The sequence below is a fragment of the Streptomyces djakartensis genome (assembly GCF_014651075.1).
GTDB classification, from domain to species: domain Bacteria; phylum Actinomycetota; class Actinomycetes; order Streptomycetales; family Streptomycetaceae; genus Streptomyces; species Streptomyces djakartensis.
In genome coordinates this window covers 1-83,670 of the sequence record NZ_BMWE01000027.1, presented here as the reverse complement: position 1 = coordinate 83,670, position 83,670 = coordinate 1, and the positions used below count along the sequence as shown (strand labels likewise).

The following is an 83,670-nucleotide window of genomic DNA, read 5'->3' as shown; positions in this document are numbered from 1 at the left end:
CTTCGACGAGGCGTACGTCGGCCCCTTCACCTGGGACCTCAAGCGCTTCGCCGCCTCCATCGCCCTCATCGGGTACGCCAAGGCGCTCAGCGACGAGCAGATCACCGAGCTGGTGCGGATCTACGCACACGCCTACCGCGAGCGGATCCACGCCCTGTCCACCGGCGCCAAGAGCGACGAGGTACCGCCGTTCACGCTGGACACCGCGCAGGGCCCGCTGCTGGACGCGTTGCGCGACGCCCGTTCGCTGACCCGCTTCGGCCTGCTGGAGTCGATGACGGAGATCCGCGACTTCGAGCGCCGGTTCGCGGCGGGCGGCGGCTCGGTGGAACTGGACGCGGCCACGCGCTACAAGGTGCTCGCCGCCTTCGACGGCTATCTGGAGACGCTGCCGGACAGCTCGCTGGCGCGCCCGGACTCCTACCGTGTGAAGGACGTCGTGGGCCGGCGCGGCATCGGCATCGGCTCGGCGGGGCTGCCGTCGTACAACATCCTGCTGGAGGGGCACAGCGACGCCCTGGAGAACGACGTCGTGATCTACATCAAGCAGGCCCAGACCCCGGCGGTCTCCCGGCACATCACCGACCAGGCCATCCGCGGCTACTTCCAGCACGAGGGGCACCGCACGGTCATCTCCCAGCGGGCCCTCCAGGCGCACGCCGACCCGTGGCTCGGCTGGACCGAGCTGGACGGCGCGGGCCAGCTGGTCGCCGAGGTCTCGCCGTACGCGGTGGATCTCGACTGGGGCGACATCGACGACGCGGAGGAGATCGCCCAGGTGGTGGCCGACCTCGGCCGGGCCACGGCCACGATGCACTCGGCGGCGGACGACCAGTCCGGGGAGTCCCTGGTGCCGTTCTCCACGGAGCGGGCCATCGACGCGGCGATCGCGGCCGACGAGGACGGCTTCGCGCCGCTGCTGGTCGACTTCGCGCACAGCTACGGCGCACGCGCGCGTGCTGATCACCAGACCTTCGTGGACCTGTTCCGCAACGGCCGGATCCCGGGCCTCTAGCCGAGGTCTTTGGCCATTCCCTTCCTCACAGGCATCCTTTAGGGGTCCCTTACAGGTCCCCGTGACAGACTCTCCTTTCGCTATGGACATATCCGGAATCCAGCTCAGAGCCGTACGCGCGGCGCTGTTCACGGCCGTGGTCGTGACGCTCAGCACCGCGTCGCACGTGCTGCTGTCCCGGGTTCCGCTGCCGATGGGCACGGTGGCCGCGGTCACCGCCGCCGTGTTCCTGATCGCGTACGCCCTGGCGGGCCGGGAGCGTTCCTTCGCACGGATAGCGGCCCTGCTGATCCCGCTGGAGCTGGCCGCCGACACGGTGTTCACCACCGGCCAGCACGCCTGTTACGGCCGGGCGGGCGGCCCTGTGGCCGGACCGCTGCGGTCGGTCGGTCTGGACGTGCTGTGCGGGGGCGGCGAGGTCGGCACCCCCCTGGCCAGGATGGCCGGGGCCACCGGCACCGACCGGCTCGCCGCCGTGATCGCCCATGCCGACCCGGCCAGCGCCTGGCTGCTGCTCGGCGCGCACGTCGGCGTGGGTGTCGCCGCCGCCGTCTGGCTGCGCCGCGGCGAGCGCGCCCTGGCCCAGCTGCTGCGGGCGGTGGCGGCCACGACGTTCCGGCCGCTGCTGCTGGCGGTCGCCGCGGTGGCGGTGGAGCGGACCCCGGCGGGGCTCAGGCTGCCGTCACGCGCCTCCGGCCGTACGTCCACCGCCCGCGACCTGGTCCTCGCGTACTCCCTGGGACGGCGTGGACCGCCGTGCTCGCCCGCCCTCACCTGAGGCACACACGCCGTCACGCACGGCATTTCCCGAGCACGAGCAGTCCCCCTCACGCATCCGCACACGACGTGTGCGCGTCCCCTACGGAGATCATCACCATGAGCAAGCGGAACAGCCAGTCGGCGAAGACGGCGGCCCGTGAGCGGCTGCGCGCCGAGCGCGAGCGCGAGGCCAAGCGGGCGAAGGCCAAGCGGCAGATCATCGTCGCCTGCTCCATCGTCGGCGTCCTGGCCATAGCCGGCGGCATCGGCTACGCGGTCGTCCAGGCCAACAAGCCGACCCACTGGGAGGCCGCGAAGGACGAGAAGGTCGTCACCCCGGCCAACACCACGGGGACCGACGGCACGACCGTCGTCATCGGCAAGGACTCGGCCAGGAAGACCCTCAAGATCTACGAGGACCCGCGCTGCCCCATCTGCGCGCAGTTCGAGCAGACCGTCGGTCCGACCGTGAAGAAGGACATCGACGACGGCAAGTACAAGATGCAGTTCGTCGGCGCCACGTTCATCGACAACAAGGACAACGGCGAGGGCTCCAAGAACGCCCTGAGCGCCCTGGGTGCCGCGCTGAACGTCAGCGACAAGGCGTTCCTCGACTACAAGGCCGCGCTGTACTCGGCGAAGTACCACCCGGAGGAGACGACCGACAAGTTCAAGGACGACAGCTACCTGATCAAGGTCGCGGACACCGTCCCCGAGCTGAAGGGCAACAAGAAGTTCCAGGACGCCGTCGAGAAGGGCACCTACGACGCCTGGGCGCTGGCCATGTCGAAGACCTTCGACAAGAACAAGGACGGCGTGCAGGGCACCCCGGCATTCGTCATGGACGGCAAGCAGCTGACCGCCGACGGCAAGAGCGCTCCGCTGATGACGGTGCAGGACTTCAACCGGGTCGTGGGCGAGGCCGTCAAGAAGTGACGGCAGGTCAGGGACCGGTCGGCATGTGAAGAGCGGGCGAACTTCCGGAGTTCGCCCGCTCTTGCGCATACCGATCAGTAACCTGATCGTTCGTGACCAGACGACTCAGATCATCAAAGACGTCGGAAGACCTCAACTCCCTTACCCCCCGCCGCCGTACGGTCGTCAAGGCCGCGGCGGCGACTGCTGTCCTGGCCGGGCCGCTGGCGGCGACGCTGCCCGCGCGCGCCGTCGGCCAGGCCCCGGCCTTCCTGCACGGCGTCGCCTCCGGTGACCCGCTGCCGGACGGCGTCCTGCTGTGGACCCGCGTGACCCCCGTCCCGGAGGCCGTACCGGGCTCCGGACTCGGCCCGGACACCGAGGTGAGCTGGGTCGTCGCCAGGGACAAGGCGTTCACGAACATCGTCGCCAAGGGCTCCACCACCGCGACGGCCGCCTCCGACCACACCGTGAAGGCCGACATCCGCGGTCTGGAACCGGCCACCGACTACTGGTTCCGTTTTTCCGCCGACGGGACCGACTCCCCCGCCGCCCGCACCCGTACCGCCCCGGCGGCCGGCGCGGCCGTCCCCAACCTCCGCTTCGGCGTGGTCTCCTGCGCCAACTGGGAGGCCGGCTGGTTCTCCGCGTACCGTCATCTCGCGGCCCGCGGCGACCTGGACGCCTGGCTGCACCTCGGCGACTACATCTACGAGTACGGCACCGGCGAGTACGGCACCCGCGGCAAGGTCGTCCGCCCGCACGCCCCGGCCCACGAGATCGTCACGCTCGCCGACTACCGCGTCCGGCACGCGCGCTACAAGACCGACCCGGACCTCCAGGCGCTGCACGCGGCAGCGCCGGTCGTGGCGATCTGGGACGACCACGAGTTCGCCAACGACACCTGGTCGGGCGGCGCGGAGAACCACACGGAGGGCGCGGAGGGCGCCTGGTCCGCCCGTCAGGCCGCCGCCAGGCAGGCCTACTTCGAGTGGATGCCGGTGCGCCCGGCGATCGCGGGCACCACCTACCGACGGCTGCGCTTCGGCAAGCTGGCCGACCTCTCGCTGCTGGACCTGCGGTCCTTCCGCTCGCAGCAGGTCAAGGTGGGCGACGGCGAGGTCGACGACCCGGACCGCACACTCACCGGCCGCGCCCAGCTCGACTGGCTCAAGTCGGGCCTGAAGGCGTCCGACACGACCTGGCGGCTGGTCGGCAACTCGGTGATGATCTCGCCGTTCGCCATCGGCTCCCTCTCCGCCGACCTGCTGAAGCCGCTGGCCAAGCTGCTGGGCCTGCCGCAGGAGGGCCTCGCCCTCAACACCGACCAGTGGGACGGCTACACCGACGACCGCCGGGAGATCCTGGCGCACCTGCGGACGAACGCCATCCGCAACACCGTCTTCCTCACCGGCGACATCCACATGGCCTGGGCCAACGACGTGCCGGTGGACGCCGGGACGTACCCGCTGTCCCCGTCGGCCGCTACGGAGTTCGTCGTCACCTCGGTCACCTCCGACAACCTCGACGACATCGTGAAGGTCCCGGAGGGCACGGTCTCCGCGGTCGCCTCGCCGGTCATCCGCGCGGCAAACCGCCATGTCCACTGGGTCGACACCGACCGGCACGGCTTCGGCGTCCTGGACATCACGGCCGAGCGCGCGCAGATGGACTACTACGTCGTCTCCGACCGCACGAAGCGCGACGCGAGCGCCAAGTGGGCCCGGTCGTACCGCACACGCAGCGGCACCCAGAAGGTCGAGCGGACCTACGACCCGGTCTGAAGCGTCTCGAGGAAGCCGAGCGCCACCCGCCAGGTGGCCTCGGCGGCCTCCGCGTCGTAGTCCGGCAGGTCGGGGTCGGTGTAGAGGTGACCGGCCCCGGCGTACCGGTACACCTCCACGTCGGCGCCGGTCCGGCCCATCTGGAGGTACCAGGCGCTGAGCCAGTCGTCCGTCTCGAAAGGGTCCGGCTCCGCCACGTGCAGCTGGACCGGCAGCTCGTCCGCCGTGACACCCGGCGCGATGTCCGACGTGCCGTGCAGGAGCAGCAGCCCGCGCGCCTTGTCGTCGCCGAGGGCGAGGGTCTGCGCGATGGAGGCGCCGAGCGAGAACCCGGCGTACACGAGCCCGCGCTCGGAGTAGGGCGCGGCGGCCAGCACGGCCCGCTTCAGCAGCTCCTCCTTGCCGATCTTCTCCTTGTGCTCCATGCCCTCCTCGACCGCGTCGAACGTACGTCCCTCGAAGAGGTCGGGCGTCCACACCTCGTGACCGGCCGAACGCAGCCGGTCAGCGGCCTGGAGCACGGCGGGCCGCAGCCCGAAGGTCGAGTGGAAGAGCATGATGTTCATGAGGCCCATGGTGCCAGCCGGGTGTGACGACCGGGCTTCGCGGCACTACCCACCCAGCGTCGGAAGTCACATGTTCATGCACCCTGGGAGCCGGTTAGGTTCGGGGGCATGGAGAACCTGCTACGACCGCTGATCGTGGTCGGTGGCTCGGTCGTGCTCACGCTGGTGATCGGCTGGGCCACCGACTTCCTGCTGCGCAAGGCCGACGAACGACACCATGAGACACCGCTGTGGGGCCTGCTGCGCCGCGGCCGCATCCCCTATCAGCTCGTGATCTTCGCCGCCCTGCTGAGAGGGTCGTACGACGAGGCGCAGCTGCTGGAGGCCCGTCGCGAGGGCATCGGCCAGGCGCTGACGCTGCTGCTGATCGCGTCGGCCGCCTGGCTGGTGATCCGTATCGCGTCGGCGATCGTCGAGTCGTCCTACAACCGGTACGCCCATTCCCGGGCCCATCGCGACCCGGCCAGGGTCCGCCGGGTGCGCACCCAGGTGACGCTGATCATGCGGGTGGTGTCCGCGATCGTCGGTGTGGTGGCGGCGGCGAGCATGCTGCTGACCTTCCCGGCGTTCCGCGCCGCGGGAGCCTCGTTGCTGGCCTCGGCCGGCATCCTCGGCATCGTCGCCGGTGTGGCCGCCCAGTCCACGCTGAGCAACATGTTCGCCGGGTTCCAGATCGCCTTCGGCGACATGGTGCGCATCGGGGACACCGTCGTCGTGGACGGCGAGTGGGGCACGGTCGAGGAGATCACGCTCACCTTCCTGACCGTGCGCACCTGGGACGAGCGGCGGATCACCATGCCGGTGTCCTACTTCACGTCCAAGCCGTTCGAGAACTGGTCGCGCGGCACGCCGCAGATGACCGGTACCGTCTTCTGGCACGTCGACCACACGGCCCCCGTGGACGGGATGCGCGAGAAGCTCCGCGACATCCTGCGCGACTGCCCGGCCTGGGACGGCCGCGCCTACGACCTGTCCGTGACGGACACCACCCCGAACACCATGCAGGTGCGGGCCCTGGTGACGGCGAAGGACGCGGACGACATATGGACGGTGCGGGTCGCGGTCCGCGAGCAGATGGTCCGGTGGCTGACCGACGAGCACCCGTACGCCCTGCCGCGCGTCAACACGGCGGACGCGATCCTGCCGCCGTCCCGGAACGGCCATGACCAGTCCCCGGACGGCGACTGCCGGTCCCGGGACATGGTCCCGGCCCAGCAGCGCCGCTACCACGGCAACGGCTCCTCCCGCCCGGAGCGCTGACGGACGCAGTGGGAGGGCTGTCCGTGTCGCGGGCGGCCCTCCCACTGCCGTACCCGTCAGTGACCGCGCTCGGCGCCGCCGTTGACCTGGATGATCTGGGAGGTGATGTGCCCGGCGCCCGGGGAGGCGAGCCAGTGCAGGGTCTCGGCCACGTCCCCGGGGGTACCGGCCCGTCCGGTCGAGGTCTCGCCGATGAGCCGCGCCCGCCGCTCCTCGGCCATCGCGTCACCGAAGAACTCGGTGTCCTCGATGTAGCCGGGCGCGACCACGTTCACGGTGATGCCGCGCGGCCCCAGCTGGCGGGCGAGGTCGTGGGCGTAGGGGTGCAGACCGGCCTTGGCCGCCGCGTACGCCCCGCTCCCGGAACCCCGGTAGGCGGCGATGGAGCTGAGGAACAGCACCCGCCCGCCGGGCTCGGCGAGCCTCGGCTTCAGTGCCTCGGTGAGGAGGACGGCGGTCAGGGTGTTGAGCCGGAAGTTCACCGTCCAGGTATGGGCGAGGCCCGCGAGCGGATCAGCGATCCCGGCGTCCGGTTCCAGGAGCCCGCTGCCCCCGGCACTGTGCACGAGCACGTCCACGGCCCCGAACTCCCGCTCCACGAACGAGGCGACACCGCGCACGTCCTCCGTCTCGGCGAGATCGGCCGCGTGGGTGAGCGCCCCGGGCACCCCTGCCTTCTCCAGCACCTCGGCCCGCCGCCCGAGCAGCAGCACCCGGTCCCCGCCCGCGGCGAACACCCGAGCCGCCGCGAGCCCAATTCCCGTACCTCCGCCACTGATTACCACATTCCGTGCCATAGCCACGACCCTAAGCCCCGTCGGCCGCCGACGGCGAACGCGCCCCGCGGGGAGGGCGCGTCACCGCAGACTGCGGACGTCGAGATGCCGCAGCACCCGGTCGACGACTTCCGGATCGGCCCCGGCCTCGCTGCGCGCCGCCAGCACCTCGTGGCGCGCCGCACTCAGCATCTCCTGCTGGATCAGCCGCACCCGCTTCGCCCGGTGCGCCCGCTCCCGGTGCGCCTCCCGCCGCTCGTCCTCGGCCAGTTCGGGGCTGATCCGCACCCCGATGTCGAACGCCCGCCGCAGCATCTGCTCGGACAGCTCCTCCGGCAGGTCCTGGCTCTTCTCGAGCTCCCGCAACCGCCGCTTCGCCGCCTGCGAGGCCCGGATCGCCAGCGTCTTCGCGAACTCCTTCTCGACGTCGGTGTCGGCCTTCACCCCGAGCCGCCGCACCAGCCACGGCAACGTCAGCCCCTGAAGCACCAGCGTGGCCATGATCACCCCGAACGCGATGAAGATGAGCTCGTCCCGGCTGGGAAACGGCGCCCCCGCGTCCGTCTCCAGCGGGATGGCCAGCACCAGCGCCACGGATGCCACCCCGCGCATCCCGGACCACCACATCACCACGGTCTCGCGCCAGCTCACCGGGATGTCCTCGTCGTAGTCCCGCCGCGCGTGCAGCCGCTTGGTCAGCCAGGTCGCCGGCAGCAGCCACAGCAGCCGGACGAGCACGACCACGACCACGACCACCGCCGCCCATCCGAGCAGCTCGCCCCACCGGCCGGACGCGGTGCGAATGGCGTTGTGCAGCTCGAGACCGACCAGCCCGAACGCGACACCGGTGACGAGCGTGTCGACGATGTTCCAGAACGTGTGCCCGGCCAGCCGCGTCATGACGTCGTCGGCGTCGGACCCGTACTCCGCGAGGAACAGCGCCGTGGTGAGCACGGCGAGCACGCCCGACCCGTGCAGTTCCTCGGCCATGACGTACGAGGCGTACGGCACCAGCAGGGTCAGCGAGATCTGGAGGGTGGCGTCCCCGAGCAGATCCATCAGTTTGTTGGCGCCCCAGCCCAGGGCGAGGCCGACGGCCACCGCCACCACCGCCGACAGCACCAGGTCGAGCCCCGCCTCCCAGGGCGAGAACGTCCCGCTGACGGCCGCGGCGATCGCCACGTGGTACAGGACGATGGCCGTCACGTCGTTGAAGAGCCCCTCGCCCTCCAGGATCGACACCAGCCGGCGCGGCAGCCCCAGCTGCCCGGCGACCGCGGTCGCCGCGACGGGGTCGGGCGGCGCGACCAGCGCACCGAGCGCGAACGCGGCGGCCAGCGGCAGCCCCGGCACGATCGCGTCGGCCGCGGCGGCCACACAGGCCATGGTGACGAACACCAGCGCCACGGCCAGCAGGAAGATCGGTCTCTTGTTCGCCGCGAACTGGCGCCACGACGTGCGCCGCACCGCGGCGTACAGCAGGGGCGGCAGCAGCAGCGGCAGAATCAGGTCCGGCGGGACCTCGACGTTCGGGACGAAATCGAGCAGCGCCAGGACTATGCCCAGGAGCGTCATCAGTACCGGCGCGGGCACTCCCAGCCGGTCCCCGACCGGGACGCTCACCACAGCCCCGAGCAGAAGCACGAACAACAGGGCCAACTGATCCACGGTCAGCGCTCCGGGAGGTCAGATATGCACACGATCGCAATCAAACCTGCCACGCTACCCCCGGGACAAACCGTTTCAGCACCCACCCAGGCCAGTACGGCGGTCCTGGAGCGAACGCCGCATCCCCCGGTGCGGAATGCCCGCCTCCAAGTACTCCGGCCCGTACGGCTCGTAGCCGAGCCGCTCGTAGAAGCCCAGCGCGTGCGTCTGGGCGTGCAGGTCCACCGCGACGAGGCCACGCGCGCGCGCCGCCTCCTCGATGGCCCGCACCAGGGCGACGCCGACACCCAGCCCGCGTGCGTGGCCGGCCACGGCCAGCCGGCCGAGGGAGCCCACGGACGGGTCGGCACCGGTCTGTGCGACGGCCGCCTCCCCGTGCAGGAGCCGCCCGGTCCCGAGCGGCACGCCGTCCTCGCGGACCGCCAGCACATGGACCGCCCCGGGGTCGTACGCGTCGTACTCGATCTCCTCCGGCACCCCCTGCTCGCCGACGAAGACCTCCTTTCGGACCGCGAAGCACGCCTCGCGGTCGGCCGGGTCCTCGGCGACCCGCACCACGTACGCCGGCGACGGCGCCCCGCTCATCCGTACGTCTCCTCCCGGACCTGGTCCAGGGCCGTCTGCAGGTCGGCCGGGTAGTCGCTCTCGAACTCCACCCACTGTCCGTCCCCGGGGTGCTCGAAGCCCAGCCGCACGGCGTGCAGCCACTGGCGGGTCAGCCGGAGCCGCTTGGCGAGCGTCGGGTCGGCGCCGTAGGTGAGGTCGCCGACGCAGGGGTGCCGGTGGGCGGCCATGTGGACACGGATCTGGTGGGTGCGGCCGGTCTCCAGCTTCACGTCGAGCAGGGACGCCGCACGGAACGCCTCGATGAGGTCGTAGTGCGTGACGGACGGCTTGCCCTCGGCGGTGACCGCCCACTTGTAGTCGTGGTGCGGGTGCCGCCCGATGGGCGCGTCGATGGTTCCGCTGGTCGGGTCGGGGTGGCCCTGGACGAGCGTGTGGTACCGCTTGTCGACCGTGCGCTCCTTGAACTGGCGCTTGAGCGAGGTGTACGCGTACTCGGACTTGGCGACCACCATCAGCCCGGACGTGCCCACGTCGAGCCGGTGCACGATGCCCTGGCGCTCGGCGGCGCCCGACGTCGAGATGCGGTATCCGGCGGCGGCGAGGCCCCCGATGACGGTCGGCCCGCTCCAGCCGGGCGAGGGGTGAGCGGCCACGCCCACCGGCTTGGCGATCACGACCACGTCATCGTCGTCGTGCACGATCTCCATGCCCTCGACCGGTTCGGCCACGACCTGCACCGGCGCGGGCGCCTGCGGCATCTCGACCTCGAGCCAGGCACCGCCGTGCACCCGCTCCGACTTGCCGACCACCGATCCGTCGACCGTGACCTTCCCGGCGGCGGCGAGTTCGGCCGCCTTGGTCCGCGAGAAGCCGAACATGCGGGAGATGGCGGCGTCGACGCGCTCGCCCTCCAGGCCGTCGGGCACGGGCAGGGTACGGATCTCGGGAATCGTGCTCACCCGTCGAGTATGCCGGACGGGTGAGACAGCCCCGTACGAGAGCCCCGACGGTTCCTCAGTCCTTGTGGACGGTGCCGTCCGGGTCGAGCCCCTTGAACGACAGCAGCACGATCAGGATGCCGCCGCAGACGATCGCCGAGTCGGCCAGGTTGAACACGGCGAAGTGCTTCGGCGCGATGAAGTCGACGACCGCGCCCTCGAAGACCCCCGGCGCCCGGAAGATCCGGTCGGTGAGGTTGCCGAGGGCGCCGCCGAGCAGCAGGCCGAGCGCGATCGCCCAGGGCAGGCTGTAGAGCTTGCGGGCGAGCCGGGCGATCACCACGATCACCGCCGCCGCGATCATGGTGAAGATCACCGTGAAGGCCTCGCCGAAGCCGAAGGCCGCGCCCGCGTTGCGGATCGCCTCGAACTTCAGCCAGTCCCCGATGATCTCGATGGGCGGATGGTGCTCCAGCTTGGCCACCACGAGCAGCTTGCTGCCCAGGTCCAGGGCGTAGGCGAAGAGGGCGACCGCGAAGAGGACCGCGATACGGCGCTTGCCCCGGGGGCGCCCCGGCGTGGCCTCGGGCCGGTCGGTGCCGGAGGCTCCGGCGGCGGCCGCGTCGGTACCGGACCCGCCGGTCCGCTCGCGAGTGCCCCCCGAGTCGGCGCGCTCGCCCGACGCCGCGTTCCCACCGGGCCGCTCCTGCCCGTCGCCGACCGCGTCCGGTGTGTCCGGCGTACCGATGATGCGCTCCGCCTCTGCCACGTGAGTCCTTCAACCTAGGTGCCTGACCAGGGTCAGGGTACGGCACACCCCGCGCCACCCAGGTGCTCCGGAGGTATTCAGCGGCCGGTCAGTACCTGCGCTCCTGCTTCTGCTTGCACTCCACGCACAGGGTGGCCCGCGGGAAGGCCTGCATGCGTGCCTTGCCGATGGGGTTGCCGCAGTTCTCGCACAGTCCGTAGGTGCCGGTTTCGAGTCGCTCCAGGGCGCGCTCGGTCTGGAGGAGCATCTCGCGCGCGTTGGCCGCCAGGGCAAGCTCGTGCTCGCGCGTGATGTTCTTCGTGCCGGTGTCGGCCTGGTCGTCGCCCGCGCCGTCCCCGGAGTCCCGCATCAGACCGGCGAGCGACCGCTCCGACGAGGTGATCTCCTCACGGAGCCGCGTCTCCTCCGACATCAGCTCGGCGCGCGCCTCGTCGACCTCCTCCGCCGTCCAGGGGTCCTCACCAGGACGTACCGCGAGCTCACCGGGCTCCGCCGCGCCCCGCGCCTTCGGAACCGCGGTCTTGGCGGCCGTGGCCGCGCCAGGAGTCTTCTTCGCACCCACCGTCGTCGCTCCCGTCTGCTGCGCGGCCTCGGCCGCACCCGCCTTCTCGGCCGGGCTGCGCCCGGCCTTGTCCTGTGTGACCGCGCCGGTCCGGGCAGTGCCCTTCCCCGTCGCGCCCTTCGTGGTGGTGCTCCTGCCTCCGGCGCGCGCGCCCTCGGCCTTGAGGCCCTTCTCCGCGGCGACGGCCTTGGTGGCCTTCGCCCGCTTGACGGCGGCCTTCTTCTCCGCCGTCTTCTCCGCCTTCTTCCTGGCCGGGGCCTCTTCGGCCGGGGCCTTCGCGACCGCCGCGGTCTTGGCCGCCGTCTTCCTGGCCGGGGCCTTCGTACCCGCCGCGGTCGCGGCCGCCGCCTTCGTGCCTGCCCTCTTCGTGACCCCCGCCCCTTTCGCCGCCGCCCCCTTGGCAGCCGTCCCCTTCCCGGCGGTCGCCTTCCCGGTCGTCGCCTTCCCGGTCGTCGCCTTCCCGGTCGTCGCCTTCCGGGCGGTCGCCTTCCCGGGCGTCGCCTTCCTGGTTGCCGCCTTACCTGCCGCGGCCCTCTTCGCCGGCGTCTTTCCAGCCGCCGTCTCCCCGGCCGGGCCCTTGACGGCGGCCTTCGCGCTCGCCACCTTCTTGGCCACGGCTCTCTCGGCCACGGCGTTCGCGCCCGTCACCTTCTCGACCGCCGCCTTCGTCTTCGTGACAGCCGCCTTCGTCCCCCCGGTCGCCTTCCCGGCCGCACCCTTCACGGCCCGCTCCGCCGAGCCCCGCTGCGTGGTCTTCTTCCCACTCAGGTCCTTGGCCGCACCGCCGGAGGCCTCCACGGACCTGCCGGAGGCCGACTGCTGTACGGCGGTCTTCTTCGCCACCATGGCCGCGGCCCCTTCACATATTGTGATCTTGCTCGCGAAATCGTGCTGGGACGATAAATCGACTTGAGTCCCGCGGCAACGGGGCACACCGCCCGATTCGCCCGCCTCGCGCACGTCACGCGGGGAACCTGCATCCGTTGTGCCCAGCTCCCCGCCCGGTAATCCGCCGGGCGGGACCTCCCAGGATCCGAACACCTATACCTCGCCATTCGGGTCATCAAACCCATAAACACACACAACGCCGCCCCCTCACCACATCCCATCGATCCCTCTGCTCCCAGCAGCCCCGAAAACCGGTCGGCCGCTGTCCGCACGGCGCCGTACACTGGGCGGAGCGAAAAGCGTGGATGGGGACGAGTAGCGGCGTACGCAGCCCAGAGCGACCCGGGGACGGTGGGAGCCCGGGGGCGAGCGCGACGTGAACATCACCCCGGAGCCGCCGGAAGAAAGCCTTGGCCAGTGGGTTCCGCCAACGGGCCGAGAAGGTCAGTAGAACCGGCATCGCGACCCCAATGAGGGGGCTCACCGACGCACACCCCGCGTCGGAGGGCCAAGGAGGGTGGTACCGCGGGAGCGCGCCGAAGTCGGCGCAGGCACAGACACAGCTCTCGTCCCTCCGGACGGAAGGCAGCAAGTCCGCCGGAGGAAGCCCGCTGATGACATCGCCGACGTACCGCCAGGTGCCCGCCCAGGTCGACCTGCCCGCCCTGGAGCACGCCGTGCTCGACTTCTGGCACGAGCAGAAGATCTTCGCAAAGAGCCTGGAACAGTCCGAGGGCCGCCCCGAGTGGGTGTTCTACGAGGGCCCGCCCACCGCCAACGGCATGCCCGGCGCCCACCACATCGAGGCCCGCGTCTTCAAGGACGTCTTCCCGCGCTTCCGCACCATGCGCGGCTACCACGTGGCCCGCAAGGCCGGCTGGGACTGCCACGGCCTCCCGGTGGAACTCGCCGTGGAGAAGGAGCTCGGCTTCTCCGGCAAGAAGGACATCGAGGCCTACGGCATCGCGGAGTTCAACGCGAAGTGCCGCGAGTCGGTGACCCGGCACACGGACGCCTTCGAGGCGCTCACCACCCGCATGGGCTACTGGACCGACCTCACCGACCCCTACCGCACCATGGACCCCGAGTACATCGAGTCCGTGTGGTGGTCGCTCAAGGAGATCTTCGGCAAGGGCCTGCTGGCCCAGGACCACCGCGTCGCCCCCTGGTGCCCCCGCTGCGGCACGGGCCTGTCGGACCACGAGCTGGCGCAGGGCTACGAGACGGTCGTCGACCCGTCGGTCTACGTGCGCTTCCCGCTCACCTCCGGCCCGCTGGCCGGCGAGGCCGCGCTCCTGGTCTGGACGACCACGCCCTGGACCCTCGTCTCCAACACGGCGGTCGCCGCCCACCCCGAGGTCACCTACGTCGTCGCCACCGACGGCGAGGAGAAGGTCGTCGTCGCCGAGCCGCTCGTCGCCAAGGCCCTCGGCGAGGGCTGGGAGCCCACCGGCCGGACCTTCACAGGTGCCGAGATGGAGCGCTGGACCTACCAGCGGCCGTTCGAGCTCGTGGAGTTCCCGAGCGCCGGCGAGGGACCCGACGGGCACAGCTCCGAGACCGCGCACTTCGTCGTCAACGCCGAGTACGTCACGACCGAGGACGGCACGGGTCTGGTCCACCAGTCCCCCGCCTTCGGTGAGGACGACCTCAAGGTCTGCCGCTCCTACGGCCTGCCGGTCGTGAACCCGGTCCGCCCGGACGGCACCTTCGAGGAGGACGTCCCCCTGGTCGGCGGCGTCTTCTTCAAGAAGGCCGACGAGAAGCTCACCGCCGATCTCGACGAGCGCGGCCTGCTCTTCCGGCACATCCCGTACGAGCACAGCTACCCGCACTGCTGGCGCTGCCACACCGCGCTGCTCTACTACGCGCAGCCCTCCTGGTACATCCGCACCACGGCCCTCAAGGACCGTCTCCTGACGGAGAACGAGAACACGAACTGGTTCCCGGACACGGTCAAGCACGGCCGGTACGGCGACTGGCTGAACAACAACATCGACTGGGCGCTGTCCCGCAACCGCTACTGGGGCACCCCGCTGCCGATCTGGCGCTGCGCGGACGACCACCTCACCTGCGTCGGCTCCCTCGCCGAACTCACCGAGCTGACCGGCACCGACCAGTCGGGCCTGGACCCGCACCGCCCGTTCATCGACGAGGTCACCTTCCCCTGCCCGCAGGACGGCTGCGGCGCCACGGCCACGCGCGTGCCCGAGGTCATCGACGCCTGGTACGACTCCGGCTCGATGCCGTTCGCGCAGTGGGGCTACCCGTACAAGAACAAGGAGCTGTTCGAGGCCCGCTACCCGGCGCAGTTCATCTGCGAGGCCATCGACCAGACCCGCGGCTGGTTCTACACGCTGATGGCCGTCGGCACGCTGGTCTTCGACAAGTCGTCGTACGAGAACGTCGTCTGCCTCGGCCACATCCTCGCCGAGGACGGCCGCAAGATGTCCAAGCACCTGGGCAACACCCTGGAGCCGATCCCCCTCATGGACCGGCACGGCGCGGACGCGGTGCGCTGGTTCATGGCGGCCGGCGGTTCCCCGTGGGCGGCCCGCCGCGTCGGCCACGGCACCATCCAGGAGGTCGTCCGCAAGACGCTCCTCACGTACTGGAACACGGTCGCCTTCCAGGCCCTGTACGCCCGTACGTCCGGCTGGGCCCCGTCCGCGGCCGACCCCGCCCCGGCCGACCGCCCGGTCCTGGACCGCTGGCTGCTGTCCGAACTGCACGCGCTCAACGACCAGGTCACCCAGTCCCTGGACGCCTACGACACCCAGCGCGCCGGCAAGCTGCTGTCCGCGTTCGTCGACGACCTGTCGAACTGGTACGTGCGCCGCTCGCGCCGCCGCTTCTGGCAGGGCGACAAGGCGGCCCTGCGCACCCTGCACGAGGTCGTCGAGACGGTCACGCAGCTGATGGCCCCGCTGACTCCGTTCATCACCGAGCGGGTCTGGCAGGACCTGATCGTCCCGGTCACCCCGGGCGCCCCGGAGTCGGTCCACCTGACCTCCTGGCCCGAGGCGGACCTCTCCGCCATCGACCCGGAGCTGTCGAAGCAGATGGTGCTGGTGCGCCGCCTGGTGGAGCTCGGCCGGGCCACGCGCGCGGAGTCGGGCGTCAAGACGCGTCAGCCGCTCTCCCGCGCGCTGATTGCGGCGACGGGCTTCGACGCACTCGACTCCGAACTGCGCGCGCAGATCACGGAGGAGCTGAACGTCGAGTCGCTGGCGACACTGAGCGAGGTCGGCGGCTCCCTGGTCGACACCACCGCGAAGGCCAACTTCCGCGCGCTGGGCAAGCGTTTCGGCAAGCGGGTCCAGGACGTGGCGAAGGCCGTCGCGAACGCGGACGCGGCCGCCCTGTCCCTGGCGCTGCGCGAGGGCACCGCGTCGGTCGAGGTCGACGGCGAGACCATCACGCTGGCTCCCGACGAGGTGATCATCACGGAGACGCCGCGCGAGGGCTGGTCGGTGGCGTCGGACTCCGGCGCGACGGTGGCCCTGGACCTGGAGATCACGGAGGAGCTGCGCCGCGCGGGGCTCGCCCGTGACGCCATCCGCCTGATCCAGGAGGCCCGCAAGAACAGCGGCCTCGACGTGGCCGACCGCATCGCACTGCGCTGGACGGCCACCGACCCGTCCGTCGCCGAGGCCCTGACCGAGCACGCCGGCCTGATCGCCGACGAGGTCCTGGCGACGGACTTCGCCCGGGGCGAGGCGGACGGCGCGTACGGAGCGCCGTTCACCGACGAGGGGCTGTCCCTGACGTTCCGCCTGCGCAAGGCGTAACCCACAGGCCGATCGGCCCCAAGGCCCGGACTCGCCAAAGATCTTGGCGGGTCCGGGCCTTCGGCGTTGCGTACGCACGAACGCGAGTGCGCCGGCACGAACGCCCACGGCAAAGGGCGAGGCCCCGGGTCCTGGACCCGGGGCCTCGCCCTGAACGCTGCCGACCTCTACGCCGTACTACTGGCCATCAGGCCGTCAGTTGTCGTCCTCGTCGATCAGGAAGCCTCGCATGGGCGAGGGCGCCTGACCCATCGGCGAGGGGCCCTGCGGACGCACCGGCGCCATCGGCTGGGTCATCGCCGGCGACATCTGCTGCTGACCGCCGTAGGACGGAGCGGACGGCGAGGGAGCGCCGCCCATCCCCTGGTTGCCACCGCCGTAGGACGGGGCGCTCGCGCCGGCCGGAGCCATGGAAGGCGCCGGGGACGGCGGGAGCGAGGCGGTCGCCGGAGTACGCGGCGGGGCCAGCGAGTCGTCGGCCTGGGTCTCCAGCTGACGCAGCTGCGACTCCAGGTACGACTTCAGGCGCGTGCGGTACTCGCGCTCGAAGCCGCGCAGGTCCTCGACCTTGCGCTCCAGCGTGGCGCGGGCGGACTCCAGGGAGCCCATCGCGACGCGGTGCTTCTCCTGCGCGTCCCGCTCCAGGGCGTCGGCCTTGGCACGGGCGTCACGCTCAAGACCCTCGGCACGCGAACGCGCCTCGCCGACGATCTTGTTGGCTTCGGAACGGGCCTCGGCGATCGCCTGGTCGGCGGTCTGCTGGGCCAGCGAGAGGACACGGGCGGCGCTGTCGCCACCGGGGCCTCCCTGACCGGGGCCGCCCATCGGACCGCCCATGGGGCCGCCCATCGGACCACCCATCTGCTGCTGCATCGGGGGCTGACCCATCGGGCCGGGACCGCCCGGACCCTGGCCCATCGGACCGGGACCCTGCGGACCACCCTGACCGCCGGGACCGGCGGGCAGCTGCGGGGCACCGCTCGGCAGCTGGGGCGGACCACCCATGGGGCCACCCATCTGCTGCTGCGGCGGGCCCGATATGCCGGCGGGGACAGGACCCCCGGGACCGCGCATGCCCTGCTGCTGTGGCTGCTGGTCCTGCTGCTCCGGAGGCTTGCGCATGTTCTGCTGGTTCTGGGCAGCAGCACGCGTCGCCGCGGCCAGTTTGGCGCGCAGGTCCTCGTTCTCGCGAAGCAGCCGGGTCAGTTCGGCTTCGACCTCGTCGAGGAAGGCATCGACCTCGTCCTCGTCATAGCCTTCTCGGAGGCGGACGGTCGTGAACTGCTTGTTCCGCACGTCCTCGGGGGTCAACGGCATCTCTTCACCTCAACGTAGTCGTCGGCATTCGGCAAGACCGTAGTTCACATCGCTCACAGCCGGCTCACGATCGAGATCAGGATGTAGACGATGATCATCAGAACGAAGAAGGACAGGTCGAGCGCCACGCCCCCGAGACGCAGCGGCGGGATGACCCGCCGCAGAAGCTTGAGCGGTGGATCCGTGACAGTGTAGGTGGCCTCCAGAACGACCACCATCGCCTTGCCGGGTTGCCATGAGCGGGCGAACTGGAACACGTAGTCCATGACCAGCCGGAAGATGAGCACGATGAGGAAGCACATCAGCGCGATGTAGACGACATCCAGGACCACGCTCATGACCTCTTGCTTCCCTCTCCCCTGCGCCCTGCTCGGTACTGCTGTTTCCGATGGTGTGTCTCAGCTCTGGTTGAAGAACCCGCCCTCTGCGATGCGGGCCTTGTCCTCCGCCGTGACATCGACGTTAGCAGGCGACAACAGGAACACCTTCTGCGTCACCCTCTCGATACTGCCGTGAAGACCAAACACCAAACCTGCCGCAAAGTCGACAAGTCGCTTCGCATCTGTGTCGTCCATCTCAGTCAGATTCATGATCACCGGGGTGCCTTCACGGAAGTGTTCCCCGATGGTACGGGCCTCGTTGTATGTCCGCGGGTGAAGCGTGGTGATCCGGTAAGGCTCTCGCTCCGACACGACCTTGGGCATGATCACCGGTGCGTTCTTCTCCAGACTTGCGCGTTCTTGTGTGATGGATGCCACGGGCGCGATGCGCGCCGGGCGCCCGGATTCCGCGGGTAGCGAAGCGGAACGGGCGACCGGCTCCCGGGGTACGGACGGTTGTACGACTCGTACCTCTTCGTCCCTTTGGGGCTGATGTGAGATATGTGGCTGATGGGACTGCTCGTGCCTTCGGTGATCCCGCTCGGGTTCCGGGTCGAGTTCGGGTTCGAAGTCGTCGTCGGGGTCGAATCCGCGGCCGTCGTACCCATCGTCCTCCACGAGGCCGAGGTAGACCGCCATCTTGCGCATCGCGCCGGCCATGCTCTGAGTCCTCCGCTCTGTGGTGGATCGGCTGACGACTGCCAAGTGCCCGCGATCCACGTGGTCCTTAAATCCACCTTTCGGCGGCAATGACCATATTTTCTGCTGTGGTCCGACTTCCTGGCGACGTTACCGGAGGCTGGGGCGGACTCCGAGTACCGCGCTGCCGACGCGCACATGTGTCGCTCCGGCCGCCACAGCCTGTTCGAGGTCCGCACTCATCCCTGCCGAGACCATGGTGGCAGCCGGATGACTCCGGCGCAGGTCAGTCGACAAATCCATCAACCGCCCGAACGCCGCCTGTTCGCGTCCCGCATACTCCCCGCTGAGCGGTGCGACGGTCATCAGTCCGTCGAGCCGCAACCCCGGGGCCGCGGCCACCAGACCGGCCAACTCCTCGATTCCGCCGGGCGCCACGCCTCCCCGCTCACCCCGGGCGCTCTCGCCGGCGTCCAGTGCGACCTGGATGAGACACCCGAGTTCACGCCCGGCCCGCACGGCCTCCTTCGACAGAGCTGTGACGAGCTTGGAACGATCGACCGACTGCACGAAGTCCGCGTAACCAGCCACGGATCGCACCTTGTTGGTCTGAAGTTGACCGACGAAATGCCAAGTAAGGGGCAAATCCGCACAGGCCGCGGCCTTGGGGGCCGCGTCCTGGTCGCGGTTCTCGGCGACATGGCGGACGCCGAGTTCCGACAGGATCCGCACATCGCTCGCCGGGTAGGTCTTGGTGACCACGATCAGGGTCACCTCATCGCGCGCCCGCCCCGCGGCAGCGCACGCGTCGGCGATACGCCGCTCCACTTTCGCCAGATTCTTGGCGAGTTCGTCCTTACGGTCCGTCATGTCCCATCAGTCCAGCCAGACATAGCCCGCGAGCCGACCGGTGGTGCGGTCGCGGCGGTACGAGAAGTGATCAGCCGACTCCAGCGTGCACACCGGCGACTGCGCCCGGTCACGCACCCCGAGCCGCTGGAGCTGGGCGTGCACTCCGGCGCTCACGTCGACCGCCGGAGTGCCCCAACCGGTCTCGGCGTACGCCGCCGGCTCGATGGCGGACACCTCGGCGCGCATCGCCTCGGGCACCTCGTAGCACCGGCCACAGACGGCGGGGCCGGTGCGGGCGACGATCCGGGAGGGCTCGGCGCCCAGCTCCGTCATCGCGCGTAGCGCGGCCGGGACGACCCCGGCGATCATGCCGGGCCGGCCCGCGTGGGCCGCGGCCGCGACCCCGGCCACGGGGTCGGCGAGCAGTACCGGCACGCAGTCGGCGGTGAGTACGGCGAGGGCGAGACCCCGCCGGGCGGTGACGACGGCGTCGACCGACGGGATCTCGGAAGATCCCCACGGTCCGTCCACCACCGCCACGTCGGCCCCGTGCACCTGGTTCATCCAGACCACCCGGTCCGGATCGGTGCCCAGCGCCTTGGCCGCCAGTTCGCGGTTGGTGCGTACGGCGTCGGGATCGTCCCCCACCGCTCCGCCGAGGTTGAGCTCCTCATACGGAGCGGCGCTCACCCCGCCCCACCGGTCGGTGAAGCCGAAGTGCGCGCCGCTCACGCTTTCGCGCTGTCCTATCACGTCAGGAGAATCACTTAAGGAAGTCCGGTACGTCCAGTTCCTCGGCCGCGCTGTCCGAGTAGGTCCGCGGCGCCGGCGGCACCGGCGGGGCGACCGGGATGTCGCTGACCGGCTCCGGAGCGGGCTCCGGGTCCTCCTTCGGGGTCACGCTGCCGAGCGATCCGAAGGACGGGCGGCTCTCGGTCTGCCGTGCCGGGGCCGGCTCCTCGCGCTTGGCGGAGGACGAACCGAGGACGTTGTCCCGCTTGGCGGGCGGCTGGCCACCGTCGAAGCCGGCCGCGATCACGGTGACCCTGACCTCGTCGCCGAGGGCGTCGTCGATCACCGCGCCGAAGATGATGTTGGCCTCGGGGTGGGCGGCCTCGCTCACCAGCTGGGCGGCCTCGTTGATCTCGAACAGACCGAGGTCCGAGCCACCGGAGATGGAGAGCAGCACGCCCCGGGCGCCGTCGATGGACGCCTCCAGCAGCGGCGAGGAGATCGCCATCTCGGCCGCGGCCACCGCGCGGTCGTCGCCGCGGGCCGAGCCGATGCCCATGAGGGCCGAGCCGGCCTCGGACATGACCGACTTGACGTCGGCGAAGTCGAGGTTGATGAGACCGGGGGTGGTGATGAGGTCGGTGATGCCCTGGACACCGGAGAGGAGGACCTGGTCGGCCGACTTGAAGGCGTCGAGCACCGAGACCTGGCGGTCCGAGATGGACAGCAGCCGGTCGTTCGGGATGACGATGAGGGTGTCGACCTCGTCGCGGAGTTCGGCGATGCCGTCCTCGGCCTGGTTGGCGCGGCGCCGTCCCTCGAAGGTGAACGGACGCGTGACCACACCGATGGTGAGGGCACCGAGCGAGCGGGCGATGTTGGCCACGACGGGCGCGCCGCCGGTGCCGGTGCCGCCGCCTTCACCGGCTGTCACGAAGACCATGTCGGCCCCCTTGAGGACCTCCTCGATCTCCTCGCGGTGGTCCTCGGCGGCCTTGCGGCCCACGGCCGGGTTGGCTCCGGCGCCGAGTCCGCGGGTGAGTTCACGGCCGACGTCCAGCTTGACGTCGGCGTCGCTCATCAACAGAGCTTGCGCGTCGGTGTTGATGGCGATGAACTCGACGCCCTTGAGACCGACCTCGATCATCCGGTTGATGGCATTGACACCACCGCCGCCGACACCGATGACTTTGATGACTGCGAGGTAGTTCTGCGGTGCTGCCACGTCGAAGGCCTCTCGCCTCGAGTTACGTGTCGCCGGATCACCGTGGCGCGCTGCGCCCCGTGACCCGACGACTGATGCCGAATGGGACGGTCCGTATCGCCGACCCGAACCCTAACCCTGAAGTTTAGGGTTACCAGTGTGTCTGTTCCTTGGAGTCTTCTGAACAGGACACTAAGTCGACAAGTGGCGCGCGTTCAACGAACACGCCGAACCTCCCGTTTTTCTTTTCACCCTATGTGATCAGCCGTAGCACTGCCCAACCAGGGTGCTGGCCTGCGCTGATGTGCGTCAACTCCCCGATGACGCGGGCGCGGTGGGAACACTCACGTCGAAGTGCCGTGCGCCGGGCGTTGCTTTCATCAGGGCGGTGAGCGCACGGCCCTTCGCGGCACCCTTCTCGCTGCTTCCCCAGGTGACCGTACGGCCATCCCTCAACTCCAGCGAGATGCCGTCGTAGGACCGGACCTTGACGGCCCGTGTCCCGCGTGCGACGACGACCGGAACCGCCCGGGCGACGCCCACCGCCTCGCGCACCAGCCGGGACTCGTCGAAGCGGCGCAGGCTGGCGGCGGCAGAGCCGGACCGGGAGAGCGTCAATTCCAGCGCGGGCACGCCTTTCGGCGCCTCAGGAACCGTGGCGAAACGGACACCTTCGTCGTCCACTTCGACGAACTTTCCGCCCTTTTGGACAAAGAGAACCGGAGTCCGCTCGACCACTTTCAGCCCGATTCCATGGGGCCAGGAACGGACCACGTCAACCGAGTCGATTCGGGGCAATTTCCGGCGCAGTCGGGTCTCGATCGCATCCGTGTCGACGGAAATCAGCGGCTCGCCGAGGGGAACGTCGGCGGCCGCCTTGATCTGAGCCGGCGTCAGGACTCGTGCCCCCGACACGGAGACGGTCTCGGCGCGCAGCCACGCGGAGCCGTAGAAGAGCCAGAGCGCCGGGAAGCCGAGGAAGACCAGAACGAGGCCCAGGATGACGATCACACGAAGCCGGGCCCGCCTCGACCGCAGACGGAGCGGCGGGCCGGACGACTGCTGCTTGCGTTCACCGCGCTCGGCGGTGGTCGATCCGGCCACGCTCCCCTGCCTTCCGTCATACAGTCCTAACGATGTGCACGACTGGCGGCGATCGCCTCGTACACCATGCCGACGAGCAGGTCGTCGGCGTCCCGGCGGCCGAACTCGGCGGCGGCGCGGGACATCTGGTACAGCCGGTGCGGGTCGGCGAGCACGGGCAGGACGTTCTGCTGGACCCACTCGGGGGTCAGCTCCGCGTCGTCGACCAGCAGACCGCCACCGGCCTTGACCACCGGCTGGGCGTTGAGCCGCTGTTCGCCGTTGCCGATGGGCAGCGGGACGTAGGCGGCCGGCAGCCCGACGGCGGAGAGCTCGGCTACGGTCATCGCGCCCGCGCGGCAGAGCATCATGTCGGCCGCGGCGTACGCGAGGTCCATCCGGTCCAGGTAACTTACCGGGATGTAAGGGGGCATTCCCGGCATCTGGTGCACCTGCGGCAGTTCGTTCTTCGGACCGACCGCGTGCAGGATCTGGATTCCGGCCTGCTGGAGCCACGGAGCGACCGTCTGCACGACCTCGTTGAGCCGGCGGGCGCCCTGGGAGCCGCCGGAGACGAGCAGCGTGGGCAGGTTCGGGTCGAGCCCGAACGCGGCCCGGGCCTCGGGGCGTACGGCGGCCCGGTCCAGGGTGGCGATGGAGCGGCGCAGCGGGATGCCGATGTAGCGGGCGCCCCGCAGCTTGCTGTCCGGCGTGGAGACGGCGACCTGGCTTGCGTAGCGCGAGCCGATCTTGTTGGCCAGCCCCGGGCGGGCGTTGGCCTCATGGATCACGATCGGCACCCCGAGGCGCTTGGCCGCGAGGTAGCCGGGCAGGGCGACATAGCCGCCGAAGCCGACCACGGCGTCCGCCTTGGTGCGCTCCAGGATCTGCTCCGTCGCCTTGATCGTGCCGCGCAACCGTCCCGGGACGGTGATCAGCTCGGGGGTGGGCTTGCGTGGCAGCGGCACGGCGGGGATCAGCGCGAGTTCGTACCCACGCTCGGGTACGAGACGTGTCTCGAGGCCTCGCTCCGTGCCCAGGGCCGTGATGCCCACGCTCGGATCCTGCCTGCGCAGGGCGTCCGCGAGGGCGAGCGCGGGCTCGATGTGGCCCGCGGTTCCCCCGCCGGCGAGTACGACATGCACCGAAATTCACCGCTCTCCGGACGAGCGCGCCGCCGAGGCACGCCGTCGCATCGTGTTCCATCTCCGGGGACTCCGTTTGGAACCGGTGCCCCCAGCCCCCCGCTTTCTACCAAAGCGAGGTTGCCGCATCGCAAGCGCCGCCCGCGCAGCGGGCTCGTCGCGTGCGAAGGCGATCAGCAGCCCGATGGCGAACATGGTCGGCAGCAGGGCGGAGCCTCCGTAGGAGAACAGCGGGAGGGGGACGCCAGCGATCGGCAGCAGACCGAGCACCGCACCGATGTTGATCACGGCCTGGGCCGTGATCCAGGTGGTCACACCTCCCGCGGCGTACCTGACGAAGGGGTCCTCCGTGCGTCCGGCCACGCGGATACCCGCATAGCCTAGAGCCGCGAAGAGAGCGAGTACCGACAGCGTCCCCGCCAGGCCCAGTTCCTCACCGGTGACGGCGAAGATGAAGTCGGTGTGGGCTTCGGGCAGTTGGCCCCATTTCTCCACACTCGCACCCAGCCCGGAGCCGAAGATTCCGCCGGAGGCGAGCGCGTAGATCCCGTGCACGGCCTGCCAGCAGTCGACGGGCCCGGACTGGGGCTCGGTGGCTCCGAGGCACTGCAGGCGGGCCATCCGGTTGGGGCTGGTCTTGATGAGGATCAGGCCGAGGACGGCCGCGACCGACAGCACTCCGGCGAACAGCCGGGTGGGCGCGCCCGCCAGCCAGAGGAGGCCGAACAGGATGGCCGTGAGGATGATCGCGGTGCCCATGTCGCCGCCGATCATGATCAGGCCGAGCAGCATGAAGGCGGCCGGCACCAGCGGCACGAGCATGTGCTTCCACTGCGTCAGCAGCCTCTTGTCCTGCTTGCGGGCCAGCAGGTCGGCGCCCCACAGGACGAGGGCGAGCTTGCCGAACTCGCTGGGCTGGATCTGGAACGAGCCGCCGACCGCGATCCAGTTCTGGTTGCCGTTGACGGACACTCCTATCCCCGGGATCTGTACGAGGGCCATCAGGAAGACGGCTCCCGCGAGGATCGGATAGGCCAGCGCCCGGTGCAGTTTCACCGGCATCCGTGAGGCCGCGAACAGCAGACCGGCGCCGATGACCGCCGCGAGGAGCTGCTTGCGGAAGAAGTACGAACCCGGCAGCGACATCTGCAGCGCGGTGATCTGTGAGGCCGAGTAGACCATCACCAGGCCCAGCACGGTGATCAGCAGGCTGCCACCGAAGATCAGGTAGTAAGCGGTCAGCGGCCGGTCCCAGCTCCTGCGCGCACGGTCGTAGAAGCCCAGGACCCCGTTCTGGCGCGGGAGCCGGGTCGCGGCGGGACGCCTGGGGGCGCGTGGGGCCGGAGGCCGTCCGGTACGGCTGGCGGGCACTCCGCTCACCCCGCCGGGCTCGGGGCGCAGGCGGGGAACTCAGAACAGGCCCTGACGTCCCCCGGCCGCTCGGGCACCAGCCACATCCGTGTCACGCGTCCCTCCCAGGTACGCCCGGCACCGCCGCCGGGCAAGGCGGACCCGGGTCAGCCCTCGCCGGAGCCGAGCTCACGAACGGCGTCCGCGAAAGCGTCCCCGCGCTTGTTGTAGTTGGCGAACATGTCCATGGAGGCGCAGGCCGGAGCCAGCAGCACCGTGTCACCGGTGCGGGCGAGGCCGCGCGCCTCCTGAACCGCCGCGCGCATCGCCCCAGTGTCGGTCCGGTCGAGGTCGACGACCGGTACTTCCGGGGCGTGTCGCGCCAGGGCTTCACGGATGAGCTCGCGGTCCGCGCCGATCAGCACGGCCCCGCGCAGCCGCTTCGCCGACTTGGCGACCAGCTCGTCGAAGGTCGCGCCCTTCGCCAGCCCGCCCGCGATCCACACGATCGACTCGTACGCCGCCAACGAGGCTTCGGCCGCATGCGTGTTGGTGGCCTTGGAGTCGTCGACGTAGGCGACCCCGTCCACGTCCGCCACGTGCGCGATGCGGTGGGCGTCCGGGGTGAAGGCCCGCAGGCCGTCCCGTACGGCCTTGGCGGGCACACCGTAGGCGCGGGCGAGGGCCGCCGCCGCGAGGGCGTTGGCGATGTTGTGCGGGGCCGGCGGGTTGACGTCGGAGACCTCGGCGAGCTCCTGGGCGTTCTTCTGCCGGTTCTCGACGAAGGCCCGGTCGACCAGGATGCCCTCGACGACGCCGAGTTGGGAGGGCCCGGGCGTGCCCAGGGTGAAGCCGATGGCCCGGCAGCCCTCCTCGACGTCGGCCTCGCGCACCAGGTCCTCGGTGGCCCGGTCGGCGGCGTTGTACACGCAGGCGACGCGATTTCCCTCGTAGACGCGGCCCTTGTCGGCGGCGTAGGCCTCCATGGAGCCGTGCCAGTCGAGGTGGTCGGGGGCGAGGTTGAGCACGGCGGCCGAGTGGGCGCGCAGGGACGGCGCCCAGTGCAGCTGGTAGCTGGACAGCTCCACGGCCAGGACGTCGTAGCGCTCTTCGCCGAGCACCGCGTCCAGCAGGGAGACGCCGATGTTGCCGACGGCGGCCGTGCGCAGGCCCGCCGCCGTCAGGATGGACGCCAGCATCTGGACGGTGGTGGTCTTGCCGTTGGTGCCCGTGACGGCCAGCCAGGGCGCGGCGTCGGGGCCGCGCAGGCGCCAGGCCAGTTCGACGTCGCCCCAGACCTCGACCCCGGCCTTCTCCGCCGCAGCGAACAGCGGCTTGTCCGGCTTCCAGCCGGGCGCAGTCACGATCAGCTCGGTGCCCTCCGGCAGGGTGTCGCCGTCGCCCAGGCGCACGGTGACCCCCAGGGCCTGAAGCTCCGCGGCCTGGGTCCGCGCCCGCTCGTCGTCGCCGTCGTTGACGACGGTGACCCGCGCGCCGAGTCCGCGCAGCACCTTGGCCGCCGGGACGCCGGAGACGCCGAGCCCGGCGACGGTGACGTGCTTGCCCTGCCAGTTGATCACTTGTCCGCTGCCCATCCCGCATAGAAGAGGCCAAGTCCGACAATCACACAGATGCCCTGGATGATCCAGAAGCGGACCACCACAAGGACCTCGGACCAGCCCTTGAGTTCGAAGTGGTGCTGGAGTGGCGCCATCCGGAAGACCCGCTTGCCGGTCAGGCGGAAGGAACCGACCTGGATCACCACGGACATGGTGATCAGGACGAACAGGCCGCCGAGGATGGCGAGCAGCAGCTCGGTGCGGGAGCAGATCGCGAGGCCCGCGAGCACACCGCCGAGCGCCAGCGAACCGGTGTCACCCATGAAGATCTTGGCCGGCGACGTGTTCCACCACAGGAAGCCCAGGCAGGCGCCCATCAGCGCGGACGCGACCACCGCCAGGTCGAGCGGGTCCCGCACCTCAAAACACGCACCCGGGTTGGTCAGCGTCTTCGCGTTGGCGCAGGACTCCTGGAACTGCCAGACGCCGATGAAGGTGTAGGCGCCGAAGACCAGTACCGAGGCGCCGGTGGCGAGACCGTCCAGACCGTCGGTCAGGTTCACGCCGTTCGACATCGCGAGGATCATGAACAGCGCCCAGACCACGAACAGCACGGGCCCGATCGTCCAGCCGAAGTCCGTGATGAACGACAGCTTGGTGGAGGCCGGGGTGTTGCCGCGGTTGTCCGCGAACTGCAGCGAGAGCACCGCGAAGCTGATGCCGACGATCAGCTGGCCGGCCATCTTCGCCTTGGCCCGCAGGCCCAGCGAACGCCGCTTGACGATCTTGATGTAGTCGTCGAGGAAGCCGACCAGGCCCATGCCGACCATCAGGCCGAGCACCAGCAGACCCGAGAAGGTCGGCGCCGCGTCGGCCTCCGGGTCCAGATAGCCGGTGATCACCTTGGCCAGGAAGTACGCGGCGACCGTCGCCAGGATGAACGCGATACCGCCCATGGTCGGCGTACCGCGCTTGCTGGCGTGCTCGCGCGGCCCGTCGTCCCGGATGTACTGGCCGTAGCCCTTGCGCGCCAGCAGTTTGATCAGCAGCGGGGTGCCGACCAGGGTCAGGAAGAGACCAATGACTCCTGCGAACAGGATCTGCTTCATCATCGGGCGGAAACCTCACCCTCGGCACCGGACTCGAGCAGCGCCTGCGCCACGCTCTCGAGGCCGACCGAACGGGACGCCTTCACGAGTACGACGTCTCCCGGGCGCAACTCGCTGCGCAACAGGTCGACCGCCGCCTGTGCGTCGGACACGTGCACCGACTCCTCACCCCACGAACCCTCGTTATATGCGCCCAGTTGCAGCCAGGCGGCTTCCCTGCCACCGACCGCGACGAGCTTGCTGACGTTGAGCCGGACGGCGAGCCGTCCGACCGCGTCGTGCTCGGCGAGAGCCTCGTCCCCGAGCTCGGCCATCTGGCCGAGCACCGCCCACGTCCGCCGCCCCTTGCCGATCGCCACGAGCGCGCGCAGAGCGGCTCGCATGGACTCGGGGTTCGCGTTGTAGGCGTCGTTGACGACCGTCACGCCGTCCGGGCGCTCGGTGACCTCCATCCGCCAGCGGGAGAGGGAGCCCGCCTCGGAGAGCGCGACGGCGATCTCGTCAGCGGACATGCCCAACTCGTGGGCGACGGCGGCCGCGGCGAGCGCGTTCGACACGTGGTGCTCACCGTACAGGCGCATGGTCACATCGCTTGCACCGGAGGGTGTGTGAAGCCTGAACGAGGGCTGTCCGGTGTCCGTGAGTCGCACGTTCTCAGCGCGAACGTCCGCTTCGCCGGACTCTCCGAAAAAGACCACCTTCGCCTTCGTACGGGAGGCCATGGCCCGCACGTAGGGGTCGTCCGCGTTGAGGATCGCGGTGCCGCCGTCGGCCTCGGCGGGGAGGGACTCGACGAGTTCGCCCTTGGCCTGGGCGATCTGCTCGCGGCCGCCGAACTCGCCGATGTGGGCGCTGCCGACGTTCAGGACGAGACCGACCCTGGGGGGCGTCAGGTCGGTGAGGTAGCGGATGTGCCCGATGCCGCGGGCGCCCATCTCCAGGACGAGGAACCTCGTCTCCTCGGTGGCGCTGAGGGCGGTCAGCGGCAGCCCGATCTCGTTGTTGAGGGAGCCGGGCGTGAAGACCGTAGGCGCCTTGCGCTGGAGCACCTGCGCGATGAGGTCCTTGGTGCTGGTCTTGCCCGCCGAGCCGGTGAGGGCGACGAGGGTGGCGCCTAGGCGGCGTACGACGTGCCGGGCGAGGGCGCCGAGGGCGGCCTGGACGTCGTCCACGACGATCGCGGGCACGCCGACGGGGCGGGTGCCGAGTACGGCCACCGCTCCCGCCTCGACGACCGCCGCCGCGAAGTCGTGGCCGTCCACGCGCTCACCGGCGAAGGCCACGAACAGGCTGCCCGGCCCCGCCTCGCGGGAGTCCCGGACGACCGGGCCGGTGACCTGGACGGACGGGTCCGGTATGTCGTGCGTCTGCCCGCCGACGACTTCTGCGATCTCGGCGAGGGAGAGGGCGATCACAAGTTCATCCCCTGGATCATGCGGGATTTCATCCCTGGGTCTTCTGGATGGCTTCGCGAAGCACCTGGCGGTCGTCGAAGGGACGGACCACCCCGGCGATGTCCTGGCCCTGCTCGTGGCCCTTGCCCGCGACCAGGACGGTGTCGCCGGGCTCGGCGCGGGCGACGGCGGCCGCGATCGCGGCGGCCCGGTCCTCGAAGACGGCCACCTCGCCGCGCTCGTAGGCGGGCACCGAGGCCGCGCCCTGGAGCATCGTGGCGAGGATCGCGAGGGGGTCCTCGGAGCGGGGGTTGTCGGAGGTCAGTACGGCCGTGTCGGCGAGCCGGGCGGCGGCGGCGCCCATGGGCTCGCGCTTGGTCCTGTCGCGGTCGCCACCGCATCCGAGGACGATGTGCAGCTTGCCCTCGGTGACCTTGCGCAGGGCCCGCAGCACGGACTCGACGGCGTCGGTCTTGTGGGCGTAGTCGACGACCGCGAGGTACGGCTGTCCGGCGTCGACCCGCTCCAGGCGGCCCGGCACGCCGGGCACGGCGGCGACGCCGTCGGCGGCGGCCTGCGGGTCCAGCCCGGCGACGGCGAGGGCGACGATCGCGGCGAGGGTGTTGGCCACGTTGAAGGGGCCCGGCAGCGGCGACTTGGCGGCGATCCGCTCGCCCTTGGGGCCGATGACGGTGAACGTCGAGTCCAGCCGGCCGACCTGGACGTCCTCGGCGCGCCAGTCCGCGTCGGGGTGGCCCTCGGCGGAGTAGGTGACGACCGGGACGGTGGCCTCCTTGGCCAGCCTGCGCCCGTATTCGTCGTCGACGTTGACCACGCCGAGTTTGCCCCGTTTCGGGGTGAAGAGCTGCGCCTTCGCCTGGAAGTAGTCCTCCATGCCCGAGTGGAACTCCATGTGTTCCGGGCTGAGGTTGGTGAAGACGCCGATGTCGAAGACACAGCCGTCGACCCGGCCGAGGACCAGGGCGTGGCTGGAGACCTCCATCGCGACCGCGTCGACACCGCGTTCGCGCATGACGGCGAACAGGGCCTGCAGGTCGGTGGCTTCGGGGGTGGTGCGCTCGGACTTGATGCGCTCGTCGCCGATGCGCATCTCCACCGTGCCGATGAGGCCGGTGGACCGGACCGTCCTCAGGCCGCCCTCGACCAGGTAGGCGGTGGTGGTCTTGCCGGAGGTGCCGGTGATGCCGATCTGGAGCAGGTCCCGGCCGGGGTGGCCGTAGATCGTGGCGGCCAGCTCGCCCATCCGCCCGCGCGGATCGTCGACGACCAGTACCGGCAGCCCGGACGCGGCGGCGCGCTCGGCGCCGGTCGGGTCGGTGAGCACGGCGGCGGCGCCGAGGCCCGCGGCCTGGTTGACGAAGTCCGCGCCGTGCAGACGGGCGCCCGGGAGGGCGGCGTAGAGGTCGCCGGGACGGACGGCGCGCGAGTCATGGGTGATGCCCGTGACCTCGGCGTCGCTCTCCGGCGCGGTGGCACCCAGCTGACCGGCGAGTTCCGCGAGACGTGTGGCGGAGACGTGCACCGGCCTGGGCGGCCCGGGGTATGTCACGGGTTGGCCCTTCTGGGTGATTTGGGACTGATCAGCGTGTGGCACGGCGGTGAGCGTACCGGGCGTACCCGCCTCCGGGCGAAGTGAGGGGCCGGAGGCGCTCTGGTTCCCGGGGTCGGGGGTGATCGTTGTCACGAGGTGGTTCCTGGCTGGTTCCGTGCTGATCGGGGGGTGTGGCCGATCAGCGACTGAAGGTGACCGGCAGCTTCGCGGGCTTGGCCCCGGTCGGCGGGACCTGGAGGGACTTCAGTGCGAACTCCATGACCTGCTTGTATACGGGGCCGCAGATCTGGCCGCCGAAGTAGCTGCCGCTGGTGGCGTTCTGGATGGCGCAGTAGACGGTGATGCGTGGTTTGTCGGCGGGCGCGAACCCGGCGAACGACGACGTGTAGCCGTGGTACTTGCCGGTGGCCGGATCCACGCGGTTCGCCGTGCCCGTCTTGCCCGCGACGCGGTAGCCGGGGATGCGCGCCTTGGTTCCGGTGCCCTCCTCGTCGTCCACCACGGACTCCAGCATCCGGGCGAGGGTCTTCGCCGTCTTCGCGCTCACGACGCGCTTCGTCCCGGGCCTGGCGGCCGGGGTGAAGCGGCCGTCGGGCCCCCTGGTGCCGCGGACGAGCGTGGGTTCGACGCGGACGCCGCCGTTGGCGATGGTCGAGTACACGGACGCCGCCTGCATGGCGTTGATGGAGACGCCCTGGCCGAAAGGGATCGTGTACTGCTGCGAGGTCGACCACTTGTCGGGCGGGGCGAGGATGCCGTTGGTCTCGCCGGGGAAGCCGAGTCCGGTTTCGCTGCCGAGGCCGAACTCGCGCAGGTAGTGGTAGAGGACCTTGTTGGCCTGGGCCTGGGTCCTGCCCAGCTGGCCGGTGGCGAGGATGGTGCCGATGTTGCTGGACTTGGCGAGGACGCCGTTGAGGGTCAGGTACCAGGTCGGGTGGTCGATGTCGTCCTTGAAGAGCCGGTCGCCGCGGTGCAGCCGATTGGGCACGACGACGTGGGTCATCGGGGTGGCGGCGTTCTCCTCCAGCACGGCGGCCATCGACATGACCTTGGCGGTGGAGCCGGGTTCGAAGGCGTCCTGGACGGCGGCGTTGCCGAGGGCGGCCGGGTCGGCGTCGGACAGGTCGTTGGGGTCAAAACCGGGTGAGTTGGCCATGGCCAGGATCTCGCCGGTGCGGGTGTCCTGGACGATGACGTAGCCGCGGTCGGCCGCGGACTCCGTCACCTGGTCGGAGATGGCCTTCTGGGCGGCCCACTGGATGTCGCGGTCGATGGTGAGCTCGACGTCGCTGCCGGGCACGGCGGGTGTCTCGGTGGAGCCCGCGGTGGGGACGAGGCGGCCGCCCGACTGGGCGTAGCGGATCTTGCCGTCCTTGCCGGCGAGCTGCTTGTCCAGCTGCAGCTCGATGCCGCCACCGGGCTTGCCCTCGCCGTTGACCCAGCCCAGTATTCCGGCGGCGAGGTCGGCGTTGGGATACACGCGCTTGCTGGTGGCGACGGAGAAGACGCCCGAGAGAACATTGGGCGTGGACTTGTCCGTCTCCGCCTTCTTGGCGAGCGCGGACTTCAGGTCCTTGATCTGCTTCCACACCTGCGGGGTCTGGCGGGAGGCGAGTTTGACGTAACGCAGGGCCTCGTTCTTCGGGCGCAGCTTCTTGACCAGCGTCTCCTGGTCCTGGCCGAGGATCGGCGCGAGCAGCGCGGCCGCCTGCTCGGGCCCGTCGCCGATCTTCAGCTGGCCCGGAGCGAACATCGTGGGGTCGGCGGTGATGTCGTAGGCGTCCTCGCTGGTCGCCAGGGCCACACCGGACCGGTCGGTGATCTCGCCCCGGTCCGCGGCGAGCACCTGCCCGACGTAGCGGTTCTGCTCGGCCTTCGCGGCGTACGTGCTCGCGTCGACGGCCTGCACCTGGAAGAGCCGGACGACGAAGGCGATCAGCACCAGCGTCAGGGCGAGCCCGACCAGACGCAGCCGGGGCCGGGGGCTGGCCAGCCGGAGCGGCCGGGGCGCCCTGGGACGTCCCTGCGCCGGGCGCCGCGCGGGCCGGGCACCGGGTCCGGGCCGGCGCCTGGCGTCGGGGCGGACCGGCCTGGCGGGGCCGGGCACCCTGCGGCGTGGTGGTTCCCTGTCGGACACTTCCGTCACCTGCCGGGGGTCGGAGTCGGACCGGTCCGGGGGCCGGCGGACACGGTTTCGGGCGGACGCCGGCAGGGCCGGCACCGGGCCTCGCGGCCGGCGGTGCGGACCGGGGACGGCTCGGCGGGCCTCCCGGCCGCCCGGCCGAGGGTCCGGCCCGCCGCGGCCCCGGGAGCGGACGCCGCACCTGGGCCCGTCACACGGCGGCGCGCTGGGCGCCTGCCGAAGTCGTCATCCACTTCCGTCACCTGCCGGGGATCGGGGCGGGGGCGTCGGTCATGGCCTCGGGGGCCAGGACCAGGGGGATGTGGGCGGCGGTCAGCGGGGCGCCGGGGGCGGGGCTGGGGACGCCCTTGACGGTGCCGTCGGGGGCGAGGAAGGCGGGGTCGCCGCCGGGGACCATGCCGAGTTCGCGGGCGCGCCGCTGGAGGGCCTCCGGGGCGGAGTAGGCGTCGATGTCCCGCTGGAGGGCCTGTTCCTCGTCGGTGAGGCTCTTGGTCTCACGCTGCAGGTCGTCGAGCTCGAACGCGCCTTCGCTGAGGGCCGAGTTCAGCACCAGCAGGCAGATGAGCCCGCCGCCGAGGAGGAGGACCACCAGGAGGACGAAGGGCGTGCGGGCCGCCTGCCCGGGGCCGGTCGGGAAGAGTCGCGCGAGTCGGGCCGCCCGCCCCTTCAGTTCGGGTTTGCTGCTCACTCAGGCTCCCTCGGTCCGGCCTGCACACGCCTCACTCGACGTCCTCCCTGATGCGCTGGGCGCCCCGCAGCCGCGCCGGTGCCGCACGCCGGTTCTCGGCGATCTCGCCCTCGGTGGGGAGTTCGGCACCGCGCGTGAGCAGCTTGAGCCGCGGCTGGTAGCGCTCGGGCACGACGGGCAGCCCGGGTGGCGCCGTGGTGGCGGCCCCCGCCGCGAACACCTGCTTGACCAGCCGGTCCTCCAGCGAGTGGTACGACAGCACCGCGATCCGCCCGCCCACGTCGAGCGCCTTCACGGCGGCCGGGATCGCCCGCTCGAGCACGGCGAGTTCGCCGTTGACCTCGATGCGCAGGGCCTGGAAGGTGCGCTTGGCCGGGTTGCCGCCGGTGCGCTTGGCGGCCTGCGGCAGCGCGTCCCTGATCAGTTCGACCAGCCGCGCGCTGTTGCTGAACGGCTCCTTCTCCCGCTCGCGCACGATCGCGCTCACGATCCGCTTGGCCTGCTTCTCCTCGCCGTACGCGCGCAGGATGCGCACGAGTTCGCCCGGCGGGTAGGTGTTGAGGACCTCGGCGGCGCTGACGCCGGCCGTCTGGTCCATGCGCATGTCGAGCGGGGCGTCCTGGGCGTAGGCGAAGCCGCGGTCGGCCTCGTCGAGCTGCATGGAGGAGACACCGAGGTCGAACAGCACGCCCCGCACGCGCGCGATGCCGAGCTTGTGCAGCACCTCGGGGAGTTCGTCGTACACGGCGTGGACGAGGGTGGCGCGCTCGCCGTAGGGCGCGAGGCGCTCACCGGACAGGCGCAGGGCCTCCTTGTCGCGGTCGAGGGCGACGAGACGGGCCTCGGGGAACCTCTCGAGGAGCGCCTCGCTGTGGCCGCCGAGTCCGAGGGTGCAGTCGACGACCACGGCGTCCGGGCTCTGAAGGGCGGGTGCCAGCAGATCCAGGCACCGCTGGAGCATCACCGGGACGTGTCGACTCTGACTCAAGGGGCCCTCTCAGATCCGACGCGGCCGTACGCACCGCCGGGTCCCCGCCCGCTCGTGAAGGGGAGGCCCGCCGGCGCCGGAAGCGTCAGCCGACCGGGAGCGGGAGGAGGCCGAGCCGTACGTACGCGCCGCGCACGTGGGGAGATCGCCGGGCGTCGCCGGGTCTCCGGGAAAAGCAGTCCAGCGGGGAGAGACTCGCCTCCCGCTTCGCGTCACTTTAGTCCACCCTGTCTCCCGGTCAATCAACCGGCCTGCGCGTCGCGGCCCGTAACACACCACCCTTGTGGGTTACCTCACTACAAGGCCCGATGACGTTCTTTGTCCCCTCTCACAGCAGGCCGAGAACAGTCGTGACCAGTACCGTCATGGGTATGACGACTTCTGCATCGTTTCCCACTGGCCAGGACGCCGCGACCACCGGCGGCACCGTCACCGACCGGCTCGTGGAGGCGAACCAGCGTTACGCGGCAGCCTTCACCGACCCCGGCATGGACGCCCGCCCCGTCCTGCACGTCGCCGTCGTGGCCTGCATGGACGCCCGTCTCGACCTGCACGCCGCGCTGGGCCTGCAGCTCGGTGACTGCCACACCATCCGCAACGCGGGCGGTGTGGTCACCGACGACGTGATCCGTTCGCTGACCATCAGCCAGCGGAAGCTGGGGACGCGCAGCGTCGTGCTCATCCACCACACCGGGTGTGGCCTGGAATCGCTCACCGAGGACTTCCGCAACGAGCTGGAGCTGGAGGTCGGCCAGCGTCCGGCCTGGGCCGTCGAGTCCTTCAGGGACGTCGACCAGGACGTGCGGCAGTCGATGCAGCGGGTTCGGACCTCGCCGTTCCTGGAGCACACGGACGACGTGCGGGGATTTGTCTTCGACGTGAAGACGGGCCTCCTGCGCGAGGTCGACCCCGCCTCCTGACCTGGGCGCTGAGGGCCGCCCACCCCGGAAGACCACCTGCCGTGGCTGCCGAAAGCCTGTCAGTCGCATATTCGAAAAGGATGCAAGGCCGACATATCGCGGCCAGTTGTCCACAGTCGAGTGACACGAATCGGTAACGGCAGCAAGAATGCGGGGGAGTGGCGTCACGCTGAGCATTTCAGGCGTGGGGTCCGTGGTTCGGGGTGGGCCGGCCAGCGTCTTGGCGCGTCGGCCCGGGAAATTGGGGTATCCCGTGCTCCCTGAGAGCGCGGGAAGGGCCGAGGAGGGCCGGGTGACGACCTATGACGATCGAGCGAGCCTCACTGACTTGACCGCCGTGGTGGAGCGCGTGCGGGATTCTGTGGAAGGCGTGATCGAGGGCAAGCCCGAGGTCGTACGGCTCTCGCTGACCGTGCTGCTCGCCGAGGGACATCTGCTGATCGAGGACGTCCCGGGAGTCGGCAAGACGATGCTGGCCAAGGCGCTGGCGCGGTCCATCGACTGCTCGGTGCGGCGCATCCAGTTCACGCCGGACCTGCTGCCGTCGGACATCACCGGTGTGTCCATCTGGGATCAGCAGCGCCGTGACTTCGAGTTCAAGCCGGGCGCGATCTTCGCGCAGGTGGTGATCGGCGACGAGATCAACCGCGCCTCGCCGAAGACGCAGTCCGCGCTCCTGGAGTCGATGGAGGAGCGCCAGGTCACCATCGACGGCACGACCTACGAGCTGCCCAGCCCGTTCATGGTGGTGGCGACGCAGAACCCGGTCGAGATGGAGGGCACCTACCCGCTGCCCGAGGCGCAGCGGGACCGCTTCATGGCCCGGGTCTCGGTCGGCTACCCCAGCGCGGAGGCAGAACTGCAGATGCTGGACGTGCACGGCGGTGTCTCGCCTCTGGAGGACCTCCAGCCGGTCGCCCACGCGGACGAGATCCTCAAGCTGATCGAGGCGGTGCGCGGCGTCCACGTCGCCGAACCGGTCCGGCGCTACGCGGTGGACCTGGTCGCCGCCACGCGCACGCACCCCGACCTGAGACTGGGCGCCTCGCCGCGTGCGACGCTGCACCTGCTGCGCGCGGCGAAGGCGACCGCGGCCCTCAGCGGCCGGGAGTACGCCCTGCCGGACGACGTGCAGGCACTCGCCGTCGCCGTCCTGGCCCACCGGCTGCTGCCCACCGCGCAGGCCCAGCTCAACCGCCGTACCGCCGAGCAGGTCGTCGAGGAGATCCTGCAGCGCACCCCCGTGCCGGCGGCGCCCCATCAGCAGAGCGGCTTCGGCGCCATGGGCCGAGGCGTGCCGGCGTATCCCTCGCAGCCGCCGCGGAGGCTCTGATGACGACCGCGGGGACGGGGCACGCGGAGGCCGACCGGGACGAGAAGGGTGGCATCCGCACCGCCCTGGCCGGTCTGACCACCCGCGGACGCTCCTTCCTGGCGGCCGGCGTCGCGGCCGCCGTCTGCAGTTACGTGCTGGGGCAGAGCGACCTGCTGCGCGTGGGTCTGCTGCTGGCGGTGCTGCCGCTGGTCTGCGCGACGGTGCTGTACCGCACCCGCTACCGGGTCGCGGGCAGCCGGCGCCTCTCCCCCGCGCGTGTGCCGGCCGGCGGCGAGTCCCGGGTCCATCTGCGGATGGACAACGTCTCGCGCCTGCCCACGGGCCTGCTGATGCTCCAGGACCGGGTGCCGTACGTGCTCGGTCCGCGGCCCCGTTTCGTGCTCGACAGGGTGGAGGCGGGCGGCCGGCGCGAGGTGTCCTACCGGGTCCGCTCCGACCTGCGCGGCCGCTACCCGCTGGGCCCGCTCCAGCTGCGTCTGACCGATCCGTTCGGCATGTGCGAGCTGACCCGGTCCTTCTCGACGTACGACACCCTGACGGTGATCCCGCGCGTGGAACCGCTGGCTCCGGTGCGCCTCGGAGGCGAGGCGAAGGGGTACGGGGACGGTCGGCAGCGGTCGCTCGCGCTGGCCGGTGAGGACGATGTGATCCCGCGCGGGTACCGCCACGGCGACGACCTGCGCCGGGTGCACTGGCGTTCCACCGCCCGCTACGGCGAGCTGATGGTGCGGCGCGAGGAGCAGCCGCAGCGTGCCCGGTGCACGGTGCTGCTCGACACCCGCGGCATCGCCTTCCACGGCGCGGGCCCGGACTCGGCCTTCGAGTGGGCCGTGGCGGGCGCCGCGTCCGTGCTGGTGCACATGCTCGAACGGGGCTTGTCGGTCCGGCTGCTGACGGACACCGGCAACGCGGTGCCCGGCGAGGGCGGGGACGGTTTCGCGGGCACGAGCCAGGAGTCGGCCGACGCGGCCGGACTGCTGATGGACACCCTCGCGGTGATCGACCACTCCGAGGGCGCGGGCCTGTCCCGGGCCTATGACGTGCTGCGCGGCGGGAACGAGGGGCTGCTGGTGGCCTTCCTCGGCGACCTGGACGAGGAGCAGGCGGCCGTGGCGGCCCGGATGCGCCACCGCAGCCAGGGCGCGGTCGCCTTCGTGCTGGACAGCGACACCTGGATCCGGGAACCGGGCGACGTGCCCGGCCCGTTGGACGGGAGCGGGGAGCGGCTGCGGTTGCTGCGTGAGGCGGGATGGACGGCCCTGGGCGTGCCGCGCGGCGCCTCGCTGGACGAGCTGTGGCGGCACGCGGACCGGGAGCGCAGGGGCGTGGCCGCGGCGAGCGGCGGGGAGGGACCGTGATGAGCGGGCGGGTACGACTGACGCTGGGGGCGTGGGCGGCCACACTGATGGCCGCGTGCGCCCTGCTGCCCCTCGTCAGACCGGTCACGTGGATCGTGCAGGCCGCCTTCCTGCTGGCCGTGCAGTCCGGCGTGGGCGCCGCGGCCCGCAGGGTGCCGCTGGCCCGTCCGCTGACGGTGGCGGCCCAGGCCGTGGTCACGGTGCTGATGCTGACGTTCGTGTTCGTCCGTGAGCAGGCCCTGGCCGGGCTGGTGCCCGGACCGCAGGCCCTCGACCGCTTCGCGCTCCTGCTCCGCCAGGGCGGGGAGGACATCGCGCGGTACGCGATACCGGCGCCCCTGGAGTCCGACGGCATCCGGCTGATGCTGATCGGTGGTGTCCTGATCATCGGGCTGCTGGTGGACACCCTGGCGGTGACCTTCCGCAGCGCGGCCCCGGCCGGGCTGCCACTGCTCGCGCTGTACTCGGTGGCCGCGGGTCTGTCGGACGGAGGCGCGGACTGGCTGTGGTTCCTGGTGGCGGCGGCCGGCTATCTGATGCTGCTCCTGGCCGAGGGGCGGGACCGGCTCTCCCAGTGGGGCCGGGTCTTCGGCGGTGCCCCGCGCACGGCCGGAGGGGAGCCGAGCGGCGCCGTCGCCCCGGTCCGCGCCGGCCGGCGCATAGGCGCGGTGGCGCTCGGCATCGCCCTGGTGGTGCCGGTCGGCCTGCCCGCGATGAACGGCGGCCTGCTGGACTCGGTGGGCACGGGTGCGGGCGGCGGCGCGGGCGGCGGCGGCACGATCTCCGCCGTGAACCCGCTGGTGTCACTGCGCGACAGTCTGAACGTGGACGAGGACCGGCAGGTCCTCTCCGTGAAGACGAAGATGACCGACGTCTCGGACCTGTACCTGCGGATCGTGTCGCTGGACGACTTCGACGGCACCACCTGGAAGCCGTCCCGCCGGTCCATCACCGCCGTCCCCGGCGGCACGTTCCCGACCCCGGTCGGCCTCGGCCCCGACGTCAAGCGCACCGAGGTCGAGAGCACCATCACGGCGGCCGGCTGGTACGCCCAGGACTGGCTGCCCATGCCGTATCCGCCGAGCGGCGTGGACATCAGGGGCAACTGGCGCTACGAGCCGCTGGGCATGACCCTCGTCGGCGACCACGGGCAGAACACGCGTGGCCTGACGTACCAGGTCAAGAGCCTGGACGTGCAGCCGACGGCTGAGCAGCTGTCGTCGGCGCCGCCACCGCCGGCGGACATCGGGCGTGACTTCACCAGGCTTCCCGACTCGCTGCCGCCGGTGGTGGCCCGCACGGCCCGCCAGGTCACAGCGGGCGCCGCCAGTCCGTACGACAGGGCGGTCGAGCTGCAGGACTGGTTCGCGGTGACCGGCGGCTTCGAGTACGACACCCGGGTGCAGGTCGGCAGCGGCTCGGACGCGATCGCCCGCTTCCTGAGGGACAAGCAGGGCTTCTGCGTGCACTTCTCCTTCGCGATGGCGGCGATGGCCCGCTCCCTGGGCATACCGGCGCGGGTCGCGGTGGGCTTCGCGCCGGGCTCCCCGCAGGCGGACGGTTCGGTGTCGGTGGGGCTGCGCGACGCGCATGCCTGGCCGGAGCTGTACTTCGAGGGTGTGGGCTGGACCCGCTTCGAGCCCACACCGAACCGCGGCTCGATCCCGCCGTACACGCTGCCGGAGGACTCCGGCAGCTCGGTACCGGACGTGGTGCGCCCGACCGAGACGTCGTCCGCGGCGCCTTCGGCGGCGCCCTCGGCGAGTGAGAGCTGCACGCCGGAGCAGAAGAAGCTGGACGGCGGGTGTGCGAGTGACTCCCCGCAGGCGGTGCTGCCCACGGACGACGGCGGCCCGAAGTGGTACGCGATCCTGGGCTGGGTCCTCGCCGGCCTCGCGGTGGCGGCACTGCCGCTGGCACCGATGCTGTGGCGGACGCGGATCCGCGCGGCACGGCTGGGGGCGCATGGCCGCGGCGAGGCGGACACGGTACCGCGCACGCTGGCCGTCTGGCAGGAGCTGACCGACACCGCGTGGGACTTCGGCATTCCGCCCGACGAGTCGCTGACCTCGCGCAAGGCGGCCGCCCGGATCGTGCGGCTGGGCGACCTCGACGCGTCGGCCGCGGCCTCGGTGCACCGGGTGGCGGACGCGGTGGAGCGGGTCCTGTACGCACCGCGTCCCCGGCCGACGGCGGGCCTCACCGAAGACGTCCACCGTGTGACGGCGGGCCTGCGCGCGACGGCCGGCCGCGGGGCCGGGCTCCGCGCGGTTCTCGTGCCGCGCTCCACCGTGCGTGTGGTGTGGGCGGCGTCGGCCTGGTGGTCGGGGCTGGGCAGGCGTGCCGTCGCACTGCGGCCGGTGTGGCGGAAGGCCTCGGGGCAGCAGGGCTGAGGGCGCCGGAGCCCAGGGCCATGCACAGGGCGTGGACATGAGTCAGGGGGTGACCACCGAGTCGGTGGTCACCCCCTGACTCACGTCTACGCGTAGTCCTGGAGAGCCGCGCTGCGGGCTAATGGCCGCCCTGCTCGTCGCGCCGCTTCTGCCAGCGCTGCTCGATGCGGTCCATCATGGAGCGCCGCTGCCGGCTCTGACGGCGGGCCTGGTGCCCTCCGCCCCCCGCCACCTGTTCACCCGGCTTGGGAGCCTTCCGCCAGCCGGTCACGGCGAGCACCGCGCACCCCAGCATGACGAGGAAGCCCACGACGCTGAGCCAGACCTGCTTGGCGACCATACCGGCCATGAGGAGCGCAATACCCACAAGGAAGCCCGCGACCGCCTGGTAGACCCGTCGCCGGGTGTACGTACGCAGCCCGCTTCCCTCGAGCGCCGTCGCGAACTTGGGATCTTCGGCGTACAGCGCTCGCTCCATCTGCTCGAGCATGCGCTGCTCGTGCTCCGAGAGCGGCACGGAGTCCTCCTCATCGTGCAGTCGCCGGGGCGACCCGGGGGTCCCTTCAGGATAGGCAGGGAATCGCCCCCGTGAAACCCGCCCCTCTGCGCCAATTGGCCAACCGGAACCTGCCATCACGTCCCGGCCCGCTGAGGCTTCCATTCCCCGGCGGCCGACCCGTCATGCCGTAACGGTCTCCCTCGATCATACGGCGCCAGGCACCCGTTCGGGGGGCCTGTGGCGTACTCCATGCACAGTCAAGGTGCTGATCAGCGGTGGTCCCTCAGGAAGCGGCTCAGACCTCGCGAGCCCCTTCAGCCTCACTGGCCCCATTGGTCTGGACTGTCTCACCGGTCTCACCGAGCACGTGCAGCTGCGTGGCGACCGAACGGAAGGCGGGAAGCTCGGCCGCGGCCTCCTCCAGCTTCAGCAGCGCTTCCACCGCTCCGGGTTCGGTGTCCACGAGGACGCCGGGCACGAGGTCGGCGAAGACCCGCACGCCGTGCACGGCGCCGACCCGCAGACCCGCGGCCTCGATCAGGCCGGTGAGCTGCTCGGCGGTGAACCGGCGCGGGACGGGGTCACCCGTGCCCCATCGGCCGTTCGGGTCGTCGAGCGCCTGCTTGGCCTCCTTGAAGTGACCGGCGAGGGCACGGGAGAGCACGGCACCGCCGAGACCGGCGGCGAGCAGGCTGAGGACGCCTTCGGGGCGCAGTGCGGCCACCGCGTTGCGGACGCCCTCGGCCGGATCGTCCACGTACTCCAGGACGCCATGGCACAGCACCACGTCGTAGCCGCCGCGCTCGGCCACGTCGAAGAGGCCGTGGGCGTCGCCCTGTACGCCCTTCACCCGGTCGGCGACCTGGGCCTCGGCGGCGCGGCGCTCCAGGGCGAACAGCGCGTTGGGGCTCGGATCGACGACGGTGACCCGGTGTCCGAGGCGGGCGAGGGGCACCGCGAAGTTGCCGCTGCCGCCCCCGGTGTCGAGGACGTCCAGCGACTCCCGACCCGTGGCCTTGACCCGGCGGTCCAGGGCGTCCTGGAGGACCTCCCAGACCACGGCGGTACGGAGTGAGGCGCGGGGGCGCATCGGGTCCGACACGTCAGTTGACTCCTCGGCACGGCACCGCCTCTTGCGCGGCGGAGCGAAGGGGGCGTCTTCCCCGGTCCGGATACGGACGGGAAGACTTCAGGCGTCTCCCACCCTATTGCCTCCGGCGAGGTGGCAGGCATGGCCCGGTCCCCACCGTGCCGTGGCCGCGCTGCCCGTCATGAGCCGCCGCCCTCGCGCGGCCGACCCCGCCGCTCCCCGTCAGCCCGCGTCCGGCATGTCCCCGCCCGCACCCAGGGCCTCCGGCTCGTCCCGGTTCGGTCGCGGCTGCGGGAGGACCGGTTGGAGGACGAGCATGCGCTCGACGAGGCGGAGGAACATCGCCACGTCGCGTATCAGGTCATCGGCGTCCCGGTTGGTGGCCGCGCCCTGGATGCCCGCCTCGGCCCGGGCGCGGCGCCGGGCGCCGGCGGCGAACAGCGCGCTCCACTCGGTCAGTTCGGGCGCGATCTCGGGGAGCACTTCCCACGCGCTCCTGATCTTGGCGCGGGCCCGGGGCGAGGTCTCGGGCCGCCCGCGGGCGGCGAGCACGGCGGCGGCGGTGCGCAGGGCCGCGAGGTGGGCCGTCGCGTACCGCTCGTTCGGTGTTTCCAGGACGGTCGCCTCCTCCAGGCCCGCGCGGGCCTGGGCGAGCAGGTCGAGGGCTGCGGGCGGGGCCGTGGTCCGGCGCAGCACGGGGTGCACGTCGCTCGCCGGGCCGGTCAGTGAGGGGGCAGGGCCGGTGGCGCGGCGCCGGCGGGCGGCTGCTGCGGGGTAGCTGGCCATGACGAACCTCCTGTCGTCTGCGTGACGGCGTCTCCTGCCACGGAGTGCCGTATGTGACCCATCGTGAGGTATGGCACTGACAATCCGTTCTGACCTGCCGTTTTGCCTCGGTCCTGAGTTCGGAGTAGTTTTTGCACTGACCAGTCAGTTCAAAAAGTTCACGATCGAAGGAGACTCGTGGGGGAACGAGTGGGAGGAGTCCGGGTCGCCGCCGAGGGCCTGGGCCTGAAGGGCCCGCGCGGATGGGCGTTCCGAGGGGTGTCCGTGGACGCCGGGCCGGGATCGGTCGTCGCGGTCGAAGGCCCGTCCGGGTCCGGCCGGACGTGCCTGCTGCTGGCGCTGACCGGTCGGATGAAGCTCACGGAAGGCACCGCCACCGTCGGTGAGGCCGCGCTTCCCAAGGAGATGGCGGCGGTGCGCCGCGTCAGCGCCCTGGCCCATGTGCCCGGGGTCACCGACCTCGACCCGGCCCTCACCGTCGGTGAGCACCTGCGGGAACGGGCGCTGCTGCAGCGGCGGTTCGGCGACTCCCTGCGCGGTCTGCTGCGCCCCCGGAGCGAACGGGCCGCCGAGGCCGGGCTGCGCGTCGGCGAGGCACTGGCCGCCGCCGGTCTCGATCTGGAGACGCTGCCCAAGGGCCCCCGCACGGCCGTACGCGATCTGGAGCGCCTGGAGGCGCTGCGGCTGTCGGTCGCTCTCGCCCTGGTCGGCCGGCCTCGGCTGCTCGGGATCGACGACACCGACCTCAAGCTCTCGGACGGCGAGCGCGACGACGTCTGGGGCCTGCTCAGGTCCGTCGCGGACGCCGGGACGACGGTCGTGGCGGTGTGCGCCGAGGCCCCCGAGGACGCGGTCAGAGTGACCACCCAGGAGAGCGGGAGCGACACCCCGGGCCGGGCCACCGACGAGACCGACGCCGATCAGGGAGAGGAGAAGGCCGATGCGCTCACCGAAACTGGCCGCGCTTGAACTCCGCCGCTTCGGCCGGGGGAAGCTGCCGCGCGCCGCACTGGTCGCGCTGCTGGTGCTGCCGCTGCTGTACGGCGCGCTGTACCTGTGGTCGTTCTGGGACCCGTACGGCCGTCTGGACCGCATCCCGGTGGCGCTCGTGAACGACGACAAGGGCGCGAGCGCTGACGGGAAGAGGATCACGGCGGGGGACGACATCACCGAGCGGCTGCGCGACAGCAAGACCTTCGACTGGCACGAGGTGAGCGCCGCCGAGGCCCGCAGGGGCGTCGAGGACGGCACGTACTACCTGTCGCTCACCATGCCCGCCGACTTCAGCGAACGGATCGCCTCCAGTTCCGGGAGCTCCCCCGAGTCCGGCGCCCTCCAGGTGCGCACCAACGACGCGAACAACTACATCGTCGGGCAGATCTCCCGGACCGTGTTCAGCGAGGTGCGGCAGGCGGCGTCCACGAAGACCTCCCGGTCCTTCCTGGACAAGATCTTCGTCTCGTTCTCCGACATCCACGGCAAGACCGTGCGGGCGGCGAAGGGGGCCGACCAGCTCAAGGGCGGCATAGGCAAGGCCGAGAAGGGCTCCAAGGACCTCGCCGACGGCCTGCGGGACGCCAGGAACGGCAGTGGCGAGCTGTCCCGGGCCCTGCGGAAGCTCACCAAGGGCGCGGGCGCCCTGGAGACCGGTTCGCAGGGCGTCGCCGACGGCACGCGCAAGCTCGCCGACTGGGTCAACGGCAAGTCCGCCAAGGTGGGCCCCTTCATCAGGGGAGACGAGAAGAGCATCGGCGACGCGGCTCAGCTCGTCGCCGACTCCTCCGGGGCGATGCGCAGGCACCTGGACACCCTGGCGGACAGGGCCCCGGGCGCCGCCAAGGGCGCCCGCGCGGCGTCCGGCACGCTGAACGACGTCTACGCACGGCGCTGCGACGACCCGGTGCTGCCCGACGCCGCCTGCGCCGACCTGAAGAAGGCCAGGGACGCGGTGGCCGACGTGTCCACCATCGCGGACGACCTCAACACGCTGATCGCGGACCAGAACGGCGACCTGGACCGGCTCGACAAGAACCTCGCCACCCTGCAGAAGCGGTCCCAGGCGCTCGCCGACCGGGCACCGCGACTCTCCGAGGACCTGGACGACGCCGTCGAGAAGATCAACAAGCTGAACGACGGGGCTGCCAAGGTCGCCGCGGGCGCCAAGAAGCTGCACTCGGGGCTCGGCAAGGCCAAGGACGGTTCCGTCGCCCTGGACCAGGGCGTCGGCGAGCTGAAGACGGGCGCGGACGACCTCAACGGCGGCATCTTCAAGCTCGTCGGCGGGTCCGGGAAGCTCGCCGGCGGCCTGCACGACGGGGCGGAGAAGATCCCCGACTACGACAAGCAGGACCGCGACCGGCGCACCGAGGTCATGGCCGACCCCGTGCGGCTCGCCTCCCAGGACCTGCACAAGGCACCCAACTACGGCACCGGTTTCGCCCCGTACTTCATCCCGCTCTCCCTGTGGGTGGGCGCGATGGTCGCCTACATGCTGATCACGCCCATGAACCGGCGTGCGCTGGCCGCGGGTGCCTCGGCGTGGCGGATCGCGCTGGCGGGCTGGCTGCCGGTGGTGGCGATCGGGGTGCTGCAGACGGTGGCCCTGATGTCGGTGCTGCACTGGGCGGTCGGCCTGGAGATGGCCCGGGCGGCCGGAACGGTTAGCTTCCTGTTCCTGGTGACGGCCTGCTTCGCGGCGATCGTGCAGTGGCTGAACGCGCGCTTCGGGGCGGCCGGCCGGATCCTCGTCCTCGCGCTGCTGATGCTCCAGCTGACCTCGGCGGGGGGCACCTATCCCGTGCAGACCAGTCCCGGCTTCTTCAACGCGCTCCACCCCTTCCTGCCGATGAGCTACGTCGTCGAGGCCCTCAGAAGGCTCATCACCGGCGGCGGCATGGAACCCGTGTGGCAGGCGTGCGTGGTGCTGACGGCGTTCACCGCGGGTGCCGTCGCGCTGACCGCCGTGGCGGCCCGTCGCCGCCAGGTGTGGACGCTGGACCGGCTGCACCCGGAGCTGAGTCTGTGAGCCCTTCCGTCGCCTCACCCCGATCTTCCGGAGAGGTTCCTGTGAGAATCAGGGCCATGGAAAGCAGCAGTGCCGCGTCGGGCGGCAGCACGCGCCGCGAGGCCACCCGGCAGAAGCTCTACGAGGCGGCGGTCACACTCATCGCCGAGCAGGGATTCTCCGCCACGACCGTGGACGAGATCGCCGAACGCGCCGGGGTGGCGAAGGGAACGGTCTACTACAACTTCGCGAGCAAGTCCGTCCTCTTCGAGGAACTGCTGCGGCACGGGGTCGGCCTCCTCACCGCCTCACTGCGGGAGGCGGCCGAGCGGACCGAGCGGGAGGGCGGCACGAAGGTCGACGCCCTGGACGCGATGATCCGCGCGGGGCTGGTCTTCATCGATCGCTACCCGGCCTTCACCCAGCTGTACGTGGCCGAGCTGTGGCGTACCAACCGGACCTGGCAGTCCACGCTGATGGTGGTCCGGCAGCAGGCCGTCGCGGTCGTGGAGGGCGTGCTGAGCGAGGGCGTGGCGGGCGGCGAGTTCAGCGACGAGATCGACGTCCCGCTGACGGCGTCCGCGCTGGTCGGCATGGTCCTGGTGGCCGCTCTCGACTGGAAGTCCTTCCAGGCGGAGCGCTCCCTGGACGACGTCCACGCGGCCCTGTCCCGACTGCTCCAGGGACGGGTCAGCGGCTGCCGCTGACCGGACGGCGGCGCGCGCACATGTGAAAGCGCCGGTCCGGTGTGGCCGCGTCCCCCGCGGGCCACCTCGAACCGGCGCCTTCCCTGCTCCCCCGTTCGCCCTGCTCCCCCGTGCGTCCCCCGCAGGACCCGCAGGACCCCCGTTCGGTCGTCCCCCGGTTCTCCCCGTGCCTCGCTCCCGCCGACGCCGCCGGCGGAAGGAGCGGATCGCGGGCCCGGCCCCGTTCCGGCGCCCCGTGTCGCCGGTGCCGGAGCCGTGCCCCTCTCCGTGTCTCCACTCTCTCGTTCCCACGGTTCGTCCCCCATCCGCGCGCGTACTCAACTCCCCGGCTAGGTACGCGTACTCAGGGCTGCGCACCCGACCCCAGAACGCTCCGCCCGCGGGAGCTGTCCGTGCGGGCCGATAAAGTCCCTGGCATGGCACGGATTGCGGTGATCGGCGCCGGGATGGGCGCGCTGGCGGCCGCCGCCCGGCTGGCCGTCGCGGGCCACCGGGTGGTGGTGTACGAGCGGACGGACACGTACGGCGGAGCGCTGCGCCGCTTGGAGCGCGACGGGTTCTGCTTCGACACGGGCCCCGGCCTGCTCCCGCTGCCCGCCGTCTACCGCGACCTGTTCGTCAAGACCGGCAAGGAGCCGCTGGAGCGTTGCGTCGAGCTGGTCCAGGTCGACCCGTCGTCCCGGCACGTGTTCGCCGACGGCACGGAGGTGTCACTGCCGAACGCCTCACGCGCGGGCGTCGTGGCGGCGCTGGACGAGGCGCTCGGCTCCGGGACCGGCGAGCGGTGGGGCGACTTCCTGGTGCGGGCCCGCGAGGCCTGGGACCGGACCCGCCGGCCGCTGCTGGAGGAGCCGCTGTGGCCGAACTGGCAGGTGCTGGCCGGGCGCGAGCCGTACCCGGCGGCGCCCCGCAAGCGGCTGCTGCGCACCCGCCGGGCCGGCACGCTCGCCGAGGTCGCGGCCTGGGAACTGCGGGACGCCCGGCTCGCCGCCCTCCTGGAGAGCCACGCCGTCCGGTACGGCCTCGACCCGCGGAGCACCCCGGCGAGCGCGGCCGTACTGCCGTACCTGGAGCACGCCTTCGGCACCTGGTACGTGCGCGGCGGACTGCGCGAGCTGGCCCGGGCGGTCTACGAGCGGTGCGTGGCCCGCAGGGTCGAGTTCCGGTTCGGGGCCGAGGTGGCCGGGGTGCGGGAGAAGGACGGCCGGGTGTCGGGGGTGGAACTCGCCGACGGGACTCTCGCGGAGGCGGACTTCGTGGTCGCCGGTGTCGCGCCCGGCACGCTGGACCGGCTGACGGCGGGGACCGGGGTGCGGGGCGACGGCGAGGTGCCGCCGCAGCCCCCGGCGGCCAGCCGGCTCACGGTGCTGCTGGCCCTGCGCGGCGGCCGCCCCGCGGGCACGGCACACCGCACGGTGGTGCACACGGCGGACCGGGAGGCCGAGTTGGAGGCCTTGTCCGGCACGGCGGCGCGGGACCTACGCCCCACGGTCACGATCATGCGGCCCGACGACCCGGCCCTGGTCCCGGGCCCGGACCACGAGGCGGTCGCCCTGAGCGCGGTGGTGCCCGCGCTCCCCGGCCGGCCCTTCGAGCAGCATGCCGAGCACATGATCGACGTCGCCGAGCGCGCCGTACCCGGCCTGCGCGACCGCATCCTCTGGCACGAGGTGCGCACTCCTGCTCACATCGCGGACGCGACGGGCGCGGAGGGTGGAGCGGTGCCGGTCCCGGCACTGGCCGCGGCCGGCGGGCGGCTGCTGCACCCGTCCAACAGCACGCGCGTGCCCGGACTGTTCGCCGTCGGCGGCTGGGCGCATCCTGGTGGCGGACTGCCGCACGCCGGCATGTCGGGCGCGCTGGTCGCGGGACTGATCGTGGAGGGGCCGGACTTCCGGGGCTCGCAGTGAGCACTCCGGCCCCGGACGGAGCCGGGCTTCAGAAGCGGTACTGCTCGTCGAAGCCGTTGCCGTGCGCCTGCTGCCCCTGGCTCTGGTACGGATACGTCTGCTCCTGCGGCAGTTCGTGACCGTACTCGTCGGTGTCGCGCTGCTGCGGCACCCACACACCGCCGGGCGGGGACTCACCGCCGTAGGTGCCGGCGTACTGGTCCTGGCCGTAGCTCTGCTGGCCGTAGTACTGCTGGTCGCCGTAGCCGGTGTCGTACGAATTCGAGCCGTAGGTCCCGGTGCCGATGTACGGGTCGGAGTAGGCGGCGTACTGCTGCTGGCCGGAGGCGTCGTAGCCCTCCTGCTGCCCGTAGCCCGAGTAGTCGTAGGCGTAGGACTGGTCGGCGCCCTGGGCCGTGGCGGCGTACTGGTCGTGGGACGAGCCCGAGTGGTACCCGGTGTCGCCGTAGACGCCGTAGGAACCGGAGTCCTCGGGCATCGGCTGCGGCTCGTAGACGGCCGTGGTCCCGGCGTCCGTCGCGCGGCTGGAGCGGGCCGGGCTGAAGACGTCGTCGTGGTCGTAGTCGTCGTCCTGGCCGTGGGCGGCGGTGTCGCGGTGGTAGTCGGCGCCCTCGTCGCCGTAACCGCCGTCGGCCGCTTCCAGGCCCGAGACCTCGAGGACCGGCTCCTGGCGGCCGCGCTCACCCCGCCGGCGCTTGCTGCCGCCCAGCGCCGGCGCGTTCATCGCCCAGCCGGCGGAGAAGCCGCTGCGGAACGACAGGGTGACGTAGGTCTGCCCGACGGCGAAGGCGGCCGCGCCCAGGCCGATCACGACGACCGACGGGATGAGCACACCGACCACGACGCCCAGGAAACCGGCGAAGGCGAGCAGCCGCCAGCGCAGCCGCGCCTTGTACTGCAGCAGCACCTCGCCCAGCAGCCACAGCGCGACGACGCCGAACGCGATGTAGAGGACCGTCCAGCCCATGTACGCCCCTCTCCCAGTGGCCGCTACGCAGTGTGTCGTATACCGGTGCGAACGGTCTAGGCCTGCGGTGAGCCGTGCAGGCCCAGGTTCTCGTAGATTTCCAGTGTCGCGGTGGAGTTGTTGAGCGTGATGAAGTGCAAGCCGGGCACGCCCTCGGCGAGCAGCCGCGCACAGAACTCCGTGGCGAATTCGATACCAATGGAGCGTACAGCGGCGGGATCGTCTTTTGCTGTGAGGATCCGCTCTTTCAGGGCGGCCGGGAACGCCGCGTTGGTGAGGGACCCGATCCGCTCCAGCGTCCGCACACTGGCGATCGGCATGACCTCGGGGATGATCGGGGTCTGGCACCCGGCGGCCGAGACGCGGTCGCGGAGGCGGAGGTAGTCCTCCGGCTGGAAGAACATCTGGGTGATGGCGTAGTCGGCGCCCGCACGGCACTTGTCGACGAAGTGGCGGACGTCGGTGTCCCAGTCGGTGGAGCGGGGGTGCATCGCCGGGAAGGCGGCGACGCCCACACAGAAGTCGCCGGACGCCTTGATCAGCTCGACGAGTTCGGCCGCGTAGGCGAGGCCCCGGGGGTGCGGCACCCACTCGCCCATCGGGTCGCCCGGCGGGTCGCCGCGCAGCGCGAGCATGTTGCGGATCCCGGCGTCGGCGTACTGGCCGATGATGTTGCGCAGGTCGGCCACCGAGTGGTCGACGGCCGTGAGGTGCGCGATCGGCGTGAGGGTGGTGTCCGAGGCGATCGCCTCGGTCGCCTTGACGGTGCCCGCGCGGGTGGAGCCGCCGGCTCCGTAGGTCACGGAGACGAAGTCGGGCGCCACCGCCTCGACCCGGCGCAGCGCGTTCCACAGGTTCCGCTCGCCCTTCGGGGTCTTCGGGGCGTAGAACTCGAACGAGTACGTCGTTTTGCCGGTCGCGAGCATGTCACGAACCGTGCGCGCGTGGTCCGACCTGATGGATGCGGTGCCGAGGGCCATACCGGCAGATTAGCCAGGGGTGGTCGGCCCCCCAACCGGACGCTGGACATTTGCCCGAATTGTCGCCCTGTTCGTCCACCCCTTGGGACACATTGGCGTGTTACTGCTCCCGCAGGCGCTTCGCGAGCTCGGCCGAAGCCGCGCCCGGGTCATCGGCCTCGGTGATCGCCCGCACGACGACGACGCGCCGGGCTCCGGCTTCCAGGACCTGGTCCAGGTTGGCGAGGTCGATACCGCCGATGGCGAACCAGGGGCGGTCGGTGCCCAGGGCGGCGGTGTACCGGACGAGGTCCAGGCCGGGGGCGTGACGGCCGGGCTTGGTCGGGGTGGGCCAGCACGGGCCCGTGCAGAAGTAGTCCACGCCGTCCTGCACGGCCGCCGCCGCGGCTTCGGACCCGGCGTGGGTGGAACGGCCGATCAGGACGTCCTCGCCGAGTATCGCGCGGGCGGCCGGGACCGGGAGATCGCCCTGGCCGAGATGCAGGACGTCGGAGCCGGCGGCGTGGGCGACGTCCGCGCGGTCGTTGACCGCGAGCAGCTTGCCGTGCCGGGCGCAGGCGTCGGCGAAGACGGCCAGGTGCTCCAGCTCCTCGGCCGCCTCCATGCCCTTGTCGCGCAGCTGCACGATGTCCACACCGCCCGCCAGCACGGCGTCCAGGAACTCCACGAGGTCGCCCTGCCGCTTGCGGGCGTCGGTGCACAGGTAGACCCGGGCGTCGGCGAGCCGGTCGCGGGCGGTGGTGGCGGTGCCGGGCATGTGTGTCCCCCTGGTTCGTCGGTCTGGTTCGTCGGTGTCGGGTCGGGGCGCGGGAGCGCTGCCGGTGCCGGGCAGGGGCGCGCGGGAGCGCCTGCGCCGGTGGCGGCCGAGGCGTGGAACGCCCCTGCCAATGCCGGGCTGAGGCGTGGGAACGCCTCGACCGGTGGCTTGCCCGGCGTCAAGGAGCCGCCACGGCCTGGACGCACCGCTGCCGGTCGGGGTGTGCCGCGGGAGCGGCGCCACCTGCCCCAGAGCGCCAAGCGCCGAGCGCGCCGTGGGCACATTACGCGCCCGGCCCGGGTTCACTCAGGCCCGGACCACTGAGCGGGGCGAACCGGCACGCACCGGCCCCGGCCGTGACCCCAGGGGCCCCGGCCCGCTCACCGGGCGGTTGTGCGGGCCCGGCCCCGCTCACACGGCAGGGCCGGACCGTTGTTCCGGTCGGGTCCGTCAGACCGCGAGCGCCTGGGCGCGGCGCTTCACCTCCGTGCCGCGATTCTCACTCAGCGCCTGCGCCGGCGTGCCGGGCAGGCTGGGGTCGGGGGTGAAGAGCCACTCGAGCATCTCTTCGACCGTGAAGCCGTCGTCCCGCAGCAGCGTCAGGGTCCCGGACAGGCCCTTGACGACCTTGTCCCCGTCGATGAAGGCCGCGGGGACGTGCAGCGCGCGGTTCTCACCACGGCGTACGGCGATGAGCTGGCCCTCCTTGACCAGCTGCCGCACCCGTGTCACCTCGACGCCGAGCTGTTCGGCGATGTCGGGGAGGGTGAGCCAGGCAGGGACGAGAGCATCGATCTTTGCGTCAATCTCGGTCACGGAAACCAGCCTGCCATCCCCCGCTGACAGTCGGAAGCCGGGCCGGTCCACCTGGGCGGATCCACCGCACCCGACGCGCCGCCCGACCGCTACGACGTGGCCGCCTTCAGCGGCCTCGCCGGGTCCGCCAGCAGCGCCGGGTTCATCGCCGCGCCCGCCTCGATCAGGCGGCGTCCCTGCGCCAGGTCCCGGGGACGGCCCACCGCCAGCAGCGCGACCAGCCGCTCGCCACGCAGCCAGCACACCGTCCAGGCCGGTCCGGCCGGGTCGCCGCGCCACAGGGTCGTGTCGGCGGCCGCATGGTGTCCGGCGTACTGCACGAAGCGCCCGAACTGCTCGGACCAGAAGTACGGCACCGGGTCGTACACCGCCGGGGGCTCCCCGGAGGCCCGTCCGACGATGTTCACGGCGACCGTGCGCGGGCCCTGAAGGGCGTTGTCCCAGTGGTGGACCAGGAGACGCTCGCCGTACCGCCCGGAGGGGAAGGAGGAGCAGTCGCCGACCGCGTACACGTCCGGCACCGACGCACGCAGGTGCTCGTCGGCCACGATCTCGCCGTGGGCGCCCAGCTCGATCCCGGATCCGGACAGCCAGTCCGTGGCGGGACGGGCCCCGATGCCGACGACGACCGCGCCCGCGGGCAGCCGCGTGCCGTCGTCGAGGAGCACCGCGCCGGGCTCGACGCGCTCCACACGCGTGCGCGTGCGCAGCACGGCTCCCGCGTCCGCGTACCAGCCGGCCATCGGCGCGGCGACCTCGGCGGGCAGCGCCCCGGCGAGCGGCCGCTCGGCGGCCTCCACCACGGTCACCGCGCAGCCCGCCTCGCGCGCGGCGGTGGCGAACTCGGCGCCGATCCAGCCGGCACCGACGACCACCACGTCGTGCTGGCGCGCCAGCACCGGCCGCAGCCGCTCGGCGTCGTCCAGGGTGCGCAGCAGGTGCACGCCGGGCATGCCCTCGGACCCGGGCAGCCGGATCGGCTCGGCACCCGTCGCGACGACCAGGACGTCGTAGGGCACGGGCCCGTCCGCGGTGTCCAGCTCCTTCTCGCCCGGGCGCAGGCCGGTCACCTCGCAGCCGAGCCGCAGCTCGATGCCGAGGGCCTCGAAGTCGACGTCGAAGGCGGAGTGCTCGGACTTGCCGAGCAGCACGGCCTTGGACAACGGGGGCCGGTCGTACGGCTGGTGGGGCTCGGCGCCGATCAGGACCACGTCGCCGGTGAAGCCCCGCTCCCGCAGGGCGACAGCGGTCTGCACACCGGCCATGCCCGCGCCCGCCACGACCACCCGCCGCGGCGCGGACGACCCTGCTTCCTGCCTCTGCTCGCTCACCTGATCACCATAGACAACTGACAGTCTGTCAGTCAGTGCTCATGCGGAGTGACCTGCTCCACAACACTCGTCCCGTTGCCCGGCTGGGACTCCCACTCCCAGGTCTCCTCCAGCCGCACCCGCCCGTCGGGCAGGTCCACGACCGTCGAGACACAGTGCCCCGAGGACGTGGTCCCGTCCCCCTTGAGCTGTACGTACCGGAAGTCCAGCGTGTCGCCCTCGCGGGTACCCACGAGATGTCCGCGTACGACGTCGCCGCCCGCGTACTCCGCCCAGATCTCACCGTCCCGCTCGTGGTACGTGAACCGGGTGCGGGTCCCCACCTGGCCCGGTGCCTGGTCGGCCACCGGGACGAGGACGAGACCGTCGAGGGATCGGGCCATGGGCGGAGGCTCCCTTACTGCGGCATGGGCCATCGGGCTAGGGTTGTGGCCAACGTAAGGCACTCGCGGGAGCCCGGACGCACCGGGCTGAGAGGGAGGCTGGCGGCCTCCGACCGTACGAACCTGATCCGGGTCATGCCGGCGAAGGGAGGGGCTGGACGCCCATGTCGCGTACACGAACGTCAGACGTCCTCGTCATCGGGGGCGGGATCATCGGCCTGGTCACGGCCTGGCGGGCCGCGGGGCGCGGGCTCGCCACGGCCGTGGTGGATCCCGAGCCGGGCGGCGGGGCCGCACAGGTCGCGGCCGGCATGCTGGCGGCCGTCACCGAACTGCACCACGGCGAGCAGACCCTGCTCGGCCTGAACCTCGCCTCCGCCAGGCGCTATCCGGACTTCGCGGCCGAGCTCACCGAGCTGACCGGTCAGGACCTCGGCTACCGCCGGTGCGGCACCCTCGCCGTCGCCCTGGACGCCGACGACCGGGCCCACCTGCGCGAACTGCACATCCTGCAACAGCAGTCGGGCCTGGAGTCGCAATGGCTGTCGGGGCGGGAGTGCCGGCGCCTGGAGCCGATGCTCGCGCCGGGCGTGCGTGGTGGGCTGCGGGTCGACGGCGACCACCAGATCGACCCGAGGCGGCTGGCCGGTGCTCTGGTGTCCGCGTGCGAACGGGCCGGTGTGGTCTTCCACCGGGTCTGGGCGCAGCGGCTCACCGTCACGCGCGACCGCGCCGCGGGTGTGGTCACGGCCGACGGCACCGTGCTGGGCGCCGGGCAGGTCGTGCTGGCCGGGGGCAGTCTCAGCGGGCGGTTCGCGGGCGTACCGCAGGACGTGCTGCCGCCGGTGCGGCCGGTGAAGGGGCAGGTCGTACGGCTGACCATGCCACGGCGGCACGGGCCGTTCCTGAGCCGGACCGTGCGCGCGGTGGTCCGCGGCAGCCACGTCTACCTGGTGCCGCGCGAGAGCGGCGAGCTGGTCATCGGGGCGACCAGTGAGGAGATGGGCTGGGACACCACCGTCACCGCGGGCGGTGTGTACGAGCTGCTGCGCGACGCGCACGAGCTGGTCCCGGGCATCACCGAGCTGCCGCTCACCGAGACCCGGGCCGGGCTGCGGCCCGGCTCCCCCGACAACGCGCCGCTGATCGGCCCGACCGGTCTGGAGGGGCTGCTGCTGGCCACCGGGCACTACCGCAACGGCGTGCTGCTCACACCGGTCACCGGCGACGCCCTGGCGCACGCCCTGACCACGGGCGAACTGCCCGAGGAGGCACGCCCCTTCACCCCGAGACGCTTCACCACGGCACTCACGGAGCAGCCCGCATGAACATCTCCGTCAACGGAGAGCCCAGGGACGTCCGGCCCGGCACGGCTCTCGACGCCGTCGTGACCTCGCTCACCTCCTCGACCTCCGGGGTGGCCGCCGCCCTCAACGAAACCGTGGTCCCGCGCGCGCAGTGGCCGTCCACTCCCCTGGCCGAGGGAGACCGCGTGGAAGTCCTCACCGCCGTCCAAGGAGGCTGACCATGGCCGACGATCCGTTTGTCCTCGGTGACACGTCCTTCACGTCCCGCCTGATCATGGGTACGGGCGGCGCGCCCAGCCTCGACGTGCTGGAGCGGTCGCTGGTCGCGTCCGGCACGGAGCTGACGACGGTCGCGATGCGGCGGGTGAACGCCTCGGTGCACGGGTCCGTGCTGTCGGTGCTGGACAAGCTCGGCATCCGGGTGCTGCCGAACACGGCGGGCTGCTTCACCGCCGGCGAGGCCGTCCTCACGGCCCGTCTGGCGCGTGAGGCCCTCGGCACGGATCTGATCAAGCTGGAGGTCATCGCCGACGAGCGCACTCTGCTGCCGGACCCGATCGAGTTGCTGGACGCGGCGGAGACGCTGGTCGACGACGGGTTCACCGTGCTGCCGTACACGAACGACGATCCTGTGCTGGCGCGGAAGCTGGAGGACGCGGGCTGTGCGGCGATCATGCCGCTCGGGTCGCCGATCGGGTCCGGGCTGGGGATCCGCAATCCCCACAACTTCGAGCTGATCGTGGAACGTGCGGGGGTGCCGGTGATTCTGGACGCGGGGGCCGGTACGGCGTCGGACGCGGCGCTGGCGATGGAACTGGGGTGTGCGGGCGTGATGCTCGCCTCGGCGGTGACGCGGGCGCGGGAGCCGGTGTTGATGGCTGACGCGATGCGGCACGCGGTGGAGGCGGGGCGGTTGGCGTACCGTGCGGGGCGGATTCCGCGGCGGCACTTCGCGGAGGCGTCTTCTCCTGCCGAGGGCATGGCTGAGCTGGATCCGGAGCGGCCTGCTTTTCAGTAGCTGTGCGGTGGCGCTGAGGTGGGGGGGCGTTTGCAGCCCGGCGTTGCGGGGTGCCGCCTGCGCCCACCCGTGCCGCCCCAAGCGGCACGACTGCCCGCAGACTGGGTAACCCTCGTCACAGGTCCGCTGCAGTCGCGGACGTGGCGAGTGGGTGTCGGTGGTGGCTCGTAGACTCGCGTGCGTGGACACGACCCTTCAGGACCCCTTGGTCGGGCAGGTGCTCGACGGCCGGTATCGCATCGACGCGCGGATCGCGGTCGGCGGGATGGCCACGGTCTACCGGGCCGTGGACACCCGGCTCGACCGGGTCCTCGCGCTCAAGGTGATGCACCCCTCGCTCGCGGTCGACGGCTCCTTCGTCGAGCGGTTCATCCGCGAGGCGAAGTCGGTGGCCCGGCTGGCGCACCCGAACGTGGTGCAGGTCTTCGACCAGGGCACCGACGGCTCGTACGTCTACCTCGCCATGGAGTACGTCGCGGGCTGCACCCTGCGGGACGTGCTGCGTGAGCGCGGTGCCCTGCAGCCGCATGCCGCCCTGGACATCCTGGAGCCGGTGCTGGCCGCCCTCGGCGCCGCGCACCGCGCCGGGTTCGTGCACCGCGACATGAAGCCCGAGAACGTGCTCATAGGGGACGACGGCCGGGTCAAGGTCGCCGACTTCGGACTCGTCCGGGCCGTGGACACCGTGACGAACACCACCGGCACCGTCCTCGGCACGGTCTCCTACCTCGCGCCCGAGCAGATAGAGAACGGCGCCGTGGACCCCCGGGTCGACGTGTACGCGTGCGGCGTGATGCTGTACGAGATGCTGACCGGCGACAAGCCGCACGACGGGGACGCCCCCGCGGTGATCCTCTACAAGCACCTGCACGACGACGTCCCGCCGCCTTCGGCCGCCGTGCCCGGTCTGGCGTACGAGCTGGACGAGATGGTGGCCTCCGCGACCGCCCGCACCCCCGACGTCCGCCCGCACGACGCGGTGGCACTGCTCGCGCGGGTCCGTGACGGGCGCGCCCGGCTGACCGCCGAGCAGCTGGACGTCATGCCGCCGCAGGCGCTCACGGCGGACCACGACAACGCCGACGACCGGACGAGCGTCATCCCGCGTGCTCTGGGCACGCGCCCGCTGCCCGTCAACGAGGACGAGGAGGCTTCCGGGGCCTCCATCGACCGCACCAGCCGGTTCCGGTCCCCGCCGCCCCCGCCCTCCCGGCGCCGCCCGGGACCCCGGCGCGGCCCGCTGGCGATGGTCGCCGCCGTCCTGCTCGTGCTGGGCCTCGGTGCCGGTGTCTGGTACATCAACTCGGGTCAGTTCACCGAGGTGCCCCCGCTGCTGGCGAAGACCCAGGACCAGGCCGAGGAGCGGCTGGCGCAGGCGGGTCTCGATCTCGGCAAGGTCGAGCACGCCTACAGCGACACCGTGGAGCGCGGCCAGGTCATCAGCAGCGACCCGAAGGCCGGGGCACGCGTCCGCGGCGACGACTCGGTGAGCATCACCGTCTCCGACGGCCCCCGCAATGTGCGCGTACCCGCCCTCGCGGGCCGGCCGCTGGACAAGGCGCGGTCCCTGCTGAAGGAGGACGGCCTGGAACCGGGCATGGTCACCCGGGAGTTCAGCGAGGACGTGCCGAAGGGCTCGGTCGTCTCCGCCCGCCCGGCCGACGGCACGAAGGTCCGGGCGGGCACGGCCGTCGCGCTCGTCGTCAGCAAGGGCAGCCCGATCGACATCCCCGACGTCACCGGCTCGGACGAGGCCGACGCCCGGTCCGAGTTGCTGGACGCCGGACTCGAGGTGAAGATCGCCACCGTGCGGGTCAACTCCTCCGAGTTCGACAAGGGGCAGGTCGTCGAGCAGAGCCCGAACCCCGGCGGCCGGGCGGCCGAGGGCGACACGGTCACGCTGACGCTGTCCAAGGGCCCCGAGATGATCGAGGTCCCGGACGTGGTCGGTGACAGCGTCGACGACGCGCGGCGGGCCCTGGAGGGCGCCGGGTTCCAGGTCGACGAGGACCGCGGCCTGCTCGGGCTGTTCGGTGACGAGGTCAAGGGCCAGTCCGTGGAGGGCGGCGAGAGCGCGCCCAAGGGCTCGACCATCACCATCAAGATCAGGTGACGGGCGCGGGCGGAGGCCCGTGGACGGGGCGGAGCCGGACGCATGACACCCTGAACGGGTGAACAACCAGCTGTCCGGCCCCTCCCGCAACCCCGTGGGCGGCCACGTCCCCGTGGCCGGTGGCCTCCACACCGTCGGCCTGTCGTACGCCCGCGAGCTGCGGGCGGAGACCGTCCAGGTCTTCGTCGCCAACCCGCGCGGCTGGGCCACCCCGGCCGGGAACCCCAGGCAGGACGAGGCGTTCCGTGCGGCGTGCGCGGCCGAGTCGCTCCCGGCGTACGTGCACGCCCCCTACCTGATCAACTTCGGTTCGCACACCGAGGCGACCGTGGAGCGGTCGGTGGAATCGCTCCGGCACTCGCTGCGGCGGGGGCGGGAGATCGGGGCGCTGGGCGTGGTCGTGCACACCGGCAGCGCGACCGGCGGCCGGGAGCGGTCGGTGGCGCTGAAGCAGGTGCGCGAGCACCTGCTGCCGCTGCTGGACGAGCTGACCCATGACGACGACCCGTATCTGCTGCTGGAGTCGACCGCCGGCCAGGGCGCCTCCCTGTGCTCGCGCACGTGGGACTTCGGCCCGTACTTCGAGGCCCTGGACGCCCACCCGATGCTGGGCGTGTGCCTGGACACCTGCCACGTCTTCGCCGCCGGGCACGACCTGACCGGCCCGAACGGTATGCACCGGACGCTGGACCTGCTGGTGGACACCGTCGGCGAGGGCCGGCTGAAGCTGATCCACGCGAACGACTCCAAGGACGTGGTCGGCGCCCACAAGGACCGGCACGAGAACATCGGGGCGGGCCACATCGGCGAGGACCCGTTCCGGGCGCTGATGACGCACCCCGCCACCGAGGGCGTGCCCCTGGTCATCGAGACGCCGGGCGGCAAGGAGGGGCACGCGGCGGACGTGGAACGCCTGAAGAAGCTGCGCGACGGCTGACGCGACGGCCGGCGCCCCACCGGAGCCGGTGACCGCCGCGCCCCCGCCTTTGCGGGTGCGGCGCTCAGACGCCGGGGCCGTCCCCGGGCTTCTCCTGGTACGAGTAGCGCTGCTCCTGCCACGGGTCGCCGATGTTGTGGTAGCCGCGCTCCTCCCAGAAGCCGCGCCGGTCGGCGGTCATGTACTCCACGCCGCGCACCCACTTGGGGCCTTTCCAGGCGTACAGGTGGGGCACGATCAGGCGCAGCGGGAAGCCGTGCTCGGCGGTGAGCAGTTCGCCGTCCTTGTGGGTGGCGAACAGGACCTGCTCGGAGGCGAAGTCGGACAGCCGGAGGTTGGAGCTGAATCCGTACTCGGCCCACACCATCACATGGGTGACGTCGTCCGCGGGCGGAGCGAGGTCGAGGATCGTGCGGGCCGGGATGCCGCCCCATTCGACGCCCAGCATGCTGAACTTCGTGACGCAGTGCAGATCGGCCACGACGGTGGTGTACGGCAGGGCCGTGAACTCCTCATGGGTCCAGCAGTGCTTGCCGCCGCCGGAGGTGGCCCCGAAGACCCGGAACTCCCAGCGCTCGGGCCGGAACTTGGGGACGGGCCCGTAGTGCGTGACCGGCCAGCCGCGCTGCAGACGCTGTCCCGGCGGCAGCCCGGGCTGCGTCGCTCCAGCTGAATCGCGCCCTTCTCCCGATTCGCTTCCCACCGGCTGACCCATGACTCCATCCTGACAGACCCCGGGAGGTGCCCCGGACAGGGCCCGGCTCAAATCGGGGCAACCAGAACTAAGCATGCACTTACTTACTAAGTGAAGACTTACTGGACGATCTTCGTCCCCGATGGAATCATGCGGCGCAATCCGCCAGTTCCCCCGCGTGGAAGGAGCCTCTGCGATGCAGGGCGACCCCGAGGTCCTCGAATTCCTGAACGAGCAGCTGACCGGCGAGCTCACCGCGATCAACCAGTACTGGCTGCACTACCGCATCCAGGACAACAAGGGCTGGACGAAACTCGCCAAGTACACGCGTGAAGAGTCCATGGACGAGATGAAGCATGCGGACAGGCTCACCGAGCGCATCCTCATGCTGGACGGCCTGCCCAACTACCAGCGGCTCTTCCACGTACGGGTCGGCCAGACCGTCACCGAGATGTTCCAGGCGGACCGGCAGATCGAGGTCGAGGCGATCGACCGTCTCAAGCGCGGGATCGAGGTGATGCGCACCAAGGGCGACATCACGTCCGCCAACATCTTCGAGGAGATCCTCGCCGACGAGGAGCACCACATCGACTACCTGGACACGCAGCTGGAACTCATCGACAAGCTCGGTGAGGCGCTGTACCTCGCACAGCAGATCGAGCAGCCGAGCTAGGGGTGCCCCCGCGAGGCACTGCCGTCAGGCGGCGTCCTCGAGGTTCGTGAGTACCGGCTCGCCCTGGTCGGCCAGCTCGCGGCGCGGGCACGCGCCCCTGCCGAGGATCGCCTGGATACGGCGCACGCACGACCCGCAGTCCGTCCCCGCCTTGCAGGCGGAGGCTATCTGGCGTGGGGTGCAGGCGCCGCTGTCCGCGTGCTGCCTGACCTGCTGCTCGGTGATCCCGAAGCAACTGCAGATGTACACGCGGTCCACCTCCCGACGGGTTCGTTCTCTGGCGCCGTCCCCGTTGATCGGTGAGGCTAACCTAACCTTACCCGCCGGGCCGGAGGGGGAAAAGCCGGAAGGGGCGCGGATCGTGTGATCCGCGCCCCAGTCGGTGCCCGGTGACAGGCGGACCCGTTACTGGTCCCGGTACATCTCGGCCACGAGGAACGCCAGGTCCAGCGACTGGCTGCGGTTGAGCCGCGGGTCGCAGGCCGTCTCGTAGCGCTGGTGCAGATCGTCGACGAAGATCTCGTCGCCGCCGCCCACGCACTCGGTGACGTCGTCGCCGGTCAGCTCCACGTGGATGCCGCCCGGGTGCGTGCCCAGCGCCTTGTGGACCTCGAAGAAGCCCTTGACCTCGTCGAGCACGTCGTCGAAGCGGCGGGTCTTGTGCCCGGAGGCCGCCTCGAAGGTGTTGCCGTGCATCGGGTCCGTCACCCAGGCCACCGTCGCACCGGAGGCGGTGACCTTCTCGACCAGCTCGGGGAGCTTGTCGCGGACCTTGTCGGCACCCATGCGGACGATGAAGGTCAGCCGGCCCGGCTCCCGCTCCGGGTCGAGGCGCTCGATGTACTGCAGCGCGTCCTCGGCGGTGGTCGTCGGACCCAGCTTGATGCCGATGGGGTTGCGGATCTTCGAGGCGAACTCGATGTGCGCGTGGTCCAGCTGCCGGGTGCGCTCGCCGATCCACACCATGTGGCCGGAGACGTCGTACAGCTGCCCGGTGCGCGAGTCGACCCGGGTCAGGGCGGACTCGTAGTCCAGCAGCAGCGCCTCGTGCGAGGCGTAGAACTCGACCGTCTTGAACTCCTCCGGGTCGGCCCCGCAGGCGTGCATGAAGTTCAGCGCGTTGTCGATCTCGCGCGCCAGCTGCTCGTAGCGCTGCCCCGACGGGGACGACTTCACGAAGTCCTGGTTCCAGGCGTGCACCTGGCGCAGGTCGGCGTAGCCGCCGGTGGTGAACGCGCGCACCAGGTTCAGCGTGGAGGCGGACGCGTGGTACATCCGCTTCAGGCGCTCGGGGTCCGGGACGCGGGCCTCTTCGGTGAAGTCGAAGCCGTTGACGGAGTCGCCCCGGTACGTCGGCAGCGTCACGCCGTCGCGGGTCTCGGTCGGCTTGGAGCGCGGCTTGGAGTACTGGCCGGCGATGCGGCCGACCTTCACGACCGGCACGGAGGCGGCGTACGTCAGCACGGCGCCCATCTGGAGCAGGGTCTTGAGCTTGTTGCGGATGTGGTCGGCGGACACGGCGTCGAACGCCTCGGCGCAGTCGCCGCCCTGGAGGAGGAACGCCTCTCCCCTGGCGACGGCCGCCATCCGGGCGCGCAGCTGGTCGCACTCGCCCGCGAAGACGAGCGGCGGATACGACTCGAGGTCCGCAACGACTGCGCGCAGAGCCTCAAGGTCGGGGTACTCGGGCTGCTGCGCCGCGGGCAGGTCTCGCCAGGTGTTGCCAGCACTCGCGCTGGTCTTAGCGTTCACGGTCACGAGTTCAACCCTACGGGGTCATGTCGGGCGTCCAGGCCCGTGCCCAGCAATTGAGACACCGGGTACGCTCCGCGGACATGGGATAAGGTGCGTCGCATGTTCGCGCACTCGATCCAGAACTGGTGGTGGACCGCTCACCCGGCGGCCCGCTGACTGCGCGTACACAACTTCGCGAAGGCCGCCCGAGGGGCGGCCTTCGGTGTTTCCCGGGATCCGTTCCTCTCCCACCGACAAGGAGCACGGATCCATGGACCTCCTCGGCTTGCTGGACGATCCCCGCCCGTTCGCCCTGCTGCGCCGCCGCACCCCGGGCCACGACCACGGGACGGTCGAGGTGCTGCTCGGCCCGGTCGTCACCCGCGACCGTCTCGCCGACCTTCCCGACGAGGGCCTCGCGCTCGTCCCCTTCCGGCAGATCCGCGAGCGCGGCTTCGACGTCCGCGACGACGGCACCCCGCTGACGGTGCTGGTGCCCGAGGAGTCGTACGAGGTCCCGCTCGCCGACGCCCTGGAGCGGCTCCCGGCGCACGACGTGCGCGTCGAGGGAGGCGGCTTCGACGTCACCGACGAGGAGTACGCGCGGATCGTCGGCCGGGTGCTGGAGGAGGAGATCGGCCGGGGCGAGGGCGCGAACTTCGTGATCCGGCGGACGTACGAGGGTCACATCCCGGGGTTCTCCCGCGCGGACGCCCTCGCGCTGTTCCGGCGGCTGCTGGAGGGCGAGCGGGGAGCGTACTGGACGTTCGTGGTGCACACCGGGGCGCGGACCTTGGTCGGGGCGAGCCCCGAGGTGCACGTACGGATGTCCGGCGGGACCGTCGTCATGAACCCGATCAGCGGGACGTACCGGTATCCCAGCGAGGGACCGACCCCGGAGCATCTGCTCGGCTTCCTCGCCGACGGCAAGGAGACCGAGGAGCTGTCGATGGTCGTCGACGAGGAGCTCAAGATGATGTGCACGGTCGGTGACATGGGCGGAGTCGTCGTCGGGCCCCGGCTGAAGGAGATGGCGCACCTCGCGCACACCGAGTACGAACTGCGCGGGAAATCCTCGCTGGACGTGCGGGAGGTCCTGAGGGAGACCATGTTCGCGGCCACCGTCACCGGCTCGCCCGTGCAGAACGCCTGCCGGGTGATCGAACGGCACGAGGCCGGTGGGCGGGGGTACTACGCCGGTGCCCTGGCGCTGCTAGGCCGGGATTCCGGCGGGACGCAGACGCTCGACTCGCCCATCCTCATCCGCACCGCCGACATCTCCGCCGACGGGCACCTGCGCGTTCCGGTCGGCGCCACGCTCGTGCGCGGCTCGGACCCGGCGAGCGAGGTCGCGGAGACCCATGCGAAGGCTGCGGGCGTGCTGACGGCCCTGGGCGTTCGGCCGGGAAGGCCGCGAGAGGAGTCCGCGCGGCCGCGGCTGGCCGACGACCCCCGGGTGCGGGCCGCGCTCGACGGGCGCCGGGCCTCGCTCGCTCCCTTCTGGCTGCGTATGCAGGAGCCGCCGCAGAGGCTGAACGGACACGCGCTGATCGTCGACGGGGAGGACACCTTCACGGCGATGCTGGCGCACCTGCTGCGGTCGAGCGGCCTGGACGTGTCCGTCCGGCGGTACGACGAGGACGGGCTGCGGGAGGCGGTGCTCGGGCACGAGGGGCCGGTCGTGCTGGGCCCGGGGCCCGGTGATCCCTCCGACCTCACCGACCCCAAGATGCGGTTCCTGCGGGACCTCACCGCCGAGATCATCAGCCGCCATCCGCACGGCGTGCTCGGCGTCTGCCTCGGGCACGAGCTGATCGCGGCCGAGCTGGGGCTGGAGATCGTCCGGAAGGAAGTGCCGTACCAGGGGGCGCAGACGGAGATCGAGCTGTTCGGGCGGCGGGAGACCGTCGGTTTCTACAACAGCTTCGTGGCGCGCTGCGACGACGGAGCGCACCAGGAGCTGGCCGCGCACGGCGTGCGGGTGAGCCGCTCCGCCAACGGTGAGGTGCATGCCCTGCGCGGGCCCGGGTTGGCGGGCGTCCAGTTCCATCCCGAGTCGGTCCTGACCCTGAACGGGGTGACGATCGTGCGGGAGCTGGTGGAGCGGCTCCGGGCCACGAGCAGGCCCTCGGTGTAGCGGGCGGGGCCCTGGTCCCTCACTCGTCGTCGAGGCCGCGCTCTATCGCGTACCTCACGAGCTCCACGCGGTTGTGCAACTGGAGCTTGCCGAGGGTGTTCTGGACGTGGTTCTGCACCGTGCGGTGGGAGATGACCAGGCGTTCGGCGATCTGCTTGTAGCTGAGGCCCTTGGCGACCAGGCGCAGCACCTCCGTCTCGCGGTCGGTGAGCCGTGGCGCCTTCGGTTCCCCGGTGTCGGGGGCGGGGGCGGGTTCGGAGGCCAGGCGGCGGTATTCACCGAGGACCAGGCCGGCGAGGCCCGGGGTGAAGACCGGGTCCCCGACGGCCGTGCGGCGCACGGCGTCCTGGAGTTCCTCGGTGGAGGCCGACTTCAGCAGGTAGCCGGTCGCGCCGGACTTCACGGCCTCCAGGACGTCGGCGTGCTCACCGCTCGCGGACAGCACGAGGACGCGCAGCGCGGGGTCGGCGGCGACGACCTCCTTGCAGACCTGGACGCCGGGCTTGGCGGGCAGGTTCAGGTCGAGCACGAGGACGTCGGGCGCGGCGGCCTTGGCCCGGCGCACCGCCTGGTCGCCGTCGCCCGCCGTGGCGACCACGTCGAAGCCGGACTCGGCCAGGTCGCGGGCGACGGCGTCGCGCCACATGGGGTGGTCGTCGACCACCATGACCCTGATCGGGTCCTTTACCGGGCCCCGCCCGTCCTGCGTGGTCCGCGTCATCGCCGCTCCGCCTTCCCCCGTGCCTCTGTCCTGTCCTTGGGTACCTTCAACTCGACCTCCGTGCCCTGCCCCGGCACCGAGATCAGCTCCGCGCTGCCGCCGAGGTCGCGCAGCCGGCCGCGGATCGACAGGGCGACACCGAGCCGCCCCTCGCCCTCCGCCTGGGCGAGCCGCCCCTCCGGGATGCCGGGCCCGTCGTCCCGTACGGTGACGATCACCTCGTCCGGCTCGTCCTCGACCAGGATCCACGCCCGGGCCTGTTCCCCTGCGTGTCTGCGGACGTTGTCCAGGGCGGCGCCGACGGCCGCGGTCACTTCCCGGGCGGCGACCGGTGCCAGGGGCACGGGCGCGCCGGGCTCGGCGAGGCTGACCCTGGCCCCGGCGTACGGCGCGAGCAGGGCGCGCAGGTCGACGGGGCCGCTATCCTCCGGTTCCTCGTCGACGGCCCGTACGACCGCGCCCTCGGCGGCGTCCTCCGAGACCCGGGAGACCGGCACCAGCCCGCCGGAGACCAGGGTGCGCAGCGCGACCTCCTGCTCACCGGCCATCCGGCCCAGTTCGGCCGCCTCCCCGCCGATCACCGCCCCGCGCCGCTGCACCATCGCCAGTACCTGGAGCACGCTGTCGTGGATGTCCCGGGCCAGGCGCTCCCGCTCCCTCGTGGCGGCCTCGATCTCCAGGGCGCGGGCGAGGGTGCGCTCGGAGGCGCGGGCGACCTCGACGACGTAGCCGATGGCGATGGAGGCGATGCAGACCAGGATGACGTTGTGGACCGTGTCGCGGGCCGGGGAGCCGCGTTCCACCAGGTTGGCGGCGGCCACCAGGGTGGAGGCGAGGGCCGCCCAGCGCCAGCCGCCCTTGAGGGCGAAGGCCAGAACGGAACCGGCGGTCCAGATCGACGGCAGGGTCGGGCCGCCCGCCTGGACCCGCTCGTGCGCGTCGGCGACGGGCGTGAGCAGGATGCCGGTGACGGCGATGGTGAGGTCGGCGGCGAGGAACCGCTTCGTGCAGCGGGCGGCGTTCGCGACCCGGGGCAGGGTGGCCAGGGTCCACACGCCCAGCACGGTGTAGTAGGCGACGGCGATCCAGGGGCGGGGGAACTCGCCGTAGGCGGTGGCGAACAGGCCGACCGCGTACAGCATCGTCAGCACCCGGTAACCGGTCAGCGCACGCCACAGCGGCTGCTCGACCGACATTCTCATGACGCGCTCGCGCTTGGCCATGTCCCCCACCCCCCGGCCGACGCCCCGGCTAAGGCTCGGTCCGCCGCTGCCTGGTCCGCTCGTCCTTCTCGGCTTGTTCCTTCTCGGCTTGTTCCTTCTCCGCCCGCGCGAGCGCGGCCTTGGCCGCCTTCCCGGCCTCCTTCTCCGCCTTCGCCGCCTCCGCGAGCTGCCGCTTCATGGCTGTCGCGTACATGTCGACGTACTCCTGGCCGGAGAGCTTCATGATCTCGTACATGACCTCGTCGGTCACCGCGCGCAGCACGAAGCGGTCGTGCTCCATGCCCTGGTAGCGGCTGAAGTCCAGGGGCTTGCCGATGCGGATGCCGGGCCGCATCAGCTTCGGCACGACCTTGCCGGGCGGCTGGATCTTCTCCGTGTCGATCATCGCGACCGGGATGACGGGCGCCCCGGTCGCGAGCGCCACGCGGGCGAGGCCGCCCGGCTTTCCGCGGTAGAGCCGCCCGTCGGGCGAGCGCGTCCCCTCCGGGTAGATGCCGAACAGCTCCCCGCGTTCCAGCACCTCGATGCCGCTCTTGATGGCCGCCTCACCGGCGCCCCGGGCACCGGAGCGGTCCACGGGCAGCTGGCCGACACCCTTGAAGAAGGCGGCCGTCAGCCGGCCCTTCACCCCGGGCGTGGTGAAGTACTCGGCCTTCGCGATGAAGGTGACCTTGCGGTCCAGGACGGCGGGCAGGAAGAACGAGTCCGAGAAGGACAGGTGATTGCTCGCCAGGATCGCGGGACCCTCGGCGGGAACGTTCTCCAGGCCTTCCACCCAGGGCCTGAAGGCGACCTTCAGCGGTCCCCCAACAGCGACCTTCATCGCGCCGTACAACAACCGAGTGCCTCCTGTATGTGTCGATCAGACCATAACCCGGACCGCCGTCAAAGGCGCCGTCGGCCCTGGTCGGTGTCAGTGCGGTCGCGTACGGTGAAGGTCCCGCGAACGACGTGCGACCTCTTCCATGACGTTCCGTGACAATCCGTGATCGTGTTCGTCCCTTCTCATGACCAGGAGGCCGAAGGTGCCGGTCCTTGCCGGAGCCGAGCCGTTTCACCACGAGGGCGGGGAGGTGGCCGTCCTCCTCTGCCACGGCTTCACCGGTTCACCGCAGTCGCTGCGCCCCTGGGCGGAGCATCTCGCCGCACAAGGCCTGACCGTCTCCCTGCCATTGCTGCCCGGCCACGGCACGCGCTGGGAGGACCTGCGCATCACCGGCTGGCAGGACTGGTACGCGGAGGTGGACCGCGAACTGCGCCTGCTGTGCGAGCGCCGCGAGAAGGTCTTCGTGGCCGGTCTGTCGATGGGCGGCGCCCTGGCCCTGCGGCTCGCCGCGAAGCACGGGGACGCCGTCAGCGGGGTGGTCGTCGTCAATCCGGCGAACAAGGTGCACGGTCTCGCCGCGCACGCCCTGCCCGTGATCCGCCACATCGTCCCCGCGACGAAGGGCATCGCCAGCGACATCGCCAAGCCGGACAGCAAGGAGCTCGGCTACGACCGGGTGCCGCTGCACGCCGCGCACTCCCTGCGGCAGTTCTTCCGGGTCGTCGACGGCGAGCTGCCGCAGGTCACCCAGCCGGTGCTGCTGCTGCACAGCCCGCAGGACCACGTGGTGCCGCCCGCCGACTCGGCCCGGATCCTCAGCCGCATCTCGTCGACGGACGTCCGGGAGATCCTGCTGGAACAGAGCTACCACGTCGCCACGTTGGACCATGACGCGGACCGGATCTTCGAGGAGAGCACCTCGTTCATCGGCCGGCTCGCGTCCGGCCTCGGCAAGGAGCCCGGTCTCGGCAAGGAAGGGACGGCCGCAGGTGGCTGAGCACGACTCCGACCGCGAGGGCCGCGAGCCGGACGAGAAGGGCGTCCCGTTCGACGAGGAGGCCGCCTGGGCGGCGATCGTCGCCGGGTACGGCGAGGAGCCGCCGGACCCGCCGGGGACCAAGCCGTTCAAGTCCGTCGAGGACCTGGCGCTGCTGGAGTCCGAGACCAACGACGCCGGGGTGGACACGGCCGGGGCGGCCGGGGAGGCCGCCAAGCCGGAGGAGTCCGAAGGGCCTGGGGACAAGCCCGCCAAGCCGCTGGGCGGTTCCGTCTCCTTCGCGCCGGGCGTCGGCCCGCGTGACTACTCCGTGTCCGAGCCCGCCGAGGACGACTCCGACGAGGGCGACGAGGGGCACTTCGTGCCGCCGGAGCCGCCCCCGCTGCCCACCGCCGACGTCACCGCGAAGTTCGCCTGGCTCGGGGTCCTCGGCGGGCCGGTACTGCTGCTGCTCGCCGTGCTGCTCGGCTGGGAGATGACGTGGTGGCTGGCGACACTGGGGATCGGCGGGTTCCTCGGTGGCTTCGCGACGCTGGTGACGCGGATGCGGACGGATGACGAGAACGACGACGACCCGGGGCGGGGCGCGGTCGTCTAGGCCTGTCGCCCTGGCTGGGCGGGAACCCTGAGGGCGGCCAGGACCGGGAGGTGGTCGGTGGCCGCCCTGAGGTCTGCCTCGGTCACCCCGGGGTGCCCGACCGGCACGCCGCAGCCCAGCACCTCGATGCCCCGGGTCGCGAAGATCGCGTCGATGCGCTGGTAGGGGTCGGCGGGGGTCCAGGTGTGCTCGCCGCCCCAGGGCGCGGCGGCCCGGCAGTCGGTCAGAGCGCCGGCCAGCCGGCTGAAGGTGGGGCCGTCGGGGCGTTCGTTCAGGTCTCCGCCGGCGATCGCGTGCTCCACGCCCAGGCCGGCGAGCCGGTCCAGGAGCATGCCGCCCTGCTCGTAGCGCTCGTCCTTCTGGAGCGAGAGGTGACAGCTCAGAACGCCGAGACGGGTGCCGGCGAAACGGACGACCGCGGTGGCGAAGCCACGTCGGTGCAGGCCGGGGGTGGGGGGCAGGAGAATGTCCTCGGTCCGTTCCACACCCGCCCGGAGCGAACTGAGGATCGCCGGCCCCGTGGTGGTGGCGCCGCCGGTGACGATCACCAGGTCGGCCGCGCGGGCCAGGCGGGCGAGTTTCTTGCGCCAGCGGAAGAAGCGGGGGGCTTCCTGGACGAGGACCAGGTCGGGTGCGCAGGCCTTGATGACGCGGGCCAGGGCGTCGGTGTCGTCGCGCATCGAGCGGATGTTGTAGCTGAGGACGCGGAGAGTGGCTGAACCATCGGCGTTCGTGCCGGAGTTGGGAAGCGGCTCCATGGCCGTCAATGTACGCCTGAGAACTCGGGGCGCGGGGAAGGTGCGCGAGTGCCGGTGGTACGTGGCTGATCGCGCAGTTCCCCGCGCCCCCAGAAACCCAAAAGGGCGGCGTTTACATGATCGGGTCGGGTTCGCGGGCCAGGTCGGCCGCGCCCACGAGGCCTGCCTTGTTGCCCAGTTCCGCGGCGCGGACCTCCGCCACCGGGCGCCAGTTGCCGCCCACCAGCCAGCGCTTGTAGGACTTGCGGATCGGGCCCAGGACCAGCTCACCCTCGTCGGAGAGACCACCGCCCACGATGAAGGCGGAGGGGTCGAAGAGGGAGGCGAGGTCGGCGAGGCCCGCGCCGACCCAGCGGGCCAGTTCCCGGTAGGAGTCGACGGCCACGCGATCGCCCTGGCGGGCGGCCATGGAGATGTGCTTGCCCTCGATGCCCTCGGGCGTGCCGTCGCCGAGGCCGAGGAGGATCTCGGCGTTCTCGGGGGTGGCGTTGGCGCGCTGCTTGGCGTACCGGACGAGGGCACGGCCGGAGGCGTACTGCTCCCAGCAGCCCTGCGAGCCGCAGCCGCACAGCAGGCCGTCCGGCACCATGCGGATGTGGCCGAACTCGGCGGCCACGCCGAAGTGCCCGCGGCGCAGCTTGTTGCCGATGATGATGCCGCCGCCGAGGCCGGTGCCGAGCGTGATGCAGATGACGTTGCGGTGGCCCTTGCCGGCGCCGAACTTGTACTCGCCCCACGCCGCGGCGTTCGCGTCGTTCTCCACGACGACCGGGAGGCCCACCCGGGCCTCGACCTTCTCCTTGAGCGGCTCGTTGCGCCAGTGGATGTTCGGCGCGAAGTAGACCTCGGAGCGCTGCCGGTTCACGTAGCCGGCGGCGCCGATGCCCACGCCGACGATGTCGTGACCGACACGCGCGCCGTCCACCGCCGAGGCGATGGCGTCCACGATGCCCTCGGGCGTGCCCGGGGTCGGCACCTTGTGCGTCGAGAGGATGCTGCCTTCCTCATCGACCACGCCGGCCGCGATCTTCGTGCCGCCGATGTCGACGCCGATGGTGAGTCCCATGAATCCCTCAGTTTCGGTCGAGCCCCGCTGCGCCAACGGTACCCGAGGCACCGCCCTCGGGGTTCGGCTCGTCCGACCGGTGGGCACGCCCGGCGGGCTCGGCCGGTGACGGGACCGGGGCCCGGCCCGAGGGTCAGTCCAGGTCGATGCGTTCGCCGGGGCCGTCGTCGTCGCCCGGGCCACGGCGCTCGTCCTGGTCGCGCGGGTCGTCCTGGTCGTGGCGGCCGGTCCAGCGGCGCTCCTGGGCCTGGACCGCGGAGCGGTAGGCGGCGAGCAGTTCGTTCCCGGCGGCGGCCAGGTGCTCGAAGACGTCCGGGTTGCGTTCGATGACCGGTTCCACGGCGTCCTTGGCCTGCTGGACGACCTGCCGTACGGCCTGCTGGGCGGCGGGGCCCGCGACCGCGCCGAACAGCGGGGACTGGATCCCGGACAGCTTGTCCGCGACGGCGTCGACGAGCTTTTTCAGTTCCTCGGCCGCGGAGCCCTGGGGCGCGCCGTACTGCGCACGACGGCGGGCCCTCTCCGCGTCGAGGTCCTCGGCGCACGCGGTCGCCCAGGCGTCGGCGTCGGTCGCCCGCACCTCGTCCGCGGCCTCTTCACGGGCGGCGTGGGACGGGGGGAGCTCTTCGCTCATGACGGACTCCTGACTACGGTTCGTCCCTACGACGTTACCCGAACGGGCGTACTCAGCGTGACTGCGGCCACAGCTTCGGGTCGGGGGCGAAGCGGATGCTCAGTTCGCCGTCGCGCAGGGCGGCCCCGGCGACGGTGCAGCGGCGCAGCGCGGACGGCAGCGGGACGACGCGGCGGAACCGTCCCGCGGTGACCACGAGTTCGCCGCCGCGCCGGACCAGGTCCAGTTCGTCGCGTATGGCGCCGGGAAGCGGGATGTGCCAGACGAGCACGCCGTCCTCGCCGATCCGGTCGGTCACGGGCCACTCGAGCGGGGCGACGGGGATGTCCCGGTCGGCGCCGGGCACGTCCAGGGCGGTGAGGTCGTCGGCGCCGCGCGGGTCGCGGCCGAGGTGGGCGACGGGACGGACGTCGTACTTCTCGCGCCACTCCTCCAGTGTCTTGCGCTGCTGGGCGACGGGGCCGGCCAGCCAGGTGTCCGGGGACGCCTCGGGCAGGACGCGGTTGGCGACGACGAGGTCGGTGCGCAGGCCGCGCAGGGCCAGGCCGAGACCGGCGGCGCGAAGGGCGTCGGACCCGGCCGGGCCGGGCTCGGCGACCAGGCGTACGACGGTGTCGCGGTCGGCGACGACCGCCTCGACGGCGGCCAGCTCCAGGTCCCAGCGGGCGGCCGTCTCGTACAGCCACTCGGCGGGCAGGGGGACGCCGGCGAGCCGGCCCAGGACGGGGCGCAGCGCGCGGGCGGCCTGGCGTTCGGGCGGGAGGAGACGGCGCAGGTAGCGGCGGAGTTCCTCGGGCAGGGCGAGGAGGGCGAGGGCCTGCGGGAGGGGCGGCAGGTCGACGACGAGGAGGTCGTACGACTCCGACAGCGCGGCGGCGCGCAGGGCGCGCAGCAGGGCGAGTTCGTCCGCGCCGGGAAGGGGGTTGAGTTCCTCCGGGTCCAGGCGGGAGGCGCCGAGGAGGTCCAGCGCGGTGGAGGCGCGGTCCTGGAGGGCGGTGAGGTCCTCGCGGAAGTCCTGGGCGGGGTCGGGGCGCCAGGCGGCGAGGCGGGGGGCGGCTTCCACCGGGGCCGGGCCGGTCCGCACGCCCAGGGCGGCACCGAGGGTGTCCGTGCGGTCGGTGGTCAGGACGAGGGTGTTCGTGCCCTCCGCCGCCGCGGTCAGGGCGGTCGCGGCCGCGAGGGTGGTACGGCCGCTGCCGCCGGGGCCGGTGATCAGGATGGTGCGCATGGGTCTGAACGCTACCGGCGTTGACCAGATGCCTGGTGATGCCGCTGGGCGGGGCCGTCGCTCAACCCGGCGATGCGGGGCCTCCCCCAATCTCTCGGCTCCGCTCGACCAGGGGCCCCCATCGCCCCAGCGCCACGACTGCCCACAGCTCAACCCACCCAGGGGCGCGGGGAACCGCGCGACCAGCCACGACACAGCCGCACCCGGCGAAGCACAGGCACCCCGCAGACGCGGCCCACCCGCCACAGCACAGGCACACCCGCGCAGCTCAGCCCACCCAGGGGCGCGGGGAACCGCGCGACCAGCCACGACACAGCCGCACCCGGCAAAGCACAGGCACCCCGCAGACGCGGCCCACCCGCCACAGCACAGGCACACCCGCCGGCGCGGCCCCTACTTGCCCGACTCCACCCGCTTCTTCAGACCCGCCAGCGCCCGGTCGATGATGACCTTCTCCGCCTTGCGCTTGATCATGCCCAGCATGGGGATCTTGACGTCGACCGTCAGCGCGTACGTGACCTCCGTGCCACCCGCCCCCGCCGGCTTGAGGATGTACGAGCCGTCCAGGGAACGGAGCATCTGGGACTTCACCAGCGTCCAGGACACCTCGTTCTCGCCGGTCCAGGTGTACCCGAGCACCTGGTCGTCCTTGATCGCACCGGCGTCCATGACGAGGCGGACCTGCTCGGCGCGGCCCTGCTCGTCGGTCTTGAGGACCTCCGCCTCCTTCACCTCGCCGGTCCAGTCCGGGTAGCGGGCGAAGTCGGCGATGACCGCCATGACGTCGGCCGGGGCCGCCTCGATGGTGATGCTCGAGCTGGTGTGTTCCGCCATCGCCGTGGCTCCTCCAGATACGGGCCGCTATGAGGTCGTCGTGCGCACGTGTGTGCAGCGTGAAGGCTACCGCGCACGGGACCCGCCGATCTCACCCGACCTGGGGCGTCCTCACCATTCCAGCGCCCACGGAGTCCCGGTCCCCGCGAAGTGCCCCACGTTCACGCACTCGGTGGCCCCGATCCGCATCCGCCGCACCAGCGGCTGGTGGACATGCCCGAAGAGGGAGTAGCGGGGCCGGGTGCGGCGGATGGCGTCCAGCAGGGCCCGGCTGCCGCGCTCGAAGCGGCGGGCGACGGTGTCGTAGATCAGTTCCGGGACCTCGGGCGGGATGTGCGTGCACAGCACGTCGACCTCGCCCAGGGCCTCGATCTTCGCCGCGTACTCCTCGTCGCTGATCTCGTACGGCGTCCGCATCGGCGTGCGCAGGCCACCGCCCACGAAGCCGAAGACCCGGCCGCCTATCTCGACGCGTTCACCGTCGAGGACGGTGGTGCCGGGGCCGGCGTATTCCTGCCACAGGGGCGGCATGTCGACGTTGCCGTAGGTGGCGTACGTCGGAGTGGGGAACGCGGCGAACAGCTCCGTGTACTGCTTGCGCACCGCCTTCTCGATCACCGAGGCCCGGTCCTCGCCGATGCCGGCCCACAGCTGCCGCCCGAACTCCCGGGCCTCCTCGAAGCGGCGGGCGGTGCGCAGCGCGACGATGCGGTCGGCGTTCTCGACGCCGAACAGGTCGGGGAAGATGCCGCGCGAGTGGTCGGCGTAGTCGAGGAAGAGGACGAGGTCGCCCAGGCAGATCAGCGCGTCGGCGCCCTCGCCGGCCCTGGCCAGGTCCCGGGCGTTGCCGTGCACGTCGCTGACCACGTGTACGCGCGTCCTGCGGTTTCCGGCTGGTGTGGGTGCCATGACGATCAAGCGTAGGCCGAGCGCGGCCCTTGTGAACAGGGGCGGAGCTACCTGCGGTTACTGGCCAGTCAGTTAGCGCGTGGACTACTGTGCGCAATGGAATACCCAACTGTGTGACGCAGCGAACATCTCGACGGGCCCCCTGTCGTGGAAGCCATACCGGCGGGTAACGTCCGGGCAGTCCAGTCGTGCTCTGGATTTCAACATGTGAATGACCGAGCACCTGCCCGAGCCTTGGACCGCACCGTCGCAGCACACACCGTCGTGGCGCCGGCGCCCTATGAGGAGCAGCAGTCTTGCGCGAGTTCAGCCTTCCGGCTTTGTACGAGGTCCCCGCGGACGGGAATCTGACCGACATCGTCCGCAGAAACGCCGCGCAGCACCCGGACGTCGCCGTCATCGCCCGCAAGGTCGGTGGCAACTGGCAGGACGTCACGGCCACCACCTTCCTCGCCGAGGTGCACGCGGCCGCGAAGGGGCTGATCGCCGCCGGGATCCAGCCGGGCGACCGGGTGGGCCTGATGTCCCGCACCCGCTACGAGTGGACGCTGCTGGACTTCGCGATCTGGAGCGCGGGCGCCGTGACCGTCCCGGTGTACGAGACCAGTTCGCCGGAGCAGGTGCAGTGGATCCTCGGTGACTCGGGCGCGACCGCGTGCATCGTGGAGTCGCAGGCGCACACCGCCGGCGTCGAGTCGGTCCGCGACCGTCTTCCCGCGCTCAAGCACGTGTGGCAGATCGACGGCGGCGGCCTCGACGAGCTGGGCCGGCTCGGCCAGGACGTCACCGACGAGACGGTCGAGGAGCGCAGCTCGATCGCCAAGGCCGACGACCCGGCCACCATCGTCTACACCTCGGGCACGACCGGCCGCCCCAAGGGCTGTGTGCTCACCCACCGCAGCTTCTTCGCCGAGTGCGGCAACATCGTGGAACGGCTGCGTCCGCTGTTCCGCACGGGCGAGTGCTCGGTGCTCCTCTTCCTGCCGCTGGCGCACGTCTTCGGGCGGCTGGTGCAGATCGCGCCGATGATGGCGCCGATCAAGCTCGGCTGCGTCCCGGACATCAAGAACCTCACCGACGAGCTGGCCGCGTTCCGCCCCACTCTGATCCTGGGCGTGCCGCGCGTCTTCGAGAAGGTCTACAACTCGGCGCGGGCCAAGGCGCAGGCCGACGGCAAAGGCAAGATCTTCGACAAGGCCGCCGACACCGCGATCGCCTACAGCAAGGCGCTGGACACCCCCTCAGGCCCGTCCTTCGGCCTGAAGATCAAGCACAAGGCGTTCGACAAGCTCGTCTACAGCAAGCTCCGCGCGGTCCTCGGCGGCCGGGGCGAGTACGCCATCTCCGGCGGCGCGCCGCTGGGTGAGCGCCTCGGCCACTTCTTCCGCGGCATCGGCTTCACGGTCCTGGAGGGCTACGGCCTGACCGAGTCCTGCGCCGCCACCGCGTTCAACCCCTGGGACCGGCAGAAGATCGGCACGGTCGGCCAGCCGCTGCCCGGCTCGGTGGTCCGGATCGCCGACGACGGCGAGGTGCTGCTGCACGGCGACCACCTGTTCAAGGAGTACTGGAACAACCCCGGCGCGACCGCGGAGGCGCTGGCCGACGGCTGGTTCCACACCGGCGACATCGGCACCCTCGACGAGGACGGCTACCTGCGGATCACCGGCCGCAAGAAGGAGATCATCGTCACCGCGGGCGGCAAGAACGTCGCCCCCGCCGTGATCGAGGACCGCATCCGGGCGCACGCCCTGGTCGCGGAGTGCATGGTGGTGGGCGACGGGCGGCCGTTCGTGGGCGCGCTGGTCACCATCGACGAGGAGTTCCTGAGCCGCTGGTGCGCGGACCACGGCAAGCCGGCGGGTTCCACGGCCGCGTCGCTGTGCGAGGACCCGGACCTGCTGGCCGCGGTCCAGTCCGCGATCGACGACGGCAACGCCGCCGTGTCGAAGGCCGAGTCGGTGCGCAAGTTCCGCATCCTGTCCTCCCAGTTCACGGAGGACTCCGGCCACCTGACCCCGTCACTGAAGCTGAAGCGCAACGTGGTGGCGAAGGACTACGCGCACGAGATCGAGGCGATCTACGCGAAGTGACCGGGTGCCGTCCTCGCGCCGTGATCGGAGCGAGGACGGTGTCCGGATCGGCCGCCGCAGGGCGCCCGCGCCTATGGCCTCATGCCTTGCTCTTCAGCCAGGCGACGATGCGGTCGTACACGCCCGGCTCGCTCAGCAGGGATCCACCGTGCGCCGACCCGGCGACGACCTGCGTCTGGATCCGGCCGCTGGGTACTCCCTTGGCCTCGGCCGTGGCCTCCAGGTCCTTGGAGTGGACGGGCGGCACGAAGTCGTCCTCGGAGTGGACCAGGTACATCGGGGCGTCGGCCGGGTCGACCCAGTTCTTGGAGACCATGCTGCGCCACGTGTCCCAGCAGGAGGGGTGGAGCGTGGTCGAGGTGTCATCGGAGTCGGGGTAGCAGCGGGCGAGGATGGCCGAGTTGTCGCGGAGTTTGCGCTTCTTGGCGTCGGTGGCGGTGTTGCCGTCGTTCCACGCCCGGTAGGGCGAGGCGACGGGAGAGAGGGCGACCACGCCCTTGAGCCGCAGGGCGCCCGCGCCGTGCGTCGCCGCATCGGTGGCGAGCTGGCCGCCGGCCGAGGAACCCAGGAGCAGCACACGGTCGGGGTCGACGTCGAAGTCGGCGGCGTGGGAACGGATCCAGGCGACGGCGTCGGCGACGTCGTCGCGCTGGGCCGGCCACCCGGCCTCGAAGTTGAGCCGGTACCTGATGGCGAACACCTGGAAGCCCTCGGCCGCGAAGCGCTCCGCCGAGGAGGACCAGTCGGTCTGGTGGTACCAGTAGCCGCCGTGGATCAGAACCAACGCGGGCTTCGGCCCGGAGCTGCTCGCGTTCCAGTGGGCGTCGAGGCTCTGACGGGGGTGGGTGCCGTACTTATGGGTGGCCTTCGTGGCGCCGGCCTGCACTTCCTGTGTCGTGCGGGCGCCCTGGGCGGCCGGAGCCGTCGAAGCGGTGGTGGAGAGGGCGGCGGCGCCGGCCACGGTGAGGGCGGCGAGCGCGGGCAGCAGTAAGCGGCGCATGGGTGTGTGCTTTCCGACGAAGAAGAGAGAAGAAGAGGGGTGAACGGCCGGTCCGGCGACGGCTGGGAGCTGCCGCGGGACCGGCCGTGGTGCGGCCGGGACCTCGGCGCGTCAGCGGATCACGGAGCCGAACGTCTCACCGGCCGCGGGCAGGCCGCCGGTGCCCGGCTGGAACGTCGTGACCGGCTGGGTGCCGCCGCTGAGGACGTTGCCCCACGGCACGGCGTGCGCGGAGCCGTACGAGACGGGCCCGTTGGGCAGACCGAGGTAGAGCTCGGAACCGGTGGCGTGGAGCGCGGTGCCCACCTTCTGCCCGTTGCCGAGGGCACCGGGGATGCCGAACTTGCCCGGGTAGACCGTGTTGATGAAGGCGCCGTTGGTCAGGCTGAAGGTGTAGACCGTGCCGCCGTCGGTGGCGCCGGTGCTGTCCTCGCCGGGTACGCCCACCGCGAGCAGGGTGTTCTGCGCGGTGCTGACCGCACCCGGGGCGGTACTCACGGCCGACAGGGTCTGGGCGAAGTTGTCATTGGCCTCGGTGGCGCCCGGGACACCGGAGACCCCCTGATAGAGGCCGGAGATCTGGGTGAACCCGGAGGCCGTGAGACGGAAGGTGTCGACGCGGCCCGCGTTGGCGGCCTGGGAGCCGTCCTCGCCGGGCGAGCCGACGGCCAGAATCGACTCGGTGCCGTTCGCCGAGGCGCCTGAGCGGTACTGCACCAGCGCCAGCGAGGCGCCGAACCGATCGTCGGCTTCCGCGCTCCCCTGGACGGTGTCGAGGTCCTGGTCGAGACCGGTCACACCGGTCGGCAGCTTGTCGGCGTTGAGGGTGTGGCTGAACAGGGAGACACCCCCGGCGGCGGCCAGCGTGCCGATGGCCTCACCCGGGGCGCCCACGGCGAGGTGCTGCGGAGAACCGGCGATGGCGGAACCGAACTTGTCCCCTGCCTCCATCGCACCCGCCACACCCGACTTGTCCTGGTGGATCAGGACGTTGGTGGTGCCAGTGCCGCTTACGTAGACAACTCCGCCCGCGTCGGTGAGACCCCTGGCGGCGTCCTCGCCGGGGGCGCCGACGGCCAGGTAAGGGTCACCCGAGAGCGTGGTGCCGGCGGCGAGGGCGGCGCCGAACTGGTCGCCGGCCTCGGACGCCATCGCGGCGAGGGCACCACTGCCGGAGCCCTGCTCCAGGGTGACGGCCGCCTTGCCGGAGGTCAGCCCCGCCGGGGCGCCGTGGAGGATGTTGACCATGCCGGCGTCGGCGGCCGATCCCAGGTCCTCGGACGGCGTGCCGACGACCAGGTCGGTGCAGCCGTCGAGGTTGTGGTCGTACGTGGCGAGCGAGGAGCCGAACCGGTCCTTCGCCTCCGAGCCGCCCGGCACCGCCTCGAGGTCCTGGGTGATCTCGGCGGTGCCCTTGCCACCGCCGTACACGACCCGGACCAGCCCCGCGCCCGCGTCGTCGCCGACGGCGGCGTCGGGGTCGGCGATGGCGGTGTCGCGGACGCCGTCGCAGTTGAAGTCGGTGATGCGGGCCGCGGCCGTCCTGGTCTGCACCCAGGCGGCCAAGTCGTCGACCCGGGCGGCGATGCCACCAGTGCGGGTCTCGGTGGTGGTGATACCGAAGCAACCACCCTGATAGGAACGGCTGGTGAGGGCGACCAGCTGGTGCGTGCCGCCCGTCGCCCGGACCAAGGGACCGCCGGTGTCACCCATGCAGGCGGACACGCCGTCCTTGCCTGTGACCGTGGCCGTGGTGGCGGTGGCGGCGTTCACCGAGAACGTACCGGTGTGCAGGTTCAGGGGCGCCCACTCGGTCTTGCTGCGGCCGTACCCGGCGAGCTTCAGGTCCTCGCCCGCAGAGGGCGCCGTAGTGGCAAGGGCGATCGGAGCGGCACCGGTGACCGGGCGGTCCAGTCGGGCCAGCACCACATCCCGGTCGGTGCGGGGAACCAGCTCGACGACCGTGCGGACTGCACCGGTGGAGCTGGTGAGATCGGAGCGGCCGATGGTGGCGGTGGTCTTCCGCTGCGGCTTGCCGGCCGGCACCGCGAGGCCAGCTGCGGGGTTGTCGACGAAGCAGCTGGCCGCCGTCAGCAGCCACTCGGCGCCGACCAGGGCTCCGGAGCAACCGCGGTGATGGTCACCCACGATGACCTGTGCCGCGTAGGCGTACGTGGTCTCGGAGGCGGGGATCGGGGGCCCGGTCACGGCGGCGGCCGGGACGGCGGTCCACATCAGCAGCGAAGCTCCCAGTGCGGCCACGCGCACGGGTCTGGAGTGGTGTATCACGTGGTTCCTTGATGAGGGATCGGCAGGGTCGGTCGGCTGAGCGCTACTTGGACGTCCTGATCTCCACGAGCACGTGCCGGCGGCCCTGCTCGTCATTGCCCTCGCCGACCGGGGTCCAGGTGTTCTTCTCGATGTCGAACGACTTCTTCTCGGTCCCGACGGTCATGTCGACCTCGGTCGTGTAGTCGTTGCCCCTGATCGCGTAGACGGCGGGAATCTCCATGGTCAGCCAGCCGGAGGTGCCCACGACCTCGAAGCAGATCCTGGCCTTCTCGCGTGCCGTCACCTCCAGCAGGCCGGGACCGCTCGCGCAGTCGGCGAGCGTGATGTGGCCGTCGCCGCGCTTGAGGACGATGCCCTGCTCCTGGAGGATCTTGTCGGCCTGAGGGTGGTTGAAGTCCTCCACGGCGTAGCCGGGGGCTTCGTCGACCACCGGGGCGACCGCCCCGGACCTGGTGTCCTGCCCGGCGGGTGCCCCGCCCGCCACCGCGCACCACGCCACCGTGCCTGCGGCCACCGCCACGAGTGCAGTGCCGATGTGTCTCTTACGGTGCGATCCCGCCGATATCACAACATGCTTCTTCATCGATATTCGCTCACTCACGTGCTCAGTTTTCCTCCGGTATCACTGCCACGCCGTGCTCCTGGAACGCGGACATCACGGCGTCGGTGAACTCGTCCCCCAAGGCATGCCGCGAAGAGGCGAAATCGCGCCACACCAGTCGAAATGGGGGAGCGTGTTCCCTCTGCGCGGTCTGCAGGCAGTCGATCAGTCCACCGTGGCTCGATCCGAAATATCCGCCGACCCCATTGACTGCTTCTCCCAGTGCGCAGAAGAAGGCGTCCCTGGTAATGATTTGAGCGCCCTCCAGGAACACTGTCTCCCGGGTGTCGTAGCGAGTTGCCCGTTTGCCCGAGGCGAACCAGGCGGTCTGCACGACGTGCAGCCAACTCCCGTACCATTCGGGTGGCTGTCGGGCCCAATCGCCACGCTCGACGCCCACCGCCCACTTCTTCCAGATTTCCCCGGCCTTCGGGTACTCGCACGTATACCCGAAGAAACCTACGTCCGGGTGCTCATCGTCACTCACGATCGGCGCTTCGCTGAAAGCAGCCACAACCCTCCCGAGGTAGTACGCCCCGAGCGGCTTCCCGTGTCGATCGACGACCTGGAGTTCCGTTCCCTCGGTCTTCCTCCGGGTAATCTCCATTCGGTGGACTCTGACGAAGGTGAATCTCTGCGCTGTCTCCAGGTCCTGATCCACGAAGAAGTCTCGAATGCCCTCCGCCGTCAGCAGGACATTCCCGGACTCCTGGTCAACCAGTCGGTAAGAAATCATGCCACCCATTTTCTAACGTTTCTTCTTCCAGCCCCAGTCAGGGAAATGCGGGGCAGTGAAGCGCTGAATCTTCCGATAATGGGTCGACGTCCACCCGATGATCTCAATCCCGTTCTTCTTCAAGACCAGAATTCTTTCATTCTCTTTTCCACCCGGCACCCGGTACTCGAGGGCACCCTTCCATTTCGGATGCTCGATTCCCTTGTAGACGTCGTGCGACACGAGCCTGCCCTGCTTGTACAAGTCGTAGGCCGAAGCGATGTTGTTGCTCATCCCGTCGGGCAACGCGTCCGACAGGCGCCCGTTGGGGCACCGGTCGTTGTGCACCAGGACGGGGGTGGAGCCGGCCACCACGTAGTACGTGGGGATGTCCGCGATGGTCAGGTTGTGGACGCGCTGGTCCTTCACCGCCCAGGATTTCACCGAGGTGACCGGCACCCGCACACCCGCCGGCGTCCTCAGCGCCGTGCCGGTGTCGAGCTGCGCCGCCTCACGCCAGGCGCCGGTGGCACCTTCCGTCCAGAGACGGTGCTTGTCCGTGGCGGTCACCGTCGCCGACGGTCCGGGGCCGTGCGCCGGTACGGTGACCTGCACGAGCTTCTTCTCGCCCCGGCTGGTGATGGTCGCCTCGACCGGCTCGACCCGTGTACGGCCCGAGTCGGGGTCGGTGGCCAGCACCCTGTCACCGACGCGGACGTCCTCGATCGCCTTGGTCCGGCCGTCGCCCAGCAGCACCCGGGTGCCCGGGACGAAGCTGCTCTTCTGGCACGGCAGCTTCTTGAGCACCTTGAGCTTGAGTGCGCTCAAGGCGAGGTCGTCCAGACACTTGGCCGACTTGGTGGTGAGGCACTTCTCGATCTCCTCAGCCCCCACGAACCAGGCGATCAGGCGGTCCAGATACGTGCTGGTGATGCAGCCCATGCCCCCGCCGCCGCCGAGGCCGCAGACCAGGAGGGTCTCACCCGGCTTCAGGTCACCCTCCGACATGAGACTGTGCCGGACGCTCACCAGCCGCTTTTCCAGAGTCCTGCGGAGCTCGTCGTCGGACAGGGGCTTGCTGGCCTCCTGGGCCTCCTGCTTGATCTGGGCCTTCATTTCCGCCACGAGTTTGTCGGCGGCGGTCTTCATGGCCTCCGTCCGGGCCTTTGCGGCCGCAGCGGCGTCCTTGCCCGCGGCCTCCTCGGCGAGGCCCGCCTCGTAGGAGGCGAGCCCGGCCTGATAGGCGTAGTCCCCGGCGACGGCGGCGGAGTGCTGGGCGCGTTCCGCCGAACGAGCCGCCGACCTGGCGTCCTGCCGGGCGGCTGCCGCGGCGTTCCTGGCCGTCCTTGCGGATTCGGCGGCCTGGTCGGCGGACTTCTGGGCCTGGTCGGCGGACTTGTCGGCCTCCTTGGCGTAGGTGTCCGCCTGTGCGGCGGACTTCTTGGCCTTGTCGGCCCACTCGACGGCCTTGGCGGCGTCCTTGCGGGCTTGAGCAGCCACCTTCTGGGCTTCGGCGGCGTCCTTGTGGGCGAGGTGCGCCGACTTGTAGGCGGCCTTCAGCAGGACGCTGACCTCGGCCATATGGGCGGCGGCGTTGGCGTCGCGCTGCCGCGCCTTGTGCACCCCGACGTCCAAGAAGCTGCGCAGCCCGGACGGCGGTCCCGACAGTGCCGCCTGTGCCGAAGCCTGGACCTCGGGGCCGCCGGCGGCGAGGGCCTTGGTGACCGCCACGCGGTCGTCGTCCTCACGGGCCTGGTGCTGCCCGGTCTCCAGGAAGCGCGCCACGTCCGCCGCGGTACCGTCCAGCGCCTTGCTCGCGGCGGCCTTGACACCGGGGCCGCCCTGGGCGGCGATCTTGGCGACGGCGACCCGGTCGTCGTCCTCCTTGCCCGGATAGGCGCGGGTGCGCAGGAACTCCCTCACCCGGTCGATCGGTTGGCCGAGCGCGTCCAGGGCGGCCTGCTGCTGGGCCGGGACCGTGGTGGTCGCGGCGATGTGCGCCACGCTGGCGCGGTCGTCCTGTTCCAGGGCGACGGTCAGCCTGGCGCGGACGAACTCGGCGACGTCCTCGTCGGTGCCCGACAGGGCGGTCTCGGCGGCGTCCCGTACCCAGTTTCCGCCGCTGCTCAGCAGGTTGACCGCGGCCTTTCGCCCCTTGGCGGCCGTGACCGCCGGGTCCGAGGCCGCCGCGGCCTCGGTGATCAGCTTCTGAGTGTCGGCGCTGAGCTGCTGGCGCTGTCCGATCTCGTACGCGGCGGCGGACTTCTGGGCCTCGTGGGCCCGTCGGGCCTCTTCGGCGGCCAGGACCTCCTCGTCCTGCTGCTGGGCCAGTCGCTCGGCATCGGCCTTGCGGGCCAGCTCCACCACGGCCGAAGCCTGCTCGGCAGCCTTCAGCGCGTTGTCGGCGGCCCCGGTGGCCGCGTTCGCGGCAGCGGTGGACTCCTTGGCCGCGTCCACTGCCTCGCTCGCTTTGTCGGCGGCCAGGTTGGCCGCCGTCGCCGCGGCCGTCGCGTGCGCGGCGGCGTCATTGGCCGCGTCCCGCGACTGCCGGGCGGCCTTGGCGGCCTGACTGGCGTTGGCCTGGGCGGCGTTGGCGGCTCGGGTGGCCTGGTCGGCGAGCCGCTTGGCCCGGGCCGCCGCGGCGGCTGCCTCGTTGCTCTTGTCCCCCGCCTCACCGGCCCAGTGACCGGCGTCGGCGGCGGCAGCGGCGGCGGCCGCGGCGTTCACGCCGGCGCTGGCCGCGGCCGAGGCCGCCTTCGCGGCGTTGTCGGCGGCGATGCCGGCCTGGTCGGCCGCGTCGGCCGCCTTCCGTGCCCCCGAGGCGGCGGCGTTGGCCTTGTCCGCGGCCTTCCGCGCCTCGTGGGCCCGGGCGGCGTCAGCCGCCGTCGCGGCGGCCGCGGACCTGGCCGCA

Annotated in this window: 74 protein-coding genes and 1 riboswitch; of the genes, 25 read left to right on the top strand and 49 right to left on the bottom strand. The window is 71.4% G+C overall.

Going from position 1 to position 83,670, the window contains the following annotated elements; genetic code table 11:
- The 4 genes from IE212_RS31425 to IE212_RS31410 form a co-directional block, all read left to right on the top strand.
- On the top strand, positions 1-1,015 hold a 1,015-nt coding region (locus IE212_RS31425; RefSeq protein WP_190201373.1), incomplete at its 5' end, for a DUF2252 domain-containing protein.
- An 82-nt stretch (positions 1,016-1,097) separates the two neighbouring features.
- Entirely contained in the window at positions 1,098-1,793 is a 696-nt protein-coding gene (locus tag IE212_RS31420) for a hypothetical protein (protein ID WP_190201372.1), read from the top strand.
- Between the two features lie 98 nt (positions 1,794-1,891).
- Positions 1,892-2,710 (top strand): thioredoxin domain-containing protein, encoded by an 819-nt coding sequence (locus tag IE212_RS31415; RefSeq protein ID WP_190201371.1) that lies wholly within the window; start codon positions 1,892-1,894, stop codon positions 2,708-2,710.
- Positions 2,711-2,802: 92 nt separating this feature from the next.
- The gene (locus IE212_RS31410) at positions 2,803-4,473 is read left to right on the top strand and encodes an alkaline phosphatase D family protein (RefSeq protein ID WP_190201370.1); all 1,671 of its coding nucleotides are present in this window, start codon (positions 2,803-2,805) and stop codon (positions 4,471-4,473) included.
- On the opposite strand, the gene IE212_RS31405 is transcribed toward IE212_RS31410, so the two are convergent.
- On the bottom strand, positions 4,458-5,039 hold the full coding sequence (locus IE212_RS31405) for a dienelactone hydrolase family protein (protein ID WP_190201369.1): 582 nt from the start codon (positions 5,037-5,039) through the stop codon (positions 4,458-4,460). The genes IE212_RS31410 and IE212_RS31405 overlap by 16 nt on opposite strands.
- A 108-nt stretch (positions 5,040-5,147) precedes the next feature.
- Between IE212_RS31405 and IE212_RS31400 the strand changes: the two genes are divergently transcribed.
- Positions 5,148-6,299 (top strand): mechanosensitive ion channel family protein, encoded by a 1,152-nt coding sequence (locus tag IE212_RS31400; protein ID WP_190201368.1) that lies wholly within the window; start codon positions 5,148-5,150, stop codon positions 6,297-6,299.
- A gap of 56 nt (positions 6,300-6,355) precedes the next feature.
- On the opposite strand, the gene IE212_RS31395 is transcribed toward IE212_RS31400, so the two are convergent.
- From IE212_RS31395 to IE212_RS31370, 6 genes are all read right to left on the bottom strand, one after another.
- Complete coding sequence (locus tag IE212_RS31395) at positions 6,356-7,096, bottom strand: SDR family NAD(P)-dependent oxidoreductase (protein WP_190201367.1); 741 nt, start codon at positions 7,094-7,096, stop codon at positions 6,356-6,358.
- A 60-nt stretch (positions 7,097-7,156) separates the two neighbouring features.
- Positions 7,157-8,743, bottom strand: a complete 1,587-nt coding sequence (locus IE212_RS31390) for a Na+/H+ antiporter (protein WP_190201366.1) — start codon at positions 8,741-8,743, stop codon at positions 7,157-7,159.
- A gap of 75 nt (positions 8,744-8,818) precedes the next feature.
- Positions 8,819-9,328, bottom strand: coding sequence for a GNAT family N-acetyltransferase (locus tag IE212_RS31385; protein WP_190201365.1), 510 nt, complete (start codon positions 9,326-9,328; stop codon positions 8,819-8,821).
- The gene (locus IE212_RS31380) at positions 9,325-10,269 is read right to left on the bottom strand and encodes an RluA family pseudouridine synthase (protein WP_190201364.1); all 945 of its coding nucleotides are present in this window, start codon (positions 10,267-10,269) and stop codon (positions 9,325-9,327) included. Before IE212_RS31380 ends, IE212_RS31385 begins: the two co-directional genes overlap by 4 nt.
- Positions 10,270-10,324: 55 nt before the next feature.
- A complete protein-coding gene (lspA, locus tag IE212_RS31375; RefSeq protein WP_190201363.1) occupies positions 10,325-11,017 on the bottom strand; it encodes a signal peptidase II in 693 nt (230 codons plus the stop codon).
- Positions 11,018-11,105: 88 nt separating this feature from the next.
- On the bottom strand, positions 11,106-12,425 hold the full coding sequence (locus IE212_RS31370; RefSeq protein ID WP_190201362.1) for a TraR/DksA family transcriptional regulator: 1,320 nt from the start codon (positions 12,423-12,425) through the stop codon (positions 11,106-11,108).
- Positions 12,426-13,081: 656 nt separating this feature from the next.
- Between IE212_RS31370 and ileS the strand changes: the two genes are divergently transcribed.
- Positions 13,082-16,258: an isoleucine--tRNA ligase gene (ileS, locus tag IE212_RS31365; RefSeq protein WP_190201361.1), complete on the top strand. Its 3,177-nt coding sequence runs from the start codon at positions 13,082-13,084 to the stop codon at positions 16,256-16,258.
- A 195-nt stretch (positions 16,259-16,453) separates the two neighbouring features.
- Here ileS and IE212_RS31360 read toward each other — a convergent pair whose 3' ends face one another.
- The 16 genes from IE212_RS31360 to rsmH form a co-directional block, all read right to left on the bottom strand.
- A complete protein-coding gene (locus IE212_RS31360; protein WP_190201360.1) occupies positions 16,454-17,575 on the bottom strand; it encodes a DivIVA domain-containing protein in 1,122 nt (373 codons plus the stop codon).
- A 53-nt stretch (positions 17,576-17,628) separates the two neighbouring features.
- Positions 17,629-17,913, bottom strand: a complete 285-nt coding sequence (locus tag IE212_RS31355; RefSeq protein ID WP_030248691.1) for a YggT family protein — start codon at positions 17,911-17,913, stop codon at positions 17,629-17,631.
- A 60-nt stretch (positions 17,914-17,973) separates the two neighbouring features.
- Positions 17,974-18,615, bottom strand: coding sequence for a cell division protein SepF (locus IE212_RS31350; protein WP_190201359.1), 642 nt, complete (start codon positions 18,613-18,615; stop codon positions 17,974-17,976).
- 129 nt (positions 18,616-18,744) lie between these two features.
- Entirely contained in the window at positions 18,745-19,464 is a 720-nt protein-coding gene (locus IE212_RS31345; protein ID WP_190201358.1) for a YggS family pyridoxal phosphate-dependent enzyme, read from the bottom strand.
- Positions 19,465-19,470: 6 nt separating this feature from the next.
- Positions 19,471-20,199 (bottom strand): peptidoglycan editing factor PgeF, encoded by a 729-nt coding sequence (gene pgeF, locus IE212_RS31340; RefSeq protein ID WP_190201357.1) that lies wholly within the window; start codon positions 20,197-20,199, stop codon positions 19,471-19,473.
- 10 nt (positions 20,200-20,209) lie between these two features.
- Positions 20,210-21,403: a cell division protein FtsZ gene (gene ftsZ / locus IE212_RS31335; RefSeq protein WP_190201356.1), complete on the bottom strand. Its 1,194-nt coding sequence runs from the start codon at positions 21,401-21,403 to the stop codon at positions 20,210-20,212.
- 288 nt (positions 21,404-21,691) lie between these two features.
- Complete coding sequence (locus IE212_RS31330; RefSeq protein WP_190201355.1) at positions 21,692-22,486, bottom strand: cell division protein FtsQ/DivIB; 795 nt, start codon at positions 22,484-22,486, stop codon at positions 21,692-21,694.
- Positions 22,487-22,512: 26 nt separating this feature from the next.
- Positions 22,513-23,610 carry an undecaprenyldiphospho-muramoylpentapeptide beta-N-acetylglucosaminyltransferase gene (gene murG, locus IE212_RS31325; protein WP_190201354.1) on the bottom strand — a complete coding sequence of 366 codons (1,098 nt, stop codon included), beginning with the start codon at positions 23,608-23,610 and terminating at the stop codon, positions 22,513-22,515.
- Positions 23,611-23,616: 6 nt separating this feature from the next.
- Positions 23,617-24,981 carry a putative lipid II flippase FtsW gene (gene ftsW / locus IE212_RS31320; RefSeq protein ID WP_190201353.1) on the bottom strand — a complete coding sequence of 455 codons (1,365 nt, stop codon included), beginning with the start codon at positions 24,979-24,981 and terminating at the stop codon, positions 23,617-23,619.
- 146 nt (positions 24,982-25,127) lie between these two features.
- The gene (murD, locus tag IE212_RS31315) at positions 25,128-26,555 is read right to left on the bottom strand and encodes a UDP-N-acetylmuramoyl-L-alanine--D-glutamate ligase (protein WP_190201352.1); all 1,428 of its coding nucleotides are present in this window, start codon (positions 26,553-26,555) and stop codon (positions 25,128-25,130) included.
- Complete coding sequence (gene mraY, locus IE212_RS31310; protein ID WP_190201377.1) at positions 26,537-27,628, bottom strand: phospho-N-acetylmuramoyl-pentapeptide-transferase; 1,092 nt, start codon at positions 27,626-27,628, stop codon at positions 26,537-26,539. The genes murD and mraY overlap by 19 nt, the downstream gene beginning before the upstream one ends.
- Positions 27,628-29,043 (bottom strand): UDP-N-acetylmuramoyl-tripeptide--D-alanyl-D-alanine ligase, encoded by a 1,416-nt coding sequence (locus tag IE212_RS31305; protein WP_190201351.1) that lies wholly within the window; start codon positions 29,041-29,043, stop codon positions 27,628-27,630. Before IE212_RS31305 ends, mraY begins: the two co-directional genes overlap by 1 nt.
- A 28-nt stretch (positions 29,044-29,071) precedes the next feature.
- Complete coding sequence (locus IE212_RS31300) at positions 29,072-30,592, bottom strand: UDP-N-acetylmuramoyl-L-alanyl-D-glutamate--2,6-diaminopimelate ligase (RefSeq protein ID WP_190201350.1); 1,521 nt, start codon at positions 30,590-30,592, stop codon at positions 29,072-29,074.
- Positions 30,593-30,773: 181 nt separating this feature from the next.
- Positions 30,774-32,732 (bottom strand): peptidoglycan D,D-transpeptidase FtsI family protein, encoded by a 1,959-nt coding sequence (locus IE212_RS31295; RefSeq protein ID WP_308430261.1) that lies wholly within the window; start codon positions 32,730-32,732, stop codon positions 30,774-30,776.
- Between the two features lie 244 nt (positions 32,733-32,976).
- Complete coding sequence (gene ftsL, locus IE212_RS31290; protein ID WP_190201348.1) at positions 32,977-33,426, bottom strand: cell division protein FtsL; 450 nt, start codon at positions 33,424-33,426, stop codon at positions 32,977-32,979.
- Between the two features lie 31 nt (positions 33,427-33,457).
- Positions 33,458-34,414, bottom strand: coding sequence for a 16S rRNA (cytosine(1402)-N(4))-methyltransferase RsmH (gene rsmH, locus IE212_RS31285; protein ID WP_190201347.1), 957 nt, complete (start codon positions 34,412-34,414; stop codon positions 33,458-33,460).
- A gap of 308 nt (positions 34,415-34,722) precedes the next feature.
- Between rsmH and IE212_RS31280 the strand changes: the two genes are divergently transcribed.
- The 4 genes from IE212_RS31280 (at position 34,723) to IE212_RS31265 (ending at position 40,421) form a co-directional block, all read left to right on the top strand.
- Entirely contained in the window at positions 34,723-35,334 is a 612-nt protein-coding gene (locus IE212_RS31280) for a beta-class carbonic anhydrase (RefSeq protein WP_190201346.1), read from the top strand.
- Between the two features lie 292 nt (positions 35,335-35,626).
- Positions 35,627-36,667, top strand: a complete 1,041-nt coding sequence (locus IE212_RS31275) for an AAA family ATPase (RefSeq protein WP_190201345.1) — start codon at positions 35,627-35,629, stop codon at positions 36,665-36,667.
- Positions 36,667-38,028, top strand: a complete 1,362-nt coding sequence (locus IE212_RS31270; RefSeq protein WP_190201344.1) for a DUF58 domain-containing protein — start codon at positions 36,667-36,669, stop codon at positions 38,026-38,028. Before IE212_RS31275 ends, IE212_RS31270 begins: the two co-directional genes overlap by 1 nt.
- Positions 38,028-40,421 carry a transglutaminase TgpA family protein gene (locus tag IE212_RS31265; protein WP_190201343.1) on the top strand — a complete coding sequence of 798 codons (2,394 nt, stop codon included), beginning with the start codon at positions 38,028-38,030 and terminating at the stop codon, positions 40,419-40,421. Before IE212_RS31270 ends, IE212_RS31265 begins: the two co-directional genes overlap by 1 nt.
- 118 nt (positions 40,422-40,539) lie before the next feature.
- On the opposite strand, the gene IE212_RS31260 is transcribed toward IE212_RS31265, so the two are convergent.
- The 3 genes from IE212_RS31260 to IE212_RS31250 form a co-directional block, all read right to left on the bottom strand.
- On the bottom strand, positions 40,540-40,938 hold the full coding sequence (locus IE212_RS31260; protein ID WP_190201342.1) for an SCO2097 family morphological protein: 399 nt from the start codon (positions 40,936-40,938) through the stop codon (positions 40,540-40,542).
- Positions 40,939-41,215: 277 nt separating this feature from the next.
- Positions 41,216-42,022 (bottom strand): methyltransferase, encoded by an 807-nt coding sequence (locus tag IE212_RS31255; protein WP_190201341.1) that lies wholly within the window; start codon positions 42,020-42,022, stop codon positions 41,216-41,218.
- A gap of 210 nt (positions 42,023-42,232) precedes the next feature.
- The gene (locus tag IE212_RS31250) at positions 42,233-42,796 is read right to left on the bottom strand and encodes an SAV_6107 family HEPN domain-containing protein (protein WP_190201340.1); all 564 of its coding nucleotides are present in this window, start codon (positions 42,794-42,796) and stop codon (positions 42,233-42,235) included.
- Positions 42,797-42,985: 189 nt separating this feature from the next.
- Here IE212_RS31250 and IE212_RS31245 point away from each other — a divergent pair, with 189 nt between their 5' ends.
- From IE212_RS31245 to IE212_RS31230, 4 genes are all read left to right on the top strand, one after another.
- Positions 42,986-43,765, top strand: coding sequence for an ATP-binding cassette domain-containing protein (locus tag IE212_RS31245; RefSeq protein ID WP_190201376.1), 780 nt, complete (start codon positions 42,986-42,988; stop codon positions 43,763-43,765).
- Positions 43,737-45,821, top strand: coding sequence for a YhgE/Pip family protein (locus IE212_RS31240; RefSeq protein WP_190201339.1), 2,085 nt, complete (start codon positions 43,737-43,739; stop codon positions 45,819-45,821). Before IE212_RS31245 ends, IE212_RS31240 begins: the two co-directional genes overlap by 29 nt.
- Before the next feature lie 56 nt (positions 45,822-45,877).
- A complete protein-coding gene (locus IE212_RS31235; protein WP_190201338.1) occupies positions 45,878-46,507 on the top strand; it encodes a TetR/AcrR family transcriptional regulator in 630 nt (209 codons plus the stop codon).
- Between the two features lie 416 nt (positions 46,508-46,923).
- Positions 46,924-48,417: a phytoene desaturase family protein gene (locus tag IE212_RS31230; protein WP_190201337.1), complete on the top strand. Its 1,494-nt coding sequence runs from the start codon at positions 46,924-46,926 to the stop codon at positions 48,415-48,417.
- Between the two features lie 28 nt (positions 48,418-48,445).
- Here IE212_RS31230 and IE212_RS31225 read toward each other — a convergent pair whose 3' ends face one another.
- The 6 genes from IE212_RS31225 to IE212_RS31200 form a co-directional block, all read right to left on the bottom strand.
- A complete protein-coding gene (locus IE212_RS31225; protein ID WP_190201336.1) occupies positions 48,446-49,384 on the bottom strand; it encodes an SCO2102 family sporulation regulator in 939 nt (312 codons plus the stop codon).
- A 56-nt stretch (positions 49,385-49,440) separates the two neighbouring features.
- Positions 49,441-50,364, bottom strand: a complete 924-nt coding sequence (gene metF / locus IE212_RS31220; RefSeq protein ID WP_190201335.1) for a methylenetetrahydrofolate reductase [NAD(P)H] — start codon at positions 50,362-50,364, stop codon at positions 49,441-49,443.
- 100 nt (positions 50,365-50,464) lie between these two features.
- Positions 50,465-51,121, bottom strand: coding sequence for a thiamine phosphate synthase (thiE, locus tag IE212_RS31215; protein WP_190201334.1), 657 nt, complete (start codon positions 51,119-51,121; stop codon positions 50,465-50,467).
- A 450-nt stretch (positions 51,122-51,571) separates the two neighbouring features.
- Positions 51,572-51,937, bottom strand: coding sequence for an Rv2175c family DNA-binding protein (locus tag IE212_RS31210; protein ID WP_020274483.1), 366 nt, complete (start codon positions 51,935-51,937; stop codon positions 51,572-51,574).
- Positions 51,938-52,026: 89 nt separating this feature from the next.
- Complete coding sequence (locus IE212_RS31205; protein WP_190201333.1) at positions 52,027-53,268, bottom strand: NAD(P)/FAD-dependent oxidoreductase; 1,242 nt, start codon at positions 53,266-53,268, stop codon at positions 52,027-52,029.
- Between the two features lie 32 nt (positions 53,269-53,300).
- Positions 53,301-53,651, bottom strand: coding sequence for an avidin-fold protein (locus tag IE212_RS31200; RefSeq protein WP_190201332.1), 351 nt, complete (start codon positions 53,649-53,651; stop codon positions 53,301-53,303).
- A gap of 55 nt (positions 53,652-53,706) precedes the next feature.
- Positions 53,707-53,818, top strand: a riboswitch (TPP riboswitch).
- Between IE212_RS31200 and thiO the strand changes: the two genes are divergently transcribed.
- The 5 genes from thiO (at position 53,816) to IE212_RS31175 (ending at position 59,026) form a co-directional block, all read left to right on the top strand.
- Positions 53,816-54,979: a glycine oxidase ThiO gene (gene thiO / locus IE212_RS31195; RefSeq protein ID WP_190201331.1), complete on the top strand. Its 1,164-nt coding sequence runs from the start codon at positions 53,816-53,818 to the stop codon at positions 54,977-54,979. Its footprint overlaps the riboswitch before it by 3 nt.
- Positions 54,976-55,176 (top strand): sulfur carrier protein ThiS, encoded by a 201-nt coding sequence (gene thiS, locus IE212_RS31190; RefSeq protein WP_190201330.1) that lies wholly within the window; start codon positions 54,976-54,978, stop codon positions 55,174-55,176. Before thiO ends, thiS begins: the two co-directional genes overlap by 4 nt.
- Positions 55,177-55,178: 2 nt before the next feature.
- Positions 55,179-55,976, top strand: a complete 798-nt coding sequence (locus IE212_RS31185) for a thiazole synthase (RefSeq protein ID WP_190201329.1) — start codon at positions 55,179-55,181, stop codon at positions 55,974-55,976.
- Positions 55,977-56,157: 181 nt separating this feature from the next.
- Positions 56,158-58,089, top strand: coding sequence for a Stk1 family PASTA domain-containing Ser/Thr kinase (gene pknB, locus IE212_RS31180; protein ID WP_190201328.1), 1,932 nt, complete (start codon positions 56,158-56,160; stop codon positions 58,087-58,089).
- A 58-nt stretch (positions 58,090-58,147) separates the two neighbouring features.
- Positions 58,148-59,026 (top strand): deoxyribonuclease IV, encoded by an 879-nt coding sequence (locus IE212_RS31175; RefSeq protein WP_190201327.1) that lies wholly within the window; start codon positions 58,148-58,150, stop codon positions 59,024-59,026.
- Between the two features lie 64 nt (positions 59,027-59,090).
- Here IE212_RS31175 and IE212_RS31170 read toward each other — a convergent pair whose 3' ends face one another.
- The gene (locus tag IE212_RS31170; RefSeq protein ID WP_190201326.1) at positions 59,091-59,741 is read right to left on the bottom strand and encodes a sulfite oxidase-like oxidoreductase; all 651 of its coding nucleotides are present in this window, start codon (positions 59,739-59,741) and stop codon (positions 59,091-59,093) included.
- A gap of 175 nt (positions 59,742-59,916) precedes the next feature.
- On the opposite strand from IE212_RS31170, the gene bfr reads away from it, so the two are divergent.
- Positions 59,917-60,393 carry a bacterioferritin gene (gene bfr / locus IE212_RS31165; protein ID WP_190201325.1) on the top strand — a complete coding sequence of 159 codons (477 nt, stop codon included), beginning with the start codon at positions 59,917-59,919 and terminating at the stop codon, positions 60,391-60,393.
- Between the two features lie 24 nt (positions 60,394-60,417).
- Here bfr and IE212_RS31160 read toward each other — a convergent pair whose 3' ends face one another.
- Positions 60,418-60,651, bottom strand: coding sequence for a (2Fe-2S)-binding protein (locus IE212_RS31160; RefSeq protein WP_190201324.1), 234 nt, complete (start codon positions 60,649-60,651; stop codon positions 60,418-60,420).
- 147 nt (positions 60,652-60,798) lie between these two features.
- Positions 60,799-62,151, bottom strand: coding sequence for a class II 3-deoxy-7-phosphoheptulonate synthase (locus IE212_RS31155; protein WP_190201323.1), 1,353 nt, complete (start codon positions 62,149-62,151; stop codon positions 60,799-60,801).
- Between the two features lie 96 nt (positions 62,152-62,247).
- Here IE212_RS31155 and IE212_RS35695 point away from each other — a divergent pair, with 96 nt between their 5' ends.
- Positions 62,248-62,304: a trp operon leader peptide gene (locus IE212_RS35695; RefSeq protein ID WP_079033853.1), complete on the top strand. Its 57-nt coding sequence runs from the start codon at positions 62,248-62,250 to the stop codon at positions 62,302-62,304.
- Between the two features lie 94 nt (positions 62,305-62,398).
- A complete protein-coding gene (locus IE212_RS31145; protein WP_190201322.1) occupies positions 62,399-64,264 on the top strand; it encodes an anthranilate synthase family protein in 1,866 nt (621 codons plus the stop codon).
- 19 nt (positions 64,265-64,283) lie between these two features.
- On the opposite strand, the gene IE212_RS31140 is transcribed toward IE212_RS31145, so the two are convergent.
- From IE212_RS31140 to IE212_RS31130, 3 genes are read right to left on the bottom strand one after another with little or no spacing between them, the layout of a single operon-like run.
- Positions 64,284-64,985 carry a response regulator gene (locus IE212_RS31140; protein WP_190201321.1) on the bottom strand — a complete coding sequence of 234 codons (702 nt, stop codon included), beginning with the start codon at positions 64,983-64,985 and terminating at the stop codon, positions 64,284-64,286.
- Positions 64,982-66,208 (bottom strand): MacS family sensor histidine kinase, encoded by a 1,227-nt coding sequence (macS, locus tag IE212_RS31135; RefSeq protein ID WP_190201320.1) that lies wholly within the window; start codon positions 66,206-66,208, stop codon positions 64,982-64,984. Before macS ends, IE212_RS31140 begins: the two co-directional genes overlap by 4 nt.
- A 28-nt stretch (positions 66,209-66,236) precedes the next feature.
- Positions 66,237-67,031, bottom strand: a complete 795-nt coding sequence (locus IE212_RS31130; RefSeq protein WP_190201319.1) for a lysophospholipid acyltransferase family protein — start codon at positions 67,029-67,031, stop codon at positions 66,237-66,239.
- 202 nt (positions 67,032-67,233) lie between these two features.
- On the opposite strand from IE212_RS31130, the gene IE212_RS31125 reads away from it, so the two are divergent.
- Positions 67,234-68,031 carry an alpha/beta hydrolase gene (locus IE212_RS31125; RefSeq protein ID WP_190201318.1) on the top strand — a complete coding sequence of 266 codons (798 nt, stop codon included), beginning with the start codon at positions 67,234-67,236 and terminating at the stop codon, positions 68,029-68,031.
- Positions 68,024-68,629 carry a hypothetical protein gene (locus tag IE212_RS31120; RefSeq protein ID WP_190201317.1) on the top strand — a complete coding sequence of 202 codons (606 nt, stop codon included), beginning with the start codon at positions 68,024-68,026 and terminating at the stop codon, positions 68,627-68,629. The genes IE212_RS31125 and IE212_RS31120 overlap by 8 nt, the downstream gene beginning before the upstream one ends.
- On the opposite strand, the gene IE212_RS31115 is transcribed toward IE212_RS31120, so the two are convergent.
- The 6 genes from IE212_RS31115 to IE212_RS31090 all read right to left on the bottom strand — a co-directional run bounded on the left by IE212_RS31115 (position 68,626) and on the right by IE212_RS31090 (position 74,058).
- Positions 68,626-69,387, bottom strand: a complete 762-nt coding sequence (locus IE212_RS31115) for an endonuclease/exonuclease/phosphatase family protein (RefSeq protein WP_190201316.1) — start codon at positions 69,385-69,387, stop codon at positions 68,626-68,628. The two genes, IE212_RS31120 and IE212_RS31115, sit on opposite strands and share 4 nt — an antisense overlap.
- Positions 69,388-69,499: 112 nt before the next feature.
- Positions 69,500-70,453, bottom strand: a complete 954-nt coding sequence (locus IE212_RS31110; RefSeq protein ID WP_190201315.1) for an ROK family glucokinase — start codon at positions 70,451-70,453, stop codon at positions 69,500-69,502.
- A gap of 133 nt (positions 70,454-70,586) precedes the next feature.
- Positions 70,587-71,087 carry a DUF5304 domain-containing protein gene (locus IE212_RS31105; RefSeq protein WP_190201314.1) on the bottom strand — a complete coding sequence of 167 codons (501 nt, stop codon included), beginning with the start codon at positions 71,085-71,087 and terminating at the stop codon, positions 70,587-70,589.
- A gap of 52 nt (positions 71,088-71,139) precedes the next feature.
- Positions 71,140-72,315, bottom strand: coding sequence for an ArsA family ATPase (locus tag IE212_RS31100; protein WP_190201313.1), 1,176 nt, complete (start codon positions 72,313-72,315; stop codon positions 71,140-71,142).
- A 393-nt stretch (positions 72,316-72,708) separates the two neighbouring features.
- Complete coding sequence (locus IE212_RS31095) at positions 72,709-73,149, bottom strand: SRPBCC family protein (RefSeq protein ID WP_030249394.1); 441 nt, start codon at positions 73,147-73,149, stop codon at positions 72,709-72,711.
- A 111-nt stretch (positions 73,150-73,260) separates the two neighbouring features.
- Entirely contained in the window at positions 73,261-74,058 is a 798-nt protein-coding gene (locus IE212_RS31090; protein WP_190201312.1) for a metallophosphoesterase family protein, read from the bottom strand.
- A gap of 296 nt (positions 74,059-74,354) precedes the next feature.
- Between IE212_RS31090 and IE212_RS31085 the strand changes: the two genes are divergently transcribed.
- Positions 74,355-76,151 (top strand): AMP-dependent synthetase/ligase, encoded by a 1,797-nt coding sequence (locus IE212_RS31085; protein WP_190201311.1) that lies wholly within the window; start codon positions 74,355-74,357, stop codon positions 76,149-76,151.
- Positions 76,152-76,230: 79 nt separating this feature from the next.
- Here IE212_RS31085 and IE212_RS31080 read toward each other — a convergent pair whose 3' ends face one another.
- The 5 genes from IE212_RS31080 to IE212_RS31060 form a co-directional block, all read right to left on the bottom strand.
- Positions 76,231-77,151 carry an alpha/beta hydrolase gene (locus IE212_RS31080; RefSeq protein WP_190201310.1) on the bottom strand — a complete coding sequence of 307 codons (921 nt, stop codon included), beginning with the start codon at positions 77,149-77,151 and terminating at the stop codon, positions 76,231-76,233.
- A gap of 111 nt (positions 77,152-77,262) precedes the next feature.
- Positions 77,263-79,386, bottom strand: a complete 2,124-nt coding sequence (locus IE212_RS31075) for a trypsin-like serine protease (RefSeq protein WP_190201375.1) — start codon at positions 79,384-79,386, stop codon at positions 77,263-77,265.
- 97 nt (positions 79,387-79,483) lie between these two features.
- The gene (locus tag IE212_RS31070) at positions 79,484-79,957 is read right to left on the bottom strand and encodes a hypothetical protein (RefSeq protein WP_229864658.1); all 474 of its coding nucleotides are present in this window, start codon (positions 79,955-79,957) and stop codon (positions 79,484-79,486) included.
- Positions 79,958-80,048: 91 nt separating this feature from the next.
- Positions 80,049-80,780 carry a barstar family protein gene (locus IE212_RS31065; RefSeq protein ID WP_229864657.1) on the bottom strand — a complete coding sequence of 244 codons (732 nt, stop codon included), beginning with the start codon at positions 80,778-80,780 and terminating at the stop codon, positions 80,049-80,051.
- Positions 80,781-80,792: 12 nt separating this feature from the next.
- Positions 80,793-83,670 (bottom strand): polymorphic toxin-type HINT domain-containing protein (locus IE212_RS31060; RefSeq protein WP_190201308.1); only part of this gene is annotated, 2,878 nt, incomplete at its 5' end.

Excerpts from the sequence above, each read along its gene's own strand:
- IE212_RS31420 (WP_190201372.1), top strand. The coding sequence starts at position 1,098 with ATGGACATATCCGGAATCCAGCTCAGAGCCGTACGCGCGGCGCTGTTC.
- IE212_RS31415 (WP_190201371.1), top strand. The coding sequence starts at position 1,892 with ATGAGCAAGCGGAACAGCCAGTCGGCGAAGACGGCGGCCCGTGAGCGG.
- IE212_RS31405 (WP_190201369.1), bottom strand. The coding sequence starts at position 5,039 with ATGAACATCATGCTCTTCCACTCGACCTTCGGGCTGCGGCCCGCCGTG.
- IE212_RS31400 (WP_190201368.1), top strand. The coding sequence starts at position 5,148 with ATGGAGAACCTGCTACGACCGCTGATCGTGGTCGGTGGCTCGGTCGTG.
- IE212_RS31395 (WP_190201367.1), bottom strand. The coding sequence starts at position 7,096 with ATGGCACGGAATGTGGTAATCAGTGGCGGAGGTACGGGAATTGGGCTC.
- IE212_RS31385 (WP_190201365.1), bottom strand. The coding sequence starts at position 9,328 with ATGAGCGGGGCGCCGTCGCCGGCGTACGTGGTGCGGGTCGCCGAGGAC.
- IE212_RS31370 (WP_190201362.1), bottom strand. The coding sequence starts at position 12,425 with ATGGTGGCGAAGAAGACCGCCGTACAGCAGTCGGCCTCCGGCAGGTCC.
- ileS (WP_190201361.1), top strand. The coding sequence starts at position 13,082 with ATGACATCGCCGACGTACCGCCAGGTGCCCGCCCAGGTCGACCTGCCC.
- IE212_RS31360 (WP_190201360.1), bottom strand. The coding sequence starts at position 17,575 with ATGCCGTTGACCCCCGAGGACGTGCGGAACAAGCAGTTCACGACCGTC.
- IE212_RS31355 (WP_030248691.1), bottom strand. The coding sequence starts at position 17,913 with ATGAGCGTGGTCCTGGATGTCGTCTACATCGCGCTGATGTGCTTCCTC.
- IE212_RS31350 (WP_190201359.1), bottom strand. The coding sequence starts at position 18,615 with ATGGCCGGCGCGATGCGCAAGATGGCGGTCTACCTCGGCCTCGTGGAG.
- IE212_RS31345 (WP_190201358.1), bottom strand. The coding sequence starts at position 19,464 with ATGACGGACCGTAAGGACGAACTCGCCAAGAATCTGGCGAAAGTGGAG.
- murD (WP_190201352.1), bottom strand. The coding sequence starts at position 26,555 with ATGGGCAGCGGACAAGTGATCAACTGGCAGGGCAAGCACGTCACCGTC.
- mraY (WP_190201377.1), bottom strand. The coding sequence starts at position 27,628 with ATGAAGCAGATCCTGTTCGCAGGAGTCATTGGTCTCTTCCTGACCCTG.
- IE212_RS31280 (WP_190201346.1), top strand. The coding sequence starts at position 34,723 with ATGACGTTCTTTGTCCCCTCTCACAGCAGGCCGAGAACAGTCGTGACC.
- IE212_RS31270 (WP_190201344.1), top strand. The coding sequence starts at position 36,667 with ATGACGACCGCGGGGACGGGGCACGCGGAGGCCGACCGGGACGAGAAG.
- IE212_RS31265 (WP_190201343.1), top strand. The coding sequence starts at position 38,028 with ATGAGCGGGCGGGTACGACTGACGCTGGGGGCGTGGGCGGCCACACTG.
- IE212_RS31250 (WP_190201340.1), bottom strand. The coding sequence starts at position 42,796 with ATGGCCAGCTACCCCGCAGCAGCCGCCCGCCGGCGCCGCGCCACCGGC.
- IE212_RS31240 (WP_190201339.1), top strand. The coding sequence starts at position 43,737 with ATGCGCTCACCGAAACTGGCCGCGCTTGAACTCCGCCGCTTCGGCCGG.
- IE212_RS31235 (WP_190201338.1), top strand. The coding sequence starts at position 45,878 with ATGGAAAGCAGCAGTGCCGCGTCGGGCGGCAGCACGCGCCGCGAGGCC.
- IE212_RS31230 (WP_190201337.1), top strand. The coding sequence starts at position 46,924 with ATGGCACGGATTGCGGTGATCGGCGCCGGGATGGGCGCGCTGGCGGCC.
- IE212_RS31225 (WP_190201336.1), bottom strand. The coding sequence starts at position 49,384 with ATGGGCTGGACGGTCCTCTACATCGCGTTCGGCGTCGTCGCGCTGTGG.
- metF (WP_190201335.1), bottom strand. The coding sequence starts at position 50,364 with ATGGCCCTCGGCACCGCATCCATCAGGTCGGACCACGCGCGCACGGTT.
- thiE (WP_190201334.1), bottom strand. The coding sequence starts at position 51,121 with ATGCCCGGCACCGCCACCACCGCCCGCGACCGGCTCGCCGACGCCCGG.
- IE212_RS31200 (WP_190201332.1), bottom strand. The coding sequence starts at position 53,651 with ATGGCCCGATCCCTCGACGGTCTCGTCCTCGTCCCGGTGGCCGACCAG.
- thiO (WP_190201331.1), top strand. The coding sequence starts at position 53,816 with ATGTCGCGTACACGAACGTCAGACGTCCTCGTCATCGGGGGCGGGATC.
- thiS (WP_190201330.1), top strand. The coding sequence starts at position 54,976 with ATGAACATCTCCGTCAACGGAGAGCCCAGGGACGTCCGGCCCGGCACG.
- IE212_RS31185 (WP_190201329.1), top strand. The coding sequence starts at position 55,179 with ATGGCCGACGATCCGTTTGTCCTCGGTGACACGTCCTTCACGTCCCGC.
- IE212_RS31170 (WP_190201326.1), bottom strand. The coding sequence starts at position 59,741 with ATGGGTCAGCCGGTGGGAAGCGAATCGGGAGAAGGGCGCGATTCAGCT.
- bfr (WP_190201325.1), top strand. The coding sequence starts at position 59,917 with ATGCAGGGCGACCCCGAGGTCCTCGAATTCCTGAACGAGCAGCTGACC.
- IE212_RS31145 (WP_190201322.1), top strand. The coding sequence starts at position 62,399 with ATGGACCTCCTCGGCTTGCTGGACGATCCCCGCCCGTTCGCCCTGCTG.
- IE212_RS31140 (WP_190201321.1), bottom strand. The coding sequence starts at position 64,985 with ATGACGCGGACCACGCAGGACGGGCGGGGCCCGGTAAAGGACCCGATC.
- macS (WP_190201320.1), bottom strand. The coding sequence starts at position 66,208 with ATGGCCAAGCGCGAGCGCGTCATGAGAATGTCGGTCGAGCAGCCGCTG.
- IE212_RS31130 (WP_190201319.1), bottom strand. The coding sequence starts at position 67,031 with ATGAAGGTCGCTGTTGGGGGACCGCTGAAGGTCGCCTTCAGGCCCTGG.
- IE212_RS31115 (WP_190201316.1), bottom strand. The coding sequence starts at position 69,387 with ATGGAGCCGCTTCCCAACTCCGGCACGAACGCCGATGGTTCAGCCACT.
- IE212_RS31110 (WP_190201315.1), bottom strand. The coding sequence starts at position 70,453 with ATGGGACTCACCATCGGCGTCGACATCGGCGGCACGAAGATCGCGGCC.
- IE212_RS31105 (WP_190201314.1), bottom strand. The coding sequence starts at position 71,087 with ATGAGCGAAGAGCTCCCCCCGTCCCACGCCGCCCGTGAAGAGGCCGCG.
- IE212_RS31100 (WP_190201313.1), bottom strand. The coding sequence starts at position 72,315 with ATGCGCACCATCCTGATCACCGGCCCCGGCGGCAGCGGCCGTACCACC.
- IE212_RS31095 (WP_030249394.1), bottom strand. The coding sequence starts at position 73,149 with ATGGCGGAACACACCAGCTCGAGCATCACCATCGAGGCGGCCCCGGCC.
- IE212_RS31090 (WP_190201312.1), bottom strand. The coding sequence starts at position 74,058 with ATGGCACCCACACCAGCCGGAAACCGCAGGACGCGCGTACACGTGGTC.
- IE212_RS31080 (WP_190201310.1), bottom strand. The coding sequence starts at position 77,151 with ATGCGCCGCTTACTGCTGCCCGCGCTCGCCGCCCTCACCGTGGCCGGC.
- IE212_RS31075 (WP_190201375.1), bottom strand. The coding sequence starts at position 79,386 with ATGTGGACCGCCGTCCCGGCCGCCGCCGTGACCGGGCCCCCGATCCCC.
- IE212_RS31065 (WP_229864657.1), bottom strand. The coding sequence starts at position 80,780 with ATGATTTCTTACCGACTGGTTGACCAGGAGTCCGGGAATGTCCTGCTG.